This window comes from Ruegeria sp. AF8 (assembly GCF_056541825.1).
In genome coordinates this window covers 225,152-333,552 of sequence record NZ_JBQFYW010000003.1, presented here as the reverse complement: position 1 = coordinate 333,552, position 108,401 = coordinate 225,152, and the positions used below count along the sequence as shown (strand labels likewise).

The window sequence follows — 108,401 nt, the reverse complement described above, 5'->3', positions numbered from 1 at the left end:
CGCGGTCAGCGTCGTCTTGCCGTGGTCAACGTGGCCAATCGTGCCGATGTTGACATGCGGTTTATTACGCTCAAACTTTTCCTTTGCCATTGCAAAGCTCCTTTTTTCTTACGGATGGTGGGATCAAACCCCACCCTACAGTGGAATGGGTAGGGCGGGGTAAACCCCGCCACCCGGTCTTATGCGTATTTTGCCTGGATCTCGTCCGAGATGTTCTGCGGAACCGGATCGTAGTGGTCGAACTGCATGGTGAACTGGGCACGGCCCGACGACATCGAACGCAGAGTGTTGATGTAGCCGAACATGTTGGCCAGCGGCACGAACGCGTCGATCGCGATGGCGTTACCGCGCGGCTCTTGTCCAGACACCTGGCCACGACGCGATGTCAGGTCGCCGATGATACCGCCGGTGTATTCTTCCGGGGTGATCACTTCGACCTTCATGATCGGTTCCAGCAGTTTCGCGCCAGCTTTGCGCATACCTTCGCGCATGCACATCCGGGCGGCGATTTCAAAGGCCAGAACGCTGGAGTCCACGTCGTGGAACTTACCGTCGATCAGGGCAACCTTGAAGTCGATCACCGGGAAACCGGCCAGCGGGCCCGAGTCCATGACCGAATTGATGCCTTTTTCAACGCCCGGAATGTATTCCTTGGGCACCGAACCACCAACAATGCGGCTTTCGAACGAATAGCCTTCGGCAGGTTCTGTCGGCGAGATGATCAACTTCACTTCGGCGAACTGACCCGAACCACCCGACTGTTTCTTGTGGGTGTAGGTATGCTCAACCTCGTGACCGATGGTCTCACGGTAAGCCACCTGCGGTGCACCGATGTTCGCTTCGACCTTGAACTCGCGCTTGAGACGGTCCACCAGGATGTCCAGGTGAAGTTCGCCCATGCCCTTCATGATGGTCTGACCGGATTCGATATCGGTCTCCACGCGGAAGGACGGGTCTTCGGCGGCCAGACGGGCCAAGCCTTGCGACATCTTCTCCTGGTCGCCCTTGGTTTTGGGCTCGACCGCGATCTCGATCACCGGATCGGGGAAGGTCATGGTTTCCAGAACCACCGGATCCTTCGCGTCACACAGGGTGTCACCCGTGGTGGTGTCTTTCAGACCCGCCAGCGCGATGATGTCGCCTGCAAACGCTTCTTCGATCTCTTCCCGGTTGTTCGAGTGCATCATCATCATACGACCGATGCGCTCTTTCTTACCTTTGGTCGAGTTCAGGATCGAGTCACCTTTGTTCATGGTGCCCGAGTAGACCCGGGTGAAGGTCAGCGAGCCGACGAAGGGGTCGTTCATGATTTTGAACGCCAGGCCCGAGAAGGCCATGTTGTCGTCCGCACGACGGGCGATGTTACGAACTTCTTCCTCGTCGCCGGGTTTGAAGCCCATGTAGTCGACAACGTCCAGCGGGCTGGGCAGATAGTCGATTACTGCGTTGAGCAGCGGCTGAACGCCCTTGTTCTTGAAGGCCGAGCCACCCAGAACCGGAACGAAGTGCAGCGCCAGCGTGCCCTTGCGCAGCAGTTTGCGCAGGGTTGCGACGTCGGGTTCTTCACCTTCCAGGTACATCATCATCGCGTCGTCGTCTTCTTCGACGGCCGCTTCGATCATCTTGCCGCGCCATTCTTCAGCCATGTCTTTCAGGCTGTCGCGGATCGGCGCCTTGACCCAGCTTGCGCCCAGATCTTCGCCCTGCCACAGCCACTCTTCCATGGTGACCAGGTCGATCAGACCTTCCAGCTCGGACTCGGCACCGATCGGAATACCAACCGGAACAGCACGTGCGCCGGTGCGGTCTTCGATCATGCGAACGCAGTTGAAGAAGTCTGCGCCGATCTTGTCCATCTTGTTGACGAAAACCATACGCGGAACCTTGTAGCGGTCAGCCTGACGCCACACGGTTTCGGTCTGGGGTTCAACACCGGCGTTTGCGTCCAGAACGCAGACGGCACCGTCGAGAACCGCCAGCGAACGTTCAACTTCGATGGTGAAGTCAACGTGGCCGGGGGTGTCGATGATGTTCAGGCGGTGCTTGGGGGTATCGGCGGTCTGACCGTCCTCGGTGCGCTCCCAGAACGTGGTGGTCGCAGCCGAAGTGATGGTGATGCCGCGTTCCTGCTCCTGCTCCATCCAGTCCATGGTGGCTGCACCATCGTGCACCTCACCGATGTTGTGGGATTTACCAGTGTAATACAGGATACGCTCCGAGCAGGTGGTCTTACCTGCGTCGATGTGCGCCATGATACCGAAGTTGCGGTAAAGTTCGAGCGGATATTCGCGTGCCATTGGTCTAAGCCTCTCGGATTACCAACGATAATGGCTGAAGGCTTTGTTCGCCTCGGCCATCTTGTGGGTGTCTTCGCGTTTCTTGACGGCGGTACCGCGGGACTGAACGGCGTCCAGCAGTTCGCCGGCAAGGCGCTCTTCCATGGTATTTTCGTTACGGCCGCGCGCGGCAGTGATCAGCCAGCGGATGGCCAGTGCTTCGCGGCGCTCGGGGCGCACTTCGACCGGAACCTGATAGGTTGCACCACCAACTCGGCGCGAGCGGACCTCGACCGACGGTTTGATGTTGTCGAGCGCTTCGTGGAACACTTCGACCGGCGCGCGCTTGATCTTGTTCTCGACGCGGTCAAAAGCGTTGTAGACGATGCGCTCTGCGACCGACTTCTTGCCGTCGATCATCAGGTTGTTCATGAATTTGGTCAGAACCTTGTCGCCAAATTTGGCGTCAGGCAGGACTTCGCGTTTTTCGGCGGCGTGACGACGTGACATATCAGCCTCTCCTTCTTACTTGGGACGCTTCGCGCCGTATTTCGAACGGCGTTGCTTACGGTCTTTGACGCCCTGGGTATCCAGAACACCGCGCAGGATGTGGTAACGCACACCGGGAAGGTCTTTTACCCGGCCGCCACGGATCAGAACAACCGAGTGTTCCTGCAGGTTGTGGCTTTCACCGGGGATGTACGAGATGACCTCGAACCCGTTGGTCAGGCGCACCTTGGCAACCTTACGCATAGCCGAGTTCGGCTTTTTAGGCGTGGTGGTGTACACGCGGGTGCAGACGCCGCGTTTCTGCGGGCACTGCTCCAGGTGCATGGACTTCGAGCGTTTTACTTTGGGCTGCCGCGGTTTGCGGATCAGCTGTTGAATAGTTGGCATTCCGGTTTCTTCCCCGTTTTGCAACACATATGACATGCACGCGCGTTGCGTGCGGCTAAATTCGCTGCACTCATGCGTCCACAAGCGCAAAACCCGCGAGCGTTCCCATTCCGAGGTGAACGTCGCGGTTGGTTATCAGAGGACGCGAACTGCAAAATTGTCCGGGTCTTGACCAGTTCATTACTGGAATCGGTTTTGGGGCGGCCCCCGGCACCGAGATGACGCGCGTAATAGGGGGAGTCGGGCAAAGTGTCAACAGCCCGGCCCAGATCCACCCGGGTAACGCGGCACCCGGCGCTGATATCACCCTTTTCAACCACGGACCAGGTTGGCGCTGAGCGGTTGAAGACGATAGCGGCGATGGGCATAGTCCGCTGAAAATTGTCGCCGTTGGAAGCTACTGATGCAAGTTCTAGGCCTGTGCCGTTTTTCCTACCCCGCGCTTGGGGGGTTTCAGGTCGAACATGACACTGTCGAGGACAGGGTGCGCTATCTGTATCGCCGCGACCGGCTGGAACAGAGGTTCCACCTGTTCGAAACCGTGGCCTTGCCGGGCTTGCGCGCGCAAACCGACCAGGATTTCACATTCCTCATCGTAATCGGAGACAGCCTGCCGCAACCGGATCGCGACCGGCTGCACGATCTGACCGCCGGAATGCCTCAGATCAGAATCATCGCCCAGCCGCCGCGCCCACATCGGGAGGTGATGAAGGAAATCCTGAATGCCGCGCGGCGATCACCGGATAAGCCCTGTCTGCAGTTCCGCCACGACGACGACGACGCGGTCGCGGTGGATTTTGTCGCGCGATTTCGGCAGGCCGCCAGTGATTGCAGCGGGCTGCTGCGACGCAACAAGGCGGTGGCGGTCGATTTCAACCGGGGCTATTTGACTGAATTTCACCGCAGCGGCATTCACGTTTCCGAGCAGATCAAGCCATTTCTCGGAGTGGCGCTGGGGATGTATGTCCGCGGTGGTTGCCCGCTGACGATCATGAATTTCGCCCATAACAAGATCGCCCGGTTCATGCCTGCCGTGAGCTTTTCGGATACGCCGATGTGGGTGCGGTCCTACAATGGCCATAACGACTCGAGTCGGACACAGGTGCGGAGGGTCGGGGGCTCGCCCCTGACCGGCGAGCACAAGAGCGAATTCGCCAACCGGTTCGCAATAGATGTCGATCAGGTTCGAACGCGGGTTTTCACCCCCTGACCGCGCGTTCCCGAAACAGGGTGAACAGGCCCGCGCCCACCACAAGTGCCCCGCCAAACAGGGTCGTCGGGTCGGGCCAGTCGCCAAACATCAGCCAGCCGAGAAGCAGCGCCCAGAGCAGGCCTGAATACCGAAACGGAGCGACGAAACCGACCTCGCCCACGCGCATCACCATGACGCTGAACATATACCCCAGCAACACGAGAACCGCCGCCGACACAATCATGGCACCCGTGGCCGCCGATACCGGCACCCACTCCGTGGTCAGCGAGGCAAACGCCGCCACGATGGTTATGGAAATCGAGGTTGCCAGGGTCACAACCATCGACGGTACGGCGGCGGACATGCGCCGGGTCAGAAGATCCCGGGCGGTGATCAAGGCAACCGCCGCCAAAGCATAGAGCGCGTAGATGTTGAATCCGTCCGGGCCGGGCCGGACGATCAGCAACATGCCCGCAAATCCGACGGCAATCGCGGTCGCGCGCCGCCATCCGACGGTTTCCTTGAAAATGAGAGCCGCCCCCAGGGTCACCGTCAACGGCAGCGCCTGTAAAACCGCCGTCACATTGGCGAGCGGCATGTGCAGAAGCGCACTCAGGAAAAAGAATGTGACGCCGATCTCGCAGAGACAGCGGAGCAGCATCATGATCTTGTCACTGAGGGGGAAATTCAGATGCAGCGCCCCAAGGTGGCGCGCCAGAATATAGATCATTGTGGTGGCCAGAACGCCCCGCATGGTGACAAGTTGAAACAGGGGCAGGTCCGCCCCGACGGCTTTGACAATGGCGTCGTTGACCGTGAACGCCGCCATGCTGCACATCATCAGGGTTGCACCTGTCAGATTTGGTGCCATCTGCTGCCACTCCATGGTTCTGGAATGATCTGCCCGGAGGCCGACGTTCGACTGCAATTCTTCGGCATGCTCGTGCCGGCAAAAATCTGTTTGTCCATGCGTCACCTGCGCCCGTTCTGATCAGCCAACTGAACCGCACCCATCCGAACAGGAAAATCCCGGGTCGGCAAATCTCAAAAAAAAGACCCCGCAGGCATGCGGGGTCTTTCGGTCTTGATCGGGCGAAGCTTATTCGCGGCTTTCCGGAGTATCGACCAGAGTGTCGAACTCGTCCCCGATGATATCGTCATCCATGATCGGAGCAGCCAGGGCAGCGGCCGCTTCGGCCTCTTCCCGGCGGGCTTCGATCACCACGTTATCGCGGGTCTGTGCAATGTGGCGGACGCGCTGGGTGGCACCGCCGGTACCTGCCGGGATCAGACGGCCCACGATGACGTTTTCCTTGAGGCCGACCAGCTTGTCCTTCTTGCCCTGAACCGAGGCTTCGGTCAGCACGCGGGTGGTCTCCTGGAAGGATGCCGCCGAGATGAACGAACGCGTCTGCAGCGAGGCTTTGGTGATCCCCAGCAGGATCGGTTGACCCTGGGCCGGACGTCCACCGCGTGCGATGGTCTTTTCGTTGGCCGCGTCAAACTCCTGCTTGTCGACGTGTTCGCCCTTCAGCAGGGTGGTGTCGCCAGAATCCAGGATCTCCCACTTCTGCAGCATCTGGCGAACGATCACCTCGATGTGCTTGTCGTTGATCTTCACGCCCTGCAGACGATAAACGTCCTGAACCTCGTCGATCATGTAATCCGCCAACGCTTCGACACCCATGATGGACAGGATGTCATGCGGGGCCGGGTTACCGTCCATCAGGTATTCACCCTTCTGGATGAAGTCGCCTTCCGCGACCGGGATATGTTTGCCCTTGGGCACCATATACTCGATCGTTTCCATCGACTCGTCCGCCGGTTCGATGCTGATGCGGCGCTTGTTCTTGTAGTCGCGGCCAAAGCGCACGTAACCATCGGCTTCGGCGATGATCGCGTGATCCTTGGGACGACGCGCTTCGAACAGTTCGGCCACACGCGGCAGACCACCGGTGATGTCCTTGGTCTTGGCGCCTTCACGTGGGATACGCGCAACGACTTCGCCGGCTTCGATCTGCTGGCCATCTTCGACCGACAGGATCGCGTCCACCGACATCGGATAGTGAACCGGGTTGCCCGCGTCGTTGCGGACCGGCTCACCATCTTCGCCGACCAGAATGATCTCGGGCTTCAGGTCGCTGCCTTTCGGGGCGGCGCGCCAGTCGATCACGATTTTCTGGGTCATACCGGTTGCATCGTCGGTCTCGTCGCGGACGGCAAGGCCCGAAACAAGGTCGACATATTTCGCGGTACCGGCTTTCTCGGCAATGATCGGCAGGGTGTAGGGATCCCATTCGAACAGCTTGTCGCCGCGCGAGACCTTGGTGCCGTCCTTGACGAACAGCTTGGAGCCGTAACCCAGCTTGAAGCTGGCCCGCTCTTCGCCGTGTTCGTCGTTGATCACCAGCTTCATGTTCCGGCCCATGACCAGGCTTTCGCCTGCGGCATTGACCAGAATCTGCGGGTTCTCGAACGCAACGACACCATCCTGGCTGGCTTCCTGGAACGACTGCTGGCCACCTTGCGCAACACCACCGATGTGGAATGTCCGCATCGTCAGCTGCGTACCGGGCTCACCGATGGACTGGGCGGCGATGATGCCGACAGCCTCACCCGTGTTCACCATGGTACCGCGTGCAAGGTCACGACCGTAGCAGGTGGCACAAACGCCTTCCTCGGACTCACAGGTCAGCGGCGAGCGGATGCGCATCGACGCAACGGCGGCCTCATCAATGGTGTCGGCCATACGTTCGTCGATCAACTGACCCGCAGCGACCAGAACCTCATCCGTTCCCGGACGCAGAACGTCATCTGCAGATACACGGCCCAGCACACGTTCGGCCAGCGAGGCAACAACTTCACCGTCGTTGACCGCAGCTTCGGCAGTGATCGCGCGCTCGGTGCCACAATCGATCTCACGAACGATGCAGTCCTGTGCCACGTCCACCAGACGACGGGTCAGGTAACCCGAGTTCGCCGTCTTCAGAGCGGTATCCGACAGACCCTTACGAGCGCCGTGGGTCGAGTTGAAGTACTCGAGAACGGTCAGACCTTCCTTGAAGTTCGAGATGATCGGCGTCTCGATGATGTCACCGTTCGGCTTGGCCATCAGGCCACGCATACCACCCAGCTGTTTCATCTGAGTGACCGAGCCACGCGCACCCGAATGGGCCATCATGTAGACCGAGTTCGGTTCCTGCTCGGATCCGTCCTCCGCCCGATCCGACGACGAGATCGTGCTCATCATCGCTTCGGTGACGCGGTCGTTACACTTGGACCAGGCATCGACAACCTTGTTGTACTTTTCGCCCTGAGTGATCAGGCCGTCCATGTACTGCTGTTCAAAGTCCTTCACCTGACCGCGGGTGTCATCGACGATGCCCCACTTGTCGTCCGGGATGACCATGTCGTCCTTACCGAACGAGATACCGGCCTTGAACGCTTCCTTGAAACCCATCGACATGATCTGGTCACAGAAGATGACCGACTCTTTCTGACCGCAGTAGCGGTAGACGGTGTCGATCACCTGCTGCACTTCTTTCTTCCGCAGCAGGCGGTTGACCAGCTCGAACGGCGCCTTGTTGTTCATAGGCAGCAACGCACCCAGACGCAGACGGCCGGGAGTGGTTTCATAGCGCTTCTGAACTTCGTTGCCCTCATCGTCGATCTGCGCGATCCGCGCGGTGATCTTGGTGTGCAGATGCACCTCACCCGCGTCCAGCGCGTGCTGAACTTCTTCGATCGAGCCAAAGACCTTGCCTTCTCCCGGCATGCCTTCGCGTTCCAGGGTCACATAGTACAGACCCAGGATCATATCCTGCGACGGAACGATGATCGGCGCGCCGTTTGCGGGCGACAGAACGTTGTTCGTCGACATCATCAGAACGCGGGCTTCCAGCTGTGCCTCAAGGCTCAGCGGGACGTGAACGGCCATCTGGTCACCGTCAAAGTCGGCGTTAAAGGCCGAACAGACCAGCGGGTGCAGCTGGATGGCTTTACCTTCGATCAGAACCGGCTCGAACGCCTGAATGCCAAGACGGTGCAGCGTCGGCGCACGGTTCAGCATGACAGGGTGTTCGCGGATCACCTCGTCGAGGATATCCCACACTTCGGGGCGCTCTTTCTCGACCAGTTTCTTCGCCTGTTTCACGGTCGAAGACAGACCTTTGGCTTCAAGGCGCGAGTAGATGAACGGCTTGAACAGCTCCAGCGCCATCTTCTTGGGCAGACCACACTGGTGCAGCTTGAGCTCCGGACCGGTCACGATGACCGAACGGCCCGAGAAGTCGACGCGCTTACCCAGAAGGTTCTGACGGAAGCGGCCCTGCTTACCTTTCAGCATGTCCGACAGCGATTTCAGCGGACGTTTGTTGGCGCCGGTGATCACGCGGCCACGACGGCCGTTGTCGAACAGAGCGTCAACGGATTCCTGCAGCATCCGCTTTTCGTTGCGGACGATGATGTCAGGCGCGCGCAGTTCGATCAGACGCTTCAGGCGGTTGTTCCGGTTGATGACGCGGCGATACAGATCGTTCAGGTCCGAAGTCGCAAAACGGCCACCATCCAGCGGAACCAGCGGACGCAGTTCCGGCGGAATGACCGGGATCACGGTCATGACCATCCATTCGGGCCGGTTGCCCGACTCGAGGAAGGATTCAACAACCTTCAGACGCTTGATGATCTTCTTGGGCTTCAGTTCGCCGGTTGCTTCGGCCAGATCAGCGCGCAGCTGCTCGGCTTCGGCTTCCAGATCGATCTGGGCCAGCATCTCACGGATCGCTTCGGCACCGATATTCGCGGTGAACGCGTCCATGCCATAGGCATCCTGCGCGTCCATGAACTCTTCCTCGGTCAGCATCTGGCCGTAGGTCAGGTCGGTCAGGCCGGGCTCGATGACGACATAGTTTTCAAAGTACAGAACGCGTTCCAGATCGCGCAGCGTCATGTCCAGCATCAGACCGATGCGGGACGGCAGCGACTTCAGGAACCAGATATGCGCGACGGGCGCGGCCAGTTCGATATGGCCCATACGCTCGCGGCGGACTTTCTGCAGGGTGACTTCCACGCCGCATTTTTCGCAGACAACGCCGCGATACTTCATCCGCTTATATTTGCCGCACAGACATTCGTAGTCTTTGATCGGGCCAAAGATACGCGCACAGAACAGACCGTCACGCTCGGGCTTGAACGTCCGGTAGTTGATGGTTTCGGGTTTCTTGATCTCGCCATAGGACCAAGACAGAATCCGTTCCGGGCTGGCCAACGAGACCTTGATCTCGTCAAAGACCTTCGGCGGCGTCAGCGGGTTGAACGGGTTGTTGGTGATTTCCTGGTTCATTTTGATACCTCAAATTTTGCGGAAGGGGGGACGGGAGGAAGGGCCGAAGCCCTTACTCCTCAACCTCCGCATCCAGGAGTTCCATATTCAGGCCGAGGCCACGGACTTCTTTCACCAGAACGTTGAACGATTCCGGTACGCCCGCTTCAAAGTTATCCTCGCCCTTGACGATCGACTCATAGACCTTGGTCCGGCCGGCGACGTCATCCGATTTCACGGTGAGCATCTCCTGCAGGGTGTAGGCGGCGCCGTAAGCTTCCAGAGCCCAGACTTCCATCTCACCAAAGCGCTGACCACCAAACTGCGCCTTACCACCCAGCGGCTGCTGGGTAACCAGGCTGTACGGCCCGGTCGAACGCGCGTGGATCTTGTCGTCCACAAGGTGGTGCAGTTTCAGCAGGTACTTGATGCCCACGGTCACCGGACGTGCGAATTGCTCACCCGTACGACCGTCGAACAGGATCGACTGACCGCTTTGCGAGAAGCCCGCACGCACCAGCGCGTCGTTGACGTCTGCCTCTTTGGCGCCGTCAAAGACCGGGGTCGCGATCGGAACACCGCGGGTCACGTTGCCCGCTGCTTCGACCAGCGTATCCTCGTCCATGCCGGTGATGCCTTCTTCGTAGACATCTTCGCCATAGGCCAGCTTCATTGCTTCGCGTACCGGGGTCAGGTCGCCGGAACGGCGGTATTCACCCAGCGCGTCGTCGATGTTCAGCCCCAGACCGCGTGCGGCCCAACCCATGTGGGTTTCAAGGATCTGGCCAACGTTCATACGCGAAGGCACACCCAGCGGGTTCAGACAGAAGTCGACCGGTGTACCATCGGCCAGGAACGGCATGTCTTCCATCGGAACAACCTTGGAGATCACACCTTTGTTCCCGTGACGACCGGCCATCTTGTCACCTGGCTGCAGCTTGCGCTTCACGGCGATGAAGACTTTGACCATCTTCATCACACCCGGCGGCAGGTCGTCGCCACGGCGGACTTTCTCGACCTTGTCCTCGAAACGGGCGTCCAGAGCACGCTTTTGCACTTCGTACTGCTCGTTCAGAGCCTCAACGATCTGTGCATCCTTCTCGTCTTCCAGCGCCAGCTGCCACCACTGACCACGGGTCAGGGTTTCCAGCAGCTCCTCGGTGATCGCCGACCCTGCCTTGACGCCTTTCGGGCCTTTGACAGCGGTTTTACCCAGGATCAGGCCCTGCAGACGCGCATAGATGTTGCGGTCAAGGATCGCCAGCTCGTCGTCCCGGTCACGGGCCAGACGTTCGACTTCCTCACGCTCGATCTGCAGCGCACGCTCGTCTTTCTCGACACCGTGACGGTTGAAGACACGAACCTCAACGACCGTACCGTAATCGCCCGGCTTCACGCGCAGCGAGGTGTCGCGCACGTCAGATGCTTTTTCACCAAAGATGGCGCGCAGCAGCTTTTCTTCCGGGGTCATCGGGCTTTCGCCCTTCGGAGTGATCTTGCCGACCAGAATATCACCCGGCTCAACATCCGCACCGATGTAAACGATGCCCGCCTCGTCGAGGTTGCGCAGCGCTTCTTCACCGACGTTCGGGATGTCACGAGTGATTTCTTCCGGACCCAGCTTGGTGTCACGGGCGGCGACTTCGAATTCCTCGATATGGACCGAGGTAAAGACGTCGTCACGCGCGATACGTTCCGAGATCAGGATCGAGTCTTCGTAGTTGTAACCGTTCCACGGCATGAACGCGACGACCACGTTCTTGCCCAGGGCCAGTTCACCCATATCGGTCGACGGACCGTCGGCAATGACCTCGCCCTTCTGGACGGTGTCACCCACCTTGATCAGCGGACGCTGGTTGATGCAGGTGTTCTGGTTCGAACGCTGGAACTTGCGCAGACGGTAAATGTCAACGCCAGCGTCGCCCAGTTCCAGATCCTCGGTGGCGCGGATCACGATACGCTGGGCATCGACCTGGTCGATGATGCCGGCACGTTTCGCCTGGATCGCAGCGCCCGAGTCGATCGCTACCTTTTCCTCGATCCCGGTGCCGATCAGCGGCGCCTCGGCCCGCAGCAGCGGAACCGCCTGACGTTGCATGTTCGAGCCCATCAGAGCGCGGTTGGCGTCGTCATTTTCAAGGAACGGGATCAGCGATGCGGCAACCGAAACCAGCTGTTTCGGCGACACGTCGATCAGATCAACGCTTTCGACCGGTGCCAGCGTATAGTCGCCGGCCTGACGGGTGTTGACCATCTCGTTGATGAACTTGCCGTCTGCATCCAGCGTCGCGTTGGCCTGCGCCACGGTGTGGCGCATTTCCTCGGTCGCGGACATGTAGTGAACTTCATCGGTCACCTGACCTTCGCTGACGACGCGATAGGGGGTTTCGATGAAGCCGTACTTGTTCACGCGGGCAAAGGTGGCCAGCGAGTTGATCAGACCGATGTTCGGACCTTCCGGCGTTTCAATCGGACACATCCGGCCATAGTGGGTCGGGTGAACGTCGCGCACCTCAAAACCCGCGCGCTCACGCGTCAGGCCGCCCGGGCCAAGCGCCGAGAGGCGGCGTTTGTGTGTGACTTCCGACAGCGGGTTGGTCTGGTCCATGAACTGCGACAGCTGCGACGAGCCAAAGAATTCGCGAACAGCAGCGGCTGCCGGTTTCGCGTTGATCAGGTCCTGCGGCATGACGGTGTCGATCTCGACCGACGACATACGCTCTTTGATCGCGCGCTCCATGCGCAGCAGGCCGACGCGGTACTGATTTTCCATCAGTTCGCCGACCGAACGCACACGACGGTTGCCCAAATGGTCGATGTCGTCCACGTCGCCTTTGCCGTCGCGCAGTTCCACCAGCGCCTTGATGCAGGCGACAATATCCTCGCGATCCAGTGTGCGCTGGGTATCGGGCTTGTCGAGTGCAAGACGCATGTTCATCTTGACCCGGCCCACGGCGGACAGATCATAGCGCTCGCTGTCGAAGAACAGGGTGTCGAACAGGGCCGAGGCGGCCTCGACGGTGGGCGGCTCGCCCGGGCGCATGACGCGGTAGATGTCCATGAGCGCGGTTTCGCGGTTCATGTTCTTGTCCTGCGCCATCGTGTTGCGCATGTAGGGGCCGACATTGACGTTGTCGATGTCCAGAACCGGAATGTCGGTAATGCCCGCGTCGATCAGCTCTTTCGCGGTGCCGCCGATCAGGTCGCCATCCTTGTCGTATTCCAGCGTCAGCTCGTCCCCGGCCTCGACATAGATCGCGCCGGTTTCCTCGTTGATGATATCCTTGGCGACGAACTTGCCAACGATGTGATCGAAGGGCACCAGCAGGTTGGTGACAACGCCATCTTCAATCAGTTTCTTGACCGCGCGCGGGGTGATCTTCTTGCCCGCTTCGGCAATGACCTCGCCCGAGGCCGCGTCGATCAGATCATAGGTGGGACGGGTGCCGCGCACGCGTTCGGGGAAGAACGGGGTGACCCAACCTTTCTTCTTGTCCAGCTTGTAGGAGATGGTGTTGTAATAGGCATCCATGATGCCTTCCTGGTCCAGACCCAGAGCATAAAGCAGCGTGGTCACCGGCAGTTTGCGGCGGCGGTCGATACGGGCGAACACGATGTCTTTGGCGTCGAATTCGAAGTCCAGCCAGCTGCCGCGATACGGGATGATGCGGCAGGCAAACAGCAACTTGCCCGAGCTATGAGTCTTGCCCTTGTCGTGGTCAAAGAACACACCGGGCGAACGGTGCATCTGGGACACGATCACACGCTCGGTGCCGTTCACGATGAAAGTACCGTTCGGCGTCATCAGGGGCATGTCGCCCATGAACACGTCCTGTTCCTTGATGTCCTTGACCGACTTGGCGCCGGTGTCTTCGTCAACATCAAACACGATCAGACGCAAGGTGACCTTCAGCGGCGCGCTGTAGGTCATGTCGCGCTGCATGCATTCTTCGACGTCATATTTGGGGTTTTCCAGATCGTATTTCACGAATTCCAGGACGGAGGTTTCGTTGAAATCCTTGATCGGGAAAACCGATTGGAACACACCTTTGATGCCTTCGCCGTCAGCGGGCTGCTCTGCATCGCCGGAGCGCAGGAAAAGATCATAAGAAGATTTCTGCACCTCAATGAGGTTCGGCATCTCCAGCACTTCGCGGATTTTGCCGTAATATTTACGAAGACGTTTCTGGCCAAGGAACGTTTGAGCCATGTCAGATGTCACCTTTCGATGTTCTCAGCGGGCAAAGACACCGTCGGGCCCCGGCGCCTTGCACATTCGAGACGACACGTCCGGATCAATTCATGGCCACCGTCCCGAAGGCGGCCTCCCGATCCGCGAACCGCGTCTTAGAAAACGCCCCCTCACGAGGCCCTTTCTAAGACAGGTTCGGCTGGACCCGGATTTCTCCGGGCCCAGCCAAATTCTGCGGCGCATCACCGATGCACCTGTCAAATGGCTTAGGCCAGTTCGACTTCGGCGCCAGCTGCTTCCAGCTTGCCTTTGACTTCTTCGGCTTCTTCTTTCGAAACGCCTTCTTTGATCTTGCCGCCGGCTTCGACCAGTTCCTTGGCTTCTTTCAGGCCCAGACCGGTGATGCCGCGAACTTCTTTGATGACGTTGATTTTCGAAGCGCCGGCGTTCTTCAGAACGACGTCGAATTCGGTTTTTTCTTCTTCGGCTGCGCCACCGGCGTCGCCACCGGCTGCCATGACGACTGCGCCACCGGCTGCGGGCTCAATGCCATATTCGTCTTTGAGGATGGTTTTCAGTTCTTGTGCTTCCAGCAGGGTCAGACCCACGATGCTTTCTGCGAGTGCTTTCAGATCAGCCATTGTATCAGCTCTTTCCGTTTACAGTGTGTGTTCCAACGTCAGGGTATTTACCCTACGCAGATCATTCAGTGCCAACCGCTTACGCAGCTTCCGCCTTCTCTTCGATGGTGGAAAGGATGCTTGCGATGTTGCTTGCAGGTGCGCCAATCGCGCCAGCGATGTTCGAAGCGGGTGCGCCAATGCACGACACGATCTGAGCAATAAGCTCCTCGCGCGACGGCATTTTCGACACGGCTTCGACGCCGGCACGGTCCAGAGCGTTCTCGCCCATTGCACCGCCAAGGATTTCGAATTTCTTGTTATCCTTGGCGAAGTCCTCGGCCACCTTGGCTGCTGCCACGGGGTCCTCGGAATAGGTCAGAACGGTCATCCCCGTCAGCAGGTCGGCCATGCTTTCACACGGCTTACCCTCAAGGGCGATTTTGGCGAGCCTGTTTTTGGCAACACGCACGGAACCCCCGGCTTCGCGCGCACGCGAACGCAGGTCCTGCATCTCGGCAACTGTCAGACCGGCGTAGTGGGCAACCACTACGACGCCAGAGCTTTCGAAGATTTGGCCGAGTTCCTCGACCACTTTCTCTTTCTGGGCTCTATCCACAGTTCTCTCCAAGTTTGGGATGATACATCACCCCGGCTCATATTTGCCGAGGGCAAAACCCCGGCGTTCAGGTCCGTTGTTACGGGATGGGCCAAAATTCGCCCGAGGATCGTGACCCTCAGAATTCTTTGGTCTTACCCGTCTCAGGCAGGGAATTAAGGGGCCGGATGGACCCACCCACCGTCTTGGACGAAACAAAATAAAGCGCACGACGAATCGCACGCTTTATTCCGCAGCTCTATTTAGGCCAGACAAGCGGGGTTTCCAAGGGGTAAATTTGGTCAATCGGCCGGAATTCGGGCGCTGCAAATGTGTGGAACGCGACCTTTCCAGCCATTTTTAAATGGCATCGCATCCGGAACCGGGACGCCGGTATATCCACTCGCCGCGCGGGAACATCTAAAGCGTCAAGGCACCGATCAGAGGAATGGCAAGTAGGCTCAAAGCGAAGGTGGCAATCAAAAGCGCCGATGCAACGGCTGCGTCGCACCCATATCTGGCAGCAATCACGACGGCCAGGGCACCTGAAGGCATCGCCGCCTCAACAATCAAAATACTCCGCTGGAAATCAGGCAGACCGAGAACAACGGCAAACCCGCCTGCGACCAATGGCTCCAGTACCAACTTGAGGAAGCAAACAAGTAAAAACAGACCCGCCATTCGCTTCACCCCGATCGGTCGAAGCATGAGTCCTATAGTAAAAGCCACCAGAAAAGTCAGCGAATCGGCTGCTATCGCAAGAAATGCGTTCAGCAATTGCGTCAACTTGGTGTCCTGCGGAACCCCCAAAAGAGAGGCAAAGATTCCAAGCAAAAAGGCGACAAAAATCGGAGATCTAATAAATGTTCGCAGTGCCGAACTAACACGGGGGCCATCTTCGGAACTCTCTCCGAAATAGCTTGCGATGGCGACACCGATGGTAAACAGGGGTAGAACCACACCGACCTCGCCCATAATCACCAATTGGCTCATGACCGCGCTGTTGTCACCGTAGATGTTCTGAATAAGCGAGTATCCGAGTGTCGATGTGCTTCCGACACCCGACACCAAAATAACCGAACCAAGGACAGGGCTATCCAGCTTCATCCGACGGCCTATCTGCCAGGCCACGCACATGACTATCGCAATTGCTGCAAACAGAATTGCGGCAAGTTTGAAATTTCCAAAATCAAATGGCTCGCGGCTTAAGTTTGCAAAAATCAGAGCGGGAAGCGCAAAATCCGTAATCAGCCGGGCAAAAACGCCCTGTTCATGCTCCTGGATAACGGCCCTGCGTTTGAACCAGACTGCTGCCCCAACCAATGCCAACAAGACAACAAAGGAGTCTATAAGACTTTCGAACTGCACCTTGTCATCGACTCCAACTGGCTAATCACAAAACCAACACCTGCTTTTACGAAGGATTTGAGGATCATAGCAAAAAACCTTCCGCGACGATATCCTGCGCCTCTTGTGGCACAAAACAAAAAAACCCGGGCGGTTCGCACCACCCGGGACCAATTTTCAACGTGAAGGCTGGGGCTTATTCGCTCGAAGCGGCAGCCACGTCCACGGTCACGCCGGGGCCCATGGTCGAGCTCAGCGCGATTTTCTTCATGTAGGTGCCCTTGGCGCCCGACGGCTTGGCCTTGGCAACGGCCGAGACAAAGGCACGGATGTTTTCAACCAGCTTGGCTTCGTCAAAGGATGCTTTGCCGACGCCTGCGTGCACGACGCCGCCTTTTTCCGCCTTGAACTGAACTTCGCCGCCCTTGGCTGCTTCCACGGCCGCTTTCACGTCCATGGTAACGGTGCCGACCTTTGGGTTCGGCATCAGGTTGCGCGGGCCGAGGATCTTACCCAGACGGCCAACGACCGGCATCATGTCCGGGGTCGCGATGCAGCGATCGAACTCGATGGTGCCGCCCTGGATGGTTTCCATCAGGTCCTCTGCGCCAACGATGTCCGCGCCAGCTTCTTTCGCCTCGTCCGCCTTGGGGCCACGTGCGAAAACAGCAACGCGCATTGCTTTACCGGTGCCGTTGGGCAGGCCGACAACGCCGCGAACCATCTGGTCTGCGTGACGGGTGTCGACGCCGAGGTTCATCGCGATTTCGACGGTTTCGTCGAATTTAGAGGTTGCATTGGCTTTGACCAGGGCAACTGCATCTTCGACCGACAGGTTTTCCTTGCCAGCGAATGCCTCGCGCGCGGCGCGGGTACGTTTACCGAGTTTTGCCATCTTACTTCACCTCGATGCCCATGGAGCGGGCCGAGCCCAGGATGATCTGCATTGCGCCTTCGACGTCGTTGGCGTTCAGATCTTTCATTTTGGCTTCGGCGATTTCGCGAACCTGCTTCGAGGTCACGGTGGCCACGGTCTCGCGACCGGGGTTTTCCGCACCACGGGGCCGGTTACGCTTGCCGACCGGCTTCAGACCAGCCGCTTTTTTCAGGTAGTAAGACGCGGGCGGCGTCTTGATGTCCATGGTGAAGGACTTGTCCTGATAATAGGTGATCACGGTCGGGCACGGCGCGCCGGGCTCCATGTCTGCGGTCTTGGCGTTGAACGCCTTGCAGAATTCCATGATGTTGATGCCGCGCTGACCCAGCGCCGGACCAACTGGCGGCGACGGGTTCGCCTGACCTGCAGGAACCTGCAGCTTCATCGTACCAGCAAGCTTCTTGGCCATTTGGTTTTCCTTTCAACTCGGTTGGGGCGCGCCCCGACCAGATTATGTTGCGTGGTCCGATCCGGGATCGCGATCCCAGCAATCTCCCACGAGAGAATCTCGCCCGAAGACGATGGGCGGCGTTTATAGGGGAATGGCAGGGTTGGCAAGGGGACGAGACCACAATCATAAACTGTCACCTAGCGTCCAAAATGTTGAATGTGGATCGGTACGACGATGACAGTATCGGGTCCGCTAACGCCTGATGAATGGTTTTTAGCTTAATGCACGACCTAACGGCACTTAGCAGAACTCAAGAAACTATTTCTTGTCAGCCATGGCTAGTTGGGCAAGATGGAATTCAACTTTAAATTGACTTGAAGTGGTAGCAGGCATTTGTTCTACAAAAAAAGTTGTTCGCACGCACTGACGCTATTTGTCGTGGGCATACTAGGTATGCCGTCTATGGCGACCGCGGTAACACCTGAACTTGAAGCTCACGCCAAACAGTTGCCATCGATTGAAGGTACTGTCGTTGGTGTAACGTCAGGTGGTTTGATGTTGTTGAATCCAAGTGGCGAGAGCAATCATAAGATGGTGACAGTTCGCCAGTGGGGGTACGCAGTAGACCCGAAGCTACTTAGCCTTTCTGTTCTTGGCCGAGAAATAAACTGCGTCGTTTTGTACGAAAGTGATGAATTTCTGGGCGGAGACTGCACTATTCGGTTTTTTCCAAATTTTGAGACGGAAAGAAGATGGCGTAATCAAGACGATTTAAGCAGCATTTCAAGATATTATGGTACTTCGCTCACGCATTACCTCAAATCTCTGGGAATTGGGCACTACTCGTGTAGCGACGAGGACAGGCACTTCTTTTCCGAGATGCCGCAGGGGCCGCCCTATCGACGCGACTACCAGTTGGAACGCTGTGACTTTTTCGACAAGCGAAAACTCGAACAGGATACCCAATGAACACTGAAAACTAAGTTTCCGATTGTACAATTGTTCGTTAAACAAGCAAAAACGCCGCGTTGCCAGTGGCATCGCGGCGCTGCAAATCTCGTTGAAGAACTCGTTAGCTCTGCTTGGTCACCTGCGTGAAGTCCAGCTCGACCGGGGTTTCCCGGCCAAAGATCGAAACCGAGACCTTTAGCTTCTGGTTCTCGTCGTCCACGCCCTCGACCATGCCGTCGAAATCTTCGAACGGGCCGTCGTTGACCTTGACCTTTTCGCCGATCTCGAAGCTGATCATCAGCTTGGGCGCTTCTTCGCCTTCCTGAACGCGGTTGAGGATCTGGTTCACCTCGGCGTCGCGCATCGGCATCGGGCGGCCTTGCGGGCCCAGAAAACCGGTGACGCGGTTGATCGAGTTGATCAGATGATAGCCCTGATCCGACATTTCCATATGCACCAGAACGTAACCGGGCATGAACCGGCGTTCGGTCGTGACCTTCTTGCCCCGGCGCACTTCGATCACCTCTTCGGTGGGCACCAGAACCTCGTCGATATCGTCCTCAAGGCCCTGCTCGGCCACGGACGTGCGGATCTGCTCTGCGATCTTCTTTTCGAAATTCGAAAGAACGCTGACCGAGTACCACCGTTTCGCCATGAACCTGTTGTCCTTGTTCTGCCTTCGGCGCAACCCTATTGCGGCGTGCGCCCATCATTGAAATTCTGTCACATCACCCGGAATAAAAAGCGGCGCGCAGCCCGAATCGCCGCACGCCCATTCCGAATAGTACCGCGTGACCTACTCTGACATCGCGCCCTGTGCAAGGGGGCAGTGGCGTTCGCGCCCCGCCAGACCCGCCTTAACCGAACGCGCCCAGAACCAGTTGCAGGGCACCGCGAATGCCCAGATCGACCAGCGCAAAAAACACAGCCGTCAGCGCCGCCATGATGAACACCATGACCGTAGTCAACAGCACCTCGCGACGGGTCGGCCAGACGACCTTGGCAACTTCGGCGCGGACCTGCTGAATGAACTGGATCGGATTGATGGTGGCCATGTGGCTTGGTTCTCTCTGCTAGCGGATGGGCCGGACATAGCCGGGCATTGCGGTAATTTCAAGGGCAGTCGCGGCGCGTCCGCAGATTCCGATCGGATCGCCGCTAGGGCTTGGGCTTGTCATCCCATTCGTTGCTCAGAATCCGGCGTGCGTCGCCTTCCGGGTCATCATACTGGTTTGAACGCACCGTATAGATGAACGCGACAAGGCCGACGCCGCCCAGAAACAGGGAAATCGGGATCAGATAGGCCAGAACTTCCATCGGGTCACCTCAGCCGCAATGCGTTCAGGGATACGGTAATTGATGAGGTCGACATCGCCAAGGCCGCAATCAGCGGCGTCGCCAGCCCGGCGACCGCCAGGGGGACCGCGATGACGTTATAGACGGTGGCGATCTGAAAGTTCTCGCGAATGCGCCGAGTTGCCTTTGCAGCGGTATCGCAGGCCTCGGCAATCGGGGACAGGTCATTGCCCAGTAGCACGATATCCGACGCCACCCGCGCCGCATCCAGCGCCGAGGCGGGCGAGATCGACACATGCGCCGCCGCAAGCGCCGCCGTGTCGTTAAGACCATCACCCACCATCAAAACCTTGCGGCCCCTGTCTGTGAGGGCTTGCACCCGCCCAGCCTTTTCTTCGGGCAGGGCCTCAGACACCCAGTCCGCAATGCCAAGCCGGTCCGCCAGTGCCGCAACGGCGCCCTTGGTATCGCCCGAGATCAGCACCACATCTTTGCCCGCATCCCGAATCGCGGCGACCGCCTGCGCCGCACCGAGGCGCAACGCATCGGTATAGAAAAACGCCACCGGCGCCCGGTCGCCAACCGCCAGCCAGGCGGCGGTTTGATGCCCCTGCGCGGCACCCACCCACGCGGCACGGCCCAGGCGCACGATCTGCCCGCGATATTGCCCTTCGGTACCGAAACCGGGGATTTCGGCCAAGTCCGTCACATTGGCCGGTCTGATCCCGGCGGCGCGCGCGGCCCGGGCCAGCGAGACGGACAACGGATGCGACGACGCCCCGGCCAGCGCCAATGCAATTTCCAGATCGCTCCGCGCGTGTTCGCCCAGATTGGTCAGTTCAGGCATTCCGGCGGTCAGAGTGCCGGTCTTGTCGAAAACCACGGTATCCACCTCGGCCAGACGCTCCAGCGCGGTTGCGTGCTTGATCAGCATTCCGCGCCGAAACAGCCGCCCCGACGCGGCGGTGGTCACGGCGGGAACCGCCAGCCCCAGGGCGCAGGGGCAGGTGATGATGAGTACGGCAGCCGCGATATTCAGCGCCGTGCGCACATCGCCCGAATAGAGGTACCAGCCCACAAAACTAAGTGCCGACAGGATATGAACGCCGGGCGCGTAAAGCTTTGCTGCGCTGTCGGCCAGAGAGGTATAGCGCGACCGCCCCGACTCGGCGATGGCGACAAGATCGGCCATGCGGTGCAGCGAGGTATCCTGCCCCACCGCCGTGGCCCGGATGGTCAGGGGGCCGGTCAGGTTCACCTCACCCGCGCTGACGGCAAGGCCCGGCTCGGCGAAGACGGGGAGCGTTTCACCGGTCAAAAGCGAGCGGTCCAGCTCGGACCGGCCCGAAACGATCTCGCCATCCACCGGCATCCGTCCGCCGGGGCGGACAAGCACCAGATCCCCTGTCGCCAGAGCGGAAACCGCGACCTCCTCCTCGATTCCGTTGGACACACGGATGGCTCTGGGCACTTCAAGCGCCGCCAGTTCTTCGGCGGCCGAACGCGCCACCGCACGCGTGCGATAGTCGAGATAGCGACCCGCCAGAAGGAAAAAGGTCAGCGTCAGAGCGGCATCGAAATAGGCGTGTTCGCCGCTTAGCGAGGTTTCCCATACCGAAGTGGCAAGCGCCAGCAGGATCGCCAGAACGATCGGTACGTCCATGTTCAGGCGGCGCACCCGCAGCGCGCTCCACGCGTTGGCAAAGAACGGTTGTGCCGAGAACGCGATGGCCGGCAGCGCAATGGCCGCCGAAATCCAGTGGAACATGTCCCGCGTCGCGTCCGTTGCCCCGGACCAGACCGAAACCGAGAGCAGCATCACGTTCATCGACGCAAATCCCGCAACCGCAAGGCGCATCAGCAGGTCGCGACCGGCCTTGTCGGCCTGGGTTGTCTTCAACGCGCCCGGATCCAGTTCATGGGCCTCATAGCCCGCGCTTTCCAGCACCGGGATCAGATCGGCGGCGCGCACGTCCGGTGCGGCCTGCACCATCGCCCGTTTGAGCGTCAGGTTGACCCTGGCATTCTCGACGCCCGGACAGGCGTTCAGCTCGCGCTCGACCGTGGCGATGCAGCCGGAACAGTGGATGCCCGGCAGCGACAGCGCGATCTGCACGTCTTCGGGGACGGGACGCGCTGGTTCGGCTGGCGCCGCGAGGCAACCGGGGCAGGCGGCTGTTCCGGAGCGCATCTGAGCGGTCATGCGTTACCCTTTCACGTTCAGAACCACCCGCTGGGTGAATTCGGTTCCGTCTTCCGCCCTGGCCACCATCCGAATGTTCCAGTTGCCTTTCCCCAGTTCCGCCTTGGCGACATAGGCGGTGCCGTCAAAACGGAATTCGGGCCGGGTATCCTCGTTCACATGCGTGGCGCGGCCCACCACCGCGTCGAGCTTCTGAACCTCGACGGGTTTTCCTGCCTCATCCGTGATCGAAAGAAAAATCAGGCCGCCCGTGGCTTCGGCGCGAACGGTCCAGCCCAAAGCCTCCTGCGCATCACGGCGGTTGTCGAATTCCTGGCTGGCGACATAGGAATTCTTCACCTCAAGCCCCGGAAAGGTTTTGACCGCGCTATACGCCAGTATCAGGTTGACCGCGATGATCACGCCAAACGCCCCAACGAACACGGCCAGCGCATGCTTTCCGGTAAATTGACGTTCCGCCATAATCAGTTCCCTCGCCCGTTGAACGTGGTGTCCTTATAGGCCCGCTCGCCGCTGGTCAGATCCTCGACCCAGATCCGGACCGGGGTTGCCTGCGCCGCGGACGGTGCGGATTCCCTTGAGGACATGATATATACACGAGTAAGCTGCGCTGTGTCAGCCGGAACGTTGACAACGTCAAAGTCGGTGCCTTCGATCTGGATCCGCATCGACGGATCCCCCGTCAGGGACAGTTTGAACAGGCGGTCTTCGCCATATTTGTTGCGCAACCGGACATCATAGGTATTCCGGATCGACCCGTCGGACAGGGTGACGAAAGTCGGGTTGCGCACCGGGGCCACCGTCAGATCGATATCGGAACGGATAAAGAGCGCGAACAACAGCGCAAAACCCACGGCGGCCCAAAGTCCGGTATAGAGAATGGTGCGCGGGCGCAGGATGTGTTTCAAGACATCCTTTGGCGGTTGGCCGGCGCGTTCGCGGGTTTCGTCGCTCAGCGCCATATAATCGACCAGCCCGCGCGGCTTGCCGATCTTGGCCATCATGTCGTCACAGGCGTCAATGCACAGGGCGCAGGTGATGCATTCAAGCTGCTGCCCGTCGCGGATGTCGATGCCAACCGGGCAGACATTGACACAGGCCATGCAGTCGATGCAGTCACCCAGTTCCGAATCCGCCGTGCGCTTGCCCTTGCCGCGCGGCTCACCCCGCCATTCGCGATAGCCGACGACAAGCGTATCCTCGTCCATCATCGCCGCCTGAATGCGCGGCCAAGGGCAGGCATAGATACAGATCTGCTCGCGGGCGAAACCGCCGAAGAAAAACGTGGTGAAGGTCAGAACCGCCATTGTGGTATAGGCGATCGGATGCGCATTCAAAGTGACCAGATCCCGCGCGAGTGTCGGCGCATCGGCGAAATAGAACACCCAAGCCCCGCCGGTGGCGAGACCGATCAACAGCCACACGACCCATTTCGTCACCCGCAGCCTTACCTTCCGGAAATCGAGCTTCTTTTGGTGGTGCAGGCGCAAACGCGCGTTGCGGTCGCCTTCGATCCAGCGCTCCACCAGGATATAGAGATCGGTCCAGACCGTCTGCGGGCAGGCATAACCGCACCAGACCCGGCCAAGAGCCGAGGTGAACAGAAACAGGCCCAGCCCGGCCATGATCAGCAAACCGGCCACGAAATAAAATTCGTGCGGCCAGATTTCAATCCAAAAGAAATAGAACCGGCGATTGGCCATATCCAGCAGCACCGCCTGATCCGGCAGGTTTGGCCCCCGGTCCCAGCGAATCCATGGCGTCAGGTAGTAGATACCCAACGTCACCGCCATGATGATCCATTTCAGATTTCGGAACGGACCTGACACGCGGCGCGGAAAAATCGGCTCCCTCGCGGCGTAGAGGCTGGGTGCGGGATCGGAATCGCTCACGGAATTGCTCCAGATAAGGGGGGCTTCAAGCGCGTCTTGTTCCAGATCATACTTTGAACAGCTTTGACATGGGTCAAAAAGCGCATCGTACAAGCACCTTTTGTCAACCGCGCCGCGCCTCTTTCAGGAGCCATCCCAGAAAGGTCTTCGCCGCCGGGCGCAGCCCGGACGCGCCGGTAACGATGTAATATCCGGTTGCCTGCCGCTCCTGAAACAGCTCGACCAGCAGGCCCGCGTCGAGATCGCGCTCGACAAAATGCCGCACGGCGACGGTAACGCCCTGCCCGGCGCGCGCCGCGTCAAGCGTCAGGTTTCCCGGCAGGTGGATGTTGGTCGCCCCCGTTTTGTGCACGAGTCCGTGCGCCGACAGCCAGTTCGACATCTCGGTCGTGCCCAGCTGTTCCAGCCACGGCAGTTCGGCAATTTCCTGCGGTGTCAGCGTGTCACGCCCGGCCATCAACGAAGGCGCGGCAACAACCACCAGCGGCGACTCGAACAGCAATTGCGCCTGAACGCCGGGCCATTCACCCTGACCGAACCTTATGGCCAGATCCACACCACCGGGCCGGAACGCCACCAGGTCGGGTGTCGGATCCAGCACCAGGTCAATCTCGGGATGATCCTTCTGGAACGCCGGCAGCCGTGGCATCAGCCAGAATGCCGCAAAACTTGAAGTCAATGAAACGTGAACCGGGCGCGTTTCACCTTGACGCCCGACTTCTTCCACCGCCGTTGCTATGGCGCCGAACCCCAGTTCCAGAGCTTGCGCCAGCCGCCGCCCCTGGGGCGTCAGGGACAGGGCGCGGCCCCGCCGGTCGAGCAGATTGGCGCCCAAATGCTTTTCGAGCGCCCGCAACTGCTGGCTGATTGCAGCATGGCTGACATTCAGGGCCGCGCCTGCCTGCACCACATTTCCTGTTTCGGCAAAGGCAGAAAAAGCTCTGAGCGATGCCAGAGGAGGCAGTCGAAGCCAATTCATATGTAATCCTAACTTACATATTTACTTTCCTTTTGAGTCGCATTTCTGGCGACTTCGATCAAGGATGATTTCGGGAAGCGCAAAAAATGGAGGCCAAAGATGCTATCGATTTACGCCACAGCTTTCATGACCGCAGCCCGCGTCAAACCCGCGGCACCCGCATCCGGTGCCGCAAAGCGGCGGGCGCGTTGGTGGCACGAGTTGTTCTGACGCCGTTAGGGTTCGCCCCCTGACCTCACAAATTGAAAAACCGCCCGGTTCAGAGATCGTCTGGACCGGACGGTTTTTCATGGTGTAAACATGCATTGCGGATATGTATTTGGTGCCGGCTGTTCTGGAAACGCGCGAACAGATGGAACAGCCGGCACCTCACCCTCCGGGCGGCGTGCCGCCCGGAGGTATCCTCAAACCTTATTCACCGCCGCCCAGCTGGTGGACATAGGCCGAAACCGCGCGGATCTGGGCTTCGGTCAGACGGGTGTTCCAGGCAGGCATGACGCCGAACCGGCTGTTGCTGACGGTCTCGACAAGCGTGTCGTAGTCGCCGCCATAGAGCCAGATTGCATCCGTCAGATTCGGAGCGCCCTGGAAAACGTCGCCGGTGCCGTCCTCAGCGTGGCAGGCTGAGCAATTGTCGGCAAAGACCACCGATCCGGCTTCGACCGCGCCTGCGTCTTTCGGTTCACCCGACAACGACATGACATAGTTCACGACCTGATCGATTTCTTCATGGCCCAGCAATTCGTCGCGTCCGAATGCGGGCATTTCGGAATACCGCGCCTCGTCGCTGTCCTCGTTGCGAATGCCATGGGTGACGGTGAAGTGGATGCTTTCGATATCCCCGCCCCACAGCCAGCTGTCGTCCAGCAGGTTCGGATAACCCTTGGCCCCTGCCGCGCCCGAACCGTGGCACTGTGCGCACCATGTCTTGAACACGGCGCTGCCGGCCGAAACCGCATAGCCGTTCAGTTCGGCGTCACCCTGAATCGCAGTCAGTTCCACGGATGCCAGCTTGTCATTGATGGCCGCGTTGGACTCTTCCACCGCCGAGATCTCGGCGGCCACGTCGCCACGGGTCGACCAGCCCAGCACACCCGCAGTGGCCGAGTTGACCAGCGGCCAGGCCGGATAGGCGATAGTATAGATCACGGCCCAGATGATGGTGGCGTAAAAGGTCCACAGCCACCAGCGTGGCATCGGGTTGTCAAACTCCTCGATCCCGTCCCAGGTATGGCCGGTCGTCTTCGGATCACCCGGTTGCTTTTCAGGTGTCTTGCTCATTGCCGCGCCTCCTCGGATGTGGCGGGTTTATCTTGATGCCGGAACGGGATGTTGGCGCTGTCGCGATGCTCTTTGCCTGCACCGGGGCGGAAGACCCAAAGGACCACGCCGATGAAGAAGGCAAACAGCACCAGCAGCATCCAGCTATCCGCGAATTGCCGAAGGATCATGTATTCTTCCATCACATTCCTCCCTAGCGGCTTTCATCCGGGGTGAAGGTCGAGAAATCGACCAACGTGCCCAGCATCTGCAGATAGGCGATCATCGCATCGGCCTCGGAGATACCGGGCTGACCGTCGAAGTTGCGCACATTGACCTTGTCGCCATAGCGCTCGAGCAGGCCGTCATAGTCGCTGTCCGGATCGGCCTGCGCCCTGAAATCGGCGACAGCGTTTTCCAGCATCTCGTCGGTATAGGGCGTGCCGACCAGGGCGTTTGCGGCCATGATGTCGCCGATATACTTGCCGTCGATCTTCCGGTCTTCGAGGAAGCCGTACTTCGGCATCACCGATTCCGGGACCACCGCCTGCGGGTCGCGCAGGTGATCCACGTGCCATTCATCCGAGTAGCGGCCGCCGACGCGGGCCAGATCCGGCCCGGTGCGTTTCGACCCCCACTGGAACGGGTGGTCATACATCGACTCAGCCGCCAGCGAATAGTGGCCATAGCGTTCGACCTCGTCCCGCATCGGGCGGATCATCTGGCTGTGACAGACATAGCAGCCTTCGCGGATATAGACCTCACGCCCAGCCATCTCCAGAGGTGTGTAGGGGCGCATCCCCTCCACCTTCTCGATGGTGTTCTCAAGGTAGAACAACGGGGTGATCTGCACCAGGCCACCGATGGTCACGACCAGAAAGCTGAAGATCAGCAGGAGGGTCGCGTTGGTCTCGAGGATCTTGTGTTTGTCGAGAATTGCCATTGCTCCGGCCCTCCTTATTCAGCCGGGACCGCGACGCCGAGGCTGGCCTCTTTGGCCGGCGCCCGACGAACGGTCATCCACAGGTTGTAGCACATGATCACAGCACCCGCGAGGAACATGACCCCACCCAGCGCACGCACCACATACATCGGGAACTTGGCGGCCACGGTGTCGGCGAACGAGTTCACCAGGAAGCCGTTGGCATCCACTTCACGCCACATCAGGCCTTCCATGATACCGGTCACCCACATCGACGCGGCGTAGAGCACGATGCCGATGGTGGCGAGCCAGAAGTGCCAGCTGACCAGTTGCAGCGAGTAGAGCCGTTCACGCTTCCACAAGACGGGCACCAGATAATAAAGCGCGCCGAATGTGATCATGCCGTTCCAGCCCAGCGCGCCGGAATGCACGTGGCCGATGGTCCAGTCTGTATAGTGGCTCAACGAGTTCACCGCGCGGATCGACATCATCGGGCCTTCAAAGGTGGACATGCCGTAGAAGCCGACCGAGATCACCATCATCCGAATCACCGGATCGGTGCGCAGCTTGTCCCACGCGCCACTCAGCGTCATCAGACCGTTGATCATACCGCCCCAGGACGGCATCCACAGCACGACCGAGAACACCATGCCAAGCGTCGATGCCCAGTCAGGCAGCGCGGTATAGTGCAGGTGGTGCGGACCGGCCCAGATATACAGGAAGATCAGCGCCCAGAAGTGAATGATCGACAGCTTGTAGCTGAAGACCGGACGCTCGGCCTGTTTCGGGATGAAGTAATACATCATGCCCAGGAAACCGGCGGTCAGGAAGAAGCCCACGGCATTGTGGCCGTACCACCACTGAATCATGGCGTCCTGTACGCCCGACCAGACGATGACGGATTTCGAACCCCAGATGCTGACCGGGATGGTCATGTTGTTGACCAGGTGCAGCATGGCCACCGTCACGATGAACGACAGATAGAACCAGTTGGCCACATAGATATGCGGCTCTTTCCGCTTGATGATCGTACCCAGGTACACCGCCAGATAAGCAACCCAGACGATGGTCAGCCACAGGTCCACGTACCATTCAGGCTCGGCATATTCCTTGGATTGCGTCCCTCCAAGCAAATAGCCGGTCGCGGCCAGAACGATGAACAGCTGGTAACCCCAGAACACGAACCACGCCAGATTGCCGCCCCAAAGGCGTGCGGCGCTGGTGCGCTGAACCACATAGAATGAGGTCGCGATCAGCGCGTTGCCGCCAAAGGCAAAGATCACCGCCGATGTGTGCAGCGGGCGCAAACGGCCAAAATTTGCAAATCCCTGAGCCCATTCGAAGTTCAGCGCCGGGAAGGCAAGCTGAAATGCGATGAAGGTCCCCGCGAGAAAGCCGACAACGCCCCAGAATGCAGTTGCGATGACGCCATAGCGCACGACGTCGTCCATGTATTCGCCCGCATAATCGATGGGCAGGATTTCGTCGGTCCGGCGCAGCGTCCAGATGAAAAGGCCGGCGGCGACAACCATTATGAGTATGGCATGCACCTGATAAGCCAGATCTCGCGCATAGTTGGTCGCGATCGCGGCGAGTACCGCAATCAGACCAAGCGCGATAAGCTTGATGTAGTTTGACATTTTGCGTCCCTTTGCCATGTCCCGCGCGGTTCTTGCTGCCACGCAGACTCCTTTGACTGGCTGCCGTAATGTAGAATGGCAGCGAAAGTCGCTTTGATCTGTGTCAAGACAGTAGCCTGAAATCTATGACACGCATAACCTTAGAAATGTGAAAGTCGGTGACATGTTTTGACGCACCGAAATCCCAGAGGTGAAAATGTCCTACAAATCCCTGCTGACCGTGATGACGGATATCTCATCGGCGAGACCCGCACTGGCCCAGATGGTCGCGCTGGCCCAGGCGCAGGACAGCCACGCAGAAGCACTTTGCCTTGGCGTCGACCGCAGTCAGACCGGATACTATTATGCTGGCGCGAATGCGCTGATTCTTCAGGAAACACTCAGCCGCGCGAATGCGGAGGCCGACGAGATTCTCGACTTTGCCGAAGATTTCCTTGGAAAATCCGGCGTTCGCTGGTCGGCGGAAAACGGCGTTGCGCAGATTGCCGATCTGGGCCGCCATGTCGCGCATCGCGCGCGGTTCTCCGATCTGGTAATCCTGTCCCGCCCGTACGGCGAGGATCGTGGGGCCGAAGCCGAACCGATTGTCGAATCGGCAATGTTTGAAGGGCACGCCCCCGTGCTTGTGGTTCCCGACGATGTTGAGCCGGTGTCGCGGCCTGGCACCATTCTGATCGGTTGGAACGAAAGTGTCGAAGCGATGCGCGCCATCCGCAGCGCGCTGCCTTTCCTCATGGCCGCAGACCTGGTGCGGATCGTTGTGATCGACCCGCCCACGCATGGCCCTGATCGCTCGGACCCTGGCGGGCTGTTGTCGCAGTTGCTGTCGCGGCACGGGGTCAAATGCGAGATCGACGTTCTCAGCAAGACCATGACCCGGGTATCGGACATCCTGAACCGCCACGCCACCGACACGGATGCGGATATGCTGGTCATGGGCGCCTATGGGCATTCCCGTTTCCGCGAAGCCATTCTGGGCGGGGCCACGCGCAACATGCTGGAACAGGCAGCGGTGCCCGTTTTCATGGCACACTGAATTTCACCGATAGGCAGAAGGCGCCCAGCGAGGCGCCTTTTTTTGCGGTTCGGTTACAAATTCGCCTCGTCAGGCTGCTGCTCGGCCATGTATATCCTTTCAAGCCACTGGCAGCTTTTGCCGATCACGGCGCGGGCATTGGTTGGGGCGCTCAGGCAATAGCGAGTTTCGCGAAACTATCGGAGCCAACAGTGCCTCCACTGACGGGAGGCCCTCCCCTGCCGGTATCACGCCTTGCGGATCAATCCGATCAGGAACAGCAGGATCACCGCCCCGATCGTCGCGTGAAAGATCGACGCGATCACGCCGCCGCCGACGGAAAACCCCAAAGCCGGAAAAATCAGACCCGCCAGAAATGCGCCGACGACCCCGACGATGATGTTGCCAAATACGCCGAAACCACGCCCTTCCATGATCTTGCCCGACAACCAACCAGCGACGGCGCCGATGATCAACATGCTCAACAGGCTTCCAAATTGCATCTTCGCCTCCTCACGCGATTTGCCGAAGTAGAGCATGCAAGGACAATCAGGTCACGTACGAACGTAGTGCATCCCCTGAAACTGTGCCCTCAATGCCCGTGTTTTTTCTGCGATCGGTTGCGGGTCCGTTTCGGTGAGGCCCCGCGCAACCAATGCCGCCAGTTCAGCCGCGTGCTCAGGCTTTAGCCCCCGGCGCACCAATTCGGGCGTGCCAATCCGCAGACCATTCATGTCGCCTGCAACCGGCGCGATAGGCAGGCCGATACCGCAGGCAAGAAACCCGGCTGTGCGCAATGTCTTCGATGCCGCCTGCCCGCCGCCGAAGGCGGCCGCTTCGATCGCGAACTGGTGAGAGGTGGTCGCGCCCTCCCTGCCTTTGAAAACCGGTAAACCCGCAATTTCCATCTCGTCCGCCAGTGCCTGCGCCAGATCGACCATGGCCTGCCCGTAGTCCTCGCCATATTCGATCCAGTCGAGCATGGTTATCGCCAAGGCCGCGGACTTGGCAGCGTCGAAATTGGCGGTCATGCCGGGGAAGGCTATAGCATCCAGCCGCTCGGCGATTTCCGCATCGTTGGTCACGATCAAACCGCCCGCGGGCCCGCCAAGGCTTTTATATGTGCTCATGGTCATCAGATGCGCGCCCTGATCAAGCGGATTTGCCCACGCGCCGCCAGCAATGATCCCGCATTGGTGCGCGGCGTCGAACAGAACTCTGGCGCCGACTTCGTCGGCTATTTCGCGCACTGCTGCAACCGGGTGAGGGAACAGGTTCAACGACCCGCCTACAGTGATCAGGCGCGGCTTGTGTTCATGCGCCAGCGCCCGCAATCCGTTCAGGTCGAGGCTGTAGCCGTCGGCGTCGACCGGAGCCTCGAGCGTTGTCAGCCCATAGAGCCCTGCACAGCCCCCTTTGTGATGGGTTACATGGCCGCCGATGCTGGCCGGGGGCGCGATGATCGTATCGCCCGGGCGTGTCAGCGCCATGAAGCCGTAAAGATTGCCCAGCGCGCCGGAACCAACCCGGATTTCCACATATCGTGCGTTGAATACCTGAGCTGCAAGCTCTGCGGCGATCACTTCGATTTCCTCGATGGCTTCCAAACCCATCTCATATTTATCACCCGGATAACCCAGCGAGGGACGGCTGCCCAAACCCTCGGCCAGAACCGCCTCGGCGCGTGGGTTCATGACGTTGGTCGCCGGGTTGAGGTTGAAGCACTCGGCATCATGAATCTCGCGGTTGCGCACGACAAGTGCGTCCAGGCGCGCAGCGATCTGATCCATCGACGCGGTTGCGGTCTGGCCCGCGATATCCTGAACGCGGGCTTCGCAGTGGGCCGGAACCCAGGGGCGATCGGCGAGATTTGGCATGTGGACCTCCATCAGTTGGCCGCAGCATGCCCCGCTGATCCGCTTGCCCGCAAGCCAGTTTTCTGAAAAATTAGGGTCAGAAAAACTGCATCTCAATTTGCCCGTTACCCCTCTCCGCCCCTGACGGCCCTGCGCGCCTTCGAGGCCGCCGCACGGCTGTGGGTTTTTTCGCCGCTGCCCCTGAGATCATGGTGTCGCTGACGGCGATGGAGGCGCCGCCGAACCTCAAACGCACGCCTTATGATCTGTATCTGTTCCTTGGCGACCTGTCAGGAGAAGCTCTGGCCCGGAATGCGATCTTTCGCGTCTGCGCCCTGGTCTGGGCCGAGCGCCCGAAATCACCGCAGGGTCTGCGCGACATGCCCTGTATCCCCGATACATCCCGGAGTGACGACTGGGCCGCCTGGGCCAGGGCGGCCATGCCGGACCGGGCGTTTACCCCGCGCGGACCGGTATTTTCACGTTACTCACTCGCGGTCGAGGAAACCGTGAACGGTGCCGGTATTCTGATGGGGCATGAATTGCTGGTGGCCCCTATCTGAAAAGCGGCAAGCTGATCGCCCCTTTCAGGACCCGCGTGCCGCTGAACCATGGCCTCAAGCTTTGGGGGCCAAGATCGTACAAACCGGAATAGCCCATCGGTCAGGTCGCCAACTGGCTGCGGCAGACCGCCTAGACCGGGAACCCGCCATCCGAGTCGTCGCCCGCCTCTTCCATCAGACGGCTCATATCCGGGACGGTCACATGCCGCTTGCCCTCAAGCTGGATGATGCCGTCTTTTTTCAGGGCCGAGATTTGCCGGCTGACGGTTTCAAGCGTGAGGCCGAGATAATCCGCCATCGCCTCACGCGTCAGCGGCAGGTCGAACACGATCAGACCTGACGAACCGGTCTTGGTCAGCGACGCATCGCGGCGGGCGATGATTGACAGCAGGCTCGCGATCTTTTCGCGCGCGGTCTTGCGCCCCAGAACCAGCATCCACTCGCGTGCTGCGTCCAGTTCGTCCAACGTCATCTGCAAAAGGCGCTGCGCGATATGAGGCGTCTGCTCCATCATGTCTTCGAACGGTTTCTTACGGAAACAGCACATCACGACGTCGGTCGTCGCGACCACGTCATACGGGGCCGAATCGCGCCCCGGGCGGCCGACAAAGTCGCTGGGCAGCATCAGGCCCACCATCTGCGTGCGCCCGTCTTCCATTGTCTGGGTCAACGAGGCAATGCCCGAAACCATCGAGCCCACGAAATTCATCTGATCCCCCGACCAGATGATCGTCTGCCCGGCTTCGAAGGTGCGATAATACTTGATATCGTCCAGAGCTTCGAGTTCATTCCGGTCGCAATGCGCGCAAACCGCCCGATGCCGGATCGGGCAATCGGTGCAATTCGAATGGTCGAGCTGAATTTGCAGGGTCATCCGTTTATCCACTTGATCTCGGTCAATGCCGCCGAGCCAGACATCTCATAACGGTATCTTCATGATAGCGAAATCACAATTGGCTCGGCTCGGACTTTTTGACGCGAAGGTTCCGCGCTATACAAGCTACCCGACCGCCCCCCACTTCAACAACGATGTGGGGCCAGACTTATTTGGTGACTGGATTTCGGGCATCAAGCCCGGAAGCGCCATCTCACTTTATATCCACGTTCCCTTCTGCCGAAGGCTGTGCTGGTTCTGCGCCTGCCGGACACAGGGCACCCAGACCGACAATCCGGTCATTGCCTATGTCGATGTTCTAAAGGCGGAACTGGATCTTTTGGCCGCGCGACTGCCCGAGGGCGTGACCCTGTCGCGCCTGCATTGGGGCGGCGGTACGCCGACCCTGCTAAACCCGGACCTGATGCGGGATCTGGCCGCACGCATTCTGAGCATCGTGCCCCTGGGCGCAGACGCCGAGTTTTCCGTCGAAATCGACCCAAATGAAATCGACGATGGCCGCCTTGATGCGCTGGCCGAGGCCGGGATGAGCCGGGCCTCGATCGGGGTGCAGGACTTTGATGAGGACATTCAGAAAACCATCGGGCGCCTTCAAAGTTATGAAACCACCCGCAAGGCGGCGGAAATGATTCGCGAACGCGGTATTGCCAGCCTGAACGCGGACATCCTGTTCGGCCTGCCGCATCAGACCAAATCACGGATGACCGAAAGCGTACAAAAGCTGTTGTCGCTGAACCCCGACCGCGTGGCGCTATATGGCTATGCGCATGTGCCGTGGATGGCCAAGCGCCAGCAACTGATTCCGTCGGACGCGCTGCCGACGCCCGAAGAGCGGCTGGAACTGTTCGAAACCGCGCGCCGTCTGTTCCTGTGGGACAACTACGCGGAAATCGGCATCGATCATTTCGCCACTCAGGATGACGGGCTGACCCACGCGCTCAACGCCGGGCGGCTCAAGCGCAACTTTCAGGGATATACCGACGATCAGGCCGAAGTTCTGATCGGTGTCGGTGCCAGTTCGATCTCGCGCTTCCCGCAAGGATATGCCCAGAACGCTCCGGCGACCTCGGTGCACACCAAGGCCATTCGCGACGGGAAATTCTCGACATCGCGCGGACATCTGTTCAAAGGGCAGGATATTCTGCGGGCCCGGCTGATTGAGGCGCTGATGTGCGATTTCCGGATCGACTCGGCCGAAATTCTACGCAACCACAATGTAACAGCGGCCGAATTGCAACAGATGTACCGCGATGCCGATCAGGCCTTTCCCGGGATGCTTCGGATCACCGGGGACGGGCTGTTCATCCCGACCGAGGCACGCCCTCTGACCCGCATGATCGCCCGCAGTTTCGACGCATATGACCTGAGCAAAGCGGGTCACAGTTCAGCCATTTGACGAAAGGATCGCGCACCAGCAAGGCACGTCCGATGCAACGCTTGGCCAATATTCGCGCAGGGGCTTGACGCCGCGCGCCCGGATTTCCCACACTCGGGGGGCGGGCGCATCTGCGCCCCGCATTCGAGGCAGGCAGAATGACAGACAGACGGTGCCGACGCCAAGGCGTTCGACATTCCCTTTCGTGCAGCAGAAATTGCAACCAGAGAGAGGGACAGCACCCATGCGCGTCTTCACAGTCCTCGGCCCCACCCAATCGGGCAAATCCACATTGGTCGAGGCCATTAGCCGCCTCGACGGCCGCCCAACCACATTCGATGTATCCGGAACCGTGCATTTGCACGGTTTTTCTTACTTGGGCGAGCCGTGGTGCGCGGTCGACGTGGACGGCGGCGGCGATTCGCTGGCCTATGCCGGCCCGGCCATGGCGATTTCGGATGCGGCCGTGGTGGTCGTCCCCCCCGACCCCGACGCGGCGGTCCTGTGCGCGCCGTATCTGAGGCTGGTCGAAGAGGCGGGCATCCCCTGTTTCCTTTTCATCAACCGGATGGACCATCCCAATGGCCGCATCCGCGACATCATCTCGGCGCTTCAGACCTATTGCTCTCATCATATCGCTTTGCGCCAGGTGCCGATCCGCGAGGGAGACCAGGTCGTCGGAGCGGTCGATCTCATCTCGGAACGCGCATGGAAATACCAGGAGGGGCAGCCCTCGGCCCTCATCGAACTGCCGCAATCGGTCGAGGATCGGGAACAGGAGGCGCGGGCGGAGTTGCTGGAAACCCTGTCGGACTTTGACGACCATCTGCTGGAGCAGCTTATCGAGGACAAGCAGCCCCCGAGCGAAGAGATTTATGAACTGGCCGCGCAGGTGTTGCAGAACCACCAGATCATTCCGGCCTGCCTGGGTGCGGCGAGCCATGGCAACGGGCTGACGCGCCTCATGAAGGCCCTGCGTCACGAAGCACCCGAATTCGACATCGCGGCGGGCCGGGACGAGGCCGCCGACGGCGCCCGGGCCATCGCCGGATTCGCGGATGTCAAAAAGCACATCGGCAAGATCATCGTGCTTCGCGGCCTTGGCGAAGGGGTGAAAGCGCATGAAGCACTTGGAGGGGAAACCGTCGGCAACCTGACCACACTGGATGCCAAGACCCAGATTCCGGTGCTGGAGGCGGGGCATATCGGTCTGGCGGTCAAATCGGATCATCTGAATTCCGGCAACCTCTATGACAGTGCCAAGGCGATGCCGCTGCCGGAATGGGCGCAATCGCATCCCGTGGCACATCGCCAACTGGTTCTGCCCGCACATGAGCGGGACGATGTGCGGCTGTCGAATGCGCTGACCCGTCTCAACGAGATCGACCCGGGCTTGCATCTGAGTCAGGACGAAGCCAGCGGCCATGCCATCCTTGGCACTCAAGGCCCCCAGCACATACGCCGTGTCACCGCCAAACTGGCCGAGGATTTCGGGATCGAGATCGAAGCGGAATCGGTCGAGACCGCCTATCGCGAAACCATTCAGAAACCCGTGGAACACCGCCATCGCCACCGCAAGCAGTCCGGCGGGGCGGGGCAGTTTGCCGATGTGGTGATCTCGATCGATCCGATGCCGCGCGGTACGGGATTCCAGTTCGACGAAATCGTCAAGGGCGGTGCTGTACCCAAGAACTATATCCCGTCAGTAGCGCAAGGGGCCGAGGATGCCCTTGCACAGGGACCTGAAGGGTTTCCGGTCGTGGACCTCAAGGTCACGTTGAAGGATGGCAAGCATCATTCGGTCGACAGTTCCGACTATGCCTTCCGCACCGCCGGCAAGAACGCGGTCCGCGAAGCGCTGCCATTGGCCAAGCCGGTGGTTCTGCAGCCGATCCTGCGCGCCGAGATTCACCTGCCGTCGCTTTACGTGGGTGATCTGGTGCCAACCATCAGTTCGCTTCAGGGACAGGTGCTTGGGTTCGAGGGCAACCCGGAGGCGCCGGGATGGGAGATTTTCAATGCTCTGCTGCCTGCGGTCAACGAGGACGAGTTGCACCGCACGCTGGCCAGCGCCACACGCGGCACCGGCTGGGTGAAACTGAACTTCGATCACTACGAAGAACTGCGCGGTCAGGCGCCCAAAGTCTCGCGTGAAAAGGTCGCGAATGCCTGACACCATTGGCCGGGCCGGTTCCGCGGCCCGGCTTGCCTAGCCCGCGGCGGCAATCAGTTCGCGGGTATAGTCGGTTTGTGCGTTCTCGAAGAGATCTTCGGCCGTGCCCATTTCGATCACGTCGCCCTGCCGCATTACCAGAACCTTGTGCGACATGGCGCGCACGACTTTCAGATCGTGGCTGATGAACAGATAGGCCAGCCCGTATTTGCGCTGTAGGTTGCGCAGCAATTCGACGATCTGCACCTGCACCGTCATGTCCAACGCGCTGGTCGGCTCGTCCAGAACCAGCAGTTTCGGGCGCAGCACCATCGCCCGAGCGATAGCGATCCGCTGGCGCTGGCCGCCGGAAAACTCGTGCGGATAGCGGTCCATCGCCGCAGGGTCCAGACCAACTTCGCGCATCACTTCGGCCACCAGTTCGCGCGGGGCGCGGTGCGGGTCGACCTTGTGGATGGCCAAACCCTCAGCAATGATTTGCATGCAGGTCATGCGCGGGCTGAGACTTCCGAACGGGTCCTGAAAAACGATCTGCATGTCCTTGCGCAGCCGCCGAAGCTCACGTGTACTCCAACCCCGGACGTTCTGGCCCCGGAAAGTGATCCCGCCCTCGGACGAGATCAGGCGCATGATCGCAAGCGCCAGCGTGGTCTTGCCCGATCCACTTTCGCCAACGATGCCCAAGGTTTCGCCGGCGCGCACGGAAATCGTGGCCTCGTTGACCGCTTTCACATAACCCACCGTCCGCTTGAGGAACCCGCGCTGGATCGGGAACCAGATCTTCAGGTGGTCGGTACGCGCGATCTCTTCGGCGCTTTCCGGCACCGGATCGGGCGAACCGGACGGCTCTGCCGCCAGCAGCTTTTGCGTATAGGGGTGCTGCGGGTTACCGAATATTTCGGGAGTCGGGCCGCTTTCCACAATCTCGCCATCCTTCATCACACAGACCCGGTCGGCGATCCGGCGCACGATGCCGAGGTCGTGCGTGATGAACAGCATCCCCATGTTTTCGGATTTCTGAAGCTCGGCCAACAGCTCGAGAATCTGCGCCTGAATGGTCACGTCCAGCGCGGTCGTCGGTTCATCGGCGATCAGGATGTCGGGCTTGTTGGCCAGTGCCATGGCGATCATGACGCGCTGACGCTGACCACCCGAGAGCTGGTGCGGATAGCTGTCAAGCCGGTCTTGCGGGTCGCGGATACCAACCTTGTCCAAAAGCTCAAGAATAAGCGTGCGCGCCGCGTCGCCGGTCAGGCCCTGATGCAGGGCCAATGACTCCGCCATCTGCTTGTGGATCGTGTGCAGCGGATTGAGCGAGGTCATCGGTTCCTGAAAGATGAAACTGATGTCGTTGCCGCGCACATCCATCAGGCGTTGTTCGGAAGCACCGATCATCTCTTGTCCGTCATAGGAGACGGAACCCTCGATCATCGCGCTTTCACCCAACAGTGACACGGTGGACAGCGCGGTCACCGATTTGCCGGAGCCGGATTCGCCCACCAGGGCCACGGTCTCGCCCCGGTCCACGGTAAAGGATACGCCCTTGACGGCCGCGCTGATCTGCCCGTCCTGCCGGAACGAAACCCTGAGGTCTTTTACATCGAGCAGGCTCATGAAAATGTCTTTCTCGGATCGAACGCGTCCCGCACGCCTTCGAAGATGAAGACCAGAAGCGACAGCATGATGGCGAAAGTGAAGAAGGCGGTGAAGGCCAGCCACGGCGCCTGCAGGTTCTGTTTCGCCTGCAGGGTCAACTCACCCAGCGACGGCGCGGAAGAAGGCAGACCAAAACCCAGAAAATCGAGGCTGGCGAGTCCGCCGATGGTGCCGGTGACAATGAACGGCATGAAGGTCAGTGTGGCAACCATCGCATTGGGCAGCATGTGCCGGAACATGATGGTCATGTTGCCAACGCCCAGCGCCTTGGCGGCACGCACATATTCCAGGTTGCGCGCCCGCAGGAACTCGGCCCGGACCACGCCGACAAGCCCGGTCCAACTGAACAGGATCATGAGCGCGACCAGCAGCCAGAAACTTCGCCCCAGAATCGCGAACATGATGATGATGACGTAAAGCGATGGGGTGGCGGACCAGATCTCGATCACCCGCTGGAACACCAGATCCAGCCAGCCGCCAAAGAACCCCTGGACCGCCCCGGCAAATATCCCCACCAGACTGGCGACGCCGGTCACGATCAGGGTGAACAGGATCGACAAACGAAAGCCATAGATCACCCGCGCCAGCACATCGCGCTTGGTGTCGTCAGTGCCCAGCCAGTTCTGCCGATTGGGCGGCAGCGGCGCGGCGCCGGGCCGGTCCACGGTGGTGTTGAAGGAATAAGGGATGAGCGGCCAGATCGCCCAGCCCTTTTCGAACCCTTCCGCGGAAAACGTCCCGGCTCTGATCTCGTCGATGATCCCTTCGGGGTCGTCGAAACAGTCTTCCAGACCGCCGCTATCAATCAGGCATTGCACCTCGGGGTCACGATAGATGGCCTCGGTCCGGAAATCGCCGCCGAATGCAGTTTCCGGGTAGAAGCTGAAGATCGGCGTATAGAAATCGCCCCGATACTTCACAAGGATCGGTTTGTCATTGGCGATGAACTCGGCAAAAAGCGAGACGCCGAACACGACCGAAAAGATGATCAGCGACCAGAAGGCCCGCCCGTTGCGGCGGAAATTGCGCCAACGGCGCTGATTGAGCGGTGACAGCGCCATTTATCCCTCCCGGCTTTCAAAGTCGATGCGGGGGTCGACCAGCACATACATAAGATCGCTGATAATGCCGACGACCAGCCCCAGCAGGCCGAAAATGAAAAGCGTGCCGAAGATCACCGGATAGTCGCGCGCCACCGCGGCCTCGAACCCCAGTCGCCCCAGGCCGTCAAGTGAGAAAATCGTCTCGATGATGATTGAGCCACCAAAGAAAACGCCGATGAACACCGCCGGAAAACCGGCGATCACGATCAGCATTGCGTTGCGGAACACATGGCCATAAAGCACGCGGCCTTCGCTCAGGCCCTTGGCGCGCGCGGTCATGACATAGTGTTTCTTGATCTCGTCCAAAAACGAATTCTTGGTCAGCAATGTCAGCGTGGCGAAGGCAGAAATTGTCGAGGCCACCACCGGCAGGGTGATGTGCCAGAAATAATCCACGATCTTGCCACCCACGCTCAGGCTGTCCCAGTTGTCCGAAGTCAGACCGCGCAGGGGAAAGATCTGCCAGTAAGATCCGCCGGCGAACAGCACCAGCAGCAGGATAGCGAACAGAAAGCCCGGTATCGCATAGGCAACGATGATCGTGCCGCTTGTCCAGGTGTCGAAAGCCGATCCATCCCTGACCGCCTTACGGATGCCCAGCGGGATCGATACCAGATACGCGATCAGCGTCGACCACAGACCCAGCGAGATCGAAACCGGCATCTTTTCCAGCACCAGATCGACCACGTTGATCGAGCGGAAATAGCTGGTTCCGAAATCCAGCGTCAGATAGTTGCCCATCATGGTCAGAAACCGTTCAAGCGGTGGCTTGTCAAAGCCGAACTCCCGCTCCAGCTCCTCGATGAATTCCGGCGGCAAACCACGCGCGCCAACATATTTGTCGTCGAAGCCTCCGGCGGGCTCGGACCCTGCTCCGGCCTCGCCGGACCCGGCAAATCCGGCAAACACGTCTCCCTGACCTTCGATCTGGGCAATGATCTGTTCGACCGGCCCGCCCGGCACGAATTGCACCAGCGCGAAGTTCACGATCATGATGCCCAGCAGGGTCGGAATGACCAGCAGCAAGCGTCTTAGGATATACGCGCCCATCTTACCGCAGCGCGCCTTGTGCCTTGAGGGCCGCTTCCTTTTCAGGGTTCACCCACCACAGATCGAGATATCCCAAAGCAAACGGCGGCAGGTTCTCAGGGTATTCGTACATGTCGTAATAGGCCGTCCAGTATTCCGCGATATAGCCGTCGGGGATGACGAAGAACTCATGGCGCAGCGCCCGGTCCAGTGCCATCAGGGCGGCATCCTGAGTTTCCTGATTCTCGGTCTCGAACGAGGCCTCGATGATCGCGTCCACCAGCGGGCTGGCCAGGCCAGCCGGGTTGAAGAGGCTGAACGCCGCCTCTTGCGAGCCATACATCTGGCTCAGCCCGCCACCTGTCGACAGGAACGAGCCATAGCGGGTCGAATAGACCATATCGTAGTCCCGTTCACGGCTGCGCAGGGTGTACTGGGCCGGGTCCACCTTCTCGGCGGTGGCGTCCACACCGATGGATTGCAGGTTCTGCACATAGGTCTCGATCATCGTTGCCGTCGAGGTCGGAATGTTGGACGGGTAGGGAATGTTGACCTTCAGGGTCTGACCGTTTTCGTTCTTCCGCCGATTGCCGTCGGCAACCGGCCACCCGGCCTCATCCAGCATCTTCGACGCCTTGCGCAGGTTGCGGCGGTCGTTCAGCCGGTCCGATTTGGATTCGTGCGTCACGGTTACCGGCTCAGTCAGCAGCTCATCGGGCACAACATCGCCAAGCGACTGCAAAAACGCCAGCTCGGCGCCTTGCGGCGTCTCCGTCGCCTCAAGATGCGTGCCCTGCACGAAGGAGCTGCGCGGGGAATTGAGGCCGAACAGCAGGGATTCGTTGGCCCATTCGAAGTTGAACGCCAGCGCCAGCGCCTTGCGGACGGTTTTGTCGGCAAATTGCGGCTTGCCCAGGTTGAAGACGAAACCCGATGGGGTCGGCGGGCTGCCGTCCGGGATTTCGTCCTGAACCACGGACCCGCTTGTCAGCTTGGGGAAATCATAACTGGTGGCCCAGAGCTTGGGGTCGCTTTCGATCCGCATGGTGTATTCCCCGGCCTTGAACGCCTCAAACGCGGCGGTCTGGTCGGCGAAATATTCCACCCGGATGGTATCGTAGTTGTTTCGTCCGCGATTGAACGGCAGATCCTCGCCCCAATAGTCGTCGCGTCGCTTGTAGACGATGCGCCGGTTGATGTCGTAGCCGTCCAGCTTATAGGGGCCTGAGCCCACGGCAACCTCAAGCCGCGGCTCGTCCAGACGGCGGGAGTCATCGGCCTCAAACCATGCCTTGGAAAAGACCGGTGTGGCGCCCACGGTTTCGATCAGGCTGCGGCGGGTGACCTCGGGGTTGAAGGTGAACTTGACCGTATGCTCATCCAGAGCCTCCGCGTTGGTCACCATCCGGCCAACGGCCTGCGCGTAAGACGGAAGACCCTGTTCGATGAACAGCTTGTGGCTGTACACCGCATCCTCGGCGGTGACCGGCGTGCCGTCCCAGAACGTCGCCTCGGGGCGCAGATGGAAGATCACATAATTCCGCCCTTCGTCATATTCGAGGCTTTCGGCCAGCAACCCGTAATACTGCCCCACGCTGTCATCGGCGCTTTCGATCAGCCGGTCGTACTGGAGCGTGGTCAACGCCCCGGCGCGGCCCTTGCGCGAATAAGGGTTGAGGGAATCGAAGGTCCCGGACGCGGCCAGTGAAAGCTCCCCACCCTTGGGCGCGTCGGGATTGACGTAGTTGAGGTGCGGATAATCCGGCGGATAATCGAGGTTGCCGAAATACGAATAGCCATGGCTCCTGATGATCTTTTCCTCGGCGTGCAACTGGGTTGCCGTCAATACCAGAAGCGATAGTACAGCCCACAACACCATCGAGGTCCACTGCTGTGCATCACGGGCGAGGACTCGGATCTGAACTCGGGGTGGTCGCATCTGGCTCTTCCTCCGGGGTCGTTTTCATTCTTGATCTTGTTGTCGCTAGCTAAAGGTCCAGCCGCACGAGATTCAAGTTTAGAATGCGTGAACGCTTCGTGAAGTAACCCCCAAAATGGCCATTTGTCCGGCCGATATGCTATTCTTTGCAACAATTGGAACCCGGACCCGATTTCCATGAAGCATAACCAGTCTCTACCGTTACCCGCTTTCGGCACCTTCCTGCGAGAGGAATCGGCTTTTCTGATTGGTGCCGGCGCTGTCGGGGTTTTTCAGTTCGGCGGCGACGCATGGCTGAACAATCTGGCCAATCCTTTTCTCGCAATCACCATGTTTCTTTTGCTCATCGGTCCGGTCATGTGGGCTTCGTTCGGTGTCGTTCGCCACGCGGATACCCTGGCGGAGCGCCTGGGAGAACCTTATGGCACGCTTATTCTGACGGTGGCCGTCATCGGTATCGAAGTGTCGCTGATCATCGCCGTCATGTTGTCGGGAGATTCGGCGCCGACACTGGCGCGCGACACGATGTTTGCGGTTCTGATGATCGTACTGAACGGTCTAGTTGGGGCAGCTCTGTTATTCGGCGGCCTGAAACATTCGACCCAGAACTACAACCTTGAAGGTGCCCGGGCCTTTTTTGCGGTCCTGTTTCCCTTGGCGGTTCTGGCGCTTGTTCTGCCACGCTTCACCGTTACCAATCCGGACCCCAGCTATGCCCCGTTTCAGGCCGCTGTGCTGGCCGGGTCGACCACTCTCATGTATCTGGTGTTTCTCGGCATCCAAACCACCCGCCATCGTGGGTTTTTTGAACAACCTGCCGTTGCCAATGACAACTCCGCCCGCCACTCGGATATTGAACATGGTCACGTGGCGCACGGCCCCCCGCGGCCAACGTTATTTCACGCCGTCATGCTGATCCTGACTTTGTTGCCGATTATTCTTTTGGCAAAGCGTGTCGCCAAGCTCGTTGATTTCGGGATCGTCAGCGTTGGCGCCCCTGCCGCGTTGGGCGGGGTGTTGATCGCATTTCTGATACTGACGCCGGAAAGTATGGCGGCGATCAAGGCCGCTCAGGCAAACCGCCTGCAGCGCTCGGTCAACCTTCTTCTGGGATCGGCGCTTGCATCTATCGGCATGACCGTTCCAGCCGTGTTGGCCGTTGGCCTGATCATTGACGAACCCGTTCCCCTGGGACTGGAAAACGCATCGATCGTGATGCTTTTGCTGACGCTGCTGACCAGCACATTGACGTTTGGAGGCACAAGAACCAGCATCCTGCAGGGCGCAGTTCACCTTGTCTTATTCCTTGTCTACGTGATGCTGATTTTCAATCCCTGAACCCGTGCATACGACAGACCAACAAAAAAAGCCGCTGCGATCGGCAACGGCTTTTTCAAGAAGAGTCCGGTTCGAATCAGTTATCCAGGCTATCCAGATAGGCGATCACGTTCACCCGGTCGGTGGCCTTGTTCAGACCGGAAAAGCTCATCGAGGTGCCCGGTACGTCGGCGCTGGGTTTGGCCAGGAAGGCATCAAGCGCCTCCGGTGTCCAATCACCGCCCTTGCCCTGCATCGCGCCGGAATAGCCAAAGCCTGCGGCAGATGCGATCGGGCGGCCGACAACGCCGTACAGATACGGCCCGGTGCCGTTCACGCCGTCTTCCAGCTTGTGGCAGGCCTGACATTTCTTGAAAACCCTGGCGCCCTTGTCGATATCGGCAGCCATCATCATTTCGTCAAAACTGATTTCCTCAGCTTCGCTGATCTCATCGGTCGGCGTTTCGGTTTCGATGATATAAGCAGCCTCGCCATGGCCACCTACATGATAAAGAACCTCGGCCGCCCATTTGGCCAGAAGAAACGCCAGAAAGGCGCCGAACAGGCCGGCAGCGGCCTTGGTAACTGTCATCGTGTCGAACATTGCTCGCGAGTCCATTTCAGCTGTCTGCGCGGCTGTCTAAGGCTTCCCCTTGCAAGAGGCAAGGTATAGACACCGCGACTAAACGCCCAAAAAACGAACTTGTTGCATGGAAACGACCAAATGACCAACCGAATTGCCTTTCAGGGAGAGCCCGGCGCCTATAGTCACGAGGCCTGCCGGAACGCGCGGCCCGACATGGACGCCTTGCCCTGCCGCACATTCGAAGATGTGATCGAGGCGGTCCGGTCGGGCAAAGCGGATCTGGCGATGCTGCCGGTCGAAAACTCGACCTATGGGCGTGTTGCCGACATCCACCGCCTGCTTCCGCATAGCGGTCTGCACATTATCGACGAAGCGTTCGTGCGCGTGCATATCAACGTGTTGGGCGTTCCCGGCGCCACGCTTGACGACATTGCCGAGGCACATTCCCATCTTGTTCTGCTGCCCCAGTGCGAGGGGTTTCTGCGCGGCCACAACATCCGCGGCCGCGTCAGCCCCGACAATGCCCGCGCGGCGCGTGAGGTCGCCGAACGCGGCGACAAGAGCCATGCCGCACTGGCCAGTGAGTTGGCGGGCGAAATCTATGGGCTGAACGTTCTGGCCCGCCACATCGAGGATCAGGGCGACAACACCACCCGATTCCTTGTCATGTCACGCGCAATGGACGACTCACGTCGGGGCGGGCACGGCATGATTACCAGTTTCGTATTTCAGGTGCGCAACATCCCTGCAGCGCTTTACAAGGCAATGGGCGGGTTCGCCACCAACGGGGTGAACATGGTCAAGCTGGAAAGCTATATGGTCGACGGATCCTTCACCGCGACGCAGTTCTATGCAGACATCGTCGGGCACCCTGACGACCAGAATGTCCAACTGGCGATGGACGAACTGGAACACTTCACGACAAACGTGGAGATTTTGGGTGTCTATCCCGCAGCCCGGCCACGCAGCTAGACATGGCCCCGGCGGCCATCTGTTCGCCGGGTCAGCCCGATTGCGAATATCGCTGCTCCATATTTCCCGCGAACTCCGCCAGCCGAAGCCGAAACCGCCGTCTGAGACGCGATTTTCCGAGTTTTAGCGATTGCAACAGCAAACGCGCGGGCAGGGTCGTCGCCACAAAATCGATATCAACCAACAAACGCGTTCGTCGCGGCGACAGGGCCACAAGTTCAACCTGGGTATGACCGCTCATCCCTTTGCTGGCCGCATCAAACCGCATCAACGTAGGCGCGCGATATTTACCGAGAACAACCTGAACATGGCGCGCTTTGCCGCGTATCTGAAACTCGGTGTCCCATGTCAGCCCTTCGGAAGCCGGGGAAGTCGAATTCTGGCGCGTCACTTCAATTCCGCGCCGAATTGCAAGACGTTCGAAACGGTCGAAATCCGACAGCATCCGGAACACCGCTTCAATCGGCGCCTCGACATCTTCCTTTCCTGAAAACTTCATTCAGTCCCTCGGAATTTCAGCAGCGTTCGGTGTTTTGGCTCAATCGAGCGTATCCGCAAGCCAGTTCTGCAACAAGAAATGTGCAATCGCCCCTTTGCGCGCGGGCAACAAGGTCGGGTGCTCACCGGCAAATGCCTGCATCATCTCGCTTTTGCCGACCCACAGAGCATCTTCGATTTCAACCGGGTCAATTGTTATTTCCCGTGAAAGCGCTTCGCCTGCGCAGCCAAACATCAGTGATGCGGGAAACGGCCAGGGTTGGCTTGCCAGATATCGGACCCGCCCGACCGGAACGCCTGCTTCTTCCATGACTTCGCGGCGCACCGCCGCTTCCAGCGTCTCTCCCGGTTCAACAAACCCGGCCAGCAGCGAATACATGCCATCGGGCCAGCCCGGCGAACGCCCCATCAGAACCGAATCGCCATGCGTGATCAGCATTATGACCACCGGATCGGTGCGTGGGAAATGCTGACCTCCGCAGGCCGGGCAACTGCGCTGCCATCCTGCTTGCGACACATCGCTTTTGGTGCCGCAGCGTGCGCAAAATCCATGTGTTTCGTGCCAGCCGATCACCGCCTTGGCCGAGGCCGCCAGTTCGGCGTCGCGGGGGCTGAGGCGCGTCATGATTCGCCGCAACTCTGCGAATACATGGCCCTTCGGCAGAACCGGGTGTTGCTGTTCGCTGCGGTCCACGAAGGCCCCGACACCGGACAGATCGTGATCTTCGGCCTGCCAACCGGAGATATCCGCGGCAAAGATCGGCGCACCGGCCGCGGACAAGCCAAGAAATACGGGCGCTTCCATCACGTCCCCCGGCTCGTACCGGACAAGCCCGTGGGACATCGCGACCGTGGACAAGCGATCCAGCCGCTCACCCTGAACGAGAATTTTTCCGCGCCAAAGTAACAGGCATGCCGCGTCGGGATGCGCCACAGCTTGCTTCAGGGCATCCGCGTCGTCGCGGATGTGGGCGTTGCGATCCAGTTCCGATCCACCGAATGTGACCTGTTCCGCCCGTTTCATTCTTGCCCTCTTGTTTTCCGAACGGCTGCCACGGTTATGCGGCTAACGCAATGGCCCTGCCAACGGAAAGCGTAAATGGCATAAGTAACGCAATCACAAACTTTTCCCAAATCCCGCTTCAATTTGCCGTTTTTTCAAACTGTTAAGGACATCGGATCGGCTATAACAACAATCAGCCCCAAAACCGATGGCAGGACAATCGTTGAGTTCAAAATCCGAAAATGCCAATAGTTCTCCGCCGACCGTCCGCCTTAAGCTTCTGGCGACATCCGATCTGCACATGAACCTCATGGGGTATGACTATTACTCGGACCGACCGGAACCATCTGTCGGGCTGACACGAACGGCGACCCTGATCAGGGCGGCCCGTAAAGAGGCCGAGCGTCAAGGGGCGCGCGTGCTGTTGTTCGACAATGGCGATTCCCTGCAAGGTACACCCTTTGGTGATTGCGCCGCCGAAGCGGACGCTGGCATGCACCCGCTGATGCGTGCTTTCGAATGCCTGGGGTATGACGCTGTCGGGTTGGGCAACCATGATTTCAGCTTTGGACTGGAACGCCTGAGCAGTATTCTGGCACAATCGCCATGTCCGGTACTGTGCAGCAACCTGCATTGCCTCGAGACAAACCAGCCCTGGCAGGCATCGACCATTTTGGAACAGCGGTTTGTGGCTGGTGTCGAGACACGCGTGCTGCAAGTCGGTGTCTTTTCGGTTTTGCCGCCGCAAACGACGGATTGGGAAGCGCATCTGCTTGATGGCCGTGTGACCTCGACAGATATTCTTGAGACCGCCACAGCAACCGTACGCAACCTGAAGCAAAAGGGATGCGACGTGATCGTCGCCCTGGCCCATTCAGGTCTGGCCGAAGCTTCTTCCGAATCCCGGATGGAAAACGTGGTGGTTCCGCTGGCTGCAATTGAGGGGATTGACGCGGTGGTCGCCGGGCATACGCACCTGACGCTACCCGGGCTGGATCACAACGGCATTGCCCATGTCTCGGGCGACACTGGTCTGGTTCATGGCAAACCCGTTGTCATGCCCGGATCGTCAGGATCGCATCTGGGGGTGATCGATCTGACGCTTTCCCGAGAGGCTGGCGAGTGGAGAGTCGCGCAACATGCGGCTGAACTGCGCCCGATCTGCAGCAGAGACAGCAACGGGCGCGTTCGTCGCAACGCACCCGAGGACCCCGAGCTGGTTCAGATCTTCAAACCCGGGCATGGTGATACGCTGAAACGGATGCACCAGCCAGTCGGGCGGGTCGATCAGTCGATGCACAGCTATTTTTCCTTTTGCGCCGCAGACCGTGGCCTTGCACTGGTTGCAGCCGCGCAAATGGCGGCATTACGCCCGTTTCTGACTGGATTGCCCGAGGCGGCGCTGCCGATGCTGTCCGCCGTATCGCCGGCGAAATTCGGAGGCCGGGCCGGCCCAGGCAACTATACAGAGGTGCCGGCAGGCGCTGTGTCCATGCGCCATATTGCGGATCTGTGCGTTTTTCCCAACGAATTGCGCGCGGCTGTCGTGACCGGAGCGCAATTGCGGGAATGGCTGGAAATGTCGGCCTGCCTGTTCAATCAGGTTCCGGACGGAAGCCGGGATATCGATCTGATCGACCCGTCCCGCGCAGGCCACAATTTCGATGTCATTCATGGCGTTGAATACATGATCGATCTGACTTCACCACCTCGATTCCGCCCGGACGGCGGCCTGACGGACCTGACTCACCGGCGCATTCGTGACCTTGTCTGGAACGGCAGCCCCGTCGGTGACCGCCAGAGATTTGTCGTGGCCCTCAACAACTACCGGTTCAATGGCGGCGGTCATTTCTCTGCCCTGAGCGATGCGCGCGGCATCGACATCCCGCCTCTGCGCATTCAGCGCATCTTGAAGGATTATGTCGAGGGGCGCCTTCCAATCGACCCATTGCAGGCGACGGCGCACCCCTGGCGGTTCGCGGAGATGAACGAAACCTCGGTGATTCTGAAAACAGGCCCGGATGCCCTGCGCTATCTTGAAGAGCTTTCAGGCTTTGAACCGGTTCGGCTGGGCGTCGATCCGGGCGGATTCCTGTGCCTGCGCCTGTCCCTGTGACGGGTTGTCTTTGCCCGGCATCTCACCTATATCATCCGGCGAGAGGTTGGCGCGGGCGAGCGCCTCGCCAACCTGGTCAGGTCCGGAAGGAAGCAGCCACAACGAGTCCCGCTTGGGTCGATGTCCAACCTCTCACTATCCGAAAATCACCTGCAAACCGGTTCGGCCTAACCCGAGATGAGCGCGGGCCAGACTGCGGCATTTCTGCGTGCGAACGCCCCCAGATGCCCGACGTTCGTCAATCCGAATTCCTGCGGGGTCAATATGCGCCGGCGTGACCTGTTCCCGTAGACCTCCGCCAGTCGCCATACGCATTTCGGCGGGATCACGTGATCGTCGGAAAATGCGATTAAATCGACCGAGGCGCCACTTCTTTCCCAGTCCGGTCTCGGCAGCGTCTTTCCGGTTTCGGGCAGGTAACTATGCGCGGACGTGCACCACTTTCGCCATTGCCAATACACCTGCGGAGGCAGATCGGAGCCAAAGCCCGTCAGACGTCCCGGCAGATAACCCAAACTCTTGACGAGCAGAGGAACGTGTCCGAACCAGAACAGTCGGGCGAGCGCCTGATACGGCCAGGGATGATCGCGGTGCTGAACCAGCCCAGAACAGACACAGATCATCCGGTCGATCTGTTCAATTCCCGGCTGCAACGGGCCCAGCATCCCGCCAACCGAATGCCCGATGACCCACAGTTTCGCATCCGGAAACCGTTGCCGCATTTCGGCCGTGGCCGCCGGCATGTCGACCAGCGCCCAATCGGCCATCGACGTCGTGGATTTTTTCAGGCGGCCAACCTTGGAATTGCCGAAATCCCGATAGTCGTAAGTCAGGCAGGCCATGCCGTGTTCTCCGGCCAGCCATCTGGCGAAATGCCGGTAATAGTCTTTTGGAACGCCTGTCGCGCCGTTGATCACAACGGCAACCGAAGGCGCCTCTGTCGTGCGATAGAGGCGGGCGGCCAGCATGCGCGTTCCCGAGCGGAACTGAAATTCCTCGACCAGTACCGCATCCTGAGCATCCAACATAGCGCCATTCCTCGATGATCTAGACCAATCGGTCTACACATCCCCCTCTGGACCAATCGGTCCAATGATGTCAATAATCCCCGCAAATGACCGTACGTCCCTTGCCGACAAAAGAACGTCTGATACGCGCCGCCGCCAACCTGTTCCAGCGGTCGGGTTATCACGGTGTCGGCCTGTCCGAGGTTCTGATGGCGGCTGATGCGCCAAAGGGTTCACTTTACCACCATTTCCCGAATGGAAAGGCCGACCTGGCGCTTGCGGCGGCGACATGGGCGTCTGACGCGATGCTCGGGCTTATCGCCGATTCTTTTGAACCGGCGGAAAGTTTCGAGTCCGGCGCCGAAACCCTGTGCCACAAAATCGCGAAACTTTTTGACAAATCGGGGCAGTGGAACACCTGTCCCATCTCGGCCACCCTGTTCGAAGGGCCCGACAATACAAGGTTCCGCAACCACGCTTATCATCTGTACGAAGGCTGGATTTCCGAAGTTGCGCATCACGCAAAGCGGCTTGGCGTGGCAGAGCCCGGCGTTGCGGCAGATACGCTTTTCGTTTTGCTTCAGGGCGGATGGCAACTGGCGCGGGCAAGGCAGTCATCGGATATCCTGCGTGCCTTGCCGGGCCGACTGCACCCGTCGCCGGGCTCCCCGCGCAAAGATCCCCGGCGCGACGCAGCAAGGGCGCTTGCGAAATGGAAATCTCCTTGACCCGGTCCCGCCCGCCCGCTAGCGATTGAGCGATGGTTTCCGGTCGTGAGCACGGCCGGGATGAAAAGGGAACACGGTGCGGTTCAATTTCGAACCCAAGCCGCGACTGCCCCCGCAACTGTAGGCGGAGAGCACAGCCGAAACACCACTGGCCCATGGGCCGGGAAGGTCGGCCAAGCGACAACCCGCAAGTCAGGAGACCTGCCATCGGAACTGAAACTCGAATTCGGGCGGGGTGTCCGGGCTGGGTTTGACGGCAGCCCGCTGTCTATCCCGTCCATCGCCCTCGTCCACGGCGCGGAGGGCGCAATATGATCTGGAAAACCGACAACCACCTGTTCACGGCAACCCTGTGTCAGAAAACCGGGGAACCCTGCCCCGCATTGGCGCAGATGGCGACAAAGCTGACGCAGGCGATATCGGCGTCAAAATCCGTCACCGAAGACACCTTCGAAATCGACGGAAAATGCGAACTTGGACATTGCGCCGCCGGGTGCGACGCCAGTTTTCGCGCCGATCACACCCGCATCCGAATTTTCTGCGGTGTCGATGCTGACGCCGATGTCGAGCGGCTGAACCGGATCGCGGATGCGCTTTTGAACCCGACTGCGACCGCCTTTCCTTCGGGTTGGGTCAAAACGATGCCCTGCGCGCTTTTGGAGGCGCTTCCCGTCCAACGCAGAACGTCAGAGGCGCCGCACCACGCAGCTTTGTAACCGGATAGCCAAGGCCGCAGTTGGAACCGCAAGCCGGCCTCAGGGCCGGTGCGACACCCTTTGCCCTTTCAGCGCCCAATCCATTTGTGGCTCGGTTTCCACCGCGCAGGGGCGAATTGCGCGCAAGCGCGTCAGCGCATCTGCCGGCTTTTCGCCACATTCCACCATCAGTCTCAGCGCCGCCATCCCTGATCGCCCGCAGCCGCCACGGCAATGGATTAGCACCCGTCCGCCACCAGCCAGAGCCTGTCGGGCCGACGCGCTGGCCACAGCCCATTTCTCCTCGATGCTGCGGGACGGTATCCCGAAATCCTCGACCGGCAGATGCGACCACCGGCAGGCCCGGCCCTGAATGTCCAATCCGAAATGACGCGCCCCATCCTGAATCATCTCGACTTCGGTTGTCATCGAGATCGCAAGGCCCGGTTTCCAGTCGGCAATCGTATCAAGATCGTCAACATAGGTTCCGCCCCGGCCCGGCATCTGGCAAATTGCCAGAGTTCCCCCGCCCACCTGCAGGCCATAGATCACCAGTTGCGACACGATCAGTTCCCCCCCCACAACCAGCGCACTCAGATCCGGAATTCCCAATCGATACTCAGGTGTTTTACCCCGGCTTGTCTGCAATCCAAACCAAAATCGATGCGGCCGCTGTGGACGTGGGCATCGCGGCGCACTACGCTGCGTTTTCAAGACGAATCCGGCAGAGCAGACATGACCGACACCGCACCCGCCCCCTATCAGGTCCTTGCCCGCAAATATCGCCCTGAAACCTTTGCCGATCTGGTCGGTCAGGATGCGATGGTGCGCACGCTGAAAAACGCGTTCGAAGCGGACCGGATCGCGCAGGCATTCATCATGACCGGTATCCGGGGGACAGGAAAAACCACGACCGCGCGGATCATCGCCAAAGGCATGAATTGCATCGGTTCGGATGGAAATGGCGGGCCGACCACCGACCCTTGCGGCAAGTGCGAACATTGCGTCGCCATCATGGAAGGCCGCCATGTCGATGTGATGGAAATGGATGCCGCCAGCCGCACCGGTGTGAACGATATCCGCGAGATCATCGACAGCGTCCGCTACCGCGCCGCCAGCGCGCGCTACAAGATTTACATCATCGACGAGGTTCACATGCTGTCGACCAGCGCCTTCAACGCGCTGCTCAAGACGCTGGAAGAACCGCCCGAACATGTAAAGTTCATCTTCGCCACCACCGAGATTCGCAAGGTCCCGGTCACCGTTCTGTCCCGCTGTCAGCGGTTCGATCTGCGTCGGATCGAACCGGAAGTGATGATCGGGCTGCTACGCCGGATTGCCACTTCCGAAGGCGCGGAAATCGCCGAAGACGCCCTGGCGCTGATCACCCGCGCGGCGGAAGGTTCGGCGCGGGATGCGACCTCGCTTCTGGATCAGGCAATATCGCACGGCGCGGGAGAAACCACTGCCGATCAGGTTCGTGCGATGCTGGGTCTGGCGGATCGCGGCCGGGTTCTGGACCTGATGGACATGATCCTGCGCGGCGACGCGGGCGCGGCTTTGACCGAGCTTGGTGCGCAATATGCCGAGGGTGCCGATCCGCTGGCGGTGTTGCGGGACCTGGCGGAAATCACCCATTGGGTTTCAGTGGTGAAGATCACGCCCGATGCCGCCGAAGACCCGACCGTCTCCCCAGACGAGCGCGCGCGGGGAATGCAGATGGCCGAGGCGCTGCCCATGCGCGTCCTGACCCGGATGTGGCAGATGCTGCTGAAGGCGCTGGAGGAAGTTTCGGCTGCGCCAAACGCGATGATGGCCGCCGAAATGGCAGTAATCCGGCTGACCCATGTCTCGGATTTGCCAAGCCCGGAAGAATTGATCAAGCGGCTTCAGGATGCCCCAGCGCCCGCGGGTCCGGGTGGCGGAATGCCCGCAACGGGCCCGCGGGCGCAGGTCTCGCAATCCACCGCCGTCCTTGCATCGGCCGGCGCATCCTCACCACGCCACAACAGCAGTGCGCCGGTTGCGGCACTGGCTCAGGATCTGCAAGCGGCGCTGGCGCGCTATCCGACTTTCGAGCATGTGGTCGAACTGATCCGCGCCAATCGCAACGGAAAACTTCTGGTCGATGTCGAGGATGGCGTCCGCCTCGTGTCCTATCAGCCGGGGCGGATCGAATTCACCCCGTCCGCCAAGGCACCCACCGATCTGGCGCAGCGGCTGGGCGCAAGCCTGCAGAGTTGGACCGGTAACCGTTGGGCAGTGTCCATCGTGTCGGATGGCACGGCGCAGACAATTTCGGAAATCCGGAACGCCGCTGATATCGCCCTGAAAAAGCAAGCCGAGGCGCATCCGCTGGTGCAGGCCGTGCTCAGCCAGTTTCCCAAGGCCAGCATAACCCGCATTACAACTCCCGAACAACGCGCGGCTCAGGTTGAGGCCGAAGCCCTTCCCGAAGTCGAAGACGAGTGGGACCCGTTCGAAGAGGGTTGATCGTTCAACCGTTTCGCATTGGAATAAATGTCGCAAACGCGCTTGCCGGGTGGATTGCGTCCTCGCATCCTGCCCGAAATATCCTCTGATGGAGCCAGCCATGCGCACAGACCCCCTTCATTCGCGTTTCGGCCTGATCGTGCATGACGTCGACCTGCGCGATGTTAGGGCGGATTCCCACTATCCCGAGATCCGGCAGATGTTCGAGACCCATTCCACCCTGCTGTTTCGTGACCAGTCCCTGACGGACAGCGATCACACCCGGCTTGGCGAATTGTTTGGCCCGCTGGAAAACCGCGAGGCAATGGCGGCGGGGCGGGATATCGCATTCGAAGTGTCCGAATTGTCGAACCAAACCGCCGAGGGGCTGCGCGCCCACAATGATCTCCGGTTGCTCGATTTGCAGGCCAACATGCTCTGGCACACGGACAGCACGTTCTTGCCGACACCGGCGCTGGTCAACATCCTGACCGCACATGTGGTTCCGCCCTCGGGCGGCGAAACCGAAATCGCCTCGACCCGCGCCGCCTGGGCCGACATGCCGGAAACCCTGAAAGCGCCGTTGCGCGATGCGGTCATCTGGCACCGGCTGTCTCACTCCCGTGTGCAGATCTCTGCCGATCTCGCCGTACAGCACAAAATGACCCGCTGGCCCGACCGACCCTGGCGCGCGGTCTGGCCCAACCCGGTCACCGGCGAAGAGGCGCTGTTCATCGCTTCGCACGCCTTCGCGATCGAAGGGCTGGGACATGTGGAAAGCCAGGACATCCTGACCCGGGCCATGGCCTTCTGCACCCGGCCTGAATATGTCTATTCCCACGAGTGGTCCGTTGGCGACGTGCTGATCTGGGATGAACGCGCCACGGTGCACCGCGGCCGTCCCTGGGATTACGACCACCCCCGAACGCTTCGCTCGATCTGTTGCTCGGTCACATCCGACGACGGCCTGTCCGCAGTTCGCGTGATCTGAATTGCAAGCGTCCGCATCGTGCGGGCAACGCCCGCACGATGCCGGGCCCAACCGGAGAAACGGTCTCGCCAGAGACCGCGACGACGGGCGGGAGCGCCTGCCCCTTGTGCCAGACCGTTCGCACCCGTATCTAGGCTTCAAACCGAATTGCAGGAGAAACAATCATGCTCAAAGGACTCGGCGGGCTTGGCGACATGGCCAAGATGATGAAATCCGCGCAAGAGCTGCAGACCAAGATGACCCAGATGCAGGAAGACCTGCACAACGTCCTGGTCACGGGCGAATCCGGTGCCGGTCTGGTCAAGGCAACGGCCTCGGCCAAGGGCGAGCTCAAGGGGCTCGATATTGATCCGTCGATCTTCAATGGCGACGACAAGGAAGTGGTCGAGGACCTGATCCTTGCCGCCATCAAGGACGCACAGGCCAAGGCCTCCGAAAAAGCGCAGGAGGAAATGGCCCGTCTGACGGAAAGTATGGGTCTGCCCAAAGACATCAAACTGCCGTTCTGATAATAGCGCCTGCATCACAATTGACCGGGACGGCGGCAGCCCCGGCGGCAAGACAGGGGCGCAAGGGTGAGTTCCAACCGCGAAATCGACAATCTGATCGACCTGGTGGCCAAGCTTCCCGGCCTCGGTCCGCGTTCGGCGCGGCGCGTGGTCCTGCATCTGATCCGAAAGCGCGCCTTGCTGCTTGCTCCTCTGGCAGAGTCCATGCAGGCGGTGGCCGCTTCGGCGCGGGAATGTCTCAACTGCGGAAATGTCGGCACCACGGATATCTGCGATATCTGCGAGGACGAGGCCCGCGCAACGGGCGAGCTTTGCGTGGTCGAGGATGTGGCAGATCTGTGGGCCATGGAGCGGGCGGGCGTATTCAAGGGCCGCTATCACGTTCTGGGCGGAACCCTGTCAGCACTTGACGGCATCGGCCCGGACGAACTTCGCATTCCCCGCCTGAAGGACCGGGTCGTCGCCGAAGAGATCACCGAAATCATTCTGGCGCTGAACGCGACGGTCGATGGCCAGACAACTGCCCACTACATCGCCGACCAGCTTCAGGGGCAGGTGCGCCTGACGTCACTGGCGCAAGGCGTGCCGATTGGCGGCGAACTGGACTATCTTGATGACGGCACCATCACGGCCGCCTTGCGCGCGCGCAAGGATATCGGGTGAAAACAAGAGGGAAGCGGTGAAATGGCGCGGATCGCGTTCCGTCTGAAAGAATGGTGGCCCACATTGCTGGGTGCGGTCGGGCTGGTCATTGTCAGCTTTCTGGCATTTTTCTTTTTGTCCCGGCTCAGCCCGGAAACCGCGGGCGACACGATCGGAACATTGGCCACTATCCTGCTTGCCGTCTGGCTGCTGTCGCAGATCTGGATACATGCGACGCGCATCGACAAGGCCAAGCATCAGCTTTTGTTGATGGCCGTCTCTTTCATTCAGGTCGTTCCGTTTCTGTTTGCCGCTGCATACGGGTCTTTCGGATATACCGACCTCTGCGTAATCGGCGCAAAAGAACCGAGCGACGTTCTGTATTTTTCCTATGTCACATTCACAACGGTCGGGTTTGGCGATCTGCATCCGGGCGGTTTGTGCAGGGCGATTGCTGTCGCCGAAGCAATCACCGGGTATGTGTTGCTGGGATTGTTCGTCGCAGCGGCGGTCGCCCTATACGGGCGGGCCCGCCAAGCCTGACCCCCCCGACTAACGGTTTTGGTCGATCCAGGCCGACATCGCTGCCTTGTCACGAAAACACTCCGCCGGGATCGGGCGATGTTTGGCGCGTGCAATGCGTTCGGCAAAGGCGACCTGCTTTCCGGTTGGATAACTGTCAAAGGGCGATGTGTCGCGCGGTTTGTGGGCGGTAATCCAGTCCGACAGTGACCGGCGGTCCCGCTGCGCCTCAACAGGGATTTCCAGCGCGGATTTCTGCGCGATAGCGCGGGCATACCGCATCTGTTTTTCGGTCACGGGCAACAGGTGATAGTCGTTGCCAAGCTCATTCAGAGCCCGCCTGTGCAAAGGGTGGTTCATCCGATAATCCTCCGCCGAAGTAAGAACATAAATAGAACATAAACCAAAAAATTTCAAGGAACGCAGCTTCAGGGCAGGCGGGAAACCGCGCGAAATGATTTTATTGACTGACGGATCAATAACCGGTAGGGGCGTTTGAACCGAACCCTCCATCATGTGCGGTTGGGGCGTATTCAAGAAAGGGACACGGTATGAAATTCCAGCCCAAGGCCAGCCACTTTGTCGACGGCGAATATGTAGAGGACAGGTCCGGCGCCCCGATCGACGTCGTCTATCCCGCTACAGGCGAAGTCATCGCAAGGCTGCATTCCGCGACCCCGGCCATCATCGAAATGGCGTTGGAAAGTGCCAAAAACGCGCAGAAGGCATGGGGGGCGATGTCCGGAACGGAACGGGGTCGTATCCTGCGCCGCGCCGCCGACCTCATGCGTAACCGAAACCGCGCGCTGTCGATTATCGAGACACATGACACGGGCAAGCCACTGCAGGAGACGTTGGTGGCAGACGCGACTTCGGGTGCCGATGCGCTGGAGTATTTTGGCGGGCTGGCCGCATCGCTGACCGGCGAACATATCCCGCTGGGTGGCGGCGACTTTGTCTATACCATCCGCGAGGCGCTGGGGGTTTGCGTCGGTATCGGCGCATGGAATTACCCGACCCAGATCGCCTGCTGGAAAGGTGCGCCAGCATTGGCCTGCGGCAATACGATGATATTCAAGCCGTCGGAAACCACGCCTTTGTCTGCGCTGCAAGTGGCCGAAATACTGGTTGAGGCAGGTGCGCCCAAAGGTGTCTACAACGTGGTGCAGGGATATGGCGATGTGGGTGCCTCGCTGGTGACCGATCCACGCGTCGCCAAGGTCTCGCTTACCGGTTCGGTCCCCACGGGCCGCAAGGTCTATGCGGCCGCAGCCGATGGCATGAAGCACGTCACCATGGAACTGGGCGGCAAGTCCCCGATGATTGTTTTCGATGATGCGGATATCGAAAACGCAGTCTCGGGCGCGATCCTTGGCAACTTCTATTCCTCCGGTCAGGTCTGCTCGAACGGCACCCGCGTTTTCGTGCAGAATGGGATCAAGGATGCATTCCTGAACCGCCTTTCCGAACGTCTGGCAACCGCCAAAATCGGCGACCCGCTGGACGAGGAAACGAATTTCGGCCCGATGGTCAGCGAAAACCAGATGCGCATCGTTTTGGACTATGTCGAAAAAGGCAAATCCGAGGGGGCGCGGCTGGTTTACGGCGGCGAACGGATTGGCGGCGACGGGTTCTACTTGCAACCCGCCGTATTCGCCGACGTGACCGACGACATGACCATCGCGCGCGAGGAAATCTTTGGCCCGGTCATGTCGGTACTGGATTTCGATACCGAGGAAGAGGTCATGGCCCGCGCCAACGACACCGAATTCGGCTTGGCTGCGGGGGTCTTTACCAACGACCTTACCCGCGCCCATCGTGTCGTCGCCGGGTTCGAGGCCGGAACCTGCTATATCAACACCTACAACCTTGCTCCGGTTGAGGCGCCGTTTGGGGGTTCAAAAATGTCGGGCGTCGGGCGCGAGAACTCGAAACTGGCGATCAATCACTTCAGCGAAATGAAGACTGTGTATGTGTCGATGAACGATGTCGAAGCTCCGTACTGACATAGAAATCAGCTTGGTCGTCCCCGTCGGAATGACGCGGATCTGACATCGCCCGGGATCAGGGGTGAGGCCGCTTGAAAAGCACACGCCGGTCATCGTGAGCCAAGGTTGCCTTGAGGCTGTACGCTGCAATGCGTCCCGAAGGGGCGCCTTGGCAATCCGTCAGCCTTCCGGCGCGAGGGGATATTCGGCCAGGCACTCATGGCGTGCGCCTTTGGGATGCAGAATGGACGTGTAGAGCGAGAACCGTGTCGCAGCCATATCCGGATACTCGAAACCGGCCAGATCCCGAGACTGAGGAGGCAGTTGAAAGCCCGGCTTCATGCGCAGGATCGTGACATGCGGTCGGAAACGCCGACGGGGCAGCGTGAAACCGGCGCGGCGCGCCGCCGCCCGCACCTTGTCATGCAATACGCTCAGATGGGGATTGTCGGGGACCGCCAGATGAACGGCCCGGCCGAACTGACCCAAACCCGACAAGGTTACGGAAAACGGGGCCGCGTGAATGCGCAGCAATTCCTGGTGCAGCGCCTCAAGGGTTTCATCGGTCTGGTCGTCCAGAAAGGCAAGTGTCAGGTGCAGGTTTTCCGGCGGCACGGGCCGCCCCGTTCCAAGACGCTTTTGCAACCGCACCAAGGCTTGAACGGCCTCATCGGTCAGGGCAAGGGCAACAAAGCTGCGCATCCCGGATTATAGACCGTCGAACAGGCGTCCCGGCAACCGGTCATGACGAGGCAGGCCCAAATGGCGCATCAGGCAGAACATCAATGCCTGATTCGAGGTCACCACCGGTTTGCCCAGCACTGCCTCGATACGCTCGATGGCCTCGACCGAACGCATGTCGGTGCAACTCAGCACAATCGCTTGCGCCTTTGGATGGTCGGCTCGACAGGCAAGATCGAACACTTCGTCCGGGGTCAGTTCACCCTGGCCGTAGTTGCCCAATTCGCGTCCGATATCGGCGCGGGCCACGGTTTCGAACCCGTTTTGCGCCAAAAACTCCACCGCCTGATCATTGATCTCTCCGACATAGGGCGATGAAAATCCCACCTGTCTGACGCCCAGCGCACCCAGCGCCTCCACCAGTGATCCGGCAGCAGTCAACGAAATCGCGCCCGAGCCCGCCTTTATCCGGGCGGCCAGATCCGCGTCGAAAGCCGGGCCATGCGTCAGCGTCGCCGAGGTGCAGCCATAGAGAACCACCTGAGGTCGCACGCCCGAGATCATCCGCAGATCATTCCCGATATCCGAGGCACCCAGCCCCGCCATCTGTTCAGCGTCCGGAACCTCGTCCACGTCATAGCCGCCGAGACGCTGAAAATGCAGCGTGGTGCCCGGCGGGCGCATCAATTCCAGATCGGGTTCCAGATTGACATTGGTGAATGGCACCAGAACGCCAATCCTGGCCAGGGTACGAGGGGCGGTCATTTCAACACCCCCTGCAAGACATTCCGCGCACGGCCCATGATTTCCGGCGCGCAGACCGTGGCGCGCAGGCACTCCGGCAAGCCATAACCACCCATGCCGCGCATCAACAGGCCGCTTGCGCGCAGGGCCTCATCCGCGCGCTGCGCGATTTTGGCGCTTGCAAACTGCAAGAGCACGAAATTGGTGTGAGACTGCGGAACATTCAGACCCAACCCGCGCATATCGGCGGAAAACCTGTCGCGCAGTGCAGCAGTGTCAGCAACAACACTGCGGATATGCGCTTGATCCCGCATCGCGGCGGCTGCAGTAGCTTGTGAAGCGATAGAGATATTGTTCGGGTTCAACAACTTTCGAACCTGTCCGGCGATTTCGGCGGGAAAATACCCCCACCCGACCCGCGCCCCGGCAAGCCCGTAAGCCTTGGAGAAGGTGCGCAGAATCACGGTGTTGCCAAGATCCGTCAACGAAAAAACTTCGGCTGGCGACTGCTGAGCATCGGAAAACTCGGCATAGGCCTGATCGACGATCAAGAGGGTTTCCTCGGGCAGCGCGTGGCGCAAACGCAGGATTTCCGAATTCGGGATCAGCGTGCCGGTCGGATTTCCAGGGTTGCACAGAAAAACAATGCGGATTCCGGGGTGATAGGCGGTCAGAATTTCATCGACCGAAACCGTCATCGCCAACTCACACGCCGCGATGTATTCGGCACGGGCTTGTCGGGCTGCCGTGGCCACGAAAGCATAGCCAAACTGAGTGCCCAAAATGGCCTGCCCTGGTCCGGCATAGGCATGGATCACGCAGCCAATCAACTCCATCGAACCCGCGCCACACAAAATGCGCTGGGGGTCAAGGCCATGCGTTTCGGCAATTGCACGACGCAGGTCCGTCCAGTCCGGGTCGGGATAAAGCGGGCTGTTTACCAGCGCATTTTGCCCGGCGGCAATGGCGGCGAGGCTGGCCGGAAAGGCACTTTCGTTCTGCGCCATCGACACTGTGCCAGGCCCGCCCAGATCGGCCAGCGCGTACGGCGCCATGTCGGCAATATGGGGCATCGGCACGATCATGCTTCGCCTCCATATCGCTTCGCATCCTCTTCGGTGACAAGACCACGTTCCAGATCCAGTGCCAGGGCTCTTGGATCGCGTTCAGATGGTGGACCAAATCCGCCACCGCCGGGCGTGTCGAATATCAGGCGGTCACCAGGCTCGACGCGCAATTCTCCCTTGCCGGGAATATCACCATCGCGGCCGTCGATACGGATACGTCCGGGCGCACCGGGCAGGCCTCCCATGCGGCCAAGCGCGGGAAATTTCAGTCGCTCGACGGACAGGAACACCACAAAAGGTGCGTCGTTGGCCGAACTCATTTCGATCCGCTGGCCCAGCCCGCCGCGATACTTTCCCGGCCCGCCGGAATTCGGGCGCAGTTCACGTTTCCAGATTGTCACGGGAGCGACGCTTTCGGTGATTTCGACCTGGCTGCCAAAGACACCGGACGGATAGGCGGTTGCCGAAAGCCCATCGGCGTGGGGCCGTGCCCCGGTGCCACCATTGTGCACCGGTTCGATCGCGAATTCGCGCCCGCCATTGGCGGCCACTTCGGGCGCGTGACGCATGGGCAGATCGAACATGCACGAGGCACCCTCGGCCGGAACCTTGTCCGGCAGCGCCTGATGCAGGCACCCCAGCACCAGATCGGGTGTCACCTGTCCCAATGTATGGCGCATTGCCACCGGCACCGGGCGCTGCGCATTCAGGATGCAGCCCGGTGGTCCATCCACGGTAAAGGGTTCGAGCGAGCCTGCATTGTTGGGAATATCGGGACCCACAATGCAACGAAGCGCAAATACCGTATAGGCCGTGGCATAATTGAGCGGGACGTTGATCCCCTTTTTGGAACAGCGCGAGGTACCGGCAAAATCCACGTGCATGCCGGTTTCGGACACAGTGAGCGTGGCATGAAGCTCAACTTCTTCTTCATATCCGTCCATACGCAGCTTGTTGTGATAGACACCCGGCGGAACTTCGGCGATGGCGTCCAATGTGCCGCGCCGGGAAGTGTCGATGATATGGTTTCCCAGCACGTCAAGGTCGTCCAGGCCGAACTCTTCCATCATGCCCGAAAGGCGTTTCACCCCTGCTTCGCAGCACGCGATCAGGGCATAGATGTCGCCTTCGTTGGCGATGGGTTCACGCGAATTGGCGCGAACAATGTCCATCAGCAAAGCGTTCAGTTCCCCCTGATCGACCAGTTTGCACGGCGGGATGAGCAACCCCTCGTCAAAGATGTCGGATCCTTCCGGCCCCATTCCCAGCCCACCCAGGTCGACCAGGTGCGAGGTGCAGGCGGTAAACCCCACGACCCTACCATTGAAATATGCCGGCATCATCAGCAGGAAGTCGTTCAGATGCCCCGAGGCCAACCAGGGATCGTTGGTCATATAGATGTCGCCCGGTTTCATATTCTGAACCGGAAACCGCTCTCGCAGGTGCATCACCGCCTCGGCCATGGTATTGATATGGCCCGGCGTGCCGGTAACGGCCTGGGCCAGCATTCGGCCCTGGACATCGAATATTCCGGCGGAAATGTCGCCGCATTCCCGCACAATCGGGGAAAACGCGGCACGGATCAGCGTTTGACCCTGTTCTTCGACAACGGCCAGAAGACGGTTCCACATCACTTGCAGACGGGCGGGGGAAAAACCGGTCATCGGGCCGCTCCTTTTTCTTGCCTGGTCAGCACGAGGTTACCGATCACATCGACCTGTGCGATGAAATCCGCCGAGACGAGCGTTGTCGTCTGCGGTTCCGAAATCAGCGCGGGACCGCAAATCCGGTCGCCTGGCTTTAGCGTGGCACGCGGGTGAACTCCGGCTTGGGTAAGACGGCCACTGACATCACAATAGATGGGTCGGACGTCCCGAGAGACGATCGTATTGACCTCGCCGTTCTCCGGGATTTGTGGCGCCGCGAGATCGGGCGTCGCAACACGCACCGACCAGTTCAGAATTTCGATTTCCATCCCCGGAACCGGGCGCGAGAATTGCTGGCGGTATGCCTCTTCAAAGGCCGCGCGCAACGGCTCGATATCAACGGTGTCCAGTGGCCGGTCCGGCAAGAGAATTTCGATCTCATGCCCCTGACCGTGATAGCGCATAAACGCGCTGCGCCGGGTTTGGGTCGCCGAACCCCCGGCCCCCTGGGCGACTACTGTCTGAGCTTCCGCGATCATCTCGGAAAAAACCGAATTGACGGCCGGAATATCCATCCGGTCCAACAGGCAATAACGGCTGCGAATGACTTCGAAACCAACCGGCGCGTACAGGAAACCCACAGCTGACCCAACTCCGGGACTGGAGGGGATGACGATGCGATTTACACCTGCGGCGCGGGCGACGCGCGTGGCGTGCAACGGCCCGTTGCCACCAAAGGCAATCATCGTCCGTTCGCCCAGATCCTTACCCGATTCCACCGCGTGCATTCGACCCGCGCTCGCCATGTTGTCATCGACGATCCGGATGACGCCGTCCGCTGATTGCGCCGAATCGATCGCAAGTTTTCGTCCGATGTGATGGGCCAGCGCTTCGCTGGCGGCATTGGTGTCGATGTGCAATCGTCCCTCAGCAAAACTGTCCGGCTGGATATAGCCCAAAACAATGTCGCTATCGGTAACGGTCGGTTCGGTTCCACCGCGGCCGAAAGCGACGGGGCCCGGCTCGGACCCTGCGCTTTTCGGCCCGACCATCAGACGGCCCAAACGATCAACCGCCGCAATCGAGCCGCCGCCAGCACCGATTTCTATCATCTCGATCACCGGAATACGCACCGGCATCCCCGAGCCTTTGACGAACCGGGCCGCCCGTGCGATTTCGAATTGCCGGGCGGTCTGGGGACGGGCATCGTCGATCAGGCACAGTTTGGCCGTCGTGCCCCCCATGTCGAACGACACGACCCTGTCCAAACCTGTCTGAGCGGCGATCCTGGCGGCAAGAATGGCGCCACCGGCAGGGCCGGATTCCACCAGACGGATTGGAAACTTTTTGGCACTGTCGAGCGAGCACATGCCACCGCCCGCGGTCATCATCAGGATCGGACAGGTAACGCCCTCCGCCGCAAAGCTTTTGGCAAACTCTGTCAGATAAGTCTCCATCAGAGGCAGAATATATGCGTTGGCAACCGTGGTGCAGAGCCGGTCAAATTCCCGGGCTTCGGGGCTGACATCGCTTGATAAGGACACGGCCAGACCCGGAAGCCTGCGTGCCAAAGCATCACGCAACCGCCGTTCGTGGGCCGGGTTTGCATAGGCATGCAAAAGGCAGATTGCAGCTGCTTCGGCCCCTGACGCCTCGATTTCATGAGCCAGATCCTCTATCGCTTCCGCCCCCAGCGGAACCAGGACGCTTCCGTCCGCAGATATGCGTTCCTGAACCGTCAACGCGCGTTCACGCGGCACCAGAAGATCGGGTTTTTCCAGATTGATGTCATATTGCGCGTATCGCCGTTCATAGGCGATCTCCAGAATATCCCGGAACCCTTGGGTGGTAACGGTCACCACCTTCGCACCGCGTTTTTCGATCAGGGCATTTGTCGCCAGAGTGGTCCCGTGTATGAACCCTGTAACGTCGTCGGATCGTCGCCCGGAAAGCGACAATACCCGTCTTACACCTTCCATCGCCCCCTCGGCCGGGTTGATGTGAGTCGTCAGCGTTTTTGTTGATGCAAGGATTTGATCAGTTCCCTGAACCAATACCGTATCGGTGAAGGTTCCACCGATGTCCACGGCGAGTCGTAGCACAGATTCTTTTGACATTGGTCATTCCAGTCATTGCGCGTCGAAATAAGCGGGTGGATAGCCCGCCTATATCGCAACAAGATCCGCACCGGTTGCCCTGCGGTGCATTGGTTTTGGAATGGTCCCGATCATGACAAAGCAGTTGCACTGACGACAGACAATATCTGTTCCAAAGGCGACAGTTTATTTCGTTAGCGACTTTCCTTTCGGGTCTCTCAACCGCTCAAGGCACTATAGCACTTTGCGAAATACCTATATCACTCAACCGTGACTGAATTCGAAGTTTCAACACGTTGAGTGATAACCGATATTTCAAGTTTTTCGCGAAGTGCTTTAGTTGTTTTCCAATGCGGCCAACATGCCAGAAATTTCCGCGCGCGTTTGTTGGCTTGCAGCCAACAGACTTTTGGCGCTTGCCAATGGGGGGCCGTCAGCCGGCTGCACCGTATTCTCCATTCCAATGGCCATCCCGGCCAAACCGGAGTATTTCCCGGCATCCATTTCCTGCGCCTGTTTCCAGTTTTCAGACAGCCAAAGCAGGCGGGCCGCCGTTTCGGCATCACCAAGCTGCTTCAGGATTTCGACCGCCCGATCGATGTCTCCGGTGTCCGAATAGGCTCGGACCCTCAACTGCTGCGCCGCGTCGCTTTCCTCTCCGTCCAGCTGCCACAAAGATCTGTGTGGCTGCCCAGTTCCCTGGGACACGCGCGCCAGAGTCATGGAATATCGGGTGGGATCGCGCCGTTGCCCCAGTTGCCCGGCAAACGGGGCGGCCGCGTTGGCAAACCCAAGCTCCGTCAATCTCTCGGCGGTATCTGAAACCGTCTGATCGGACAACATGGTGATCTGTTCGGCAGAAAATCCAAATACGTGACGCAGAAATGCGATATCGTCCCCACGCTCGACCAGCATGGCTGCAACTTGCTCAAATGCCCGCGCAACCTCCGGTGCGTTCCGAGCCCAGTCCGCCTCTGACAGCGCCGCAAAGGACTGATTGAACTGATTGCTCAAGGCCAGCGCCACAATGTGTGCCAGCACCAGCCTGTGACCAAGTTCTGAACGGCGGTATTGCAGCGCGAACGAGGCCGCCAGTTCGACTTCATGCTCGGTCACCGCAGCGCCTTCAGCCCAGCGTTTTTCAATCAGCTCGATCAGAGCGACCGGAGCGGCATCAATCTGGCGCTTGGACTCGACGGCCGTTGTCAGCAGGGCATCTTGGCTGTCCGCAGCCCCCGCTGCCCGCGCCAGTCCGGCTTTGGCCAAAGCCAGCTGCCCATCCTCTTCCTTGCCTGAACCCTCCATCAACCTCAATACCCGCCGGGCGGCTTCCAGCCGGCCCGCCTTCGTGAGGGTTGCGACCAGATCATCCGAAAACAGGCTCCGCAAGTGCGGCGGCAGCCGGGCAAATGCCAGCTCGATTGCGGAGAGATTGGCGTCATCCGCCAAATACCCGTCGGCCAAAAGCCCCCACAGCGACAGACTCGTGTCACATCCTTGTTGGTATGAAAACGGATGTGGCGTTGGCAGGGGCAGCCCTTCGGTCACCGAGGCCACCGCGCGGATGAACCGATGATCCGGCTCATCCGCCCCGGCCAGGTTCAATACGTGCACCGCCTCTGCCCCGAACCCAAAGTAGGCGTACGCACGAGCGAGTTTCAGCACCTGATCGGAATTCACGCGATCAAACTCGGAAAACAGCAGCACCCTTGAAGATGCGATTTGGTTGGAAAACAGTGACCCGTCGTTCCACGTCTCAAACCCGAAATCGTTGTCGCCAAAGCAATTTCGGAGTTGGCCAATCGACCTCCCGTCTGTCGAGTTCACATCCGGTTCCCGATCCAGCGCCGTGGAAACCACGATATTGGCCAGCTCAGTTTCCCAGGGAAGGTTTTGTTCGATATTCGCCCGTATAGTGTTTCGCGGACCAATCCGGGCGAGGTTGAGGTCGAGAACCTGCTGATCCGCCCCCCGTATGAGTCTTGACATCACCTCCGTCTCCAATCCGACGAACAAGTGCTTCAATTCGTTTTCCGCCGGCACCAGCGGCAATAGCGGCGGCGCGCCTGTGTTTCGCTCATCCTCGTCAATCGCCCCGGCCAACACCGGTGGCCCTTGCGGCAGCGAGACTGCCGCGTTCCGAGGAACTTCCCCGGGTGCTATATCCATCACGATCATTGTCCCTGCATGCAGGAACGACCTCACGACACAGTCGCACGCCAATTCCAGCTGCAACGGCGCGCCCGGATCATCCTGCTTCAGCTCCGCCAGGCGCTCGCGGGAAATCCGACTGAACACACCGCTAAGATCAAAATCAACATCACCAAGCTCAACGGTCAATGTGGCCACATGACCATACTGATCCAGACGCCAATCCGTTCCGGCCGGTACTGTCGCTACCAATCTGGTATACGCGCCATGTTCGCCGGACTTCACGATGACCGGTTCCGACGTCGCATCGGTGGCAAGCAAGGCCAAGGCTATGAGCGCAACGAGTCCCCGCATCATGCTGCCGATTTCTTGAGTTCCTTGAGCGCGTCCTCCAAATCGGAGAAGCCGGGCCGGTTGTGAGTCGGCGTGTTCTGACGTCCGACTTCGATGCACATGGCGGCGTTGTGATTGTGCAGATTTGCCACCAGCACTTCCTTGATCAACTGGTAAAAATGGTTGTCCTCTTCGACGACCGACTTCAGCTTTCCTGCGAATGGTCCCACCAGCCCATAGGCCAGAAACACGCCCAAAAACGTACCCACCAGTGCACCGCCAATGAGCTTGCCCAGTATTTCCGGTGGCTGATCAATAGATCCCATCGTCTTGATGACTCCGAGCACAGCCGCGACGATACCCAGTGCCGGAAGGCCGTCCGCGACCGTTTGCAGGGCATGGCTGGAGTGCATGGCGTGATGAAAATTGGCCTCCATCCGCTTTTCCAGTACTTCCTCTACCTGATGTGGATCGTCATAGTTCATCGCCGCCGAGCGCATCGTGTCACAGATCAGGTCCACGGCCTCGCGGTCGGCCTGAATTTTCGGAAAGCTTGAGAACAATGAGGAGTTTTGAGGATCTTCGATATGCTGCTCCATCTCCACGGCGCTGCTGCGGGCGATTCGGATCAGGGAAAACAACAGGCACAAGAGATCGCGATAGTCCTGCGGCTTCCATTTCGGTCCCTTGAAAACCTTTCCGATGTCCTTGACCGTATGCTTGATACCGCCCATGTCGTTGCTGATCAGGAATGCTCCTACGGCTGCGCCGCCGATCATCATCAACTCGAAAGGCAGCGATTTCAGAATGATGGTCATCTTGCCTCCGGCGGCCAGATAGCCGCCAAAAACCATCGAGAAAATTAGAACGATTCCGATGATCCCTATCACGTCCGATCTCCCCTGAAATTGTTGGCCGTCATTGTTGTCATTGCAGCTATTCTTTCGGCACTGACGCGTTTCGCCCCGCCAGCACCACGCTGATCGTATAGGCCGCTTGTGGGCTGAGCCCGGCCATCACACCGGCCGCATTTTCCGGTGCCATCCGGGCCAGAAATCCGGCAGCAAAGGTCGGGTCCATCTCTTCGAAAAGCGCGGCGGCCTCTTTCGGCTTCATGTTTTCGTAGACGTCCGTCAGCCGGGCCAGATCGCTTTCGGACGCGGTTTCGACCAATATCAGCGTCGCCCTGAGTGCTTCTTCCGCCTCGGTCAACTCCGCCAACCGTCTTTCAATTGCTTTGTCGGCGACTTCCAGAACCTTCATCCGATCCTGATGGGCGCGTTCGCGCCGCTCAAGCTCGGCCTCGCGCGTTGAAAATTCCCCTAGCAGGCGCCTCAATTTCTCGTCGCTTGGCTCGGGCCCCCGGTCTGGCTGCATTTCGAGGTTTTTCGGCTGTTCCGACATTTCCCGTGCCAGCGCAGGGCCTGCTTCCACTGCAAACCGAATGATTGCGGAGCCGATCATCAGGACAGAGATCAGGAGCAATGTACCCCCGCGACCGTTACCCGGTTTTCCGGCGGTCATGGCGCCGCCCCCCCCATCGTGCGCCCGTGGCGAAAGAACATGAGCCCGGCCGGCGTCGGCTCGTCTGTTTCTCCGGTCGGGGCTGCACTCCGGTTTTCGGGCTCCGCCGGGGCGGACGCGTCATGCGGGTCGTTTTCATCCCTGCTTTTCGAAACATCCGATGCCTGCACCTCGCTGTCCGAAGCGACGTCGTGCATCGATGCCATGATCAGTTCCAGCCTGTTTGCCACAGCCTCGGCCCTGCCTGCGAGATCTTGCAGCGACAGGTTGGATTGATCCGACACCGAGCGCGCGGACACCAGTGATTTGTTCAGTTCATCAACCTGAGTGGACAGCACGGCGACCGCCCCTCCCACGCCTTTTTCAAGGTCGTTGAAACGCTTCAGGCGGTGGCCAAGGATGAAACAATACAGCCCCGCGCCCAACGCGCCCGCGACCAGCAAGATATCGGCGATTAGTTCCAAATCAGTCTCCTAGCTCAAAACGAATTCCATGATCAGGACGTCGCGAACCCGTCCGTCACCCACAACGATATTGATGCGGCGCAGCATGTGACCGCGCAGCCGCGTCAGGGCGAGCGGGTCCTGCAGATCAGATATCTCGACTGCACGCAGGTAACCGTTGAGCAGGTCGAGAATGCGCGGGCGGAGCTTTTCCACTTCCGCCAGATAGGCCTCATCCACTTCCAGCTGGGCATGAAAGCGAAGGTGCCTGCCATTGCTGCCCGCCTCGACCGAAATGACGAAAGGATGCAGATCGACGTAACCGACCGCAGGCAAGGCCGACGGCGTCGCCTCAGCAGCCGCGCCATGTTTCCCCGCCGTTCCGTGGCCGCCATTCAAAATACCCGAAGCCGTCAGGTAGTACCCGGCGGCAGCCCCTGCGATCGCAAGGATTCCAGCCAGTATGATGCCCGACTTTCGTTTGGGTTTGGGTGCTTCGATCTGTTCGGCAGTTGCGTCGGTCATGACGGTCCTCTTGGTCGGCCTGTCCGACTCATAACCATTGAGGGACTAACCGATTGTTAAGGCCGATCGTCCAAACAGTACGCATGCCGCACAGAAGGTCGGCAAGACGGAGGTGAACGTGCAGCAGGTAAGAACTGTCTGGGCAGGTTTGAATAAAGGACAGAAAATTACGGTCGCCGGCGCGGTGGTTGCCATGTTCCTTGCCATCCTCACCATGACCCGAATCGCCAGCGCGCCGTCGATGGTTCTGCTGTATGCGGGGCTGGAAAACGCCACGGCGGGCGAAGTTGTTCGCGCGCTGGATCAGCGCAACATACCCTATGAGGTCCGCGGGGGATCAATTTATGTTCCCGACGCACGACGAGACGAATTGCGCATGACCCTGGCCAGCGAAGGCCTGCCAGCTAACGGCGGCAAGGGCTACGAGTTGCTTGATGCGCTCAGCGGATTTGGAACGACATCGCAGATGTTCGATGCCGCCTACTGGCGCGCGAAAGAGGGCGAGTTGGCCCGGACAATCATCGCGAGCCCGTATGCCAGCCAGGCCCGTGTACACATCGCCAACGGCGCGGCCAATCCCTTTCAGCGCGAGATCCAGCCCACCGCCTCGGTTTCCGTGATGTCCGCCAGCGCTCAGCTCACCGCTGCGCAGGCCAAGGCCATCAGATTTCTCGTGGCCTCTGCGGTCAGCGGGCTATCGGTGGACAATGTCACCGTAATCGACGCGGACGGAACGATTATCGGAGCTTTGGAGGACACATCGGCAACAAGTGTATCAGATGATCGCGCACGGCAGCTTCGCGAAAGGGTTCTGAGATTGGTCGAGGCACGCGTCGGCACCGGCAATGCGGTGGTCGAGGTCAGTGTCGACACGGTGACGGAAACCGAATCGATCCGCGAGCGCCGGTTCGACCCGAACGGACGGGTCGCCATCAGCACTGATGTCGAGGAGCGTTCGGACAATTCGCGCAATCAATCTGCAGGGGTGACGGTCGCTTCGAACCTTCCTGATGGCGATGGGGCCGAGGGCGACGAAACCAATTCGACGGCGAGCCAGTCCCGGGAGCGTGTGAACTATGAGGTATCAGAGACTGAGCTGGAAATTCTGCGTGTGCCCGGCGCGATCAAGCGCCTGACCGTCGCGGTCTTGGTCAATGGCACCAAAACAGCCGATGCATCCGGCGCCCTGAAATTCGAGCCATTGCCGCAGGCGGAACTTGACGCCCTGAAAGAGCTGGTGGCCTCGGCAGTCGGCTTTGACACCGAAAGAGGCGATGTGATTACGCTGAAATCGCTGGACATGCCTGCGGTCGAACCAATCGGCACCTTGGCTGAATCCACGCTGTGGCAGCGGCTGAATTTCGACGTGATGTCACTGATTCAACTGGCGACCCTGGCTGTGGTCACTTTGTTTGTGGGGCTGTTTGTCGTCCGGCCGATATTCTCGAAACAGGTTGCTGCGTCCCCGTTGCTGACCCCGCCCGAGCGCAACGCGGGCAACCGCGTGCTCACCGGAGAGATAGAAACCGACATTGATCCGGCCACGGCGCTTCCTGGCGCTCCTGAACAAAATCAAGCCGTTGCCGTGATCGGCGGTCAAAGACCTGACGAGGCGGTTGAGCGTCTGCGCGCGATGATCGGCGACAAACAGGAGGAAACTGTCGAGATCCTGCGCAACTGGCTGGAAGAGAATGAGGAAGTCGCCTGATGTCGATCGCGCATCTTCTGGAACAGTTCGAACCGGGCGCGGTGGCCGGAAAGGAAATACATATTCTGCCCGAGGAAGCTTTGGAAGAACAGAAACTGGAAGCCTTTGAACGCGGCTATGGCGCAGGCTGGGAAGATGCGGTCAAAGCACAGTCGGACAGCAGCGCGCATCTGAACGCAGAACTGGTAAGAGTTCTCGAAGATAGTTCGTTCACCTATCACGAGGCGCTCAGCCAGATGGCCTTGTCGCTGGAGCCGATGTTTCAAAGCCTGATGGCGCAGGTGCTGCCGCAAACCATCGATCAGGGTTTCGTCCACCATATCGCCGCGCAGCTTCGGGATATGGCGCAATCGGAAATTGCGCAACCGATTCAGATTGTCGTGCCCGAAGGGGCCGGTGCTGGTCTTTCGCCTGTACTCGATCATCAGCTTCAAATGCCTGTCGATGTGATCGAAGACACCACGCTGCCGCCCGGACAGGCTCGGATATCTGTCGGCACGGCCGAGCGGGAATTGGATCTCGCATCTCTCATGACATCCATAAACGAGGCGCTCACCGCCTTTCTTCATCAGGCCAAGGAGGTTTCCAACTCATGACTGACGGCAGCAGAACAGCGGACACTCAGACCCCCTTCGATTCGGTCCCAATTGAAATCACGGTCTCGGTCGGGCGCGCGCGGCCGGCCATTCGGGAATTGCTGAATTTGGGCGAAAACGCAGTTCTGACGCTGGACAAGCGGATTGAAGATCCCGTCGACCTATATGTCGGTGACCAGCTCGTTGCCCGAGGGCAGCTTGAGGAAATGGATGGCGAAAACGCCGGTCAACTGGCCGTGCGCCTGACCGAGATCGCCGAGTTTCGGAACGGTCTGCGATGACGAACACGGCCGCACGCTGTGCCGCACTGGCCCTTTGTTTCACCCTGTTGCCACAACTGGCGTTGGCTCAGGATCTCACGTTGTCCCTGGGCGAAGGCGGGTCTCTGTCGGCAAGAACCATCCAGCTGATCCTGTTGATCACAGTCCTGAGCATCGCGCCTGGGCTCGCTATCATGATTACCTGCTTTCCGTTTCTGGTCACCGTTTTGGCCATTCTTCGGCAAGGTATCGGTCTGCAACAATCACCCCCGAACATGTTGATCATCAGCCTTGCTTTGTTCCTTACCTATTTCATCATGGAACCGGTTTTCACCGAAGCCTGGACCGTCGGAATACGTCCCATGATGGACGAGGAACTGGAAGTGGAACCAGCAATCGAAAAGGCACTGGTTCCCTTCAAGATTTTCATGGCGGCTCGGGTCGATCCGGACACATTCCATGCCATCTCTTCGCTTCGGCCCGCAAGTGCCGGCGTCACGCTGTCTCCGGAAGCGCCGGTTTCGGCCCTGATCCCATCCTTTATGCTGTCCGAGATCGCGCGGGCCTTTCAGATCGGGTTTCTGGTCTTTTTGCCTTTCCTGATCATCGATCTGGTGGTCGCGGCGGTCCTGATGTCGATGGGGATGATGATGGTTCCGCCTGCAACCGTGGCCCTGCCTTTCAAACTTGCATTTTTTGTCATTGCCGATGGATGGTCTCTGATCGCCGGGGCCTTGGTGCGGAGCTATGCCCCGTGAACACAGAATATATGCACGTCCGTCAGGCGCGCTGATTGTGGCTTCTGGCCTCGACGAACAGGTCACTCGCGCGCCGTGTTTCCCTCTTCTCAGCGCCGCGGCAATCTCTTGCCGGGTCAGCGGAACTCGTGGCATGGCCAGTGGAGCTTTTAGAAATGCCCATTCCCATTGGGACAGTGATACCTGAACCCGCATAGTTTTCCACGCCGGAGGCCGCCCGGCTCTGCGACGGGTCCAACACCCGGCAAAGGCAGACTCCGGACCTTGCTTTTGACGCGACCAAATTGTCCTATCTCCTCACCAAAAATGGCGAGAGGTTGAATTGATCCGATGCGGCTGGTCGCGGATGTTGGTGGTACGAATGCCCGCTTTGGCCTGACCTTGGGAAGGGGTCAGGCACCTACCGGCGTCAAAACCTACCGAAACGATGAATTCGGGGATTTTCAGGATGCTTTGCGGCGGTATCTCGCGGATACTCGTAACCCTGACGTTTCGGACATTGTCCTTGCGGTCGCAGGCCCCGTCATCGGCAGGATAGCCCGTCTGACCAACCGCGACTGGATCATCGATGCGGACAGGATCAGCGCTGGCGTCAGAGGCGTGCCGGTTCACCTGATGAACGATCTGAAGGCCCTGGCTCACGCGATTTCGTATTTGGGTCCGAATGATGTGGCGACGGTCTCTTCGGCCTCTTGCCTTCCCGAAGGGCATCAGTCGCTTGTTGTGGGCATCGGAACCGGGTTCAATGTCAGCCTGGCCTTCATCGGCGGTGAGACTGTCATCTGTCATGCCGCCGAATATGGGCACACCAGTCTGCCTTCCACCATCAACCGCCGGTTGAAACAGGAACTTCCGAGTCTTGAAACCCTGCCTACAGTGGAAGACTGTTTTTCCGGACGGGGCCATGCAAGGTTGCATAGCGCATGGACAAGTCGAAACCCGGAGGATCGGAGTTTTCCGGACTTTTACGCGGAACTGCTCGGGCTTTTGACCCGCGATCTACTGCTGGTCTTCATGCCGATGGCGGGCATCTATTTCGCAGGCAGTGTGGCACGCGGGGTCTTGCTGCCGGATGCCCGTACTCGCTTTACAGAAACGTTCAACAGCCCGAATTCACTTGCGGAGCGCCCGCGCGCACCCGTTTTTGTCATCACCAACGATGCTGCGGCACTGCGCGGGTGCAGCGCGCTGACGGACGCGTCCTGAGAAAACCTACGGGGTCAATGCATCGGCCCCGCAAGCAAAGATACGCCCGAAGCCTTCGATCCGATCGTCAATTCCGGCGCGGCGCAGGCAACTCCAGAAATGGGCCTGATTGCTGGTCAGAACCGGTTTTCCGGTGACCTGTTCGATCTCTTCAATGGCATCCAGAGAGCGAATTCCGCTGCACGACAGGAAAATCGCATCGGCCTCGGGCTGGTCGATCTCGCAGGCAAACTTTTTCCAATAGGCAGGGGTCACCTTGCCGAAATCCAGACCAGTGGACAGGTTCAGCCCCTGTATGTCCAAAAGGTCGAACCCCTTTCGGACAAGGAAATCCGCCTCGACCGTGTTGATCTCGTCAAGATAGGGCGTCCCGACCACGATCCGTTTTGCATTCAAAGCCTTCAGCGCATCGACCACGCCGGTAACCAGGCACATGGGCTGTGCCCAGGGCGCGCCCTTGCGGATTTCCGCGAACACCCGCTCTTCGCCGTTCACGATGGATCCGCTGGTACAGCAATAGCTGACGACGCTTGGCCGGACATCCGGTTGCAGCCGCGCCGCCGCTTCGGCCATGTGATCTATATGGCGGGCCAATGTTTCGTTGGTGGTGTGATCCTCGGTCTTCAGACGGGTGATGTGAATGCCCACACCTTCGGGAGCCATCGCGAAAAGATCCGCTTCGCAGGCCAGATCGGTGGACATGAGGATGAATCCCAGACTGACCCGATAGTGCCGCCCCGCATCCATTTCCGGTGTGCGGGCAGCGGATCTGATGGGTGTGCCGGGGACGTACATGTTTTGAAACCTCGTTCAAATAATTGGCAGTTCCGGCGCGGCGCGGGCCGTCAACAGTTCAGGCCCCGACGCTCGGATTACGATGTTTTCCTCATGCACCATGATACGTCCATCACCATACCCAAGCGAGGGTTCCAGCGTCAGCACCATGTTCTCCTGCAACTCGGTGTGGTCAAAGGCCGCGTGCGACGGCCACTCGGTCAGTTGCATTCCCAGACCGTGGCCCAAACGCCCGACATCGCCGCCCTGGTCGTCCATTTCGCGAATGACCGATTGCATGGCATCGAACAGGTTCCGGCAGGTCGCACCGGGCCGGGCCGCTGCCAATCCGGCCTCGGTCGCGCGCCACAAGACATCATAGGCGCGGCGGGATAGCTCATTGGCGCGGCCGATGGCATAGTTCCGGTCGAAATCGCAGAAATACCCGTCCCATGTCGCGCCGGTGTCGAACATGAGGATGTCGCCAACTTGCAATTGCCGGGTGGACGGTGGCGAAATCACGTCGAAATACCCCCCCTGATCGGCCCCACCGACCAGATAGGGCACATCATCGACACCTTGCGCCAGCGCCTCGCGCCGGAAGGCCCGAAAGGCACCATCCAGCGGCATACCCTCGTGAACGATCTCGGGCACACGCGCGAAGGTGGCGGAACCCAATGCGCAGATGTGGCGGAGTTTTTCGATTTCGGCCTCGGACTTGACCATCCGCAAATTGCGAACCAAACCTGTCGCGTCTGCGACGGTCAACCCCGGCAGGCCGGCCAATAGCCTTTCGAAATCCGCCAGCGGCATGCGAAGATGCGTTTCGTGCCCCTTCAGCATTCCGATTGCCGCCCCGGCCTGAGCCAGCGGAGCCAAAAGACCGGTCAACAGGCTGATGCCATCATCCCCGGGTGCAGGGGCGCTCCACGTGCGGATGTCTTCGATCCATGTCGTTCGCATCAAGGCCGCGCCAATCTCCGGGATGATTGCGACCGGTTTGCCTTCTGCAGGAACGAACAGGAACCAGGGCCGGGTCGGGCTTTGCCAGAACAGAGTATGAAACCCGCTGAAATAGCGAACCTCGGGCTCTGTCGTCAGCAACAGGCCGGCCAGCCCCTGTTTCGCCATCAACGCCTGCGCCTTGCCTGTTCGCATGGCGAATTCCGCAGAGGCGAACCCGCGCGTGGGTTGGTCACGCATCGGCGGTTTCCGTCATGATGGTCTCGAAAATTGCCGGATCGGTAACACCTTCGGACCCGATCAACAGAATGGTTGAACTGGTGTCCAGACCCAGCGCGCTGGACATATCCGCGCTTTTCCGGGCGGCGATCAACGCAGCCAGCCCGGCCACCGCGCTTTCCCCGGCTTCAACCGCCAGGTCGCCAAAAGGCGGGCGCGCCAAAAGGCGCATCGTCGGCGCCACGATATTGTCCGGAATAGTGACGAAATCCGAAGCTTCTTCGGCAAGGATCTCCCATGCCATTTCGGAAGGTTCGCCACAGGAAAGGCCCGCCATGATGGTTTCTTCCGCGATCTGTACGGCCTTCGGCACCCCGGCCCGCGCGCTTTCGAAAAGACAGGCTGCCAACTCCGGTTCCACGATGACAACGCGGGGCGAGCGTTCTCGCCAGTATTGCCGCAAGCCTGCTGCCACAGAGGCCGCGAGACCACCAACGCCGCCTTGCAGAAACACATGTGTCGGAGGCGTTTCCAGAGCCTCGCAAATCTCGCGCGTCATGACACCGTATCCGGCCATGACATCGCGCGGAGGTTCAGTATATCCCGGCCAGGACGTGTCTGAGACCACGAACCAGCCGTTTTCTTCCGCCTCTTTCCGGGCCAGATCGACAGAGGCGTCATAGTCACCGTCGATCCGGATCACTTGCGCACCGAGATCCCGCATCGCCTGCGCCCGGCCCTCACTTACTTCGGCATGGATGTAGATACGGCAGGGAGCGCCAAACCGCTGGCATCCCCAGGCCAGCGACCGGCCATGATTGCCGTCGGTGGCCGAAACCAAAGTGATTGCGGCGCAGGCATCCTTGTGCTCGCCGTTCCGAATATCATCAAGGGCGACTTCGGCCCCGGTCAGCCGGGCCAGTTCCCGCTGCAGCACGCGCAACGCGGCATAGGACCCGCCCAGCGCCTTGAAACTGCCCAATCCGAACCGCGGCCCTTCGTGCTTGTAATGGATGGCCGCGACCCCGATCTCTGCCGCCAGCCCTGCAAGAGTGACCAGAGGCGTTGCCTGATAGCCCTTCCATTGCGTGATTTCCTGGACCGCGCGCGCAAAATCCCGTTCGGAAAGAACCCGCTTGGCAGCATCACCGGATTTGCGAGCCGCAGGGACATGCTTCAGATTGGCCGATATAAATTCTTGCATCATCGTTCAGTCTTTCTGGTTGGCGGGCAGCCGGTTGCGCACCAGTTCGGCCCAAAAGCGCGCGCCTATAGGCAGCAACGCATCGTTGAAGTCATAGGTATCGGAGTGAAGCGGTTGACCGTTTGGCCCGTCCTGGCCATTTCCCAACAGCAGGAAGCAACCGGGGACAGCTTGTGTGAAATGCGCAAAATCTTCGGAAAAGCTCATGGGCGTCCGGTCAGGGATCGTCTCCAACGCCATTTTCTGCGCCACGGTTACGGCGGCTTTGGTCGGTTCGTCCGCGTTGATGGTTTCGATGAACTCGGTATCAAATGTCATCGCGACCGTCACACCATGCGCCGCCGCAAGTCCCTCGACGATCTGGCGCATGAAGCCGGCGATGGCCGTGCGATCCTTTGGTGCGCGGGCCCGCACATCACCTTTCAAAACGGCATTGCCCGGCAATACGTTGCGCTGACCGTCAGTTATGAATTCGGTAACCGATACGACCGCACCGGCGCCGGGCGCCAGCTTGCGCGACACGATGGTTTGCAGCGCCTGTACCATCTCGGCCCCGACGGTTATCGCATCCACACCCACCTGCGGCATCGAGGCATGTCCACCCTGACCCTGTATCCTGATTTCAAACAGGCTTTCGCTGCTGCAGATCAATCCGGGACGGGTCGAAACCTGACCGACCGGAGCCCCGGGCAGGTTGTGGATCGCAAAAACCTCTTCGATAGGGAACCGCTCCAACACGCCTTCCTCGATCATCGCCTTCGCACCCAGGCCATGTTCTTCGTTCGGCTGGAACAAAAAGACTACGGTGCCGTCAAATGCGGCCTTGTCCACCAGAATTTCAGCTGCACCCAAAAGCATCGCCATGTGACCGTCATGGCCGCATGCGTGCATCACATGGTCTGTCAGCGACGGATAACCATGCGCCGACTTCTCGCTGATCGGCAGGGCATCCATGTCGGCCCGTAAGCCGATTGCCCGATTTCCGGTGCCGGCTTTCAGAATGCCAACCACACCGGCGCCGACATGCACCTCCAGTCCGAGATTCATCAGATAATCTGCAACATAAGCTTTCGTCCCGGTTTCCTGAAACCCAAGCTCGGGATGCTGATGCAAATGATGCCGGACGGATGTCAGGCGTTGATGAAAACCCGTCATTGCGACCCTCCTTGAGGATCACAAACTATTCCATTTGACGAGTGATCGGGCATCGAAATTCGCAGCAACCGTACGAAATTCGTTGTCTCCCTCCCCGTTTTGTATTTTTTTGGTCTCCATGGATGACAAAGACCTCTGCATACTGAAGCTGGTTCAGACGGATGCCCGCCTGACCGCCGAAGCAATCAGCCAGGACGTCGGACTTTCACCACCTGCCGTGCAGAAGCGGCTGAAGCGATTGCGGGAAACCGGCGTCATCGAGCGCGACATTGCTGTGCTTTCGCCCGCCAAGGTCGGGCGGGAACTCACCGTGATTGTCGAAGTCATCCTGGAACGGGAAAGCCGCGCCCATCTGGATGCGTTCAAGCGCAAGATGCGTAACATCTCAACGGTGCAACAATGCTACTACACCACCGGAGAGGCGGATTTCATACTGATCCTGGCCGTCAAGGACATCAAGGAATACGAAGCCTTTACCCAGCAACATTTCTTTGATGAATCGAATATCAGCCGTTTCAAGACATCCGTCGTCATGGACAGGGTCAAGGTTTCGCTGGATATCCTTTGACGCCGGGCGCATGTCCCAAAAAGGTAAGAGGCCGACATCCCAAAATGTCAGCCTCTTCAGAGTGAGTGGTTCGGCGTTGCGCCGGACCGGGGAAATTCTGTATTAACACTAGGCAAAAGCCCGCCTTTGCGAAATTAGGGGATTCCCGTAGACGCGAAACTTTTCGCCCTTTGCGGAGTTGGGAACGATGCAAGGATCTGCTCAACAAAAAAGGCCGGTCCCCGGACCGGCCTTTTTTTCTTTGGCTGGAGTACGCCTTAGTTGGACGCCGCCATCATTTTTTCGTTGTGCTCTTTAAGAGTGTCCGAAATGACGGCGTACCACTCGCCCGATTCACGCATCTCGTTCAGGCCCCGGTTCAGCATCGCGATGTACTGACGGCCATAAGGATTGGTCCGGTGGGCCACGTAGCGCAGGCTGGAAAACGTGTTCACAAACGGGTTCTCGACAATGTCGTTCGGTGTCAGGCCCATTTCACTCATCGCATCTGCAGCAAGCTGAACCTCGAACGATGCAACATCCGCAACCCCTGTCAAAACCGCGTCCATGCATTCAGTCGCAGAAATTGGGCGGACCAGCTTTACATTCGGTTCAGCGACACCATGCTCTTCCAGATCGTGAGTGAACCAGCCATCCATCCGGCAGATGCTGGCGCCCTGGAAATCTGCGAACGACCGTGCCTTGGCATAGTCACTCTCGGGGAGCGTGTAAAAACCCACGACCGTATCATAGACACTGACCGTCGAATCGAATTGCGTGCAACGCTTTGTCGTTTCTTCGGACCATTCATAGGAGCGGTTGCTGCAATCCGGAATATACCAGGCCAGGGAGACGTCAAAGGCGCCAAGCGGCAGCAGAGTGTCGAGGTGCGATCCCCAGTCGTTCACGAAACTGACCGAAAAATCGCGCGAATTCCCCGCACGGTTCAGCGCCGTCGTTGCCAGGCGAACGATGAACCCACCGCCGTTCAAACCTTCATCCGCGAAGGGCGCCCAGTTGCCGCCGGTCACAAGCTTGATGGGGGGCTCATAGACATTCGAAACCCGGTTATTGGCGTTTCGGCTTTCCTCCGCCGCAATCAGTTCTTGTGCACTTTGTCCATTAGGAAGGCTGCCATCCTCACAGGGCAGTGCAAGAACCATCCCTGTTTCCAGATCGCTGGGATTGGAGATCAGGTTACGGTTTGCGTTGAAGATCGGCTGATAGTTGGATGTTCCGTATGCGGCAATCGAGATCGTGGCCAAAGTGTCGCCATCGGCAACGGTATAGTTTGTACAGGCCTCCTGCGCACTGGCCGCCCCGGCAGCAAGCGCAGTCACGGCAACTGCCGAAAGCCCAACTCGTTTGAGATTGAATTCAAGCATTTTTTCTTCCTCCAAGTTGTTCGGTAATCCGGCCTCAGCCGTTTTCCATCTGGTGACGCAGAGCGGTCGCGACGATGTCGCGCCATTCTCCCGATTGCTGCATGATGGCCAGCCCTTCGTTCAGGGTGTCCAGAATTGCTTCGCCATCAGGATTGTCTACATGTGTCATCACATTCAACGATTTGATCGCCGCAAGGTTTGGATTTTCGATGACCTGATGCTCATATCCCAATCGCGTGATCGCTTCGACCGCCAGATGCGCCTCGATCGCGACAATGTCCGCCCGGCCGTCCATGACCGCATGGAAACATTCGTCCGGCGACACGGGACGATACAGGTTGATTGCCGGTTCATAGAGACCCACGGCATCCATATGTGACAAGGACCAGCCTTCGGGGCGGCAAATTGTGGTGCCCGCAAAGTCGGCATATGTTCGCGTGGTTTCGTACCCGGAACCTTCCTGAGCAAAATACGTATCCACAACTTCATAAAACGGTTTCGAGAAGTTGTAGGTTTCACAGCGTTCACGGTCTTTTTCAGACAAGACCTCGGCCGTTTCGCAATTCGGACGTGACCACGGGAAGGTGGCGTCAAAGGCCAGGGTCGGCATCAGCAGATCAAGGTGCGAACTCCAGTCGTTCACGAACTGAATCTTGTATGCCTGTTCCGGCGCAGCGCGCAGAAACGCGGTTTCCACCAGCTTGGTGTACAGACCGCGATTTGGAAGGTTTTCGTCCGTGAACGGCGCATAGTCACCGCCGGTAATAAACAGCAACTGGCGGTCGCGGATTTCGGGGCGCTCGTCCGAAGACGCGTTCCGGATCAGTGCCGCGCCTTCGGAACGGGCGGCTTCGATCTCCCGTTTGGCAGCGGCCCTGGCTTCTTTCACGGCCTCTTCGCTCGCCTTCTTGGCTTCCTCTTCGGCGGCCGCAACGCGAGCCTCGGCCTGGGCGATGGCTTTTTCTGCTCGCTCTTCGGCGTTGCGAACCAGTTCCGCCGCCATTTCCGCCGCCAAGCGCTCTGCTTCAGTTTCAGGCTGCTTGGTCACTTGCACTGCCTCAGCGGAGGCGCATGGAATTTTCAGCGTGATCCCTACGTGAATGATATTCGGGTTGTTCCCGATCTCTTCTTGGTTGGCGTTATAAATGGCCCGATAGTCTTTGGAGCCATATGCCTGCTGGGCAATCTCCCGCAAGCTGTCACCGCGCTGGACAACATAGTCGGAACAGGCCTCTTGCGCGACAGCAGAACCTGTTGCGGCAGCAAGCGCAAGGCCGGATACGATCAGATATTTTTTCATGGTCCCTGTATTCTTTTCTGTACTCTGTTGGTTTCAGACATTCACGGGTTTCACCACTGCAATCGATATATTGTCCTGGTCAGGATCACCCAGCGCGCGCAATCCCTGCAACAACGCGTCGGCGATCTCCTGAGAGGGAGCGTCACACTGAGAGTTCAAGATGTTTCGGATGGACTTGTCGTCGAGAAACTGCAGCCCGTCGCTGGCAGCTATCAGGATATCCCCTCTGACCAGTTCAACCGGCCTTTCCGGGCAGTCCACCTTGGGGATTGGAGCCCCCATGATCACCGAGGTCAACCGGTTCCGATCGGGATGAGAGCGCGCCTCTTCCTCGGTCATCAGTCCGTCTTCGACCTTGGCATCGATCATCGGCGCCAAGGAATGGTCTTCGTTGATCTGCATCAGGTGACCATCCCGAAACAGAAAAAGTGGACTGTCACCGATCGAGATCCAGAACAGGCGGTTACCGAGCATGAGGGCTCCCAGAAGTGTGGCGCCCATGACCAGATCGTCGCCCTGTTCTTTTATGTGCCCCGATACTGCAGCGTTGGCCTGCATGGCCGCCATGGGCAATGCATCCAGCAACGTCGATTCCGCTGGCGAATCCTCGTCGAGTTGCCCATCAAGAACATCCCTCCAGGCCGAGACCACAAGCTCGGACGCGACATCGCCTGCGTCATGCCCCCCCATCCCGTCAGCAATCACGACATAACCGGCATTCACCGCATCGAAATAGCGGGCGGCAATCGCGTCTTCCTGCGTGTCGCGCTGCCCCCTGTCCGCCACAAGCGCGATATCATATACCGGAGACACCAGCATGCGTTAATTGTCCCGCCAGTCGAAATCTCCATCGCAGAATGCAACGAACCGGATACTGGTTTCGCTGATCCGGATCGTGTCGCCGCTGGACAGCGGCACCGTGCTCAGGACAGGGCCGCCGTTGAGGCGGACGAGGTTGGCCTTGCCGCCATGCCCCAGATAGCATTTGCGGTCCTCCGGGTCATAGGCAATCACCGCGTGGTTGCTGCGCGATATGCCGTGGTCGCCAAAATCCAGTTGAATGGCCTGGTCATCATTCCGGCCGATCTGCATCAAGCCTTCGGTCAATGCGATACTGGTTCCCCGCCCGGGTCCTGAGGTGATCACAAGCCAGCCAACGGGAAATTCCGCTTGCCGGGACGGCGCGGTCGCAGCGGGTTCAGCTTCCATCAGATCCTGGACATGCGTGTCGGGGCGCTCAAATCCAAGGAATGTCGTTTTGACACGTTCACGCCGGCTCTGGGCTGGTTGCGGCGCCGGAGCAGGTTCAGCGGCATGTGCCTCTTCAGCGATCTGCATCGCAGGCGCCTGGCTTTCCACAGGTTCTTCTTGTTCCGACATCGGCGCTTCGGCAGCAGGCTCGAGTTCGGGCAGGTCAGTCTCTTCGGCCGCCGCAGATTCTTCTTCAGGCTGAGACGGTGTTTCCTCTGGTTGCGTCAGTCTGAGCGTGACAACCTGCTCGTCTTCACCGTCCTCCTCAGGTTGAAATGAGAACTCATCCGTTTCCTCAACCACTTCCACGCTCTCAGAAGATGCCTCTTCCTGCAGGTCTTCCGCCGTGGGTTCCTCGTCCGACGCGAATTCAGGCATTTTTTCTTCCGGGATCAGTTCCTCGGCGTCCTCATAGGATTCCTCACCGGCGGTATTCCCGGCCAGTGCCTTTCGCAATGCGTTCAGATCTGCAATCGGCTCGGGCGCGTCGCCATCCTGTTCGCTTTCCGTGCTTTCCTTCGATTTGCCGGCACCTTCGAGAAGCCGACTCAGGGGGCTTTTGTATTTGAACATGGCGACGACCTTTCGCATTACAAACATCAGAACCGAAGTTCCATTTGGGTTTCACTTCCACCAAGGGCCAACGGCTCTGGCATCCTGGACTTTTTAAGAAACACTTGAACTTTTTACTCTCTGCTGCAGGACCGGCCCCGATCAGGCATCTTTCGGTCAGACCCGCAGAAACACACTCTGACAGCTGGAAAAATCACACCGGCCTGATCACTCCTTGGCAAGCTGCATTGCAACGTCGATTTCCGCGCCGCCCCTTAGAACGACAAGTCGGGCTTCGGGCTGACTATCCGCCACGAGCATCCCGAGTGCCTTGTCAAGGCTTTCCGGCCCATCGATGCTCTCACCTGAAATCGTTTCGCGCACGATAACATCATTGGCCTGCAAGTCCGGCGCTGCTTCGGCATTCGTCGTGGTCGCGATTGTTTGCCATCCTTCACCTTCGTCGGCGCGCGCGACAAATCCCAACCCATTTGCAAGACCGAGCACGCGAATTGCGGGTAGGGCAAGCAATCCATTATTGGCACGCGTCTCGCCCAACTGACGATAGCGGGCAACGACCCGGATATAGCCGTCGGAATCCACTTTCAGGTCGTCAAGAATCTGCGACGCAAACGACCGCCCATCGGGGATCGGTTCACCATTGATCGTGAATATGACCGTACCGCGCATGATCCAGTCACCGATGACCGTCATGTCCTGGTTCGGATCAAGCCCGGTCACGGCAACCACATTCCCATTCGACGCCCGGCGGCCGCTGGTCTCAAACGGGATTTCCACATCCCAATGGCTGAAAGCAATCTGCCGATCAAGCAGGTCGACCGGTTCTGCGTCGGACCCCGAGGCTGCCGCGACAGTTTCGGCTTGCGCGACGTCTTCCGCTTTTGCGCTTTCGGTGGCTGCTTCCTCGACCAGAACCACCTCATCGGCGACCGCCACTTCAGGGTCCTCCAATTCGGCGGTAACGTCTCCCGTGGATATTATCTGAGGCGGTGCGGCCTCATCGCCAGTTTCGATTGTTGTGGGCTCCGCTTCGGCAAGCTCTTCAAGCGCCGGCCCGCTGGCAAGAGGCTCGATCGTTTCCGGTTCCACCGAATCTGCGGTGGCAACCTGCACGTCTTCGTCGGTGACAACCTGAACGTCACCGTCCGTTCCGTTTGCCTCGACGGAAATATCGGTCTTTGTTTCATTCTGCGATTCTGCCACCGCTTCGACCGGAGCTGCAGTTTCTGCCGCAACTGGAGGGGTCTGCCCGGTTTCGCGTCCTGAAAGCGCAAAATACCCGCCCGCGGCCAAAGCGACAACAACCAGTGCAACGCCGCCGAACACCTTGCCGCCGCCACCCGAGTCGTTGCGAATGACGGTATCGACCGCGACTTGCGCCTCTTCCTGAGGCTTGAGTTCGGAGGGCAGCTTTGCACCATCGGGGTTGCCGCCGATTGCAATGTCTGAATTGCCGGCCAGCAAAGCGGTCACGACCGCTTCTGCATTTTCGGTTTCTGCACGAATGCGCTCTTTTTCGGCTTCGCTCAACGGTTCCTTTTCGTCCCGGTCGACCGCGACGATCACCGATACCGGGCGATAATTGAAATTTTCGAAAGCGACATCCGGTCCGCGGAACATACGCAACCATTCCAGCGCGGTCTGAACCCGGTCGGCCGCATGGATTTCCATCGCCTTGTCGATCGCTTCCAGAAATCCGTCCGGATATCCCTCGAACCGACCGGTCAGCGGGGCATAAGGATCTGGCTGGCTGTTGTTGAAGGCATTCAGACGGGTTTGCCCGTCGATCGGGCGCTCACCGCTGATTGCGTGATATAAGGTTGCCGCCAACACATAGAGATCGCTGCTGGGCCCCTGCTCGGACCCGCGAACATAAAACTCGTGCGGGGAGTATCCGTCCTTGACGACCCGCAACGCCAGCAGCGCCGCATTCTGGTTCGCCGCGCGTTCCCGGGCCGCACCAAAGTCGATCAGCACCGGTTGGTCGTTTTGGTCGATCAGAATATTGTCGGGCGATATATCGCGGTGCAGCATGCCGCTTTCATGGATGAAAGATACCGCCGACAGCATCTGTTCGGCGACCTGCACCATAAAGTCGGGCGTCGCCTCGTTCGCGGGGTTCTGCATGTATTCAAGCAGATCACCGCCCTTGATCAGGTCCATCGCTATATAAGCGGTCTGGTTGTCCTCGAACACCTGGTGGACATTCACGATGTTCGGATGCACCAGCCGCGCATGATTGCGCGCTTCCTGAATAAACAGATCGATAATCGCATGCAGGTCTTCGCGATATGACGGATCAGCCGCCTCGACCTTGTCGCCGTTCCGACGACACAGCGCGCCCGGGAAACACTCTTTGATGACGACATCGCGTTCCAGACTGTCGCGCGCCAGATACGTGATCCCGAAGCCGCCGTTGTTGAGAAAGCTGAGAATTTCGTACTGACCACGAAGAAGTCGGGCGCCGGGCCTCAGCGCCTCGATATGCGTCTCGTCGTTTTGATCGTGTCCGACAGCCTGATTCTGGCTCATTTTTTCCTGCCCGTGCTTCCCGATTCTGCGGCCGAAAGTTACTTGCCAAACAAGGCCACAGGCCCACACACTCACTACCAGAAACAGCCACAGGGCTTAAAATGGTTAAACTTTTTAATTACGACTAAATTGGGGCCTCGTGATGACCTACGTATGAAGCGAAGCCGCAATACATCAAGCCGTAGTGGATGCTATACATAACACGGCGAAATACTGAAGCCCACAGCGCCAAAAAGTGTCTCTAATCCGGAAAAAATGTATCGGCAGAATCGATGATTCCGCGCAATACGGGTTCAATCGACGCAAAGCGAATCGATTGCGGCCTGCGTAATCAGGTACCGTCAGACTTAGGTGCCGGTCTTTTGCGCGGCACCGGCGGCCGAACTGCCTGCCCAGGCCAGACTGTCACCAAGTTGCGCCAGGATATTCACCGCATCCCGCAACGGTGCTTTCCCGCTTTCGAATTGTAGCAACAGCAGCAGATCCATTGCCCTTTCGAATTCGGCAGGTACCCAATCGGCTGACGGGTCAAGTTCAGCGCCGCTGTCCAAACGTTCGGCAAAATCCTCGACAATCTCCTGGCAGCTTTGCAGGAAAGTGGTGGGGTCCATGTCGGAGCTTTCCTGCAAATCTTCATAAATCGAGGTAATCGCGGCCAGCCATTCTTCGAGAATTGGGTTCGACAGCGGCGGCAGCGCGGCACTCAGACTGTCCTGCAACGCCCCACCGGCGGAGCCGACAGAGGGAATGACCGCAGGCTGATTTTCTGACCTGGCCGAAAGTTTTCCAAGTTCCGGCAAAAGCAACTCATCAAGATCCGACCGCGCCGCATCAATGTCTTTCTGACGACGCACAGACGCGATTCCAAGAACAGCCTCGGCCAGTGCCTGCCCGCCGCACGATTCCCAAAGCACGAAATCGGGCTCCGGTTCTTTCGACATTGCCTTGACCGCAACGGGGGTGCCGATCGGAACCACATTCTGGAACAGATCACCGGTTTCTTTCCGCAACCGCCCCAGAACGCGGTCGAGTGAATCCTGCACCGGATGCAAATCCGCGTGAGTCACCGCCAATAAACTGTTGTCCCGCAACTCCTTGGGTACTTGCGACCACAGGTGCCGCTCGGTTTCGCGCCACGCGTTTGCTCCGTTGCTGCACCAAATGGCGCAGTCGACGAATTTCAGTAGATCGAGCGTCTGTTTATAGCTTTCATCCAACGCTCCCGACCCAGGCAGGTCAAACAACGAAATTTCGCGCATTGCCGGAGAATTCAGACCGACCGAGATGAAATCCGGCTTGTCCGCTGCCGCTTTTTCAAGTGCGATTCCGGCATAGATTTTGTGCGGTTTGTCCCACCAGCCAACCGTCGTCTCGGGTTCATCCGCATAGGCCACGATGACCAGTGGCAATTGCAGGTGATTCGGGCCGGTGGGCAGAATATCGGCCCCGGCAAGCATATTCGCGAGGCTGGACTTGCCCGCGCCAAACTCTCCGGCAAAACCGATCGCAACCGCATTCGACAGCCGGTCCACATGGGCCGACGCGCGCTCGCGCAACTCCTGCAACTGGGGCGTTTGCGGCTCGTTTCTGGTCGCCGACAAAAAGCGCTCCAGCTGCCGGACTATTTGTTCGGTCCCGGGAAATTCGATCACTCTGCAGCCTCCGCCTTTCTTCTGTTGGCCCGTGCCGGGCCAAACACCGCATCCAGTTCTTCCGAAATTCGGCGCGCCCGGTCAAATTCGGATTGCGCGTTTGCTTTCGCGCTCGTCTCGCCGCCGCCATCTCTGTTCTCAAGATGCCCCGCCAACAAGGCAAGGTGATGGGTCAGCACAGTGTCCAGGCGCTCCAGCAGATCGATACGCGCAGTATCGACAAGATCATCTCCGATCAGTTCGAACTCCTGCGTGATCATCCTTTCCGCGCGCGACACCACACTGCTTTTCGAAATCAGGCGCGACAGCCAGCTTACCCGCAACTCAACCGTAATGCCCCGGGTCAGAGCCGTGGTATTGGGCCGGAACCAGCGAACCGCGCTTGTGTTCATTCGGCTTTCCGAATCTTCTTTCCATCCAGGCAGGTTCCTGAGCGCCGCGCCGCTTTGCATATCGACAGTATAGAGCTCGCTGAGCATACGCTGGCGCACAACCTGGGTTGCATCCTGCACCAGTTCCCGCATCCGCTCTCGCAGGCGCGAGAAATCCAGTTCGGTCGCGCCCCCCTTGGCAAGCAGCGGAGAAGAGCCATCCGGGCCACGCACGACCGATGCTACCATTTCCGATACGGTGTCATCCATGATGCCGCGCAGATTGGAGAAAACATCATCCATATCGCGGGTCACTTCATCGGTTTTCAGCGCGACCATCCCGCGCAGCGAGTCGAGGATATCATTGTTTTCTTCATCCCGTGCACTGTCGGGTTCGACTTCGTCCTCCACTGCCCGCACGCGGGCTTCACTCCGCTCCAGATCACCTTTGGCAAAACCGTTGAGATGCTGCCACGCCATTTGCAGCTGTTCGCCGCAAGGCCCGTCGGCCAGCGCCTTGGTGACATGCCCGCGCAAATCCGGCAGACCCGATGCGATCATGGCGGCCAATCGCAGCACCGCTTCGCGACTGACCGGCCCGGACCCCTGTTTCATGTCCCTGACGCCGTCAAGGTACTTTTGCATCTGCTTGGGGTGCGCGCGCAGCCAGGCCAGCACCTTGTCATGATTGATGCCGGTCTCATCCCCGGTCAGGGCAAAGTGCGCCCATTGCGCGCTGCCCATCAAAACGTCGATGTTCGAATTGCCCAGCGCCTTTTCCAGTCCATCTTCGACATCCGCACGCACTTTCGCGGCATCCTCTGCGCCGCCGTTCAACTCGTCAACACGGTTGATGAAAACGACGATCTGACCTAGCTCCAGCGCTTGCATCAGACGGAACAGTTTCAGATCTGCTCTCGACAGCGCCTGGTGCGCCGACAGAACCACCACAAAGAAATCCGCTTCTTTCAGATATTGCCGCGAGATTTCCTCGCGGATCAGCAGCGGATCATTGACTCCGGGCGTGTCGGTGACGGTCAGCGGAAAAGGGAAATGGCCCAGTTCGAAATACACTTCGGCCTTGCGGGTTATGTCGCTGTAAAGCCCGCGGTCCGAGCCCGGCTCGCTTTTTTCGGGGTCCGTGGGATCATCGCCCGCACAAACGTATCTGGCAAGGTCCGTCGAATCCAGCATGTCCAGATCGTGGCTTTGCCCCATCAGCCTTTCATAGCTGTCTCCAAGCCTGAGCCGGGCGCGGTTTTTCATCGCCTCGACCTGCTCTTCGATCATTTCGCGTTTATAGCTGTCCTCTTCGTCGGGGAACATGTTGCGCAGTTCTTCACCTTCGGCGATCAGGGCATGCCACTGATGGTTGTCGAAAAAGTGAAACTCCGCCCCCTTTACGCGACCGGAAGGATGGCCAAAATGCATGTCGGTGATCACAGTGGTCCACGGGTTGACGTCGGACGGCAAAAACTCTGCATGCCCTGTGAATCCGTTAATGAGACGAGACTTACCGGCCTTTATCTGTCCGACAAAGGCAACACCGGGCTTTAGCCCGGTCAAATCGCGTATGATCCGGGAAATGAACAAACGGGTTTCATCATTGGCCGTTTCATTCATTTCTTCTGCTATCCGGATCAACTCCCGGCGACTGGTCTCACTCATTTCATTACCCTACGAACTCATTCGTGTAACGTTCACATTGAAAAACGACAAAAAACAAGAGTTTACGGAAAGCGTCGAAGCTACCCCCGATCCCGAAGAAGAGATTTCCATAGATTTACCACGGAACCAAGCTTGCGCCCTTCGTGGACAGAAACTGCGGTCGAGACCCCATCGCGCAAGATGGCAATGGCGTTCCCCTTGCCCCCCGCCGGGCGCAACACGATGAGCTGCGGGTCTGAAATCACAGAGCTGCTATCCGCATCCCACGCCGACAAATCGTCTGAAAATCTTTTCAATTTCTCATCGTCGGGGCACATTGGTCGGCCCTGTGCGCAGGCACCGGCGGCAAACGACATGGCTTGGTCGCCTGATCCAATCAACAGTTGCCCAAGTGCGAACCGTCCTGACCCCTCAAAGAATTGCTCGGCCAGCGAGGCTTCATCGACGGGTTCTGCGGTATTTCTTTCACTCTTCGGGTCTTCGGCTGGCGTCATTTCGCCTGTGGCTTTCTGAACGACAGGGGCGAGGTTGGCGCAGGCTTTTTCGATCTCGGACATCGTGATCCCGACATCGTCCGCGTCCGGGGTTTTGTCCGGATACAGCGATATCAGGTTGAGAGGACCAGGCGCTGCACTGACAGCCGTGAGGAGTTGTGCAACTTTGTCTGTGACCCCGCCACGCGCGTCCGCGTCAAAATCCGGCAAGTCGCCGACACTGGCGTCGAGAACACCGGTTACGCGGGAACTGCTGACTTCGATCACCAGATGATTCCCGTCGCCCGCAGTTATTTCCATGCGGCGGGGCAAAACCGTTGCCCGAATGGTCTGCAACAGCGCCGCCCGGCGGTCGCCGGCGGACTCACCGGAAATTTGAGTGCTAGGCGACAAACGCGGTTTCGCGTTGCGGCCCAGGTTGCCAAGCATGTCGATGATTTCCGTGTCGATCACGGCCATTCCCCCTCAAGTCCGGTGCTACACGACCGCCGCAACTGCCCCGAGACTCATATGTGATTTTGTGAGCGCCAGCCCCACATTGGCGCTGTCGCGACATATATAGCACACGACCTGATCCGGATACTCTTTGGTACGCATGAAGACATGCAAACGGTCGCCGGAAAAGACGGCAATTTCCCCGAAACACTGCGCGTCATCTTCATCGTGCCCCACCCCGCGCATCACTTCTTCGAAAGCCTGGATACCCTTGCCCTGAAACAAACTGGCGATTGCAAGCGCCAGAATCTCCAAAGTTTCCTCGGCTTCGGCATCATCCGCCTGCAGGCCAAGCAGCATCCCCGTTGCCATGTCGAAATACCCGGCGGCAAAGCAATCAGGTATCGATTCCATTGCAGATTTCAGAGCAACATCAAGTGTCATGTATCACCCCACCAACCAGCGTCACAGAACATGCCATTCCGATCCCAGCTTCTTTCGCACTCCCGGGATGGCATGCAGTGCATCCTGCATCTGACGGGCGTTATGTTTCGCCGCGGCCTGGTCGAAATCTTCCAAAAACGACTGGAAAATGCCTAGCAATTCCTCGGCATCGTCGGGCAATTCTTCGGCTTCGACAATCTCGTGCCACATGGCGGTGGCGTTCAGCGGCGTGCCTGCCGGCATCTCGAATATCGTCTCTGGTGTCGGGTCTTCCGCCTCATCCTCTTCGCGAGCCGGTTCAGAAGTTGCCTCCGGCAGAGCAAAGATATTTGCCTGCTGATCTTCTGACAGCAGATCCGCGTCGCCCAAGGGGGCCTCAAACTCGTCCTCACCTTCGTTCGCCGCCATCAGGGCTGTGATCGAAGAGACGACATCCGGCTCGGGTTCTTCCGCTTCAGTATCGTCCGTGTCAGCCAGTGTAATGGTTTCCAGCTGAACCCGTTCAGGTGCCGGTTCCGGAATTTCTAGCTGTGCGTGATCTTCCGCCGGAGTTTCATCCGTGCCGTCGATCTTGAAGACCACAAAGGTCTCATCTTCGACACCCAACGTATCTTCGCGGCTTTCTTCCGCCAGCGCGAATTCGACCGAGGTTTCCAGTTCGATCGCGTCATCGGAGTCGGCGGTTTCGCTTAAGAAATCGTCATCCGAAACCGCGTTTTCCTGTAGCAACCTGAGCGGATGCCGATCAGCCGCATCGGCACTCGGCCCGGAACTGGTATCCGACGTTGCGTTGGTCGGCAGCCGAAACACCGATCGCAATTCATCCTCTGATGGCGCGACCTCGGGGCTGGTGGCGCTTTCCCGCAGCGATACTTCTTCACGCAATCTGTCGGCCTCACCGGTATCGATCCGAGAGCGAACAGCTTCGGACTGACCCTCGTCGGTGCGTCGCTGAACGCGTGTCGGACGAACCGGCATCACCACTGCCGACGCTTCGCCGCCTGTTGGCAGCGCGCTGGTGACATTTCGATCCACTTGATACCGCGCCAGCATATCGGCCCGTTCATTCACAATGCTTTCGGTAATTTCCAGAAAGCTGTCGATCATTTTGCTGCCGCCGCTGCGCATCCAAAGCTCGGAGTCGCCGGTGTGATCGCGGGCGATGATCGCGTCCTTGGCCGAGAAGAGAATTGTCCGGTTGAACAGATGGCCAGCCTCACGATTCACGCGACGCAGCACTTTCTGGCGGTCCTTCGCGTTCAGGGCATCCGCCCGCGTGACCAGCAGCAGCGAGTTGTGATGCAGGCGGTCCGGCAGGGAAACCCAGGTCGCACGTTCGGTTTCGCGCCAGGCCTGTGTGGAATGTGTGCACCAGATCACACCATTAGCCTGCCCCACGGCGCGTTCCCAAACATCCGACGAAATTTTAGGATCGGAGATCCCGGGCGTGTCGATCAGATCGACGGCTTCGAGGATATCCGCTTTCAGGAAAATGCGAATGAACTGTGCATCATCCATGCTGACCTGATCCAGTTGTTGCAGGTCTATCTCAGATTTACTGCCGTCGTGATGCACCACATATGCCGGCTTGTTGCCCCATGAGAACCAAACCGGAGGCAGTTGCGTTGCCGTGACCTGCGTCGGCAGGGTGTTCTTGCGCACCAGAAAATTCAAGAGCGTCGATTTTCCGGCGCTGAACTCTCCCATCAAGGCAAACACCGGCTTGCGGCGGGCCCATCGCTCGATACGTTTCCTCTGCTGAGGCGTGACGAAGCGGATTTTGTTTTCTTTGGCCATTTTACTTCTTACGCTGCTTCGTTGCTTAGGTCTTTCAGGATATCTCCCAGAATTTCATCCCGGGATTTTTCAGGTTGCAAACCTGCTGCCAACGCGGCGCGGCGCTCGGGATTCTGGTCTGCGGATTGCGAAATGCTGAGCAGGGTTTCCTTTTGCTCGCGCATGAAGTCATCCAGTGCCGCACGGACATTTTCCAGTACTGCCGCAATCTGATTTTCTTCGATATCCTTGGTAATCGACCGGGCCTCGGCCGCGATCAGACGGGTATAGTCAGATGCGTAAGCCTCGAACCCTTTGCGCCGCTGCCACCAGCGCCGCCACCAGGTGCTTTGCAGATCAAGCGCAATCGTGCGTCCGATCGCAAGTGGCGGCGGAACCCGCGGAACGATCGGGGCTTCGATGCTGAATTCACCCAAGTGGTTGCCGAGCAGCTTGTGATAGACGGCCTCGATATCCCGGGCCGCATCACCGTAAAGATCTCCGACCTCCTTGCGCATGTTGCGGGCAAAGCTGAAATAAGCCGCCTTTTGCAAAGTGCGCAACCCAGCGGGATCATATTGCCATGTGCCTTTTTCGCCGTTCTCTTCCAGATGCGCGATCAATGAGTCGGTGGCGCGTTTGACGAAATTCTCCTCGGCCGCCGCAAGGCGCTGCATCACCTTCTGACGCAATCCGGACGTCAGCGCCGAGGCCTTTTCCTCGTATTCGGAAAGAACTTTGGAAATGGCTTCGTCCGGCGACAGCCCATCCAGATCGCGAACAATGCCCTCTTCCGCGCCGGTCATGTTTTTTGCAACGGATGTGGCCCGGATCTGACTTGCGATGTTGCGAGCGCGATGACGCACCCGGTCGATCAGACGCGCACCCGCACCTTCGGCAATCCGCTCGTTGATGGCCAGCAACAGATCGGGCAGGCCCGACAGCGCCCAGATCTTGTCCAGCGACGCGGTGGCCGGATCAAAACCCGCCGCAATGTAAAGCGTGTTCAGCGACCTGTGCGATTCTTCCGTCAGAAGATCGGCGTTTCCGGTAAGCGCCGCCTCGGCCCAGATAGCGCTGCCGAACACCACGCTGGTGTCTTCGCTGATGTTGTTCTGTTTGAGCGTCTGGTTGATGCGCTCGCGAATTTCAGGGACCTGGTTGACCGGATCAGCCAGTTCGTCAATCCGGTTGATGAACAAAATGATCTGGCGGTTTTCAAATTGCGAAATGATCCGCATCAGTGCCATATCCATTGTGGTCAGCGCCTGACTGGCGGCCAGAACCACCACACAAACCTCCGAGCCGCGCAGGCTGCGCAGTGTGATCTGCTCGCGCACCATGAAAGTATCGTTCACGCCGGGTGTGTCGCAAAGCTTGAGCGAGATGGGGTATTGCGGCAGGTCGAGATACAGTTCCGCCGCTTTGGTCACATCGGCAAATCGCCCTGTATTCGGGTTGATGTCCGGATCATCCTCATCCCCCAGGCACACATAGCGCTGAACCAATTCCTCGTCGAAATAATCATACTGGTGATGCTGACCGAGAATCAGATCGAAATGCTTGCCCAGGCGCTCTTCGGACTTCTCCTTCATCTCGGCGATCTGTCGCCGGATATCATCCATTTCGTCATCCGCACCGGCGCGGTTGGCCAGTTCGCCCAGGCGCCCGCCACCAACCATCAGGTTGTCCCATTCCTCCTGATCGAAGAACGTGAATTTCGCCTTGGTGCCGCCCGGAGGCATGGTGTTGATGTTCAGCGTGGTGACAACCGAGGTCCAGGGGTTAACATCCGATGGAAGCAATCCCGGGCGTCCCGTCAGGATGTTCACGACCGTCGATTTGCCCGCTTTCACCTGTCCGACAAAGGTCACGCTTGCGACGAAATTCTCCATCCGGGTCTTGAGGGTCGCCAGACGGGCCGATGAACGCGCATCGGCCACCTCGGTCAACTGGTCTATCTGCGTGGTCAGCGCCGTCATCGCCGACTTCATCGGCGTCAGCGCCTCGTTTCCGACAGATAACAGGTGGTCGTTGCGCGCCATATTTACTCTCCGGTTCCCGTCGCCACATTCCCCGTGTGTTCCCGCGCGCCAGTGCGCCCTGCAGGAAGGTTGGCCGGGGCTTCGATCCGTGCAATCAGTTCTAACACATCACTTAGCATATCGGCTTCGGTCTTCGGACTGAATGTTGCTACTGCTTCAGAATCGGCCAACACTTCGATCGAGTGAAAGCGTGTTCCGTTTTCAAGACTAGCAACACGCTGGCCTGTCGGAAAGCCTTGGGATTTATTTCCCGGCCGCGGCATGCTGGAATTCGCCATCAGAAACTGTTCACCGGAATGCGTGCGCAGTGATATGCAAAAGCCCGTTCCCGGATATTGCCTGTTCAGCATCTTCAGTTCCGAGATAAAACTATCGCGCGCCAGAAAGTCGGCTTCTTCCTCTGCGGCCATTCGGTTCAACTGCTCGCTCACGACACAAACCCTTTAACTTGGAGTTGATTGAACATCGATACACCTGCCAGATTCGCAGGAAGGACTCGTTAACTTCCGGGTTACGAGCATTGCCCTCAAGACGGTGTTTGTTTGACCTGATTGGGAATTTTTGGGGTCCGAATTGGGGCGGAATTGAGATGGAATGCTGCCGGAATGACCGGCCAGCTCAAATCCGGTGAATATATCTATATTTTTCATCTAGTTACCTGCATTTTCCAACCTTCTGCGTTGTCAACGAGGCACTCGGCTCTCTCATCGTCGCAGGCGAAAGCCCTGAAACAGTGTGTGTTCAAATATCACTATTGTTCCGAAAATTGATGCAATTGGGTGATTGGCCCTGTGTCACCCCAACGCTTTGACACGGTTTGCTCCGAGGAATGGTGGCCTTGAAACCGCAAATCGGTCTGCCATTTCTTACAATTCTTGAAGCATGCACCAAGCTCACTTGATGATCCTCGATGTCGCGCGGACCGAGCGAAACACACAGACCATGCGGGAAGACGGAACGAAGAAAGCGGTGACCATTCAGGCGTGGCCCGGCAATCCGACTGATCATCGACAAGCACCACACGTTATTGAGATTGTGGCCGACAGCCTGACGATCCTCTCCGGCAGGTCACAGACGCATGTCAATGAGGTTGCCGTCACCAATCAGCGGGCCACGCTGTGGAAATTGCGGCCCAGCGTGTTGGCCCTAGACGTTTTCCACGCCTATGCCGAGATCATACAGGGCGTGGAATGAGGGTGCCCTGTAGGTGGATTCTTTGCGTATTTTGCAGCAATATGGAATTAGTTTGATCAATTGCATAGTGGACCTGAGGTAATGTCCGATCTCGGGAAAATCGGAGCCAACAGGCCCAATCCCGTCGTTCGCAGCGTCGCAGTTTTGGCTTTTTCCGTGCGAACCAAGCTCTTGATCGCTTTTTTGGGGATCACATTCCTGCTGGTGGGTTTGACGCTTTTCGCGCTGACGACGTTGAAGCAGTCAAACGACCGCGCAGAGGCTATGATTCACGATCAGCAGAGAATCGCCTTTTTCAACGACGTCTACACGGCACTTGGCGAGCTGAACTCTCTCAACCTTGCGCTGAACCTCCCGAAGCGATCAGGAAATGCTGATGATGCGTTTTTCAAAGTTCCCGGCTCTTCCGTGCATGACCGGGCAGGCGATCTGGAATTGTATCTGGCCCATGGCGTGCGGCGGTTCGGGCAAGAGGGCATGCCGGACGCAAAGATCATTTCGGATCTGCGCGCGGATGTGAAAGCGATCATACCCGTTGTCGTCAGGATATTCAGATTGCGGGAAGAGAAAAACTACAACGCAGCCGCCGCGGTCGGGCTTGATGAGCTTTGGTACCCGATCCGCCGCATGCAACGCGAGGCCTATTCGGCCGTTCAACGGATCGAAGTGGAAATGCGGAACCGGGCGCGCATGAACAAGCAGGCCTATTTGACGTCGCGCCGTAGCATTTTGGCGGCGGCGCTCGGCGCCGTCTGTGTGTCGCTTTTTCTCGGCTATTCAATATCTTCCTCACTTCTGTGGCCCATTGGCGTGACCAGGCAGGCTCTTGGCCGCCTTGCCAAGGGAAGGTTTGACGCGCGAGTCAGTGTTCCCAATCGAGACGAGCTTGGTGAACTGGCTGAACATGTGAACCAGACCAGTGAGAAACTGGGGAAGCTATATGGCGAGGTCGAGGCGCAAAAGACGCAGCTCGCCGATTTGAACGCGGTGCTTGAAGACAAAGTGGAAATTCAGGTTGAAGAAATCGAACGCACCAACCGCCTGCGGCGTTTCCTGCCCGCGCAAGTGGCCGAGATGATCGTTGGCGCGACCGACGAAAAGGATGTTCTGCGCACACAGCGGACAGAGATAACGGTGCTGTTCGCGGATTTGCGGGGCTTCACCGCGTTTGCCAACGCCGCGACACCTGATCAGGTGGTTGCGGCGCTCAATACCTTTCACGGCACCTGCGGCCCTCTGGTCGAGGCGGGAGGCGCAACCCTCGAACGGTTTCTGGGGGATGGCGTGATGATATTGTTCGGAGCACCGGTCCCGATGGAAGATGCGGCACAACGGGCAGTGGATCTTGCAAGAGAAATGCGGGCGGCGATCAGCAGGTCGATGGCCGCATTTCAGGCAGGAACGGACGGGCGCGGCCTGGGAGTTGGTATCGGGATCGCCACCGGTGCTGCAACATTGGGCCAGATCGGTTTTGAAGGACGGGTGGATTACGCGGCCATTGGCCCGGCCCCCAACCTCGCCGCCCGCCTTTGCGAAGTCGCTGGCAATGGCCAGATCCTGATTTCCCATGCAACCGCATGGCAGGTGGAAAGCGCCATGAAACCGGCCGGGCCTTTCGCTCTCAAGGGCATCGGACAAACCGTTTCCGCCTTTGAGTTGGTGACGAAGGCAGAGGGAAAATGAACTCTTTGGGTAACCCCCAAAGCCAGCCAGCAGTTGCAGATGGACCCTTGCAGATGGCAAGGGTCCAACCTGAGTTTACTTACGAGCGCACCAGCTTTTCGTAGGATTCCGCGATATCCCGCGTCAGGTCGCCGACCGTGAACATGTATTCCCCGATCTGCCCCACCGGCGTAACCTCGGCGGCGGTGCCGGTCAGCCAGCACTGCTCGAATTCCGCCATTTCCTCGGGCATGATGTGGCGCTCGTGCACGGTGATGCCCTTGTCCTTGAGCATCTGAACCACGGTCTGGCGGGTGATCCCGTTCAGAAAACAGTCAGGCAGCGGCGTGTGCACTTCGCCATCCTTGACGAAAAAGACGTTGGCACCTGTCGCCTCGGCCACATAACCACGGTAATCCATGAACAGCGCGTCCGAACAGCCCTGCGCCGTCGCCTTGTGTTTCGAGATGGTGCAGATCATGTATAGACCCGCCGCCTTGGCATGAACCGGAATGGTTTCCGGGCTTGGCCGCTTCCATTCGGCAATCGCCAGTTTGGCACCCTGCATCTTGGCATCGCCATAATAGGCGCCCCAACCCCAGACGGCGATGGCCATACGAACCGGATTCGCAGCCGAGGCGACACCCATATCCTCGCCCGATCCGCGCCAGACCAGCGCCCGCACATAAGCGTCCTGCAATCCGGATGCCTTCAGCGCCTCGTCCTTGGCGGCCTCGATCTGGTCGACCGTATAAGGCATCGGCATGTCCAGTGCCTTGGCCGATGCGACCAGACGCTCGGAATGTGCCCGGCTTTTGAAGATCTTGCCGTTATAGGCGCGCTCGCCCTCGAACACGGAAGAGGCATAGTGCATGGCATGGGTCAGAATATGCACCTTGGCGTCGCGCCACGGCACCAGCTCGCCATCCATCCAAATGACACCATCACGATCGTCATAACTCGCCATGCCAAGACCTCCTGAACCGGCATTTTTCGATTATTGCGTCACTTAGGTCCGATACGGACATTTTGTTGCGCAAAAGCTGCGATTCGATACCTGTTCGCCCTTGGAATGTCAACAAGACTGACATAAAGTCGAACCAGGCAACGAAAGAGGCGCATTATGTCCGAAACCCGTGCGGCAACGTCCTTTGGTGGTGAAAGCCTGCTGTTTCTGACCGACGAACAATTGCGGCAGGGGATCGAGGCGATGTTCTTTGCCTATCGCGGCTTTACCGCCGATCCCGATCGGATCCTGGCAGAGCTGGCTTATGGCCGCGCCCATCACCGGGCGGTGCACTTCATCAACCGCGCGCCGGGCACGACCGTGAACAACCTGCTGGCCATTCTGGGCGTCACCAAACAGTCTCTGAACCGGGTGCTGCGCACGCTCATCGCCGACGGTCTGGTCGAAAGCCGCGTGGGCACGGTGGACAAACGCGAGCGGCATCTTTTCCTGACGGAGGCCGGCCGGGCGCTCGAGGCAAGGTTGTCGGATGCCCAGCGCTCGCGGATGCGCGCCGCCTACAAGGATGCCGGTCCCGAGGCCGTGGCCGGATTCCGCAAGGTACTTGAAGCAATGATGGATGCTGATATGCGTGGTGCCTATACCAAGCTACGGGATACGACCTCATGAGTGACATGGATGCCCATCTTCTGATCGTCGACGATGACGAACGCATTCGGGACTTGCTCAAGAAGTTCCTGATGCGGCACGGCTTTCTGGTAACGGCGGCCCGCGAAGCAGCCCATGCGCGCCGGGTGCTGTCCGGGCTGGATTTCGACCTGATCGTGCTGGATGTGATGATGCCGGGCGAGGATGGCGTCAGCCTGACCCGCGCGTTGCGGGAAACCCATACCACGCCGATCCTGCTGCTGACCGCGCGTGGCGAAACCGAACACCGGATCGCCGGGCTTGAAGCCGGGGCCGACGACTATCTGGCCAAGCCGTTCGAGCCCAGGGAACTGTTGCTGCGCATCAACGCGATCCTGCGCCGGATGCCTGAAGCCTCGGCACAGGATAGTGCGCCGAAAATCCTCCATCTGGGTCCGATCCGCTACGACATCGAGCGTGGCGAGATGTGGCAGGGCGAAGAGCCGGTGCGCCTGACCGCCACCGAAAGCCAGCTGATGCGGATATTCTCGGCCCAGCCCGGAGAGCCGATCAGCCGCGCCAAACTGGTCGAGGATCTGGGCCGCGACAAGGGGCAGGCACAGGAGCGTGCGGTGGATGTCCAGATTACCCGTCTGCGCCGCAAGATCGAAACCGACCCGAAACAGCCGCGTTACCTGCAAACGGTACGCGGTGCGGGATACATGCTCGCCCCGGACTGACCAGAGCCGCTGCGCGGCGATTTATTGCCTTCGGCGAAGATATTTATAGCCAGATGAACAGGGGATCCCGATGAAAACTGCCCTTTTGACCCATGCCGATTGTCTGGCCCATGTCACGCCACAGGGTCACCCCGAGCAGGTGGCGCGGCTGGAGCATATTCTTCATGCGCTTGAGCCTCTGGATCTCAACCGCGTGACCGCACCACTGGCCGCCGATGACGATCTGTTGCGGGTTCACCCCGAAAACCACATCCGCGCCATACGGGGCGCGCGGCCGGCAGACGGTTTCACCCAAATTGACGGCGATACGTTCATGTCTCCTGGCTCGGTCGATGCCGCCTATCGTGCGGCGGGTGCCGTGGTACGCGCGGTCGACATGGTCCTGGGCGGCGAAGCCGCCAACGCGTTCTGCGCCGTCCGCCCACCGGGCCATCATGCCGAAACGGAAACCGCAATGGGGTTCTGCCTGTTCGGTAATGCGGCATTGGCCGCCAAACACGCGCTGGACCACCACGGCCTGTCCCGCGTCGCGGTGGTGGATTTCGACGTGCACCACGGCAACGGCACGCAGAATCTGTTATGGGATGAACCACGTGCGCTGGTGATCACCAGCCAGCAGATGCCGCTCTGGCCCGGTTCGGGCCGCCCGGACGAGGACGGTGCGCATGGCCAGATCCTCAACATGCCGCTGGCGCCGGGCACCGGTGGGGCCGAGATGCGCGCGGCCTATGAGGGGCAGGCTTTCCCGCGCCTGCGCGCCTTCCAGCCCGAATTGATCGTCATCTCGGCCGGGTTCGACGCGCATCTGGACGATCCGCTTGCCAACCTGAACTGGTCGACGGCCGATTTCGCGTGGATCACCGCTCAATTGTGCAAAATTGCCAATGATGTGTGTCAGGGGCGTATCGTCTCGACTCTCGAAGGCGGTTATGATCTGAACGCGCTGAGCGTCGCGACGAAGGCGCATGTGCAGGAACTGATGAAGGCCACGACATGACCGAAACACCCGTTGACCAGATGACGTTCGAACAGGCGATGAAAGAGCTTGAAGCCGTGGTCGGCCAGCTTGAACGCGGCGACGTGGCGCTGGATCAGTCCATCGCGCTGTATGAACGGGGTGCGGCGCTGAAAAAGCGCTGCGAGGATGAGCTGAAGCGCGCCGAGGAAAAGGTGGCGGCCATCACGCTAGACGCAAGCGGCCAACCCACAGGGACAACACCCGTCGAAGGTCTTTGATGTTTCAGGAACGGCTGGCGCAGGATGCGGCGCTGATTCAGGACCGGTTCGATCTGGTTCTGGGCGCGCTGGACCCGATCGACGTAACCCAGGCGATGGCCTATGCCACGCAGGGCGGCAAGCGGCTGCGCGGCTTTCTGGTGCTGGAAAGCGCCCGACTGCATGGCGTGGGCTCCGAATCCGCGATCTGGCCCGCCACAGCGATCGAGGCGCTGCACGCCTATTCCCTTGTCCATGACGACCTGCCCTGCATGGACGATGACGATCTGCGGCGCGGCAGGCCAACGGTGCACGTCAAATGGGACGAAGGCACTGCCGTGCTGGCCGGTGACGCGCTCCAGACACTGGCCTTTGAACTCTGCACCCGGCCCGAGATCGGTGTGGCGGAAATCCGTGCGGAACTGGCCCTGACGCTGGCCCGCGCAGGCGGTGCACAGGGAATGGTGCTCGGGCAGGCGCTGGATATTGCCGCCGAAACCGCGGATTGTCCGCTGACCCTGAACCAGATCACCCGATTGCAGGCCGGCAAAACAGGGGCGCTGATCGAATGGTCCGCCTGCGCCGGGGCGCGGCTGGCCGGGCAGGACACGGAGCCGTTTCGCCGGTATGCGCGGGCGCTCGGCCTTGCTTTTCAGATCGCCGATGACATCTTGGATGTCGAGGGCGATGCCGAAAAAGCCGGAAAGCGCCTGCAAAAAGACGCAGAGGCGGGAAAAGCCACCTTTGTCTCGCTTCTGGGTCTCGACGCGGCCCGGTCGCGTGCGGCGGACCTGGTGGACAAGGCCTGCGCCGCGCTGGATGGGTATGGCACACGGGCAGATACCTTGAAGGAAGCCGCCCGTTTCGTTATTGCCCGGGAAAGCTAAACCGTAAGGGATTCCATGTCAGACCGCCCGGATACGCCGCTTCTGGATCTTGTGAACCGCCCGGCGGACCTCAAACAGTTTTCGGACGCGCAACTGACCCAGCTTGCCGAGGAATTGCGAGCCGAAACTGTATCCGCCGTATCAGTCACCGGCGGTCACCTGGGTGCGGGTCTGGGCGTGGTCGAACTGACCGTGGCATTGCACGCGGTATTCGATACGCCGCGCGACAAGATCATCTGGGACGTCAGCCATCAGTGCTATCCGCACAAGATCCTGACCGAACGCCGCGACCGCATCCGCACCCTGCGCCAGAAAGACGGGCTGAGCGGTTTCACCAAGCGCAGCGAAAGCCCCTATGACCCGTTCGGTGCGGCGCACAGCTCGACCTCGATCAGCGCTGCACTGGGCTTTGCCGTCGCCCGCGATCTGGGCGGCACCATCCCCGAAGGGCTGGGTGACGCCATCGCGGTGATCGGTGACGGTTCGATGTCGGCCGGTATGGCCTTTGAGGCGATGAACAATGCGGGTCACCTGAACAAGCGCCTGATCGTCATCCTCAACGACAATGAGATGAGCATCGCCCCCCCGGTTGGCGCGCTGTCTTCGTATCTTTCCAGGCTCTATGCCGAGGAACCCTTCCAAGAACTCAAGGCCGCCGCCAAGGGCGCGGTGTCGTTGTTGCCCGAACCCTTCCGCGAAGGGGCCAAGCGCGCCAAGGAAATGCTCAAGGGCATGGCGGTTGGCGGCACCCTGTTCGAAGAGCTCGGCTTCAGCTATCTCGGCCCCATCGACGGCCATGACATGCAACAATTGCTGCCGGTCCTGCGCACCGTCAAAGCGCGCGCGACCGGGCCGATCCTGATCCATGTCCTGACCAAAAAGGGCAAGGGCTATGCCCCCGCCGAACGGGCACGCGACCGGGGCCACGCAACGGCGAAGTTCGATGTTATCACCGGCGAACAGAAAAAGGCGCCCTCGAATGCGCCCTCCTACACCTCGGTCTTCGGCAAGACCCTGGTGGCCGAGGCCGCCCGCGACGACAAGATCGTTGCCGTCACCGCCGCGATGCCGGACGGCACCGGATTGAACCTCTTTGCCGAGCGCTACCCATCGCGCTGCTTCGACGTGGGCATCGCCGAACAGCACGGCGTCACCTTCTCGGCGGCGCTCGCCGCCGGCGGGATGAAACCGTTCTGCGCGATGTATTCCACCTTCCTGCAGCGCGGCTATGATCAGGTCGTGCATGACGTCGCGATCCAGCGCCTGCCCGTGCGCTTCGCCATCGACCGCGCCGGTCTGGTGGGGGCTGACGGCGCCACTCACGCGGGCTCGTTCGACATCGCCTATCTCGCCAACCTGCCGGGCATGGTGGTCATGGCCGCCGCCGACGAGGCCGAGCTGATGCACATGATCGCCACTGCTGCCGCCCATGACGACGGCCCCATCGCCTTCCGCTACCCGCGCGGCGAAGGCGTGGGCGTGGACCTTCCCGAGCGCGGCGAAGTTCTGGAGATCGGCAAGGGCCGGGTGGTTCAGCAGGGCGCGCGCGTCGCGCTTTTGTCCTTCGGCACCCGCCTGGCCGAGGTGCAAAAGGCCGCCGAGGCGCTCATGGCCAGGGGCATCACCCCCACCATTGCCGACGCCCGTTTCGCCAAACCGCTCGACCGCGACCTGATCCTGCGGCTCGCCTCCGAACACGAGGCGCTGATCACCGTCGAGGAGGGCGCCATCGGCGGTTTCGGCAGCCACGTGGCGCAACTGCTGGCGGAGGAAGGCGTTTTCGACCACGGCCTGAAATACCGCTCGATGGTCCTGCCGGACACCTTCATCGATCAGGCCAGCCCCGCCGACATGTACGCGGTCGCCGGAATGAACGCCGAGCAGATCGAGGCCACGGTGCTGAGCGTGCTGGGTGTTGCGCAGATCGGAGAAAAACGGGCCTAGCGACCCGAAAATCCTGAAAATTGGAAGAATCCGGTCTTTTCACCCGCCTGTTTCAATTGGATCCACCCGATCGAAGGCAATCATCGGTCGCCTAAATCTTCGACCCGGTGAACAGGGGTTTTGCAGAAAAGATCAGAGCCTCCCGGATTTTCCGCAGGTGAAGGCTAACACGCGCCCGCGGCGCTCATGGCGCAAGCAGGGCTGCGATATGGGCATCCAATTGCGCGGTAAAGCCCGGGTCGTTTCCGGGATTTGCGGCGCAATGGCCGAAATCGGAATTGTAGGGGGCAAAGCACGCGCCCGGGATCAGCCCTGCCTCGATCTCGTTGTCCTCGGGCGGGAAGTAGAGATCCTGGGTGCAGGGCATCAAAATGGTGCGGGCGCGGATGGAACCGAGGGCAGCGCCGAAATCACCGTTGAATTGCAGCCCGGCGCTGACGTCGCCGGCCTGCCAGGTGGCGAGCTTGCACAACAGGTCGTTGGCGTCCCAGTTTTCGGCGTGATCTTCGGCCCAGTCATCCATCAGGGCCATCGGGCTGTCATAGCTCAGCTGCCGGTACAACCCGTTGCGATAGAAGGTCTGGGAAAAGGCCCAGCCCGCATAGACCCGGCCAAAGGCTTTCAGCCCTTCGACCGGTTGCGTATCATAGTGACCGCCGTTCCAGACCGGATCGGCACATAACGCCGCCTTGACGCCTTCCAGAAAAACGAAATTGTGCGGCGACGTCCGCGCCGAGGCGCAGAATGGCAGGATCGCCTTGACCATGCCGGGATATTGTACCGCCCATTGATAAGACTGGCACCCGGCCATCGACCATCCCAGAACCAGAGCGATCCGGGAAACACCCAGCCGTTCGGTCAGCAGACGATGCTGCGCCGCCACGTTGTCGTGCAGGGTCAGGGCCGGGAAATTACCCCCACCCTGCGGCCCTGAGGTGTTGCTGGGCGAAGACGAGACACCGTTGCCAAACAGATTGACGGACACGATGAAATGGCGGGCCGGGTCCAGCGCCCGACCGGGTCCGAAGAAACCCTCGTTGCGGGCATGGGTGCCGGTATAGAACGTCGGCATCACGATGACGTTGTCGCCGGCGGGCGAAAGCGTTCCATAGGACTTGTAGGCCAGCCGTGCATTCTTGAGCACTCCGCCGGCAAGCAAAGGATGATCCCCAAGGTCGAAAATTTCGTAATCGCTGGACATGGCTGAACTTTCAAAAAGAAAAGGCAGGCAAACAGCCGCCTTTCCAACGGTGTTTGCCCAGTTTGCACAAGGCGGCAGGGGGAACGGTTGCCGCCTCGTCAGGGAAAGCTGAAGGGCTCAGTAGAGACGCAGGTACTCCTGCACCTCCCAATCGGTGACCGACTGGTGATACCGCTCCCACTCGTCGTTTTTGTATTCCAGATAGGAATTGCGCATGACCGGCCCCATGACATGTTCAGCCATCTCATCATGGCGCAGGGCCTCAATGGCATTGAACAGTGTACGCGGCAGGCGGCGGATACCCAGCTCGGCCAGTTCGGCCTCGGTCTTGGAGTACAGGTCGAAATCGGTGGGCTTGCCCGGGTCGATCTTGTCCCTGATGCCTTTCAGCGCGCAGCTCAGGTGCATGGCCATCGCCAGATAGACGTTCATGGTCATGTCGCAGGCGCGGTTTTCAATGCAATGGCGGCTTTGCGGCAGGCGGAACTGGGCTGACCGGTTGTTGAAACCATAGGTGATGTTGGTCGGCGCCCAGGTGACGGTCCCGCCCTCGAAGCCGCCCACGCGCGGGACCAGACCGTTATACGAGTTCACGGTCGGGCAGGTAATTGCGGTGATCGCTTCGGCGTGCTGCATCAGCCCGCCCACGGCCCAGCGGCTTTCGTCTGACCAGTCGCTGCCATCTTCGGTTTCAAAGATGTTCTGACCCGGGCGGCTTTCATGCTGCATCGACATGTTGATATGCGCGCCCGAACGCCAGTCGCCAACGGTGGGCTTTGGCATGAAGGTCACGAACATGCCGTGCTTCTTGGCCACTTCTTTCAGCACGATGCGCAGGAAAGCCAGACGGTCGGACATTTCCAGCATGTTGGTATAGTGGAAATCCAGTTCGAACTGGGAATAGGCGCCCTCGGCCACCACGTCGTGCAGGTTCCAGCCCAGACCCTCGATGATGTCGATCATGTCCTTGAGGAAGGGCATCGAGTCGATGGAATATTCCACGTCATAGCCAAAGGCCTGACGGCGGGGGCTGATTGCCTTGCCCAGATCATCGTCGAATGCCTTAACAGGCAGGCCGTTTTCGTCGTATTTCATGACGATGAATTCCGGCTCGACCCCGGCATATCCGGTATAGCCTTCGTCTGCGGCTTCTTTCATCGCACGCTTCAACGCCTGACGCGAGCAAACGTTATAAGGGGCATCTTCCCAATAGAGATCCGAGAAGATGATGGCCATCGAAGTGTCCCAGGGGCAGATATAAACGGCGTCCAGATCCGGCACCACGACCTGATCGCTGTCCGCCGGGCTGAGCTCGGGAACGAACGAAATCGAGTGCACAGCAAATTGCGGCCCCTTGCCAAGGCACAATTGCTCAAAATCGCTCATCGGCACGGGTTTGGTCTTGGGAATGCCATGCAGGTCGATCCACGCACCCATGACGTATTTCACGCCCGCATCTTCCAGACGTTTCCTGACCTCGGGGATCCGTGGGCGGTTGCGTTCGACCGCTTCCTCGAAGGTCTCGAAATAGATCTTCTCGCTTGGATTGACTTTCAGCATTTGCGTTCCTCCCATAATCTATCGGAATTTTGCATGCGTCAGACCGGCGCCGAACGAAGTCCGTCCAACGGTGCAGCGAAGACGCTGTAAATTGTTCGTTGTTCAGGGGCGCCCCTACACAGCCGGAACCGGGCACCCCCGAGGCGGATCAGCCCGCCACAAAGTCGTTCGGATCGATGCCGGGCACTTCGGTGATACCCGCCAGCTGTTTCCAGTTATGCGGATAGGCCGCATAAAAGATCACCGCCCGTTCATCCGCCTCATACGAGATGTGGTTGTCTTTCGGAACAAACAGCACGTCACCGCGATTGCAGATATATTCCTCGCCATCGCAGACCAGACGAAAGGTCCCTTCGAGGCAATAGATGATCTCGTCACAGGTCAGATCCCACGGCACCTTGATGTTGTTCAGAACGTTGATGCCGCCGCACATGGACTTGGAGAATTCGCTGGTGACCATCGGTTTGATATAGGTGTCGCTGTCACCCATGTTGTCATAACGCTGTTGCACCAGGTCGAATTTGAAAAGTTTCGGTTGATCGCCCATGGGTCACGCCCCTTCGCTGGCCAGATGTTTCAGGATGCTTTCGTTCAGCTCGACCTTGTAGCCGTCCGGATCTTCGCAGAAGGCGATAACACGGGTGCCGTTCTTCATCGGCCCAGGCGGGCGGGTGATGTTGACGCCGGCAGCGGCCAGATCTTCGCAGGCCTTGTAGACATCCGGAGTTTCAATGCAGACATGCCCCCAGCCGTTGCCCTTTTCATAAGGCTCTTTCTGGTCCCAGTTGGCGGTCAGTTCCAGCGTGGGAAACTCGGCCTCGGGTCCGTAGCCGATAAACGTGTTGGTAAACTTACCTTCGGGATAGTCGGTCCGCCGGAGGACCTGCATGCCCAGAATTCCGCAATAGAATTCCAGCGATTTTTCCATATCCATCACTCGCATCATTGTATGCGCGAGGCGAAAGCCCTTGTTGATTTCATTTGCCATTCGTACTTCCTGTCATTTACGAACTTGCGCTTGCGACGTCCCTGGCCACCAGATCCTGGAAGGCGCGCACGCTGTCTTCCCATGCCGGGGACAGAACACCTCCCTCATCCGAGATCGACGACACCCGGCCCAGTTGCAGCCGTTCGGTCATTTCGTGGTCTTCCTTATGCACGTCCCACCACAACTGTTTCAGACCCTCGACATCGTGGCCGTCCAGAAACTGGCCGTCGGTGGTATAGATCGCCCTCTTTTGCAGCATGGTCCCAGGGCCCGTCGGGATGTTAAGGTACACACCCATTTGATTTGGGAAGTACCGGCCCAGAATAA

The 108,401-nt window shown here is 59.3% G+C and carries 99 protein-coding genes, 1 other RNA gene and 1 riboswitch (1 of these 101 cut by a window edge); of the genes, 32 read left to right on the top strand and 68 right to left on the bottom strand.

The window, feature by feature from the left end; genetic code table 11:
• The 4 genes from ACR0AO_RS08860 to rpsL form a co-directional block, all read right to left on the bottom strand.
• Positions 1-90: GTP-binding protein (locus ACR0AO_RS08860; RefSeq protein ID WP_036223564.1), on the bottom strand; the 90-nt coding region annotated here is incomplete at its 3' end.
• A gap of 89 nt (positions 91-179) precedes the next feature.
• On the bottom strand, positions 180-2,297 hold the full coding sequence (gene fusA, locus ACR0AO_RS08855) for an elongation factor G (RefSeq protein WP_480602616.1): 2,118 nt from the start codon (positions 2,295-2,297) through the stop codon (positions 180-182).
• Between the two features lie 18 nt (positions 2,298-2,315).
• Positions 2,316-2,786: a 30S ribosomal protein S7 gene (gene rpsG / locus ACR0AO_RS08850; RefSeq protein ID WP_039529242.1), complete on the bottom strand. Its 471-nt coding sequence runs from the start codon at positions 2,784-2,786 to the stop codon at positions 2,316-2,318.
• A gap of 15 nt (positions 2,787-2,801) precedes the next feature.
• Positions 2,802-3,173, bottom strand: a complete 372-nt coding sequence (gene rpsL / locus ACR0AO_RS08845) for a 30S ribosomal protein S12 (RefSeq protein WP_005621086.1) — start codon at positions 3,171-3,173, stop codon at positions 2,802-2,804.
• 403 nt (positions 3,174-3,576) lie between these two features.
• On the opposite strand from rpsL, the gene ACR0AO_RS08840 reads away from it, so the two are divergent.
• Entirely contained in the window at positions 3,577-4,383 is an 807-nt protein-coding gene (locus tag ACR0AO_RS08840; RefSeq protein ID WP_480602613.1) for a putative rhamnosyl transferase, read from the top strand.
• On the opposite strand, the gene ACR0AO_RS08835 is transcribed toward ACR0AO_RS08840, so the two are convergent.
• The 8 genes from ACR0AO_RS08835 to rplK all read right to left on the bottom strand — a co-directional run bounded on the left by ACR0AO_RS08835 (position 4,373) and on the right by rplK (position 17,788).
• A complete protein-coding gene (locus tag ACR0AO_RS08835; RefSeq protein ID WP_480602611.1) occupies positions 4,373-5,236 on the bottom strand; it encodes a DMT family transporter in 864 nt (287 codons plus the stop codon). The genes ACR0AO_RS08840 and ACR0AO_RS08835 overlap by 11 nt on opposite strands.
• A gap of 228 nt (positions 5,237-5,464) precedes the next feature.
• The gene (gene rpoC / locus ACR0AO_RS08830; protein WP_480602609.1) at positions 5,465-9,706 is read right to left on the bottom strand and encodes a DNA-directed RNA polymerase subunit beta'; all 4,242 of its coding nucleotides are present in this window, start codon (positions 9,704-9,706) and stop codon (positions 5,465-5,467) included.
• A gap of 52 nt (positions 9,707-9,758) precedes the next feature.
• The gene (gene rpoB / locus ACR0AO_RS08825) at positions 9,759-13,895 is read right to left on the bottom strand and encodes a DNA-directed RNA polymerase subunit beta (protein ID WP_480602604.1); all 4,137 of its coding nucleotides are present in this window, start codon (positions 13,893-13,895) and stop codon (positions 9,759-9,761) included.
• 248 nt (positions 13,896-14,143) lie between these two features.
• The gene (gene rplL / locus ACR0AO_RS08820; protein WP_170455057.1) at positions 14,144-14,518 is read right to left on the bottom strand and encodes a 50S ribosomal protein L7/L12; all 375 of its coding nucleotides are present in this window, start codon (positions 14,516-14,518) and stop codon (positions 14,144-14,146) included.
• Between the two features lie 79 nt (positions 14,519-14,597).
• The gene (gene rplJ / locus ACR0AO_RS08815) at positions 14,598-15,116 is read right to left on the bottom strand and encodes a 50S ribosomal protein L10 (RefSeq protein ID WP_480602601.1); all 519 of its coding nucleotides are present in this window, start codon (positions 15,114-15,116) and stop codon (positions 14,598-14,600) included.
• 399 nt (positions 15,117-15,515) lie between these two features.
• A complete protein-coding gene (locus ACR0AO_RS08810; protein WP_480602599.1) occupies positions 15,516-16,463 on the bottom strand; it encodes an AEC family transporter in 948 nt (315 codons plus the stop codon).
• A 175-nt stretch (positions 16,464-16,638) separates the two neighbouring features.
• Complete coding sequence (gene rplA / locus ACR0AO_RS08805; protein ID WP_480602596.1) at positions 16,639-17,337, bottom strand: 50S ribosomal protein L1; 699 nt, start codon at positions 17,335-17,337, stop codon at positions 16,639-16,641.
• 1 nt (position 17,338) lies between these two features.
• Positions 17,339-17,788, bottom strand: a complete 450-nt coding sequence (rplK, locus tag ACR0AO_RS08800; protein ID WP_010440985.1) for a 50S ribosomal protein L11 — start codon at positions 17,786-17,788, stop codon at positions 17,339-17,341.
• A gap of 444 nt (positions 17,789-18,232) precedes the next feature.
• Between rplK and ACR0AO_RS08795 the strand changes: the two genes are divergently transcribed.
• Positions 18,233-18,739, top strand: a complete 507-nt coding sequence (locus tag ACR0AO_RS08795) for a hypothetical protein (RefSeq protein WP_480602593.1) — start codon at positions 18,233-18,235, stop codon at positions 18,737-18,739.
• A gap of 103 nt (positions 18,740-18,842) precedes the next feature.
• Here ACR0AO_RS08795 and nusG read toward each other — a convergent pair whose 3' ends face one another.
• The 11 genes from nusG to ccoN form a co-directional block, all read right to left on the bottom strand.
• Positions 18,843-19,376 (bottom strand): transcription termination/antitermination protein NusG, encoded by a 534-nt coding sequence (gene nusG, locus ACR0AO_RS08790; RefSeq protein WP_480534174.1) that lies wholly within the window; start codon positions 19,374-19,376, stop codon positions 18,843-18,845.
• Positions 19,377-19,578: 202 nt separating this feature from the next.
• Positions 19,579-19,776: a preprotein translocase subunit SecE gene (secE, locus tag ACR0AO_RS08785; protein ID WP_480602589.1), complete on the bottom strand. Its 198-nt coding sequence runs from the start codon at positions 19,774-19,776 to the stop codon at positions 19,579-19,581.
• A gap of 103 nt (positions 19,777-19,879) precedes the next feature.
• Positions 19,880-20,038 carry a cbb3-type cytochrome oxidase assembly protein CcoS gene (gene ccoS, locus ACR0AO_RS08780; RefSeq protein ID WP_480602587.1) on the bottom strand — a complete coding sequence of 53 codons (159 nt, stop codon included), beginning with the start codon at positions 20,036-20,038 and terminating at the stop codon, positions 19,880-19,882.
• A 4-nt stretch (positions 20,039-20,042) separates the two neighbouring features.
• Positions 20,043-22,220 carry a heavy metal translocating P-type ATPase gene (locus ACR0AO_RS08775; RefSeq protein WP_480602582.1) on the bottom strand — a complete coding sequence of 726 codons (2,178 nt, stop codon included), beginning with the start codon at positions 22,218-22,220 and terminating at the stop codon, positions 20,043-20,045.
• Between the two features lie 3 nt (positions 22,221-22,223).
• Positions 22,224-22,682, bottom strand: coding sequence for a FixH family protein (locus ACR0AO_RS08770; protein WP_480602577.1), 459 nt, complete (start codon positions 22,680-22,682; stop codon positions 22,224-22,226).
• A gap of 2 nt (positions 22,683-22,684) precedes the next feature.
• Positions 22,685-24,112 (bottom strand): cytochrome c oxidase accessory protein CcoG, encoded by a 1,428-nt coding sequence (gene ccoG / locus ACR0AO_RS08765; protein WP_480602574.1) that lies wholly within the window; start codon positions 24,110-24,112, stop codon positions 22,685-22,687.
• Positions 24,113-24,215: 103 nt separating this feature from the next.
• Positions 24,216-25,091 carry a LysR family transcriptional regulator gene (locus ACR0AO_RS08760; RefSeq protein ID WP_480602572.1) on the bottom strand — a complete coding sequence of 292 codons (876 nt, stop codon included), beginning with the start codon at positions 25,089-25,091 and terminating at the stop codon, positions 24,216-24,218.
• A 411-nt stretch (positions 25,092-25,502) separates the two neighbouring features.
• Positions 25,503-26,372 carry a cytochrome-c oxidase, cbb3-type subunit III gene (gene ccoP / locus ACR0AO_RS08755; RefSeq protein ID WP_480602569.1) on the bottom strand — a complete coding sequence of 290 codons (870 nt, stop codon included), beginning with the start codon at positions 26,370-26,372 and terminating at the stop codon, positions 25,503-25,505.
• Positions 26,369-26,554, bottom strand: coding sequence for a cbb3-type cytochrome c oxidase subunit 3 (locus tag ACR0AO_RS08750; protein ID WP_480602561.1), 186 nt, complete (start codon positions 26,552-26,554; stop codon positions 26,369-26,371). Before ACR0AO_RS08750 ends, ccoP begins: the two co-directional genes overlap by 4 nt.
• Positions 26,555-26,565: 11 nt before the next feature.
• Positions 26,566-27,294 (bottom strand): cytochrome-c oxidase, cbb3-type subunit II, encoded by a 729-nt coding sequence (gene ccoO / locus ACR0AO_RS08745; protein ID WP_480602557.1) that lies wholly within the window; start codon positions 27,292-27,294, stop codon positions 26,566-26,568.
• Positions 27,295-27,308: 14 nt separating this feature from the next.
• Positions 27,309-28,913 (bottom strand): cytochrome-c oxidase, cbb3-type subunit I, encoded by a 1,605-nt coding sequence (ccoN, locus tag ACR0AO_RS08740; protein ID WP_480602553.1) that lies wholly within the window; start codon positions 28,911-28,913, stop codon positions 27,309-27,311.
• A 196-nt stretch (positions 28,914-29,109) separates the two neighbouring features.
• On the opposite strand from ccoN, the gene ACR0AO_RS08735 reads away from it, so the two are divergent.
• Positions 29,110-29,949 (top strand): universal stress protein, encoded by an 840-nt coding sequence (locus ACR0AO_RS08735; protein WP_480602550.1) that lies wholly within the window; start codon positions 29,110-29,112, stop codon positions 29,947-29,949.
• Positions 29,950-30,176: 227 nt separating this feature from the next.
• Here the strand turns inward: ACR0AO_RS08735 and ACR0AO_RS08730 are convergent, their stop codons facing one another.
• A complete protein-coding gene (locus ACR0AO_RS08730) occupies positions 30,177-30,431 on the bottom strand; it encodes a GlsB/YeaQ/YmgE family stress response membrane protein (protein ID WP_480602547.1) in 255 nt (84 codons plus the stop codon).
• 51 nt (positions 30,432-30,482) lie between these two features.
• Positions 30,483-31,805 carry an aminotransferase class I/II-fold pyridoxal phosphate-dependent enzyme gene (locus ACR0AO_RS08725; RefSeq protein WP_480602542.1) on the bottom strand — a complete coding sequence of 441 codons (1,323 nt, stop codon included), beginning with the start codon at positions 31,803-31,805 and terminating at the stop codon, positions 30,483-30,485.
• A gap of 158 nt (positions 31,806-31,963) precedes the next feature.
• Here ACR0AO_RS08725 and ACR0AO_RS08720 point away from each other — a divergent pair, with 158 nt between their 5' ends.
• Positions 31,964-32,347 (top strand): type 2 periplasmic-binding domain-containing protein, encoded by a 384-nt coding sequence (locus ACR0AO_RS08720; RefSeq protein ID WP_480602539.1) that lies wholly within the window; start codon positions 31,964-31,966, stop codon positions 32,345-32,347.
• Positions 32,348-32,477: 130 nt separating this feature from the next.
• Here the strand turns inward: ACR0AO_RS08720 and fnrL are convergent, their stop codons facing one another.
• A complete protein-coding gene (gene fnrL, locus ACR0AO_RS08715) occupies positions 32,478-33,221 on the bottom strand; it encodes a transcriptional regulator FnrL (protein WP_480602536.1) in 744 nt (247 codons plus the stop codon).
• Positions 33,222-33,282: 61 nt separating this feature from the next.
• Between fnrL and hemN the strand changes: the two genes are divergently transcribed.
• On the top strand, positions 33,283-34,638 hold the full coding sequence (gene hemN, locus ACR0AO_RS08710; protein ID WP_480602534.1) for an oxygen-independent coproporphyrinogen III oxidase: 1,356 nt from the start codon (positions 33,283-33,285) through the stop codon (positions 34,636-34,638).
• A 223-nt stretch (positions 34,639-34,861) separates the two neighbouring features.
• Complete coding sequence (locus tag ACR0AO_RS08705) at positions 34,862-36,790, top strand: elongation factor G (protein ID WP_480602531.1); 1,929 nt, start codon at positions 34,862-34,864, stop codon at positions 36,788-36,790.
• A 36-nt stretch (positions 36,791-36,826) separates the two neighbouring features.
• On the opposite strand, the gene ACR0AO_RS08700 is transcribed toward ACR0AO_RS08705, so the two are convergent.
• Genes ACR0AO_RS08700 through ACR0AO_RS08685 form a run of 4 tightly spaced genes read right to left on the bottom strand, consistent with a single transcriptional unit; the run spans position 36,827 to position 42,517 of the window.
• Positions 36,827-38,404, bottom strand: a complete 1,578-nt coding sequence (locus ACR0AO_RS08700; RefSeq protein WP_480602528.1) for an ABC transporter ATP-binding protein — start codon at positions 38,402-38,404, stop codon at positions 36,827-36,829.
• On the bottom strand, positions 38,401-39,507 hold the full coding sequence (locus ACR0AO_RS08695) for an ABC transporter permease (RefSeq protein ID WP_480602525.1): 1,107 nt from the start codon (positions 39,505-39,507) through the stop codon (positions 38,401-38,403). Before ACR0AO_RS08695 ends, ACR0AO_RS08700 begins: the two co-directional genes overlap by 4 nt.
• The gene (locus ACR0AO_RS08690; RefSeq protein WP_480602522.1) at positions 39,508-40,599 is read right to left on the bottom strand and encodes a microcin C ABC transporter permease YejB; all 1,092 of its coding nucleotides are present in this window, start codon (positions 40,597-40,599) and stop codon (positions 39,508-39,510) included.
• A 1-nt stretch (position 40,600) separates the two neighbouring features.
• Complete coding sequence (locus ACR0AO_RS08685; RefSeq protein ID WP_480602519.1) at positions 40,601-42,517, bottom strand: extracellular solute-binding protein; 1,917 nt, start codon at positions 42,515-42,517, stop codon at positions 40,601-40,603.
• A gap of 177 nt (positions 42,518-42,694) precedes the next feature.
• On the opposite strand from ACR0AO_RS08685, the gene ACR0AO_RS08680 reads away from it, so the two are divergent.
• Positions 42,695-43,855: a calcium:cation antiporter gene (locus tag ACR0AO_RS08680; protein ID WP_480602517.1), complete on the top strand. Its 1,161-nt coding sequence runs from the start codon at positions 42,695-42,697 to the stop codon at positions 43,853-43,855.
• A 76-nt stretch (positions 43,856-43,931) separates the two neighbouring features.
• Here ACR0AO_RS08680 and ACR0AO_RS08675 read toward each other — a convergent pair whose 3' ends face one another.
• The gene (locus ACR0AO_RS08675) at positions 43,932-44,438 is read right to left on the bottom strand and encodes a c-type cytochrome (protein ID WP_480602632.1); all 507 of its coding nucleotides are present in this window, start codon (positions 44,436-44,438) and stop codon (positions 43,932-43,934) included.
• A 120-nt stretch (positions 44,439-44,558) separates the two neighbouring features.
• On the opposite strand from ACR0AO_RS08675, the gene ACR0AO_RS08670 reads away from it, so the two are divergent.
• A complete protein-coding gene (locus ACR0AO_RS08670) occupies positions 44,559-45,392 on the top strand; it encodes a prephenate dehydratase (RefSeq protein ID WP_480602514.1) in 834 nt (277 codons plus the stop codon).
• Positions 45,393-45,423: 31 nt separating this feature from the next.
• On the opposite strand, the gene ACR0AO_RS08665 is transcribed toward ACR0AO_RS08670, so the two are convergent.
• On the bottom strand, positions 45,424-45,891 hold the full coding sequence (locus ACR0AO_RS08665) for an SRPBCC family protein (protein ID WP_480602512.1): 468 nt from the start codon (positions 45,889-45,891) through the stop codon (positions 45,424-45,426).
• A 39-nt stretch (positions 45,892-45,930) separates the two neighbouring features.
• Entirely contained in the window at positions 45,931-46,914 is a 984-nt protein-coding gene (nudC, locus tag ACR0AO_RS08660; protein WP_480602510.1) for an NAD(+) diphosphatase, read from the bottom strand.
• 202 nt (positions 46,915-47,116) lie between these two features.
• On the opposite strand from nudC, the gene ACR0AO_RS08655 reads away from it, so the two are divergent.
• Both ACR0AO_RS08655 and ffs read left to right on the top strand, forming a co-directional pair.
• Positions 47,117-49,009 (top strand): bifunctional 2',3'-cyclic-nucleotide 2'-phosphodiesterase/3'-nucleotidase, encoded by a 1,893-nt coding sequence (locus tag ACR0AO_RS08655; protein WP_480602507.1) that lies wholly within the window; start codon positions 47,117-47,119, stop codon positions 49,007-49,009.
• 39 nt (positions 49,010-49,048) lie between these two features.
• An RNA gene (gene ffs / locus ACR0AO_RS08650) (signal recognition particle sRNA small type) lies at positions 49,049-49,147 on the top strand.
• A gap of 29 nt (positions 49,148-49,176) precedes the next feature.
• On the opposite strand, the gene ACR0AO_RS08645 is transcribed toward ffs, so the two are convergent.
• Positions 49,177-50,037 carry an alpha/beta hydrolase family protein gene (locus ACR0AO_RS08645; protein ID WP_480602505.1) on the bottom strand — a complete coding sequence of 287 codons (861 nt, stop codon included), beginning with the start codon at positions 50,035-50,037 and terminating at the stop codon, positions 49,177-49,179.
• A gap of 86 nt (positions 50,038-50,123) precedes the next feature.
• On the opposite strand from ACR0AO_RS08645, the gene ACR0AO_RS08640 reads away from it, so the two are divergent.
• Positions 50,124-50,744 (top strand): TetR/AcrR family transcriptional regulator, encoded by a 621-nt coding sequence (locus tag ACR0AO_RS08640; protein WP_480602503.1) that lies wholly within the window; start codon positions 50,124-50,126, stop codon positions 50,742-50,744.
• 16 nt (positions 50,745-50,760) lie between these two features.
• Positions 50,761-50,967, top strand: a riboswitch (cobalamin riboswitch).
• An 88-nt stretch (positions 50,968-51,055) separates the two neighbouring features.
• On the top strand, positions 51,056-51,460 hold the full coding sequence (locus ACR0AO_RS08635) for a hypothetical protein (protein WP_480602501.1): 405 nt from the start codon (positions 51,056-51,058) through the stop codon (positions 51,458-51,460).
• Positions 51,461-51,499: 39 nt separating this feature from the next.
• On the opposite strand, the gene ACR0AO_RS08630 is transcribed toward ACR0AO_RS08635, so the two are convergent.
• Positions 51,500-51,943 carry a protein-tyrosine phosphatase family protein gene (locus ACR0AO_RS08630; RefSeq protein ID WP_480602630.1) on the bottom strand — a complete coding sequence of 148 codons (444 nt, stop codon included), beginning with the start codon at positions 51,941-51,943 and terminating at the stop codon, positions 51,500-51,502.
• Positions 51,944-52,174: 231 nt separating this feature from the next.
• Here ACR0AO_RS08630 and ACR0AO_RS08625 point away from each other — a divergent pair, with 231 nt between their 5' ends.
• From ACR0AO_RS08625 to ACR0AO_RS08605, 5 genes are all read left to right on the top strand, one after another.
• On the top strand, positions 52,175-53,932 hold the full coding sequence (locus ACR0AO_RS08625) for a DNA polymerase III subunit gamma/tau (RefSeq protein WP_480602499.1): 1,758 nt from the start codon (positions 52,175-52,177) through the stop codon (positions 53,930-53,932).
• 100 nt (positions 53,933-54,032) lie between these two features.
• A complete protein-coding gene (locus ACR0AO_RS08620; RefSeq protein ID WP_480602495.1) occupies positions 54,033-54,902 on the top strand; it encodes a TauD/TfdA dioxygenase family protein in 870 nt (289 codons plus the stop codon).
• Positions 54,903-55,066: 164 nt separating this feature from the next.
• Positions 55,067-55,411, top strand: coding sequence for a YbaB/EbfC family nucleoid-associated protein (locus ACR0AO_RS08615; protein WP_480602491.1), 345 nt, complete (start codon positions 55,067-55,069; stop codon positions 55,409-55,411).
• A 66-nt stretch (positions 55,412-55,477) separates the two neighbouring features.
• Entirely contained in the window at positions 55,478-56,074 is a 597-nt protein-coding gene (gene recR, locus ACR0AO_RS08610) for a recombination mediator RecR (protein WP_480602487.1), read from the top strand.
• A 21-nt stretch (positions 56,075-56,095) separates the two neighbouring features.
• Positions 56,096-56,596, top strand: coding sequence for an ion channel (locus tag ACR0AO_RS08605; RefSeq protein WP_480602484.1), 501 nt, complete (start codon positions 56,096-56,098; stop codon positions 56,594-56,596).
• A 9-nt stretch (positions 56,597-56,605) separates the two neighbouring features.
• Here the strand turns inward: ACR0AO_RS08605 and ACR0AO_RS08600 are convergent, their stop codons facing one another.
• Positions 56,606-56,935: a hypothetical protein gene (locus ACR0AO_RS08600; protein WP_480602480.1), complete on the bottom strand. Its 330-nt coding sequence runs from the start codon at positions 56,933-56,935 to the stop codon at positions 56,606-56,608.
• A gap of 191 nt (positions 56,936-57,126) precedes the next feature.
• Between ACR0AO_RS08600 and betB the strand changes: the two genes are divergently transcribed.
• The gene (betB, locus tag ACR0AO_RS08595) at positions 57,127-58,581 is read left to right on the top strand and encodes a betaine-aldehyde dehydrogenase (RefSeq protein WP_480602477.1); all 1,455 of its coding nucleotides are present in this window, start codon (positions 57,127-57,129) and stop codon (positions 58,579-58,581) included.
• 162 nt (positions 58,582-58,743) lie between these two features.
• Here the strand turns inward: betB and thpR are convergent, their stop codons facing one another.
• From thpR to ACR0AO_RS08545, 10 genes are all read right to left on the bottom strand, one after another.
• A complete protein-coding gene (gene thpR, locus ACR0AO_RS08590) occupies positions 58,744-59,265 on the bottom strand; it encodes an RNA 2',3'-cyclic phosphodiesterase (protein WP_480602474.1) in 522 nt (173 codons plus the stop codon).
• A 6-nt stretch (positions 59,266-59,271) separates the two neighbouring features.
• A complete protein-coding gene (locus tag ACR0AO_RS08585) occupies positions 59,272-60,009 on the bottom strand; it encodes a maleate cis-trans isomerase family protein (RefSeq protein ID WP_480602471.1) in 738 nt (245 codons plus the stop codon).
• Positions 60,006-61,073: a pyridoxal phosphate-dependent aminotransferase gene (locus tag ACR0AO_RS08580; RefSeq protein ID WP_480602468.1), complete on the bottom strand. Its 1,068-nt coding sequence runs from the start codon at positions 61,071-61,073 to the stop codon at positions 60,006-60,008. The genes ACR0AO_RS08585 and ACR0AO_RS08580 overlap by 4 nt, the downstream gene beginning before the upstream one ends.
• Positions 61,070-62,719, bottom strand: a complete 1,650-nt coding sequence (locus ACR0AO_RS08575) for a hydantoinase B/oxoprolinase family protein (RefSeq protein WP_480602466.1) — start codon at positions 62,717-62,719, stop codon at positions 61,070-61,072. Before ACR0AO_RS08575 ends, ACR0AO_RS08580 begins: the two co-directional genes overlap by 4 nt.
• The gene (locus tag ACR0AO_RS08570; RefSeq protein ID WP_480602463.1) at positions 62,716-64,818 is read right to left on the bottom strand and encodes a hydantoinase/oxoprolinase family protein; all 2,103 of its coding nucleotides are present in this window, start codon (positions 64,816-64,818) and stop codon (positions 62,716-62,718) included. Before ACR0AO_RS08570 ends, ACR0AO_RS08575 begins: the two co-directional genes overlap by 4 nt.
• 315 nt (positions 64,819-65,133) lie before the next feature.
• Complete coding sequence (locus tag ACR0AO_RS08565; protein WP_480602460.1) at positions 65,134-67,305, bottom strand: hypothetical protein; 2,172 nt, start codon at positions 67,303-67,305, stop codon at positions 65,134-65,136.
• Complete coding sequence (motA, locus tag ACR0AO_RS08560) at positions 67,302-68,171, bottom strand: flagellar motor stator protein MotA (RefSeq protein WP_480602457.1); 870 nt, start codon at positions 68,169-68,171, stop codon at positions 67,302-67,304. The genes ACR0AO_RS08565 and motA overlap by 4 nt, the downstream gene beginning before the upstream one ends.
• A 46-nt stretch (positions 68,172-68,217) precedes the next feature.
• On the bottom strand, positions 68,218-68,805 hold the full coding sequence (locus ACR0AO_RS08555) for a MotE family protein (protein WP_480602454.1): 588 nt from the start codon (positions 68,803-68,805) through the stop codon (positions 68,218-68,220).
• Entirely contained in the window at positions 68,802-69,269 is a 468-nt protein-coding gene (locus tag ACR0AO_RS08550; protein ID WP_480602450.1) for a hypothetical protein, read from the bottom strand. The genes ACR0AO_RS08555 and ACR0AO_RS08550 overlap by 4 nt, the downstream gene beginning before the upstream one ends.
• A gap of 9 nt (positions 69,270-69,278) precedes the next feature.
• Positions 69,279-69,773 (bottom strand): flagellar basal body-associated FliL family protein, encoded by a 495-nt coding sequence (locus ACR0AO_RS08545; protein ID WP_480602448.1) that lies wholly within the window; start codon positions 69,771-69,773, stop codon positions 69,279-69,281.
• Positions 69,774-69,891: 118 nt separating this feature from the next.
• Between ACR0AO_RS08545 and fliF the strand changes: the two genes are divergently transcribed.
• The 5 genes from fliF (at position 69,892) to ACR0AO_RS08520 (ending at position 74,301) form a co-directional block, all read left to right on the top strand.
• Positions 69,892-71,481, top strand: coding sequence for a flagellar basal-body MS-ring/collar protein FliF (gene fliF / locus ACR0AO_RS08540; protein WP_480602446.1), 1,590 nt, complete (start codon positions 69,892-69,894; stop codon positions 71,479-71,481).
• Positions 71,481-72,077: a FliH/SctL family protein gene (locus ACR0AO_RS08535; protein ID WP_480602443.1), complete on the top strand. Its 597-nt coding sequence runs from the start codon at positions 71,481-71,483 to the stop codon at positions 72,075-72,077. Before fliF ends, ACR0AO_RS08535 begins: the two co-directional genes overlap by 1 nt.
• Positions 72,074-72,358 (top strand): FliM/FliN family flagellar motor switch protein, encoded by a 285-nt coding sequence (locus ACR0AO_RS08530; RefSeq protein WP_480602441.1) that lies wholly within the window; start codon positions 72,074-72,076, stop codon positions 72,356-72,358. Before ACR0AO_RS08535 ends, ACR0AO_RS08530 begins: the two co-directional genes overlap by 4 nt.
• The gene (gene fliP, locus ACR0AO_RS08525; protein WP_480602439.1) at positions 72,355-73,095 is read left to right on the top strand and encodes a flagellar type III secretion system pore protein FliP; all 741 of its coding nucleotides are present in this window, start codon (positions 72,355-72,357) and stop codon (positions 73,093-73,095) included. The genes ACR0AO_RS08530 and fliP overlap by 4 nt, the downstream gene beginning before the upstream one ends.
• A 330-nt stretch (positions 73,096-73,425) precedes the next feature.
• Positions 73,426-74,301, top strand: coding sequence for a glucokinase (locus tag ACR0AO_RS08520; RefSeq protein ID WP_480602437.1), 876 nt, complete (start codon positions 73,426-73,428; stop codon positions 74,299-74,301).
• 6 nt (positions 74,302-74,307) lie between these two features.
• On the opposite strand, the gene ACR0AO_RS08515 is transcribed toward ACR0AO_RS08520, so the two are convergent.
• From ACR0AO_RS08515 to ACR0AO_RS08500, 4 genes are read right to left on the bottom strand one after another with little or no spacing between them, the layout of a single operon-like run.
• Positions 74,308-75,096, bottom strand: a complete 789-nt coding sequence (locus ACR0AO_RS08515) for a maleate cis-trans isomerase family protein (RefSeq protein WP_480602434.1) — start codon at positions 75,094-75,096, stop codon at positions 74,308-74,310.
• A 15-nt stretch (positions 75,097-75,111) separates the two neighbouring features.
• On the bottom strand, positions 75,112-76,278 hold the full coding sequence (locus ACR0AO_RS08510; RefSeq protein WP_480602432.1) for a M24 family metallopeptidase: 1,167 nt from the start codon (positions 76,276-76,278) through the stop codon (positions 75,112-75,114).
• Entirely contained in the window at positions 76,271-77,464 is a 1,194-nt protein-coding gene (locus tag ACR0AO_RS08505; RefSeq protein WP_480602430.1) for a diaminopropionate ammonia-lyase, read from the bottom strand. The genes ACR0AO_RS08510 and ACR0AO_RS08505 overlap by 8 nt, the downstream gene beginning before the upstream one ends.
• Before the next feature lie 3 nt (positions 77,465-77,467).
• A complete protein-coding gene (locus ACR0AO_RS08500; protein ID WP_480602427.1) occupies positions 77,468-78,616 on the bottom strand; it encodes an amidohydrolase in 1,149 nt (382 codons plus the stop codon).
• 118 nt (positions 78,617-78,734) lie between these two features.
• Between ACR0AO_RS08500 and ACR0AO_RS08495 the strand changes: the two genes are divergently transcribed.
• The gene (locus ACR0AO_RS08495) at positions 78,735-79,184 is read left to right on the top strand and encodes an Lrp/AsnC family transcriptional regulator (protein WP_480602424.1); all 450 of its coding nucleotides are present in this window, start codon (positions 78,735-78,737) and stop codon (positions 79,182-79,184) included.
• Positions 79,185-79,441: 257 nt separating this feature from the next.
• On the opposite strand, the gene ACR0AO_RS08490 is transcribed toward ACR0AO_RS08495, so the two are convergent.
• The 12 genes from ACR0AO_RS08490 to ACR0AO_RS08435 form a co-directional block, all read right to left on the bottom strand.
• Positions 79,442-80,548, bottom strand: coding sequence for a peptidoglycan-binding protein LysM (locus tag ACR0AO_RS08490; protein ID WP_480602421.1), 1,107 nt, complete (start codon positions 80,546-80,548; stop codon positions 79,442-79,444).
• Positions 80,549-80,582: 34 nt separating this feature from the next.
• Entirely contained in the window at positions 80,583-81,848 is a 1,266-nt protein-coding gene (locus tag ACR0AO_RS08485; protein ID WP_480602417.1) for a LysM peptidoglycan-binding domain-containing protein, read from the bottom strand.
• 33 nt (positions 81,849-81,881) lie between these two features.
• A complete protein-coding gene (locus tag ACR0AO_RS08480; RefSeq protein WP_480602415.1) occupies positions 81,882-82,667 on the bottom strand; it encodes a PP2C family protein-serine/threonine phosphatase in 786 nt (261 codons plus the stop codon).
• A 3-nt stretch (positions 82,668-82,670) separates the two neighbouring features.
• The gene (locus tag ACR0AO_RS08475; RefSeq protein ID WP_480602412.1) at positions 82,671-83,699 is read right to left on the bottom strand and encodes an FHA domain-containing protein; all 1,029 of its coding nucleotides are present in this window, start codon (positions 83,697-83,699) and stop codon (positions 82,671-82,673) included.
• A gap of 180 nt (positions 83,700-83,879) precedes the next feature.
• Complete coding sequence (locus ACR0AO_RS08470) at positions 83,880-86,204, bottom strand: serine/threonine-protein kinase (RefSeq protein ID WP_480602410.1); 2,325 nt, start codon at positions 86,202-86,204, stop codon at positions 83,880-83,882.
• Positions 86,205-86,551: 347 nt separating this feature from the next.
• Positions 86,552-87,856, bottom strand: a complete 1,305-nt coding sequence (locus ACR0AO_RS08465) for a dynamin family protein (RefSeq protein ID WP_480602407.1) — start codon at positions 87,854-87,856, stop codon at positions 86,552-86,554.
• The gene (locus ACR0AO_RS08460; protein ID WP_480602405.1) at positions 87,853-89,895 is read right to left on the bottom strand and encodes a dynamin family protein; all 2,043 of its coding nucleotides are present in this window, start codon (positions 89,893-89,895) and stop codon (positions 87,853-87,855) included. The genes ACR0AO_RS08465 and ACR0AO_RS08460 overlap by 4 nt, the downstream gene beginning before the upstream one ends.
• An 80-nt stretch (positions 89,896-89,975) precedes the next feature.
• Positions 89,976-90,842 (bottom strand): hypothetical protein, encoded by an 867-nt coding sequence (locus tag ACR0AO_RS08455; protein ID WP_480602403.1) that lies wholly within the window; start codon positions 90,840-90,842, stop codon positions 89,976-89,978.
• Positions 90,843-90,866: 24 nt separating this feature from the next.
• On the bottom strand, positions 90,867-91,268 hold the full coding sequence (locus ACR0AO_RS08450; protein ID WP_480602400.1) for a hypothetical protein: 402 nt from the start codon (positions 91,266-91,268) through the stop codon (positions 90,867-90,869).
• A 21-nt stretch (positions 91,269-91,289) separates the two neighbouring features.
• A complete protein-coding gene (locus ACR0AO_RS08445) occupies positions 91,290-93,065 on the bottom strand; it encodes a dynamin family protein (RefSeq protein ID WP_480602398.1) in 1,776 nt (591 codons plus the stop codon).
• 8 nt (positions 93,066-93,073) lie between these two features.
• Positions 93,074-95,089 (bottom strand): dynamin family protein, encoded by a 2,016-nt coding sequence (locus ACR0AO_RS08440; RefSeq protein ID WP_480602396.1) that lies wholly within the window; start codon positions 95,087-95,089, stop codon positions 93,074-93,076.
• 2 nt (positions 95,090-95,091) lie between these two features.
• Positions 95,092-95,520: a hypothetical protein gene (locus ACR0AO_RS08435; RefSeq protein ID WP_480602393.1), complete on the bottom strand. Its 429-nt coding sequence runs from the start codon at positions 95,518-95,520 to the stop codon at positions 95,092-95,094.
• Positions 95,521-95,989: 469 nt separating this feature from the next.
• On the opposite strand from ACR0AO_RS08435, the gene ACR0AO_RS08430 reads away from it, so the two are divergent.
• Positions 95,990-96,283 (top strand): hypothetical protein, encoded by a 294-nt coding sequence (locus ACR0AO_RS08430; RefSeq protein ID WP_480602390.1) that lies wholly within the window; start codon positions 95,990-95,992, stop codon positions 96,281-96,283.
• Positions 96,284-96,364: 81 nt separating this feature from the next.
• Positions 96,365-97,966 (top strand): adenylate/guanylate cyclase domain-containing protein, encoded by a 1,602-nt coding sequence (locus ACR0AO_RS08425; protein WP_480602388.1) that lies wholly within the window; start codon positions 96,365-96,367, stop codon positions 97,964-97,966.
• Positions 97,967-98,045: 79 nt separating this feature from the next.
• Here ACR0AO_RS08425 and ACR0AO_RS08420 read toward each other — a convergent pair whose 3' ends face one another.
• Positions 98,046-98,912: a branched-chain amino acid aminotransferase gene (locus tag ACR0AO_RS08420; protein WP_480602386.1), complete on the bottom strand. Its 867-nt coding sequence runs from the start codon at positions 98,910-98,912 to the stop codon at positions 98,046-98,048.
• A gap of 156 nt (positions 98,913-99,068) precedes the next feature.
• On the opposite strand from ACR0AO_RS08420, the gene ACR0AO_RS08415 reads away from it, so the two are divergent.
• The 6 genes from ACR0AO_RS08415 (at position 99,069) to dxs (ending at position 104,325) form a co-directional block, all read left to right on the top strand.
• Positions 99,069-99,581 carry a MarR family winged helix-turn-helix transcriptional regulator gene (locus ACR0AO_RS08415; RefSeq protein ID WP_480602384.1) on the top strand — a complete coding sequence of 171 codons (513 nt, stop codon included), beginning with the start codon at positions 99,069-99,071 and terminating at the stop codon, positions 99,579-99,581.
• The gene (locus tag ACR0AO_RS08410; protein ID WP_480602382.1) at positions 99,578-100,279 is read left to right on the top strand and encodes a response regulator; all 702 of its coding nucleotides are present in this window, start codon (positions 99,578-99,580) and stop codon (positions 100,277-100,279) included. Before ACR0AO_RS08415 ends, ACR0AO_RS08410 begins: the two co-directional genes overlap by 4 nt.
• 70 nt (positions 100,280-100,349) lie before the next feature.
• Positions 100,350-101,276, top strand: coding sequence for a histone deacetylase family protein (locus tag ACR0AO_RS08405; RefSeq protein ID WP_480602380.1), 927 nt, complete (start codon positions 100,350-100,352; stop codon positions 101,274-101,276).
• Positions 101,273-101,515 (top strand): exodeoxyribonuclease VII small subunit, encoded by a 243-nt coding sequence (locus tag ACR0AO_RS08400; RefSeq protein WP_480602378.1) that lies wholly within the window; start codon positions 101,273-101,275, stop codon positions 101,513-101,515. The genes ACR0AO_RS08405 and ACR0AO_RS08400 overlap by 4 nt, the downstream gene beginning before the upstream one ends.
• The gene (locus ACR0AO_RS08395; RefSeq protein ID WP_480602376.1) at positions 101,515-102,381 is read left to right on the top strand and encodes a polyprenyl synthetase family protein; all 867 of its coding nucleotides are present in this window, start codon (positions 101,515-101,517) and stop codon (positions 102,379-102,381) included. Before ACR0AO_RS08400 ends, ACR0AO_RS08395 begins: the two co-directional genes overlap by 1 nt.
• 15 nt (positions 102,382-102,396) lie before the next feature.
• A complete protein-coding gene (dxs, locus tag ACR0AO_RS08390) occupies positions 102,397-104,325 on the top strand; it encodes a 1-deoxy-D-xylulose-5-phosphate synthase (protein WP_480602374.1) in 1,929 nt (642 codons plus the stop codon).
• 184 nt (positions 104,326-104,509) lie between these two features.
• Here the strand turns inward: dxs and ACR0AO_RS08385 are convergent, their stop codons facing one another.
• The 5 genes from ACR0AO_RS08385 to ACR0AO_RS08365 form a co-directional block, all read right to left on the bottom strand.
• Positions 104,510-105,526 (bottom strand): alpha/beta fold hydrolase, encoded by a 1,017-nt coding sequence (locus tag ACR0AO_RS08385; protein ID WP_480602372.1) that lies wholly within the window; start codon positions 105,524-105,526, stop codon positions 104,510-104,512.
• Between the two features lie 117 nt (positions 105,527-105,643).
• Positions 105,644-107,086, bottom strand: coding sequence for a glutamine synthetase family protein (locus ACR0AO_RS08380; protein WP_480602370.1), 1,443 nt, complete (start codon positions 107,084-107,086; stop codon positions 105,644-105,646).
• Between the two features lie 148 nt (positions 107,087-107,234).
• Entirely contained in the window at positions 107,235-107,633 is a 399-nt protein-coding gene (locus ACR0AO_RS08375; protein WP_480602368.1) for an AraC family ligand binding domain-containing protein, read from the bottom strand.
• 3 nt (positions 107,634-107,636) lie between these two features.
• On the bottom strand, positions 107,637-108,074 hold the full coding sequence (gene gloA / locus ACR0AO_RS08370) for a lactoylglutathione lyase (RefSeq protein WP_480602366.1): 438 nt from the start codon (positions 108,072-108,074) through the stop codon (positions 107,637-107,639).
• A 16-nt stretch (positions 108,075-108,090) separates the two neighbouring features.
• Positions 108,091-108,401, bottom strand: the 3' end of a protein-coding gene (locus ACR0AO_RS08365; RefSeq protein ID WP_480602364.1) for an aromatic ring-hydroxylating oxygenase subunit alpha. The gene runs 796 nt beyond the window's last position; the window shows 311 of its 1,107 coding nt (coding positions 797-1,107); its start codon lies off the right edge, out of view — the gene reads right to left on this strand; it ends in the stop codon at positions 108,091-108,093.

What these genes read in the sequence shown, in the direction of transcription:
- ACR0AO_RS08750 (WP_480602561.1), bottom strand. Translation starts at nt 26,554, where the DNA reads ATGGAAGAATACATGATCCTTCGGCAATTCGCGGATAGCTGGATGCTG.
- ccoP (WP_480602569.1), bottom strand. Translation starts at nt 26,372, where the DNA reads ATGAGCAAGACACCTGAAAAGCAACCGGGTGATCCGAAGACGACCGGC.
- dxs (WP_480602374.1), top strand. Translation starts at nt 102,397, where the DNA reads ATGTCAGACCGCCCGGATACGCCGCTTCTGGATCTTGTGAACCGCCCG.
- ACR0AO_RS08430 (WP_480602390.1), top strand. Translation starts at nt 95,990, where the DNA reads ATGATCCTCGATGTCGCGCGGACCGAGCGAAACACACAGACCATGCGG.
- betB (WP_480602477.1), top strand. Translation starts at nt 57,127, where the DNA reads ATGAAATTCCAGCCCAAGGCCAGCCACTTTGTCGACGGCGAATATGTA.
- ACR0AO_RS08520 (WP_480602437.1), top strand. Translation starts at nt 73,426, where the DNA reads ATGCGGCTGGTCGCGGATGTTGGTGGTACGAATGCCCGCTTTGGCCTG.
- ACR0AO_RS08490 (WP_480602421.1), bottom strand. Translation starts at nt 80,548, where the DNA reads ATGCTTGAATTCAATCTCAAACGAGTTGGGCTTTCGGCAGTTGCCGTG.
- ACR0AO_RS08630 (WP_480602630.1), bottom strand. Translation starts at nt 51,943, where the DNA reads ATGCCGGGCCGGGGCGGAACCTATGTTGACGATCTTGATACGATTGCC.
- ACR0AO_RS08510 (WP_480602432.1), bottom strand. Translation starts at nt 76,278, where the DNA reads ATGCGTGACCAACCCACGCGCGGGTTCGCCTCTGCGGAATTCGCCATG.
- ACR0AO_RS08385 (WP_480602372.1), bottom strand. Translation starts at nt 105,526, where the DNA reads ATGTCCAGCGATTACGAAATTTTCGACCTTGGGGATCATCCTTTGCTT.
- ACR0AO_RS08415 (WP_480602384.1), top strand. Translation starts at nt 99,069, where the DNA reads ATGTCCGAAACCCGTGCGGCAACGTCCTTTGGTGGTGAAAGCCTGCTG.
- rpsL (WP_005621086.1), bottom strand. Translation starts at nt 3,173, where the DNA reads ATGCCAACTATTCAACAGCTGATCCGCAAACCGCGGCAGCCCAAAGTA.
- ACR0AO_RS08835 (WP_480602611.1), bottom strand. Translation starts at nt 5,236, where the DNA reads ATGGCACCAAATCTGACAGGTGCAACCCTGATGATGTGCAGCATGGCG.
- fliP (WP_480602439.1), top strand. Translation starts at nt 72,355, where the DNA reads ATGACGAACACGGCCGCACGCTGTGCCGCACTGGCCCTTTGTTTCACC.
- ACR0AO_RS08535 (WP_480602443.1), top strand. Translation starts at nt 71,481, where the DNA reads ATGTCGATCGCGCATCTTCTGGAACAGTTCGAACCGGGCGCGGTGGCC.
- ACR0AO_RS08515 (WP_480602434.1), bottom strand. Translation starts at nt 75,096, where the DNA reads ATGTACGTCCCCGGCACACCCATCAGATCCGCTGCCCGCACACCGGAA.
- ccoN (WP_480602553.1), bottom strand. Translation starts at nt 28,913, where the DNA reads ATGTCAAACTACATCAAGCTTATCGCGCTTGGTCTGATTGCGGTACTC.
- ACR0AO_RS08685 (WP_480602519.1), bottom strand. Translation starts at nt 42,517, where the DNA reads ATGCGACCACCCCGAGTTCAGATCCGAGTCCTCGCCCGTGATGCACAG.
- ACR0AO_RS08530 (WP_480602441.1), top strand. Translation starts at nt 72,074, where the DNA reads ATGACTGACGGCAGCAGAACAGCGGACACTCAGACCCCCTTCGATTCG.
- thpR (WP_480602474.1), bottom strand. Translation starts at nt 59,265, where the DNA reads ATGCGCAGCTTTGTTGCCCTTGCCCTGACCGATGAGGCCGTTCAAGCC.
- ACR0AO_RS08400 (WP_480602378.1), top strand. Translation starts at nt 101,273, where the DNA reads ATGACCGAAACACCCGTTGACCAGATGACGTTCGAACAGGCGATGAAA.
- ACR0AO_RS08460 (WP_480602405.1), bottom strand. Translation starts at nt 89,895, where the DNA reads ATGAGTGAGACCAGTCGCCGGGAGTTGATCCGGATAGCAGAAGAAATG.
- secE (WP_480602589.1), bottom strand. Translation starts at nt 19,776, where the DNA reads ATGGCCACCATCAATCCGATCCAGTTCATTCAGCAGGTCCGCGCCGAA.
- gloA (WP_480602366.1), bottom strand. Translation starts at nt 108,074, where the DNA reads ATGGCAAATGAAATCAACAAGGGCTTTCGCCTCGCGCATACAATGATG.
- ACR0AO_RS08770 (WP_480602577.1), bottom strand. Translation starts at nt 22,682, where the DNA reads ATGGCGGAACGTCAATTTACCGGAAAGCATGCGCTGGCCGTGTTCGTT.
- ACR0AO_RS08580 (WP_480602468.1), bottom strand. Translation starts at nt 61,073, where the DNA reads ATGATCGTGCCGATGCCCCATATTGCCGACATGGCGCCGTACGCGCTG.
- ACR0AO_RS08565 (WP_480602460.1), bottom strand. Translation starts at nt 67,305, where the DNA reads ATGATGCGGGGACTCGTTGCGCTCATAGCCTTGGCCTTGCTTGCCACC.
- ACR0AO_RS08615 (WP_480602491.1), top strand. Translation starts at nt 55,067, where the DNA reads ATGCTCAAAGGACTCGGCGGGCTTGGCGACATGGCCAAGATGATGAAA.
- ACR0AO_RS08410 (WP_480602382.1), top strand. Translation starts at nt 99,578, where the DNA reads ATGAGTGACATGGATGCCCATCTTCTGATCGTCGACGATGACGAACGC.
- ACR0AO_RS08420 (WP_480602386.1), bottom strand. Translation starts at nt 98,912, where the DNA reads ATGGCGAGTTATGACGATCGTGATGGTGTCATTTGGATGGATGGCGAG.
- ACR0AO_RS08440 (WP_480602396.1), bottom strand. Translation starts at nt 95,089, where the DNA reads ATGGCGCGCAACGACCACCTGTTATCTGTCGGAAACGAGGCGCTGACG.
- ACR0AO_RS08695 (WP_480602525.1), bottom strand. Translation starts at nt 39,507, where the DNA reads ATGGCGCTGTCACCGCTCAATCAGCGCCGTTGGCGCAATTTCCGCCGC.
- ACR0AO_RS08570 (WP_480602463.1), bottom strand. Translation starts at nt 64,818, where the DNA reads ATGTCAAAAGAATCTGTGCTACGACTCGCCGTGGACATCGGTGGAACC.
- ACR0AO_RS08575 (WP_480602466.1), bottom strand. Translation starts at nt 62,719, where the DNA reads ATGACCGGTTTTTCCCCCGCCCGTCTGCAAGTGATGTGGAACCGTCTT.
- ACR0AO_RS08450 (WP_480602400.1), bottom strand. Translation starts at nt 91,268, where the DNA reads ATGACACTTGATGTTGCTCTGAAATCTGCAATGGAATCGATACCTGAT.
- ACR0AO_RS08675 (WP_480602632.1), bottom strand. Translation starts at nt 44,438, where the DNA reads ATGTTCGACACGATGACAGTTACCAAGGCCGCTGCCGGCCTGTTCGGC.
- ACR0AO_RS08395 (WP_480602376.1), top strand. Translation starts at nt 101,515, where the DNA reads ATGTTTCAGGAACGGCTGGCGCAGGATGCGGCGCTGATTCAGGACCGG.
- ACR0AO_RS08375 (WP_480602368.1), bottom strand. Translation starts at nt 107,633, where the DNA reads ATGGGCGATCAACCGAAACTTTTCAAATTCGACCTGGTGCAACAGCGT.
- ACR0AO_RS08725 (WP_480602542.1), bottom strand. Translation starts at nt 31,805, where the DNA reads ATGCCAAATCTCGCCGATCGCCCCTGGGTTCCGGCCCACTGCGAAGCC.
- ACR0AO_RS08730 (WP_480602547.1), bottom strand. Translation starts at nt 30,431, where the DNA reads ATGCAATTTGGAAGCCTGTTGAGCATGTTGATCATCGGCGCCGTCGCT.
- ACR0AO_RS08380 (WP_480602370.1), bottom strand. Translation starts at nt 107,086, where the DNA reads ATGCTGAAAGTCAATCCAAGCGAGAAGATCTATTTCGAGACCTTCGAG.
- ACR0AO_RS08635 (WP_480602501.1), top strand. Translation starts at nt 51,056, where the DNA reads ATGATCTGGAAAACCGACAACCACCTGTTCACGGCAACCCTGTGTCAG.
- ACR0AO_RS08555 (WP_480602454.1), bottom strand. Translation starts at nt 68,805, where the DNA reads ATGACCGCCGGAAAACCGGGTAACGGTCGCGGGGGTACATTGCTCCTG.
- ACR0AO_RS08735 (WP_480602550.1), top strand. Translation starts at nt 29,110, where the DNA reads ATGTCCTACAAATCCCTGCTGACCGTGATGACGGATATCTCATCGGCG.
- ACR0AO_RS08665 (WP_480602512.1), bottom strand. Translation starts at nt 45,891, where the DNA reads ATGAAGTTTTCAGGAAAGGAAGATGTCGAGGCGCCGATTGAAGCGGTG.
- ACR0AO_RS08605 (WP_480602484.1), top strand. Translation starts at nt 56,096, where the DNA reads ATGGCGCGGATCGCGTTCCGTCTGAAAGAATGGTGGCCCACATTGCTG.
- ACR0AO_RS08475 (WP_480602412.1), bottom strand. Translation starts at nt 83,699, where the DNA reads ATGTTTGTAATGCGAAAGGTCGTCGCCATGTTCAAATACAAAAGCCCC.
- ACR0AO_RS08775 (WP_480602582.1), bottom strand. Translation starts at nt 22,220, where the DNA reads ATGACCGCTCAGATGCGCTCCGGAACAGCCGCCTGCCCCGGTTGCCTC.
- ACR0AO_RS08625 (WP_480602499.1), top strand. Translation starts at nt 52,175, where the DNA reads ATGACCGACACCGCACCCGCCCCCTATCAGGTCCTTGCCCGCAAATAT.
- rpoB (WP_480602604.1), bottom strand. Translation starts at nt 13,895, where the DNA reads ATGGCTCAAACGTTCCTTGGCCAGAAACGTCTTCGTAAATATTACGGC.
- rplK (WP_010440985.1), bottom strand. Translation starts at nt 17,788, where the DNA reads ATGGCCAAGAAGCTTGCTGGTACGATGAAGCTGCAGGTTCCTGCAGGT.
- ACR0AO_RS08505 (WP_480602430.1), bottom strand. Translation starts at nt 77,464, where the DNA reads ATGATGCAAGAATTTATATCGGCCAATCTGAAGCATGTCCCTGCGGCT.
- ACR0AO_RS08600 (WP_480602480.1), bottom strand. Translation starts at nt 56,935, where the DNA reads ATGAACCACCCTTTGCACAGGCGGGCTCTGAATGAGCTTGGCAACGAC.
- ACR0AO_RS08645 (WP_480602505.1), bottom strand. Translation starts at nt 50,037, where the DNA reads ATGTTGGATGCTCAGGATGCGGTACTGGTCGAGGAATTTCAGTTCCGC.
- ACR0AO_RS08485 (WP_480602417.1), bottom strand. Translation starts at nt 81,848, where the DNA reads ATGAAAAAATATCTGATCGTATCCGGCCTTGCGCTTGCTGCCGCAACA.
- hemN (WP_480602534.1), top strand. Translation starts at nt 33,283, where the DNA reads ATGATAGCGAAATCACAATTGGCTCGGCTCGGACTTTTTGACGCGAAG.
- ACR0AO_RS08840 (WP_480602613.1), top strand. Translation starts at nt 3,577, where the DNA reads ATGCAAGTTCTAGGCCTGTGCCGTTTTTCCTACCCCGCGCTTGGGGGG.
- nusG (WP_480534174.1), bottom strand. Translation starts at nt 19,376, where the DNA reads ATGGCGAAACGGTGGTACTCGGTCAGCGTTCTTTCGAATTTCGAAAAG.
- ccoS (WP_480602587.1), bottom strand. Translation starts at nt 20,038, where the DNA reads ATGGAAGTTCTGGCCTATCTGATCCCGATTTCCCTGTTTCTGGGCGGC.
- nudC (WP_480602510.1), bottom strand. Translation starts at nt 46,914, where the DNA reads ATGAAACGGGCGGAACAGGTCACATTCGGTGGATCGGAACTGGATCGC.
- ACR0AO_RS08470 (WP_480602410.1), bottom strand. Translation starts at nt 86,204, where the DNA reads ATGAGCCAGAATCAGGCTGTCGGACACGATCAAAACGACGAGACGCAT.
- ACR0AO_RS08680 (WP_480602517.1), top strand. Translation starts at nt 42,695, where the DNA reads ATGAAGCATAACCAGTCTCTACCGTTACCCGCTTTCGGCACCTTCCTG.
- rplL (WP_170455057.1), bottom strand. Translation starts at nt 14,518, where the DNA reads ATGGCTGATCTGAAAGCACTCGCAGAAAGCATCGTGGGTCTGACCCTG.
- ACR0AO_RS08700 (WP_480602528.1), bottom strand. Translation starts at nt 38,404, where the DNA reads ATGAGCCTGCTCGATGTAAAAGACCTCAGGGTTTCGTTCCGGCAGGAC.
- rpsG (WP_039529242.1), bottom strand. Translation starts at nt 2,786, where the DNA reads ATGTCACGTCGTCACGCCGCCGAAAAACGCGAAGTCCTGCCTGACGCC.
- ACR0AO_RS08690 (WP_480602522.1), bottom strand. Translation starts at nt 40,599, where the DNA reads ATGGGCGCGTATATCCTAAGACGCTTGCTGCTGGTCATTCCGACCCTG.
- ACR0AO_RS08620 (WP_480602495.1), top strand. Translation starts at nt 54,033, where the DNA reads ATGCGCACAGACCCCCTTCATTCGCGTTTCGGCCTGATCGTGCATGAC.
- ACR0AO_RS08445 (WP_480602398.1), bottom strand. Translation starts at nt 93,065, where the DNA reads ATGGCCAAAGAAAACAAAATCCGCTTCGTCACGCCTCAGCAGAGGAAA.
- ACR0AO_RS08795 (WP_480602593.1), top strand. Translation starts at nt 18,233, where the DNA reads ATGGCGACCGCGGTAACACCTGAACTTGAAGCTCACGCCAAACAGTTG.
- ACR0AO_RS08495 (WP_480602424.1), top strand. Translation starts at nt 78,735, where the DNA reads ATGGATGACAAAGACCTCTGCATACTGAAGCTGGTTCAGACGGATGCC.
- ACR0AO_RS08545 (WP_480602448.1), bottom strand. Translation starts at nt 69,773, where the DNA reads ATGACCGACGCAACTGCCGAACAGATCGAAGCACCCAAACCCAAACGA.
- ACR0AO_RS08640 (WP_480602503.1), top strand. Translation starts at nt 50,124, where the DNA reads ATGACCGTACGTCCCTTGCCGACAAAAGAACGTCTGATACGCGCCGCC.
- ACR0AO_RS08760 (WP_480602572.1), bottom strand. Translation starts at nt 25,091, where the DNA reads ATGAATTGGCTTCGACTGCCTCCTCTGGCATCGCTCAGAGCTTTTTCT.
- ACR0AO_RS08500 (WP_480602427.1), bottom strand. Translation starts at nt 78,616, where the DNA reads ATGACGGGTTTTCATCAACGCCTGACATCCGTCCGGCATCATTTGCAT.
- fnrL (WP_480602536.1), bottom strand. Translation starts at nt 33,221, where the DNA reads ATGACCCTGCAAATTCAGCTCGACCATTCGAATTGCACCGATTGCCCG.
- ACR0AO_RS08705 (WP_480602531.1), top strand. Translation starts at nt 34,862, where the DNA reads ATGCGCGTCTTCACAGTCCTCGGCCCCACCCAATCGGGCAAATCCACA.
- ACR0AO_RS08480 (WP_480602415.1), bottom strand. Translation starts at nt 82,667, where the DNA reads ATGCTGGTGTCTCCGGTATATGATATCGCGCTTGTGGCGGACAGGGGG.
- ccoO (WP_480602557.1), bottom strand. Translation starts at nt 27,294, where the DNA reads ATGGCAATTCTCGACAAACACAAGATCCTCGAGACCAACGCGACCCTC.
- fusA (WP_480602616.1), bottom strand. Translation starts at nt 2,297, where the DNA reads ATGGCACGCGAATATCCGCTCGAACTTTACCGCAACTTCGGTATCATG.
- rpoC (WP_480602609.1), bottom strand. Translation starts at nt 9,706, where the DNA reads ATGAACCAGGAAATCACCAACAACCCGTTCAACCCGCTGACGCCGCCG.
- ACR0AO_RS08585 (WP_480602471.1), bottom strand. Translation starts at nt 60,009, where the DNA reads ATGACCGCCCCTCGTACCCTGGCCAGGATTGGCGTTCTGGTGCCATTC.
- ACR0AO_RS08670 (WP_480602514.1), top strand. Translation starts at nt 44,559, where the DNA reads ATGACCAACCGAATTGCCTTTCAGGGAGAGCCCGGCGCCTATAGTCAC.
- ACR0AO_RS08425 (WP_480602388.1), top strand. Translation starts at nt 96,365, where the DNA reads ATGTCCGATCTCGGGAAAATCGGAGCCAACAGGCCCAATCCCGTCGTT.
- ACR0AO_RS08405 (WP_480602380.1), top strand. Translation starts at nt 100,350, where the DNA reads ATGAAAACTGCCCTTTTGACCCATGCCGATTGTCTGGCCCATGTCACG.
- rplA (WP_480602596.1), bottom strand. Translation starts at nt 17,337, where the DNA reads ATGGCAAAACTCGGTAAACGTACCCGCGCCGCGCGCGAGGCATTCGCT.